General features: G+C 65.2%; 111 protein-coding genes, 3 tRNA genes and 1 riboswitch (1 of these 115 running past the window's edge). Of the genes, 57 read left to right on the forward strand and 57 right to left on the reverse strand.

Annotated elements, in window-relative coordinates:
- On the reverse strand, window positions 1–121 hold the 5' portion of the coding sequence (locus tag AC1Q7F_RS08785; protein ID WP_492505819.1) for an ABC transporter ATP-binding protein. Its footprint begins 644 nt before the window's first position; the window shows 121 of its 765 coding nt (coding positions 1–121); it begins with the start codon at window positions 119–121; the stop codon falls past the left edge of the window.
- Window positions 114–218, reverse strand: a riboswitch (TPP riboswitch). (Overlaps the previous gene by 8 nt.)
- Before the next feature lie 123 nt (window positions 219–341).
- On the opposite strand from AC1Q7F_RS08785, the gene AC1Q7F_RS08790 reads away from it, so the two are divergent.
- The 5 genes from AC1Q7F_RS08790 to AC1Q7F_RS08810 all read left to right on the forward strand — a co-directional run bounded on the left by AC1Q7F_RS08790 (window position 342) and on the right by AC1Q7F_RS08810 (window position 3322).
- Window positions 342–587, forward strand: a complete 246-nt coding sequence (locus tag AC1Q7F_RS08790; protein WP_492505821.1) for a hypothetical protein — start codon at window positions 342–344, stop codon at window positions 585–587.
- Window positions 535–840: a hypothetical protein gene (locus tag AC1Q7F_RS08795; protein WP_492505823.1), complete on the forward strand. Its 306-nt coding sequence runs from the start codon at window positions 535–537 to the stop codon at window positions 838–840. The genes AC1Q7F_RS08790 and AC1Q7F_RS08795 overlap by 53 nt, the downstream gene beginning before the upstream one ends.
- A 61-nt stretch (window positions 841–901) precedes the next feature.
- The gene (locus AC1Q7F_RS08800) at window positions 902–2062 is read left to right on the forward strand and encodes an acetoin utilization protein AcuC (RefSeq protein ID WP_492505824.1); all 1161 of its coding nucleotides are present in this window, start codon (window positions 902–904) and stop codon (window positions 2060–2062) included.
- A gap of 37 nt (window positions 2063–2099) precedes the next feature.
- Complete coding sequence (locus AC1Q7F_RS08805) at window positions 2100–2597, forward strand: DUF192 domain-containing protein (RefSeq protein ID WP_492505826.1); 498 nt, start codon at window positions 2100–2102, stop codon at window positions 2595–2597.
- Window positions 2598–2749: 152 nt separating this feature from the next.
- Window positions 2750–3322 (forward strand): hypothetical protein, encoded by a 573-nt coding sequence (locus AC1Q7F_RS08810; RefSeq protein ID WP_492505827.1) that lies wholly within the window; start codon window positions 2750–2752, stop codon window positions 3320–3322.
- A 3-nt stretch (window positions 3323–3325) separates the two neighbouring features.
- Here the strand turns inward: AC1Q7F_RS08810 and AC1Q7F_RS08815 are convergent, their stop codons facing one another.
- Entirely contained in the window at window positions 3326–4990 is a 1665-nt protein-coding gene (locus AC1Q7F_RS08815; RefSeq protein WP_492505829.1) for a pectate lyase, read from the reverse strand.
- A gap of 229 nt (window positions 4991–5219) precedes the next feature.
- Here AC1Q7F_RS08815 and AC1Q7F_RS08820 point away from each other — a divergent pair, with 229 nt between their 5' ends.
- Both AC1Q7F_RS08820 and AC1Q7F_RS08825 read left to right on the forward strand, forming a co-directional pair.
- Complete coding sequence (locus AC1Q7F_RS08820; protein WP_492505831.1) at window positions 5220–5720, forward strand: nuclear transport factor 2 family protein; 501 nt, start codon at window positions 5220–5222, stop codon at window positions 5718–5720.
- A 59-nt stretch (window positions 5721–5779) separates the two neighbouring features.
- Window positions 5780–6334 carry a nuclear transport factor 2 family protein gene (locus AC1Q7F_RS08825; protein WP_492505833.1) on the forward strand — a complete coding sequence of 185 codons (555 nt, stop codon included), beginning with the start codon at window positions 5780–5782 and terminating at the stop codon, window positions 6332–6334.
- Here the strand turns inward: AC1Q7F_RS08825 and AC1Q7F_RS08830 are convergent.
- Window positions 6283–8430: a TonB-dependent receptor gene (locus tag AC1Q7F_RS08830; protein WP_492505834.1), complete on the reverse strand. Its 2148-nt coding sequence runs from the start codon at window positions 8428–8430 to the stop codon at window positions 6283–6285. The two genes, AC1Q7F_RS08825 and AC1Q7F_RS08830, sit on opposite strands and share 52 nt — an antisense overlap.
- Before the next feature lie 111 nt (window positions 8431–8541).
- Entirely contained in the window at window positions 8542–8868 is a 327-nt protein-coding gene (locus tag AC1Q7F_RS08835; protein WP_492505836.1) for a DUF1491 family protein, read from the reverse strand.
- Window positions 8869–8953: 85 nt separating this feature from the next.
- On the opposite strand from AC1Q7F_RS08835, the gene surE reads away from it, so the two are divergent.
- The gene (surE, locus tag AC1Q7F_RS08840; protein ID WP_492505838.1) at window positions 8954–9718 is read left to right on the forward strand and encodes a 5'/3'-nucleotidase SurE; all 765 of its coding nucleotides are present in this window, start codon (window positions 8954–8956) and stop codon (window positions 9716–9718) included.
- A gap of 183 nt (window positions 9719–9901) precedes the next feature.
- Here surE and AC1Q7F_RS08845 read toward each other — a convergent pair whose 3' ends face one another.
- From AC1Q7F_RS08845 to AC1Q7F_RS08855, 3 genes are all read right to left on the reverse strand, one after another.
- Entirely contained in the window at window positions 9902–10942 is a 1041-nt protein-coding gene (locus tag AC1Q7F_RS08845; protein ID WP_492505840.1) for a patatin-like phospholipase family protein, read from the reverse strand.
- 25 nt (window positions 10943–10967) lie between these two features.
- The gene (locus AC1Q7F_RS08850; RefSeq protein WP_492505842.1) at window positions 10968–11750 is read right to left on the reverse strand and encodes a 3-hydroxybutyrate dehydrogenase; all 783 of its coding nucleotides are present in this window, start codon (window positions 11748–11750) and stop codon (window positions 10968–10970) included.
- Between the two features lie 68 nt (window positions 11751–11818).
- Window positions 11819–15043, reverse strand: a complete 3225-nt coding sequence (locus AC1Q7F_RS08855) for an AsmA family protein (RefSeq protein ID WP_492505844.1) — start codon at window positions 15041–15043, stop codon at window positions 11819–11821.
- Between the two features lie 77 nt (window positions 15044–15120).
- Between AC1Q7F_RS08855 and AC1Q7F_RS08860 the strand changes: the two genes are divergently transcribed.
- Window positions 15121–15294, forward strand: coding sequence for a DUF4169 family protein (locus tag AC1Q7F_RS08860; RefSeq protein WP_492505845.1), 174 nt, complete (start codon window positions 15121–15123; stop codon window positions 15292–15294).
- 29 nt (window positions 15295–15323) lie between these two features.
- Here AC1Q7F_RS08860 and AC1Q7F_RS08865 read toward each other — a convergent pair whose 3' ends face one another.
- On the reverse strand, window positions 15324–16010 hold the full coding sequence (locus tag AC1Q7F_RS08865; protein ID WP_492505847.1) for a hypothetical protein: 687 nt from the start codon (window positions 16008–16010) through the stop codon (window positions 15324–15326).
- 186 nt (window positions 16011–16196) lie between these two features.
- Here AC1Q7F_RS08865 and AC1Q7F_RS08870 point away from each other — a divergent pair, with 186 nt between their 5' ends.
- Window positions 16197–16460, forward strand: a complete 264-nt coding sequence (locus AC1Q7F_RS08870) for a hypothetical protein (RefSeq protein ID WP_492505849.1) — start codon at window positions 16197–16199, stop codon at window positions 16458–16460.
- 333 nt (window positions 16461–16793) lie between these two features.
- On the opposite strand, the gene uvrA is transcribed toward AC1Q7F_RS08870, so the two are convergent.
- Both uvrA and AC1Q7F_RS08880 read right to left on the reverse strand, forming a co-directional pair.
- Window positions 16794–19643: an excinuclease ABC subunit UvrA gene (gene uvrA, locus AC1Q7F_RS08875; protein ID WP_492505851.1), complete on the reverse strand. Its 2850-nt coding sequence runs from the start codon at window positions 19641–19643 to the stop codon at window positions 16794–16796.
- Window positions 19644–19748: 105 nt separating this feature from the next.
- The gene (locus AC1Q7F_RS08880; RefSeq protein ID WP_492505852.1) at window positions 19749–20108 is read right to left on the reverse strand and encodes an MmcQ/YjbR family DNA-binding protein; all 360 of its coding nucleotides are present in this window, start codon (window positions 20106–20108) and stop codon (window positions 19749–19751) included.
- Between the two features lie 183 nt (window positions 20109–20291).
- On the opposite strand from AC1Q7F_RS08880, the gene ssb reads away from it, so the two are divergent.
- On the forward strand, window positions 20292–20855 hold the full coding sequence (gene ssb, locus AC1Q7F_RS08885; protein ID WP_492505854.1) for a single-stranded DNA-binding protein: 564 nt from the start codon (window positions 20292–20294) through the stop codon (window positions 20853–20855).
- Window positions 20856–20917: 62 nt separating this feature from the next.
- Here ssb and AC1Q7F_RS08890 read toward each other — a convergent pair whose 3' ends face one another.
- The 6 genes from AC1Q7F_RS08890 to AC1Q7F_RS08915 form a co-directional block, all read right to left on the reverse strand.
- Window positions 20918–21274: a group III truncated hemoglobin gene (locus tag AC1Q7F_RS08890; RefSeq protein ID WP_492505856.1), complete on the reverse strand. Its 357-nt coding sequence runs from the start codon at window positions 21272–21274 to the stop codon at window positions 20918–20920.
- 89 nt (window positions 21275–21363) lie between these two features.
- Window positions 21364–22548, reverse strand: a complete 1185-nt coding sequence (locus tag AC1Q7F_RS08895) for a DUF4331 family protein (protein ID WP_492505858.1) — start codon at window positions 22546–22548, stop codon at window positions 21364–21366.
- Between the two features lie 11 nt (window positions 22549–22559).
- A complete protein-coding gene (locus AC1Q7F_RS08900) occupies window positions 22560–23393 on the reverse strand; it encodes a DUF4198 domain-containing protein (RefSeq protein WP_492505860.1) in 834 nt (277 codons plus the stop codon).
- Between the two features lie 69 nt (window positions 23394–23462).
- Window positions 23463–23609, reverse strand: a complete 147-nt coding sequence (locus AC1Q7F_RS08905; RefSeq protein WP_492505861.1) for a hypothetical protein — start codon at window positions 23607–23609, stop codon at window positions 23463–23465.
- A gap of 163 nt (window positions 23610–23772) precedes the next feature.
- Complete coding sequence (locus AC1Q7F_RS08910; protein WP_492505863.1) at window positions 23773–24603, reverse strand: helix-turn-helix transcriptional regulator; 831 nt, start codon at window positions 24601–24603, stop codon at window positions 23773–23775.
- Window positions 24604–24652: 49 nt separating this feature from the next.
- Window positions 24653–25417, reverse strand: coding sequence for a GGDEF domain-containing protein (locus AC1Q7F_RS08915; protein ID WP_492505865.1), 765 nt, complete (start codon window positions 25415–25417; stop codon window positions 24653–24655).
- Window positions 25418–25687: 270 nt separating this feature from the next.
- On the opposite strand from AC1Q7F_RS08915, the gene AC1Q7F_RS08920 reads away from it, so the two are divergent.
- Window positions 25688–26512: a cell envelope integrity EipB family protein gene (locus AC1Q7F_RS08920; RefSeq protein ID WP_492505867.1), complete on the forward strand. Its 825-nt coding sequence runs from the start codon at window positions 25688–25690 to the stop codon at window positions 26510–26512.
- Window positions 26513–26518: 6 nt separating this feature from the next.
- On the opposite strand, the gene AC1Q7F_RS08925 is transcribed toward AC1Q7F_RS08920, so the two are convergent.
- The 5 genes from AC1Q7F_RS08925 to erpA form a co-directional block, all read right to left on the reverse strand.
- Window positions 26519–27598, reverse strand: coding sequence for an isoaspartyl peptidase/L-asparaginase family protein (locus tag AC1Q7F_RS08925; RefSeq protein WP_492505869.1), 1080 nt, complete (start codon window positions 27596–27598; stop codon window positions 26519–26521).
- Between the two features lie 74 nt (window positions 27599–27672).
- Window positions 27673–27972, reverse strand: coding sequence for a hypothetical protein (locus AC1Q7F_RS08930; protein ID WP_492505871.1), 300 nt, complete (start codon window positions 27970–27972; stop codon window positions 27673–27675).
- 94 nt (window positions 27973–28066) lie between these two features.
- Entirely contained in the window at window positions 28067–30088 is a 2022-nt protein-coding gene (locus AC1Q7F_RS08935) for a multicopper oxidase family protein (RefSeq protein WP_492505873.1), read from the reverse strand.
- Between the two features lie 86 nt (window positions 30089–30174).
- Window positions 30175–30954, reverse strand: a complete 780-nt coding sequence (locus AC1Q7F_RS08940) for an exodeoxyribonuclease III (RefSeq protein ID WP_492505875.1) — start codon at window positions 30952–30954, stop codon at window positions 30175–30177.
- Window positions 30955–31081: 127 nt separating this feature from the next.
- Window positions 31082–31462 (reverse strand): iron-sulfur cluster insertion protein ErpA, encoded by a 381-nt coding sequence (erpA, locus tag AC1Q7F_RS08945; RefSeq protein WP_492505877.1) that lies wholly within the window; start codon window positions 31460–31462, stop codon window positions 31082–31084.
- A gap of 104 nt (window positions 31463–31566) precedes the next feature.
- Between erpA and dgt the strand changes: the two genes are divergently transcribed.
- On the forward strand, window positions 31567–32889 hold the full coding sequence (gene dgt / locus AC1Q7F_RS08950) for a dGTP triphosphohydrolase (protein WP_492505879.1): 1323 nt from the start codon (window positions 31567–31569) through the stop codon (window positions 32887–32889).
- A 273-nt stretch (window positions 32890–33162) separates the two neighbouring features.
- Here the strand turns inward: dgt and AC1Q7F_RS08955 are convergent, their stop codons facing one another.
- On the reverse strand, window positions 33163–33642 hold the full coding sequence (locus AC1Q7F_RS08955) for a glutathione peroxidase (RefSeq protein ID WP_492505881.1): 480 nt from the start codon (window positions 33640–33642) through the stop codon (window positions 33163–33165).
- A gap of 66 nt (window positions 33643–33708) precedes the next feature.
- Between AC1Q7F_RS08955 and AC1Q7F_RS08960 the strand changes: the two genes are divergently transcribed.
- Genes AC1Q7F_RS08960 through AC1Q7F_RS08970 form a run of 3 tightly spaced genes read left to right on the forward strand, consistent with a single transcriptional unit; the run spans window position 33709 to window position 35992 of the window.
- Window positions 33709–34590, forward strand: coding sequence for a hypothetical protein (locus AC1Q7F_RS08960; RefSeq protein ID WP_492505883.1), 882 nt, complete (start codon window positions 33709–33711; stop codon window positions 34588–34590).
- Window positions 34587–34967 (forward strand): fluoride efflux transporter CrcB, encoded by a 381-nt coding sequence (crcB, locus tag AC1Q7F_RS08965; protein WP_492505885.1) that lies wholly within the window; start codon window positions 34587–34589, stop codon window positions 34965–34967. The genes AC1Q7F_RS08960 and crcB overlap by 4 nt, the downstream gene beginning before the upstream one ends.
- Entirely contained in the window at window positions 34964–35992 is a 1029-nt protein-coding gene (locus AC1Q7F_RS08970; RefSeq protein ID WP_492505887.1) for an RluA family pseudouridine synthase, read from the forward strand. The genes crcB and AC1Q7F_RS08970 overlap by 4 nt, the downstream gene beginning before the upstream one ends.
- A gap of 12 nt (window positions 35993–36004) precedes the next feature.
- Here the strand turns inward: AC1Q7F_RS08970 and AC1Q7F_RS08975 are convergent, their stop codons facing one another.
- A complete protein-coding gene (locus tag AC1Q7F_RS08975; protein ID WP_492505889.1) occupies window positions 36005–36301 on the reverse strand; it encodes a helix-turn-helix domain-containing protein in 297 nt (98 codons plus the stop codon).
- A gap of 2 nt (window positions 36302–36303) precedes the next feature.
- Complete coding sequence (locus AC1Q7F_RS08980) at window positions 36304–36696, reverse strand: type II toxin-antitoxin system RelE/ParE family toxin (protein ID WP_492505891.1); 393 nt, start codon at window positions 36694–36696, stop codon at window positions 36304–36306.
- Window positions 36697–36781: 85 nt separating this feature from the next.
- On the opposite strand from AC1Q7F_RS08980, the gene AC1Q7F_RS08985 reads away from it, so the two are divergent.
- The 3 genes from AC1Q7F_RS08985 (at window position 36782) to AC1Q7F_RS08995 (ending at window position 39869) form a co-directional block, all read left to right on the forward strand.
- Window positions 36782–37453: an HAD-IA family hydrolase gene (locus tag AC1Q7F_RS08985; protein ID WP_492505893.1), complete on the forward strand. Its 672-nt coding sequence runs from the start codon at window positions 36782–36784 to the stop codon at window positions 37451–37453.
- A 6-nt stretch (window positions 37454–37459) separates the two neighbouring features.
- Window positions 37460–38152 (forward strand): ATP12 family chaperone protein, encoded by a 693-nt coding sequence (locus AC1Q7F_RS08990; protein ID WP_492505895.1) that lies wholly within the window; start codon window positions 37460–37462, stop codon window positions 38150–38152.
- A 196-nt stretch (window positions 38153–38348) separates the two neighbouring features.
- Complete coding sequence (locus AC1Q7F_RS08995) at window positions 38349–39869, forward strand: methyl-accepting chemotaxis protein (RefSeq protein ID WP_492505897.1); 1521 nt, start codon at window positions 38349–38351, stop codon at window positions 39867–39869.
- Here AC1Q7F_RS08995 and AC1Q7F_RS09000 read toward each other — a convergent pair.
- Together AC1Q7F_RS09000 and AC1Q7F_RS09005 are read right to left on the reverse strand one after the other, a co-directional pair.
- The gene (locus tag AC1Q7F_RS09000; RefSeq protein WP_492505899.1) at window positions 39866–41479 is read right to left on the reverse strand and encodes a glycosyltransferase family protein; all 1614 of its coding nucleotides are present in this window, start codon (window positions 41477–41479) and stop codon (window positions 39866–39868) included. The genes AC1Q7F_RS08995 and AC1Q7F_RS09000 overlap by 4 nt on opposite strands.
- An 8-nt stretch (window positions 41480–41487) precedes the next feature.
- Entirely contained in the window at window positions 41488–42579 is a 1092-nt protein-coding gene (locus AC1Q7F_RS09005; RefSeq protein ID WP_492505901.1) for a glycosyltransferase family 2 protein, read from the reverse strand.
- Window positions 42580–43021: 442 nt separating this feature from the next.
- Here AC1Q7F_RS09005 and AC1Q7F_RS09010 point away from each other — a divergent pair, with 442 nt between their 5' ends.
- On the forward strand, window positions 43022–43555 hold the full coding sequence (locus AC1Q7F_RS09010; RefSeq protein ID WP_492505903.1) for a sigma-70 family RNA polymerase sigma factor: 534 nt from the start codon (window positions 43022–43024) through the stop codon (window positions 43553–43555).
- A 75-nt stretch (window positions 43556–43630) separates the two neighbouring features.
- On the opposite strand, the gene AC1Q7F_RS09015 is transcribed toward AC1Q7F_RS09010, so the two are convergent.
- Both AC1Q7F_RS09015 and AC1Q7F_RS09020 read right to left on the reverse strand, forming a co-directional pair.
- The gene (locus tag AC1Q7F_RS09015; RefSeq protein WP_492505905.1) at window positions 43631–43840 is read right to left on the reverse strand and encodes a hypothetical protein; all 210 of its coding nucleotides are present in this window, start codon (window positions 43838–43840) and stop codon (window positions 43631–43633) included.
- A 155-nt stretch (window positions 43841–43995) separates the two neighbouring features.
- The gene (locus AC1Q7F_RS09020) at window positions 43996–45792 is read right to left on the reverse strand and encodes an acyl-CoA dehydrogenase (protein WP_492505907.1); all 1797 of its coding nucleotides are present in this window, start codon (window positions 45790–45792) and stop codon (window positions 43996–43998) included.
- Between the two features lie 244 nt (window positions 45793–46036).
- Between AC1Q7F_RS09020 and AC1Q7F_RS09025 the strand changes: the two genes are divergently transcribed.
- Window positions 46037–46984: a lysozyme family protein gene (locus AC1Q7F_RS09025; protein ID WP_492505909.1), complete on the forward strand. Its 948-nt coding sequence runs from the start codon at window positions 46037–46039 to the stop codon at window positions 46982–46984.
- 7 nt (window positions 46985–46991) lie between these two features.
- Here the strand turns inward: AC1Q7F_RS09025 and AC1Q7F_RS09030 are convergent, their stop codons facing one another.
- The 3 genes from AC1Q7F_RS09030 to AC1Q7F_RS09040 all read right to left on the reverse strand — a co-directional run bounded on the left by AC1Q7F_RS09030 (window position 46992) and on the right by AC1Q7F_RS09040 (window position 47785).
- Window positions 46992–47273, reverse strand: coding sequence for a hypothetical protein (locus AC1Q7F_RS09030; RefSeq protein ID WP_492505911.1), 282 nt, complete (start codon window positions 47271–47273; stop codon window positions 46992–46994).
- Between the two features lie 156 nt (window positions 47274–47429).
- Window positions 47430–47504 (reverse strand) — tRNA-Met (locus AC1Q7F_RS09035).
- Window positions 47505–47581: 77 nt separating this feature from the next.
- Entirely contained in the window at window positions 47582–47785 is a 204-nt protein-coding gene (locus AC1Q7F_RS09040; RefSeq protein WP_416572127.1) for a hypothetical protein, read from the reverse strand.
- A 169-nt stretch (window positions 47786–47954) separates the two neighbouring features.
- Here AC1Q7F_RS09040 and AC1Q7F_RS09045 point away from each other — a divergent pair, with 169 nt between their 5' ends.
- A complete protein-coding gene (locus AC1Q7F_RS09045; RefSeq protein WP_492505913.1) occupies window positions 47955–49571 on the forward strand; it encodes a hypothetical protein in 1617 nt (538 codons plus the stop codon).
- Between the two features lie 14 nt (window positions 49572–49585).
- Here the strand turns inward: AC1Q7F_RS09045 and AC1Q7F_RS09050 are convergent, their stop codons facing one another.
- A complete protein-coding gene (locus AC1Q7F_RS09050) occupies window positions 49586–50938 on the reverse strand; it encodes an AmpG family muropeptide MFS transporter (protein ID WP_492505915.1) in 1353 nt (450 codons plus the stop codon).
- A 247-nt stretch (window positions 50939–51185) separates the two neighbouring features.
- Between AC1Q7F_RS09050 and AC1Q7F_RS09055 the strand changes: the two genes are divergently transcribed.
- The 3 genes from AC1Q7F_RS09055 to AC1Q7F_RS09065 all read left to right on the forward strand — a co-directional run bounded on the left by AC1Q7F_RS09055 (window position 51186) and on the right by AC1Q7F_RS09065 (window position 55671).
- Complete coding sequence (locus tag AC1Q7F_RS09055) at window positions 51186–52595, forward strand: class II 3-deoxy-7-phosphoheptulonate synthase (protein WP_492505917.1); 1410 nt, start codon at window positions 51186–51188, stop codon at window positions 52593–52595.
- Between the two features lie 140 nt (window positions 52596–52735).
- Window positions 52736–53671, forward strand: a complete 936-nt coding sequence (locus AC1Q7F_RS09060; protein ID WP_492505919.1) for an FkbM family methyltransferase — start codon at window positions 52736–52738, stop codon at window positions 53669–53671.
- A 65-nt stretch (window positions 53672–53736) separates the two neighbouring features.
- Window positions 53737–55671: a radical SAM protein gene (locus tag AC1Q7F_RS09065; protein WP_492505921.1), complete on the forward strand. Its 1935-nt coding sequence runs from the start codon at window positions 53737–53739 to the stop codon at window positions 55669–55671.
- Here the strand turns inward: AC1Q7F_RS09065 and hpnE are convergent.
- From hpnE to AC1Q7F_RS09080, 3 genes are all read right to left on the reverse strand, one after another.
- Entirely contained in the window at window positions 55623–56912 is a 1290-nt protein-coding gene (gene hpnE / locus AC1Q7F_RS09070; RefSeq protein WP_492505923.1) for a hydroxysqualene dehydroxylase HpnE, read from the reverse strand. The two genes, AC1Q7F_RS09065 and hpnE, sit on opposite strands and share 49 nt — an antisense overlap.
- An 8-nt stretch (window positions 56913–56920) precedes the next feature.
- The gene (locus tag AC1Q7F_RS09075; protein WP_492505925.1) at window positions 56921–58675 is read right to left on the reverse strand and encodes a squalene/phytoene synthase family protein; all 1755 of its coding nucleotides are present in this window, start codon (window positions 58673–58675) and stop codon (window positions 56921–56923) included.
- Window positions 58676–58895: 220 nt separating this feature from the next.
- A complete protein-coding gene (locus AC1Q7F_RS09080; RefSeq protein WP_492505927.1) occupies window positions 58896–59522 on the reverse strand; it encodes a superoxide dismutase in 627 nt (208 codons plus the stop codon).
- 205 nt (window positions 59523–59727) lie between these two features.
- Here AC1Q7F_RS09080 and AC1Q7F_RS09085 point away from each other — a divergent pair, with 205 nt between their 5' ends.
- Window positions 59728–60573: a phytoene/squalene synthase family protein gene (locus AC1Q7F_RS09085; RefSeq protein WP_492505929.1), complete on the forward strand. Its 846-nt coding sequence runs from the start codon at window positions 59728–59730 to the stop codon at window positions 60571–60573.
- A 68-nt stretch (window positions 60574–60641) separates the two neighbouring features.
- Here the strand turns inward: AC1Q7F_RS09085 and recA are convergent, their stop codons facing one another.
- Window positions 60642–61718, reverse strand: coding sequence for a recombinase RecA (gene recA / locus AC1Q7F_RS09090; protein ID WP_492505931.1), 1077 nt, complete (start codon window positions 61716–61718; stop codon window positions 60642–60644).
- A 233-nt stretch (window positions 61719–61951) separates the two neighbouring features.
- On the opposite strand from recA, the gene AC1Q7F_RS09095 reads away from it, so the two are divergent.
- The 11 genes from AC1Q7F_RS09095 to AC1Q7F_RS09145 all read left to right on the forward strand — a co-directional run bounded on the left by AC1Q7F_RS09095 (window position 61952) and on the right by AC1Q7F_RS09145 (window position 73383).
- Complete coding sequence (locus AC1Q7F_RS09095; protein ID WP_492505933.1) at window positions 61952–62263, forward strand: hypothetical protein; 312 nt, start codon at window positions 61952–61954, stop codon at window positions 62261–62263.
- The gene (locus AC1Q7F_RS09100) at window positions 62257–63588 is read left to right on the forward strand and encodes a glycosyltransferase family 9 protein (RefSeq protein WP_492505935.1); all 1332 of its coding nucleotides are present in this window, start codon (window positions 62257–62259) and stop codon (window positions 63586–63588) included. Before AC1Q7F_RS09095 ends, AC1Q7F_RS09100 begins: the two co-directional genes overlap by 7 nt.
- 66 nt (window positions 63589–63654) lie before the next feature.
- Window positions 63655–66315 (forward strand): PAS-domain containing protein, encoded by a 2661-nt coding sequence (locus tag AC1Q7F_RS09105; protein ID WP_492505937.1) that lies wholly within the window; start codon window positions 63655–63657, stop codon window positions 66313–66315.
- Window positions 66312–66743, forward strand: coding sequence for a response regulator (locus AC1Q7F_RS09110; protein ID WP_492505939.1), 432 nt, complete (start codon window positions 66312–66314; stop codon window positions 66741–66743). Before AC1Q7F_RS09105 ends, AC1Q7F_RS09110 begins: the two co-directional genes overlap by 4 nt.
- A 2-nt stretch (window positions 66744–66745) precedes the next feature.
- Window positions 66746–67492, forward strand: a complete 747-nt coding sequence (locus AC1Q7F_RS09115; RefSeq protein WP_492505941.1) for a 5'-methylthioadenosine/adenosylhomocysteine nucleosidase — start codon at window positions 66746–66748, stop codon at window positions 67490–67492.
- Window positions 67493–67585: 93 nt separating this feature from the next.
- Complete coding sequence (locus AC1Q7F_RS09120; RefSeq protein WP_492505943.1) at window positions 67586–68158, forward strand: EF-hand domain-containing protein; 573 nt, start codon at window positions 67586–67588, stop codon at window positions 68156–68158.
- 337 nt (window positions 68159–68495) lie between these two features.
- Window positions 68496–68975, forward strand: a complete 480-nt coding sequence (locus tag AC1Q7F_RS09125) for a Dps family protein (protein ID WP_492505945.1) — start codon at window positions 68496–68498, stop codon at window positions 68973–68975.
- Between the two features lie 163 nt (window positions 68976–69138).
- The gene (locus AC1Q7F_RS09130) at window positions 69139–70005 is read left to right on the forward strand and encodes an alpha/beta hydrolase (RefSeq protein ID WP_492505947.1); all 867 of its coding nucleotides are present in this window, start codon (window positions 69139–69141) and stop codon (window positions 70003–70005) included.
- A gap of 117 nt (window positions 70006–70122) precedes the next feature.
- Window positions 70123–72798 (forward strand): alanine--tRNA ligase, encoded by a 2676-nt coding sequence (alaS, locus tag AC1Q7F_RS09135; protein WP_492505949.1) that lies wholly within the window; start codon window positions 70123–70125, stop codon window positions 72796–72798.
- A gap of 115 nt (window positions 72799–72913) precedes the next feature.
- Complete coding sequence (locus AC1Q7F_RS09140) at window positions 72914–73102, forward strand: DUF5397 family protein (RefSeq protein WP_492505951.1); 189 nt, start codon at window positions 72914–72916, stop codon at window positions 73100–73102.
- Window positions 73102–73383 carry a virulence factor gene (locus AC1Q7F_RS09145; RefSeq protein ID WP_492505953.1) on the forward strand — a complete coding sequence of 94 codons (282 nt, stop codon included), beginning with the start codon at window positions 73102–73104 and terminating at the stop codon, window positions 73381–73383. Before AC1Q7F_RS09140 ends, AC1Q7F_RS09145 begins: the two co-directional genes overlap by 1 nt.
- A 1-nt stretch (window position 73384) precedes the next feature.
- Here the strand turns inward: AC1Q7F_RS09145 and AC1Q7F_RS09150 are convergent, their stop codons facing one another.
- The gene (locus AC1Q7F_RS09150; RefSeq protein WP_492505954.1) at window positions 73385–73570 is read right to left on the reverse strand and encodes a hypothetical protein; all 186 of its coding nucleotides are present in this window, start codon (window positions 73568–73570) and stop codon (window positions 73385–73387) included.
- 98 nt (window positions 73571–73668) lie between these two features.
- Between AC1Q7F_RS09150 and AC1Q7F_RS09155 the strand changes: the two genes are divergently transcribed.
- On the forward strand, window positions 73669–74520 hold the full coding sequence (locus AC1Q7F_RS09155) for an AAA family ATPase (RefSeq protein WP_492505956.1): 852 nt from the start codon (window positions 73669–73671) through the stop codon (window positions 74518–74520).
- A gap of 24 nt (window positions 74521–74544) precedes the next feature.
- On the opposite strand, the gene fliP is transcribed toward AC1Q7F_RS09155, so the two are convergent.
- From fliP to AC1Q7F_RS09175, 4 genes are read right to left on the reverse strand one after another with little or no spacing between them, the layout of a single operon-like run.
- A complete protein-coding gene (fliP, locus tag AC1Q7F_RS09160; protein ID WP_492505957.1) occupies window positions 74545–75306 on the reverse strand; it encodes a flagellar type III secretion system pore protein FliP in 762 nt (253 codons plus the stop codon).
- Window positions 75303–75641, reverse strand: coding sequence for a flagellar biosynthetic protein FliO (locus AC1Q7F_RS09165; protein ID WP_492505959.1), 339 nt, complete (start codon window positions 75639–75641; stop codon window positions 75303–75305). Before AC1Q7F_RS09165 ends, fliP begins: the two co-directional genes overlap by 4 nt.
- Window positions 75642–75644: 3 nt before the next feature.
- The gene (locus AC1Q7F_RS09170) at window positions 75645–75989 is read right to left on the reverse strand and encodes a hypothetical protein (protein WP_492505961.1); all 345 of its coding nucleotides are present in this window, start codon (window positions 75987–75989) and stop codon (window positions 75645–75647) included.
- The gene (locus tag AC1Q7F_RS09175) at window positions 75986–76369 is read right to left on the reverse strand and encodes an EscU/YscU/HrcU family type III secretion system export apparatus switch protein (RefSeq protein WP_492505962.1); all 384 of its coding nucleotides are present in this window, start codon (window positions 76367–76369) and stop codon (window positions 75986–75988) included. Before AC1Q7F_RS09175 ends, AC1Q7F_RS09170 begins: the two co-directional genes overlap by 4 nt.
- A 274-nt stretch (window positions 76370–76643) precedes the next feature.
- Between AC1Q7F_RS09175 and flgB the strand changes: the two genes are divergently transcribed.
- From flgB to AC1Q7F_RS09210, 7 genes are all read left to right on the forward strand, one after another.
- Window positions 76644–77048 (forward strand): flagellar basal body rod protein FlgB, encoded by a 405-nt coding sequence (gene flgB / locus AC1Q7F_RS09180; RefSeq protein ID WP_492505964.1) that lies wholly within the window; start codon window positions 76644–76646, stop codon window positions 77046–77048.
- 34 nt (window positions 77049–77082) lie between these two features.
- Window positions 77083–77496, forward strand: coding sequence for a flagellar basal body rod protein FlgC (gene flgC / locus AC1Q7F_RS09185; protein ID WP_492505966.1), 414 nt, complete (start codon window positions 77083–77085; stop codon window positions 77494–77496).
- A 34-nt stretch (window positions 77497–77530) separates the two neighbouring features.
- Complete coding sequence (gene fliE / locus AC1Q7F_RS09190) at window positions 77531–77839, forward strand: flagellar hook-basal body complex protein FliE (RefSeq protein WP_492505968.1); 309 nt, start codon at window positions 77531–77533, stop codon at window positions 77837–77839.
- Between the two features lie 132 nt (window positions 77840–77971).
- Window positions 77972–78265, forward strand: coding sequence for a flagellar biosynthesis protein FliQ (gene fliQ, locus AC1Q7F_RS09195; protein ID WP_492505970.1), 294 nt, complete (start codon window positions 77972–77974; stop codon window positions 78263–78265).
- Window positions 78265–79029, forward strand: a complete 765-nt coding sequence (gene fliR / locus AC1Q7F_RS09200) for a flagellar biosynthetic protein FliR (RefSeq protein WP_492505972.1) — start codon at window positions 78265–78267, stop codon at window positions 79027–79029. The genes fliQ and fliR overlap by 1 nt, the downstream gene beginning before the upstream one ends.
- Window positions 79030–79039: 10 nt before the next feature.
- The gene (gene flhB, locus AC1Q7F_RS09205; RefSeq protein WP_492505974.1) at window positions 79040–80119 is read left to right on the forward strand and encodes a flagellar biosynthesis protein FlhB; all 1080 of its coding nucleotides are present in this window, start codon (window positions 79040–79042) and stop codon (window positions 80117–80119) included.
- 83 nt (window positions 80120–80202) lie between these two features.
- Window positions 80203–82401, forward strand: coding sequence for a hybrid sensor histidine kinase/response regulator (locus tag AC1Q7F_RS09210; protein WP_492505976.1), 2199 nt, complete (start codon window positions 80203–80205; stop codon window positions 82399–82401).
- Window positions 82402–82415: 14 nt separating this feature from the next.
- On the opposite strand, the gene AC1Q7F_RS09215 is transcribed toward AC1Q7F_RS09210, so the two are convergent.
- Both AC1Q7F_RS09215 and AC1Q7F_RS09220 read right to left on the reverse strand, forming a co-directional pair.
- Window positions 82416–83945 (reverse strand): Ppx/GppA phosphatase family protein, encoded by a 1530-nt coding sequence (locus AC1Q7F_RS09215; protein WP_492505978.1) that lies wholly within the window; start codon window positions 83943–83945, stop codon window positions 82416–82418.
- Window positions 83946–83960: 15 nt separating this feature from the next.
- Complete coding sequence (locus AC1Q7F_RS09220; RefSeq protein ID WP_492506489.1) at window positions 83961–86138, reverse strand: RNA degradosome polyphosphate kinase; 2178 nt, start codon at window positions 86136–86138, stop codon at window positions 83961–83963.
- A 157-nt stretch (window positions 86139–86295) separates the two neighbouring features.
- Between AC1Q7F_RS09220 and AC1Q7F_RS09225 the strand changes: the two genes are divergently transcribed.
- Together AC1Q7F_RS09225 and AC1Q7F_RS09230 are read left to right on the forward strand one after the other, a co-directional pair.
- Entirely contained in the window at window positions 86296–86832 is a 537-nt protein-coding gene (locus AC1Q7F_RS09225; RefSeq protein ID WP_492505980.1) for a SixA phosphatase family protein, read from the forward strand.
- A gap of 84 nt (window positions 86833–86916) precedes the next feature.
- Window positions 86917–88458, forward strand: coding sequence for a CYTH and CHAD domain-containing protein (locus tag AC1Q7F_RS09230; protein WP_492505982.1), 1542 nt, complete (start codon window positions 86917–86919; stop codon window positions 88456–88458).
- 6 nt (window positions 88459–88464) lie between these two features.
- Here the strand turns inward: AC1Q7F_RS09230 and AC1Q7F_RS09235 are convergent, their stop codons facing one another.
- The 4 genes from AC1Q7F_RS09235 to AC1Q7F_RS09250 form a co-directional block, all read right to left on the reverse strand.
- On the reverse strand, window positions 88465–88854 hold the full coding sequence (locus tag AC1Q7F_RS09235) for a helix-turn-helix domain-containing protein (protein ID WP_492505984.1): 390 nt from the start codon (window positions 88852–88854) through the stop codon (window positions 88465–88467).
- Window positions 88844–89119, reverse strand: coding sequence for a type II toxin-antitoxin system HigB family toxin (locus tag AC1Q7F_RS09240; RefSeq protein ID WP_492505986.1), 276 nt, complete (start codon window positions 89117–89119; stop codon window positions 88844–88846). The genes AC1Q7F_RS09235 and AC1Q7F_RS09240 overlap by 11 nt, the downstream gene beginning before the upstream one ends.
- Before the next feature lie 85 nt (window positions 89120–89204).
- The gene (locus AC1Q7F_RS09245; RefSeq protein WP_492505988.1) at window positions 89205–90332 is read right to left on the reverse strand and encodes an aldose epimerase family protein; all 1128 of its coding nucleotides are present in this window, start codon (window positions 90330–90332) and stop codon (window positions 89205–89207) included.
- 77 nt (window positions 90333–90409) lie between these two features.
- The gene (locus AC1Q7F_RS09250) at window positions 90410–93274 is read right to left on the reverse strand and encodes a TonB-dependent receptor (protein WP_492505990.1); all 2865 of its coding nucleotides are present in this window, start codon (window positions 93272–93274) and stop codon (window positions 90410–90412) included.
- A 229-nt stretch (window positions 93275–93503) separates the two neighbouring features.
- Between AC1Q7F_RS09250 and AC1Q7F_RS09255 the strand changes: the two genes are divergently transcribed.
- The 7 genes from AC1Q7F_RS09255 (at window position 93504) to AC1Q7F_RS09285 (ending at window position 101921) form a co-directional block, all read left to right on the forward strand.
- Window positions 93504–97301 (forward strand): LamG-like jellyroll fold domain-containing protein, encoded by a 3798-nt coding sequence (locus AC1Q7F_RS09255; protein WP_492505991.1) that lies wholly within the window; start codon window positions 93504–93506, stop codon window positions 97299–97301.
- A 95-nt stretch (window positions 97302–97396) separates the two neighbouring features.
- Entirely contained in the window at window positions 97397–98302 is a 906-nt protein-coding gene (locus AC1Q7F_RS09260) for a DMT family transporter (RefSeq protein WP_492505993.1), read from the forward strand.
- A gap of 98 nt (window positions 98303–98400) precedes the next feature.
- Window positions 98401–98477: transfer RNA gene (locus tag AC1Q7F_RS09265), tRNA-Pro, on the forward strand.
- A 40-nt stretch (window positions 98478–98517) separates the two neighbouring features.
- The gene (locus AC1Q7F_RS09270; protein WP_492505995.1) at window positions 98518–98823 is read left to right on the forward strand and encodes an ETC complex I subunit; all 306 of its coding nucleotides are present in this window, start codon (window positions 98518–98520) and stop codon (window positions 98821–98823) included.
- Window positions 98824–98953: 130 nt separating this feature from the next.
- A tRNA-Arg gene (locus AC1Q7F_RS09275) sits at window positions 98954–99030 on the forward strand.
- Between the two features lie 569 nt (window positions 99031–99599).
- The gene (locus AC1Q7F_RS09280) at window positions 99600–101498 is read left to right on the forward strand and encodes a flagellin N-terminal helical domain-containing protein (RefSeq protein WP_492505997.1); all 1899 of its coding nucleotides are present in this window, start codon (window positions 99600–99602) and stop codon (window positions 101496–101498) included.
- Window positions 101499–101666: 168 nt separating this feature from the next.
- The gene (locus tag AC1Q7F_RS09285; RefSeq protein ID WP_492505999.1) at window positions 101667–101921 is read left to right on the forward strand and encodes a hypothetical protein; all 255 of its coding nucleotides are present in this window, start codon (window positions 101667–101669) and stop codon (window positions 101919–101921) included.
- Window positions 101922–102009: 88 nt separating this feature from the next.
- Here AC1Q7F_RS09285 and AC1Q7F_RS09290 read toward each other — a convergent pair whose 3' ends face one another.
- The 9 genes from AC1Q7F_RS09290 to AC1Q7F_RS09330 all read right to left on the reverse strand — a co-directional run bounded on the left by AC1Q7F_RS09290 (window position 102010) and on the right by AC1Q7F_RS09330 (window position 108674).
- Window positions 102010–102381 (reverse strand): hypothetical protein, encoded by a 372-nt coding sequence (locus AC1Q7F_RS09290; protein WP_492506001.1) that lies wholly within the window; start codon window positions 102379–102381, stop codon window positions 102010–102012.
- Window positions 102382–102487: 106 nt separating this feature from the next.
- The gene (gene hisI / locus AC1Q7F_RS09295; protein WP_492506003.1) at window positions 102488–102922 is read right to left on the reverse strand and encodes a phosphoribosyl-AMP cyclohydrolase; all 435 of its coding nucleotides are present in this window, start codon (window positions 102920–102922) and stop codon (window positions 102488–102490) included.
- Window positions 102919–104124: a cystathionine beta-lyase gene (metC, locus tag AC1Q7F_RS09300; RefSeq protein ID WP_492506005.1), complete on the reverse strand. Its 1206-nt coding sequence runs from the start codon at window positions 104122–104124 to the stop codon at window positions 102919–102921. The genes hisI and metC overlap by 4 nt, the downstream gene beginning before the upstream one ends.
- Entirely contained in the window at window positions 104121–104735 is a 615-nt protein-coding gene (locus tag AC1Q7F_RS09305; protein WP_492506007.1) for a GNAT family N-acetyltransferase, read from the reverse strand. Before AC1Q7F_RS09305 ends, metC begins: the two co-directional genes overlap by 4 nt.
- A 128-nt stretch (window positions 104736–104863) precedes the next feature.
- Window positions 104864–105718, reverse strand: a complete 855-nt coding sequence (gene sseA, locus AC1Q7F_RS09310; RefSeq protein ID WP_492506009.1) for a 3-mercaptopyruvate sulfurtransferase — start codon at window positions 105716–105718, stop codon at window positions 104864–104866.
- A 14-nt stretch (window positions 105719–105732) separates the two neighbouring features.
- Window positions 105733–106128, reverse strand: a complete 396-nt coding sequence (locus AC1Q7F_RS09315) for a DUF1801 domain-containing protein (RefSeq protein ID WP_492506010.1) — start codon at window positions 106126–106128, stop codon at window positions 105733–105735.
- Between the two features lie 18 nt (window positions 106129–106146).
- Window positions 106147–106875, reverse strand: coding sequence for an alanyl-tRNA editing protein (locus tag AC1Q7F_RS09320; RefSeq protein ID WP_492506012.1), 729 nt, complete (start codon window positions 106873–106875; stop codon window positions 106147–106149).
- A gap of 25 nt (window positions 106876–106900) precedes the next feature.
- The gene (locus AC1Q7F_RS09325) at window positions 106901–107902 is read right to left on the reverse strand and encodes a cysteine synthase A (protein ID WP_492506014.1); all 1002 of its coding nucleotides are present in this window, start codon (window positions 107900–107902) and stop codon (window positions 106901–106903) included.
- 124 nt (window positions 107903–108026) lie between these two features.
- Window positions 108027–108674, reverse strand: a complete 648-nt coding sequence (locus AC1Q7F_RS09330) for an NUDIX domain-containing protein (protein WP_492506016.1) — start codon at window positions 108672–108674, stop codon at window positions 108027–108029.
- 92 nt (window positions 108675–108766) lie between these two features.
- On the opposite strand from AC1Q7F_RS09330, the gene AC1Q7F_RS09335 reads away from it, so the two are divergent.
- A complete protein-coding gene (locus AC1Q7F_RS09335) occupies window positions 108767–109996 on the forward strand; it encodes a bifunctional alpha/beta hydrolase/OsmC family protein (RefSeq protein WP_492506018.1) in 1230 nt (409 codons plus the stop codon).
- Window positions 109997–110058: 62 nt separating this feature from the next.
- A complete protein-coding gene (locus tag AC1Q7F_RS09340; RefSeq protein WP_492506020.1) occupies window positions 110059–110328 on the forward strand; it encodes a hypothetical protein in 270 nt (89 codons plus the stop codon).
- 15 nt (window positions 110329–110343) lie between these two features.
- Here AC1Q7F_RS09340 and AC1Q7F_RS09345 read toward each other — a convergent pair whose 3' ends face one another.
- On the reverse strand, window positions 110344–110799 hold the full coding sequence (locus tag AC1Q7F_RS09345) for a DUF1801 domain-containing protein (protein WP_492506022.1): 456 nt from the start codon (window positions 110797–110799) through the stop codon (window positions 110344–110346).
- A gap of 108 nt (window positions 110800–110907) precedes the next feature.
- Here AC1Q7F_RS09345 and AC1Q7F_RS09350 point away from each other — a divergent pair, with 108 nt between their 5' ends.
- Entirely contained in the window at window positions 110908–111147 is a 240-nt protein-coding gene (locus AC1Q7F_RS09350; RefSeq protein WP_492506024.1) for a hypothetical protein, read from the forward strand.
- Window positions 111148–111360 lie beyond the last annotated feature (213 nt).

Raw genomic sequence — 111360 nt, forward strand, 5'->3', positions numbered from 1 at the left:
CCGCCGGTGCCGTCAGGTCCAGGCCCGTGAACAGCGTTTGCCCGCAAAACGCGATGGCGGCGTCACGGACATGGATGGCAGGGGCGGGCGGGGCCGCGCGCGGTCCCGATGGTTCATTCATGGGTCACTGTCCCTACGCCGGTATCAGCCGGATCAGGTTCCAGGGGTCGTCCCGTACAGGACCTCTCAGCCGACAATCGGCTCCCCCCAGTGAGGTGGGTTGGTTATGGCAAACACAGGGCAGTCCCGCAAGGTTAATGGTACCCTGGGGAAGCCGGTGACGGTGCTTGCGGGTACGCGCTGTCTGATGTCAAATCCGGGTGTCTGGAATGGGAGATACCATGCGCAAGTCCCTGATTCTCGTGACCTTCCTGTCGGCCCTGGCCCTGCCGGCCCATGCCGCCACCTTGCCCGAGGGGCCGGCCCTGCGGGTGGCCATCGAGAAGTCGGATGCCGACTTCTTCGCGCTGTTCTTCGAAGGCTGCGACCCCGATCGCCTCGCCACCATGCTGATGCCTGATTTCGAGATGTATCATGACAAGGGCGGAGAGGTGGCGCGCCGCTGCCCCCTTCGTGGCGGAATATAAGAAAGGTTGTGAGGAGAAGAAGAAGCCGGATGCCTGGCGGTCGCGTCGCGAACTGGTGGCCGGCACCATGACCCTGCATCCTATCGCCGGCATCGGCGTGATCGAGCAGGGCGACCATGTGTTCTATGAACGCAAGGGCGACGGGCCGGAGAAGCGGGTGGGCAAGGCCCGCTTCACCCAGCGCTGGCGGCTGGAGCCCGATGGTTGGAAGCTCTCCCGCGTCTTCTCCTACGATCATGAGGCCGTGAAATAACGTCGCGGGTGGTGCGGTGCGGCTTGTTCCCTTTCGCGCTGCGGCATAGGATCGGGTCATCATGCCCGACAGCGCCACCCTGTCCGAACCCGCCCCTGCATTGCGACGCGACGCGATGGCCTGTCCGCTTTATCTTGGCGGTGAAATCTATCGCCATTCCAGCTATGGCAGGAAGCATCCGCTGTCCATCCCGCGCGTCACGGTCGCGACCGACCTGATCCGTGCCATGGGCTGGCTGGATGATGCCGCCTATGTGGACAGCCCGCAGGCCACCCCGGAGCAACTGGCCCGGTTCCATGACCGCGATTATATCGCCGCGGTTCAGCGGGCCGAGCGTGACCAGCGCGTGGACCTGGACACGGCCCTGCGTTACGCATTGGGCAAGCTGGAAAACCCGGTCTTTCCGGAAATGTACCGCCGCCCGGCCATCGCCGCTGGTGCCGCGATTATGGCCGCCGATCTGGTGCGTGATGGCGGGGTGGTGCACTCCCCGGCCAGCGGTACCCACCATGCCCGGCCCGGACGGGCCAGCGGCTTCTGCTTCTTCAACGCCCCGGTGCTTGGCATCATGGCCCTGCTGGACCAGGGGCTGGACCGCATCCTCTATGTGGATCTGGACGCCCATCATGGCGACGGGGTGCAGGATGCCTTTCATGATGATGAACGCGTCCTGACCATCTCCACCCATGAGGAGGGGCGGTGGCCCTATACGGGCAAGCTGGCGGACCGGGCCGGCGGCATGGCCCGTAATATCCCGCTGCCCGCCGGCCTGAATGATGACGAGTTCCGCCATGTGGTGGAGGAGGCGATCATTCCGCTGGCCGTGGCGTTCCGGCCGCAGGCCATGATGATCCAGACCGGTGCCGATGCCCTGGCCGACGATCCGCTCTCCCGCCTGTCCTTGTCCAACCGCGCCCTGTGGCGGGCGGTGGGCGATCTGGTGGGGTTGGCGCCGCGCACCATCGTGGTGGGTGGTGGTGGTTACAATCCCTGGTCGGTGGGCCGCGCCTGGGCCGGTATCTGGGCCGTGCTGAACGGTATCGACCCGACGCCGGCCGAACTGACGCCGGCGGGGGTCCAGGTGCTGAAATCCCTGACCTGGGACCGGCGCGAAGGGCGCAACCCGCCGGCCCGCTGGTTCCACACCCTGGCCGATGCCCCGCATGAAGGCCCGATCCGCGACATGGTGCGGCAGGCGACGGCGGCCGTGCGCGATCTGTGATAGGATGCGCGCCAGTCTCATCCTTTCGGGAACCATCATGCTGCTGCGTCGTCTGGCCTTCGCCCTGCTGCTGTCCCTGACCCCGGCCCTGCTGCCGGCCACGATCCCCGCCGCCCTGGCCCAGATGGGGCCGCAGACCGGCCTGAACCGCGATAGCCTGGTCGTGGAAAGCAAGGGCGGGCGGCGCCACACCTTCAATGTCGATCTGGCCCTGACCCCACAGCAGCAGGCCACCGGCCTGATGTTCGTGGAGAAGATGGAGGATGAGCGGGGGATGCTGTTCCTCAACGAGCGGGAGAGCCGGCTTTCCTTCTGGATGAAGAACACGCTGATCCCGCTGGATATCATCTTCGTCGATGCCAACGGCTATATCCTGAACATCCAGCATGGCAAGCCGCATGACCCGACGCCGCTGCCGTCGGCGGGGCTGGCCATCGCCGTTCTGGAAATCAATGGCGGGCTGGCCGGCAAGCTGGGCATCAAGCCGGGTGACCGGCTGCTGCATCCGGCTTTCGGCGTCAAGCGCCCGAATTGAAGCCGTTTCAGCTTCTTCAGACGCCGATGCCGCGCCCGTTACCGCCGGAAAGATGAAAATCGCCCCGGTCATGCGACATACGGGCAACTCACTATCGGAGATACCCCGAACCCGCACATTTCCTGGGGGATACGGCGTGGTAGAATGGGAGCATGGTACTCTATACGCCCCCTCTGCAGAATCTGCCGCAACCGGTAACCCCGCCCAACCGGGACCGTCCGGTGATCGGTGTGCAGCCGGTGGGGGATCGTCGCCGGCAGGATCAGCCGGACCGGCGGAAGGAGGGGCGTACCCTGCGCCACCGCCTGCTCGACCTGCTGATGGAGGAGGTGGACAACCTTCCCGACCTGTCGGTCCCGCAGAAGCAGCGCATCCGCCGCAACCTGGACCGTCTGGCGGAGAAGCCGCCCGTTGCACCGACACCGATGGAACGCGGCCCGCCCCTGGCGGTACCGCCGCTGGTCGAGGCCGGGCCGCCGCCGGTTGTCGATACTGTCTCTCTGCCGGGATCGGAGCAGACCATCTCCGTCCTGGCGGATGATGTGATATCGGCGGAGGAAGTGGGCCTCCCGCTTCTGGCGGATGGCATGGACGCCAACCAGCTTGCGCAGGAGATCGAGCGCCTGTTGGCCCTGCACAGCGAGCAGGCGGTGAAGATCGCCTCCTACATCCAGGCCCTGAGGACCGTCACACCGGACGATCATCAGGTGGACCTGGATATTTGAGGGTTATTTCCCCAACGCCCTGATCAATTCCCCCATATTCTTGACATAGGCCGCCGTGGAAATGCCCTCCACGGGATAGTCGGTGGTGTAGGGGGAGGTGTCGCTGGGATCGCCGACGCGGGTGGCGCGATATTCGCCCCCCACCGGCATGGAAGGGCCATCGCCGATATAGGGATTGGAGATCGTGGTCAGCATCACCGGCCAATATCCGCGATTGTTCAGCCCGCCCACCAGTGCGGCCAGCGTAGCGCCATCGGCCACCTTCTCCTGTCCGTCCTTCTTCATCATGTCGAAGACATCGACATCGCGCAGGGTGAAATAGCGGGGCAGGGCATAGGTGCCGGGCTTGGCCAGCAGGGGCGAGCCCTTGGCCACCACATCGCCGGCTGTCGCCGCCAGCTCTGTATATTCCTTGCGCAGCGCCTCGGTCTTGATGGAGCGGAAGGACCCATAATGGATGATGACGTCGTTGGGATCGTCGCTGGTGTAATATTCGCCATTGACGACGTTGGAGCCGCGGCGGTGCAGGTAGAGCGGCTTGCCCTCGCCCACGGTGATGAAGGTCGGGTGGGTGCGGCCCTGGCTGCGCAGGTTGGCCGGTGACTGCACCTTGTCCAGCCAGTCCAGCGCCTCGGGCACCCGCGCCAGATATTTCGCCTCGCCGGTCAGACGATAGAAATTCAGCAATTGCTTGATATTATTGGCCGTGGTGTGAGTGGCGAAACCTTCGGGTTCATAGGTGCGGGCCCCGGCCGGCTTCAAGTCGGTGGTGCGGTGCTGCAGGCCCCAGGCGGGCTGGGGCTGCGGCTGCTGGGTGGCCAGGAAGATGTCCATGCCGCGCCGGATGGGGTCCAGCAGCTTCCTGTCACCCAGGGTCTGATAGGCGAAGACCAGCACCTCCAGATTCTCGCCGGCCACATCATCATTGAAGGTGATATAGCCGGTATAGTCCGGGCGGCCATGGACGCCGCCATCCTTGACCAGGGGGAAACGCTGCGGCCAGCCGCCATTCGGGTACTGCGCCTTCAGGATGAAGCCCAGGGCCTTGTCGAGCGCCTTCCTGATGCCCTTGTCCTTCTTTTCCAGATAGAGGCGCAGCAGGAACTGCGTGGCCTCGGCCGTGCCGGCATCATCGAAGGTGCCGTTGCCGTAATAATGATGGAATTCCTCCATCCGCCAGGCGTTCTTGCCATAGGTGTCGTACCAGCGCTGCTCCGCCTCCGGCCCGGCGGTATCGATCACATAGTTCCAGCCGCCGCTTTCCAGCTGACCCTTGATCAAGGCTGCCGCCGTCTTCATGGCCGCATCCAGGTACCAGGCGTCACCCGTGGCGTGCCAGGCATCCAGGAACAGGTTGCCCATGGTCGGTGTGCCCGGCGGCTGCACCCAGATCATGGTCGGGCTGGCCTCAAGCTCCCCCCAGCGGCGGGAGAAATCGGGCAGATATTGCCAGACGAAGCCGCCATTCACTGCCGCCTCTTCCACCATGAAGCGGCTGGCCCGCTTCATGGTCGCCAGGATGGTCTCCCGGTTGGGGGCCTGCGCGGCCTCCTGCGTCGTCGACACCGCGCCGGTGGCCATCGGATCGGTCTGTGCGTGAGCGGGAAGGGCCATCAACAGCGGCAGGCAGACAAGGCACAGCACACGCTTGAACGCGGCAGGACGCATGATCGGATCTCCGGGGTTTCACTCCACGGGTGGCGCTTCTGGCCACCTTGGAAAGGAGTAAATCACAAATGACACCGGTTTCCTATGCCTAAGCTTCGTTAAGTCCTGCCGGATTGTCGCGGCCCGTCGCAGCGTAAGAAGCCGGTTATCAGACAAAAATCAGCTTTCCGTCATAGCTGCGCCGGTACAGGTCTGGCAAAGCTGGAAGCCAACGGTGGAGACAGCCGACATGTATCAGATGCGCCTCGCGTTACCCTTCCTGCCGCTGCTGCTGATTGGCCAGACGCTGCCTGCCGGTGCAGTACCCGGTAAGAACGGGAATGCAACGGTGATCGCGCAGGCCGAAGCCTATCTGACGGTCTATCAGGCCCTGGATCTACCGGCTGTGGCCGCTGCCATGGCGCCCGACGCCCGTTTCGAGGATCCGACCTCCACCAACGTTCCGGGCATCGGCGGGCCGTTCAAATGGGAAGGGCGGGATGCGGTGATCGCGGGATTGCGGGGGTGGACGCAGAGCGTCCGCCGCATCGACTACACAATCCGCGATGTCTACGAGGCGTCCGGCCATGTCGTCTTCATTGGCACGGCGTCGGCATTGATCGAGATGCCGAATGGTGCTGCCCGCACGACCTTTCCCATTGTCACCATCGTCACGATGCGCGACGGCAAGGTTATCGAGCACCGGGATTACACCAACTATGCCGGTGCTGAGACCGGCAAGGCCGACTGAACGCGGATTTGCCGCCATGACGGCCGGATGGAGAGAGACAGATGCGGATATTGCCGCGGTTGCTGCTGTGGATCGGGTTGCTGGCCTTTGCACCAACGACCGTTTTGGCCGACGCGGATCAGACAGAGGCGCTGGCCCATCGCTACATGCAGGCGTTCAACAGGCTGGATATTGACGGGCTGCGGGCACTGCAGGCGAGTGATGTCCATTATTCGGACCGGACGGCGCCCGCGAAATTTGACGGTCCCATCGAGAGACAGGGCAAGGACGCGGTGCTCGCAGGTTTTGGCAGGTTGCGCGGGGAAAGTGGTGTGCACGAACTGGGCCTGCAATGGCAGCAGGTGTTCCACTCGGGCGATCAGGTCGTCTTCATTGGACGCGTCAATGTTCTGTCACCGGGACAGGATGGCCGTTGGCTGCGCTGGCGCACCGGCATGGTCACCATCTTGACGTTTCAGAACGGGATGGTGGTGCGGCACCAGGATTACGCCGATTATCCGGGGGCGGTGACGGAACCGTCGCCACCGCCCCCCCTGACAGGCATGAAAGCCGGCCGGGATCGTCAGAACCGCACCGTCCCGGACAGCACCCATTGCAGCGGCGGCTGCGGATAATAGGCGTAGGGGCCGTCATTATTGGCCACGACGCTGTTGACCTTGCGGTCGAACAGGTTGCGGCCGGTCAAGGTCAGGTCCAGCCCGTCCAGGCCCGTCCAGGTGACGGCGGCGTTGGCCAGCATGTAGCCGCCGGCCGTGCGGCTGTTGGCCCCGTCATAGGCATAGTCGCCGGAAATGTCGGCCCAGGCGCGCAGGGTCAGGGCGGCGGCGTCAATCGCCTGCACCAGTTCCGCCCGACCGGCATGGCGGGGAACGCCCGCTACATCCTTGCCGGTGAAGTCGAAGGGCCTGTTGGTATCGGGCTCCAGGAAGGCATTCTCCGTCCAGATGGCCTTTGTGTAGCCATAGGCCAGGATCAGCGCCGTGCCATGCCCCAGATCGGCATTGGCCTCCACCTCCACCCCGCGTGAGCGCTGCCGGCCGCTGTTAATGGTGCGGGCAGAGGCACCGACGGGCAGCAACTGCAACAGGTCGGACCGTTTCAGCTGATAGGCGGTGACGCTGACTGTGAAGCGGCCATCCGCCGTCTGACCCTTCACGCCCGCTTCGATATTGCGGGCGATTTCCGGGTTCAGATCGGTATCACGGTTGCGGAAGGACCAGATGGGGCCGAAGCCGGGGCTGAACCCCTCGCCGAAGCTGGCATAGGCGGTGACCAGGTCGGTCATGCGCCAGCGCAGCGATGCCTTGGGGCTGAGATGGCTGTCGCTGTCCTTCACCGTCACTTCCGGGTCGGGGCCATAGCCGCTGCCCGAGGGGCCGTAATGCACCTTGCGCTGGAACCGGTCCAGCCGTGCACCGACGCTGGCAGCCAGTTCACCCCAGTCGGCATCGACCTGGGCGAAGGCCGCCTGGGTGCGGTTGCGGGCCTTGGCGTTCAGCAGACGGTCGGACTGCCACAGGGCGGCATCGACATGCGCACCGGTGAGGGCATCGCGCCGCTGGGTATAGAAGCGCGGGCCGAAATCGAACTCCCCGGTCCAGGTCTCGACATGGAAGGCGTTGACCTGTTCGGCCGAAACACCGGCCAGCAAACGCCAGATGTCGTCGATGCGGGCGTCGACCTGCTGTTCGGCGAAATAGGTGTCGGTGGAACCATCGACGCGGAAGCCGGTGAAATCCACCGTGCCGGCGGCCGGGTCCAGCGCATTGAAGAAGCCCTGTTTGCCGGCGGTGTTGGCGTGGCGGGCATGCAGGCGGGTGGTGCCGGTGATGCTGTCGGTCCAGTCACTGGTCAGCAGGGCCGTGCCCGTCCACATGCGCTTGTCGAAGCCGGCATCATCCTGGTTCCAGTTGCCGGCGCGACCGCCGATCAGGGGGATGGGGATGCCGTTGGCATCGGTCGGCAATTCGCCGGCCAGCCCCTGTTCGGTGTTCACATAGGTGCCCGTCAGGTTCAGTACCGTGGTCTCACCCAGGTCCAGACGCTGTTTCACGAACAAGGTCTGTTCCCGGCGGTCCGTGCGGTCGCGCCAGCCGTCGGCGCCCTGGGCCTGGGCGGAGATCAGGATGGCGCCGGCATCGCCCGTGGCACGCTGGACCATGGCGGCGGCATTCCACCAGCCATGCGATCCCACACCCGCCTGGGCCTGGGCCAGCGGCTCGTCGGTCACGTCACGGGTGATGTAATTGATGGTGCCGGCGATGGCACCGCGACCGTACAGCGCGCTGGTCGGGCCGCGGACGACATCCACCTGGCCCACAACGCCGAAGGGCAGCTGTTCCATGTCGACCTCGTCATCGCCGGTGACGAAGGGCACGCCGTCCATCAGCATGGTGATCGTGTCGTTATGGACGCGGTTGGGCACGCCGCGGATGGTGATGTCGGTATAGGTGCCCTGGTCGTTGGTCTTCACCACCAGGCCGGGCAGGCCGCGCAGCTCTTCCCCGATGAAACGGGTGGCCTTGGGCTCGAAATCATCGCGGTCGACGCGGGATACGCTGGCGGGGACATCACGGATTTGGGTGGCGCGGCGGGTGGCGGTGACGACGATTTCGTCAAGGGCCGTATCGGCCGTTGCGGTGTGCGACAGGGCCAGAAGGGCGGTCGTCGCGGACAGAATACGGGCGTAGACGCGGATGGAATTGTGCATGGGTTGCGGAACCAATGTCTGGGGTTCGGTCTGGGTTCCGCGCCTGAATTCCCGAAATCTTATTTCCACGCAAGCAAAAGCCGGCGGTGGGCAGGTATGTCCTTGCTGGTGTTACTCGGCGAACGGATTGGACCCGTCGCGCGTCTCCACCTCGATCACCCACAGGTCGGGATCGCGCTTCACATGGCGTTCGACGAAGGCTTGCGCTTCCATCTCGTCGATCATCCCGCCATTGGCGCCGGGGACCCAGCCCAGCTTGCCATTGATGTCGCGGCCCTGGCTGAACATGCGGCTGCCCTGGAAGGGGATGGTCACCTTCAGCAGGATCAGGCCGCTTTCCCGTTCCCCCTTGCGCAGCACATAGGCCGGCACGCCGGTCGCCGACAGGCGCCAGAGGTGGGACTGCACGAAAAGATGGGTGGGCAGGCGTTCTTCCATGGGACCTGATCCTATTCGCGCTCGACTTCAAACGCTTGTTCGATTTGAATGGGGCCAGTTCCTAACGACCATGTTGGATGCCACGATGCAAGCCCCGGACGCCCCCCTGTTCCAGCGCGCCCTGTTGACCAACGATGATGGCGTCGATGCGCCCGGCATGGCGGCCCTGCTGGAGGCGGTGACGCCGCTGGCCCGGGAAGTGTGGATTGTGGCGCCGGAGCATGATCAGTCGGGCGTGTCGCGGGCGATCAGCCTGCATGCCCCGCTGCGGCTGTTCGAACGCGGTTTCCGGCGCTATGCGGTGACGGGCACGCCCAGCGACTGTGTCGTCGTGGCCCTGCGCCATGTGCTGCGCGACAACCCGCCTGACGTGGTGTTCTCCGGCATCAACCGGGGCGCCAATCTGGCGGAGGAGGTGGGTTACTCCGGGACGGTCAGCGCCGCCCTGATGGCGCGGCTGTCGGGTGTACCGGCCTATGCCGTCAGCCAGGCCTGGCGCGACCGCAACAATGTCCGCTGGCATACGGCGATCGGCGGCCTGGGTGCCGTGGTCCGCCGCTTCGGCGCGCCGGCCAGCGTGCTGAACGTGAATTTCCCCGATGTGGAACCGGACGAGGTAAAGGGCCTGACCGTCACCCGCCAGGGCCCGCCGGGCAGCCTGACCCTGGACGTAGACACGCGTGAGGATACGCGCGGCTTTCCCTACCATTGGCTGTCCATGCACCGGTCGCCGTCCCGGCAGGATAGTGATGATACGGATATCGCCGCCTTGCGCCGTCGGGAGATCAGCGTCACGCCAATCGGGTTCGACATGACGGATATGGCAGCCCTGGCGGGGTTGGTGGGGTAAGTGAAGGTCTCACCTTAACCCATTGAAATTTCTTGAATCGCCTCCCCGCGAAGGCCGGGACCCAGGGGCCAGGTGCGCGACTTGTCGGCAGCTTTGATGGACGCTGCGGAGAGGTTTTCCTTGTGGCCCCTGGGTCCCCGGCCTTCGCCGGGAAGGCGGGAAAAACCTCCACGGAGTCAGGCTTCACCCCACGAACAGCGGCCCCGTCTCAAAGCTGCTGCGCTTGCCCAGGTCCTTCTCGTACTTGGCCAGCCATTCGTCGGCCGCCGCACGGCCGGTATCGCGCAGGTCGGACAGGAAGCCCCAGTCGGCGTTCAGCTTGCTGGACACGCCCAGATGGCCCATCCGTTCCTCCGCCTCGATCCGGTGCAGATGGATGGGGCGCATGCCGGATGCCTCCGGCGTCATCGCGCCCTTGGCCAGCAAGTGATTGACAAGCTCGATCGACCGCAACTCACGTACAAAGATGGAGTTGAAGCTGATCTCATTGATGCGGTCGACGATGGCGGTGGGGGATTTGGGCACTTCCGGCCGTTCGATCGGCGTCACCTGCACGATCAGGATATCGTTGGTACTGGTCTGCTTGATCAGCGGGTCCAGCACGGGATTGCCCATATAGCCGCCGTCCCAGTAATGCTCGCCCTCGATGCGCACCGCCTGGAACAGGAAGGGCAGGCAGGCAGTGGCCAGCAGGCAATCCACCGACAGATCCTTGCCCTGGAACAGACGCAGCCGGCCATGCGCCACATTGGTGGCGCTGACGAACAGCCGCATCTGTTCGGCGTCCTGCAGAACCTTGAAATCGATCAGCCCTTCCAGCACATCGGCCAGCGGGTTCAGCCCCAGCGGGTTGAACTGATAGGGCGACATCATGCGGATCATCAGGTCGAACCCTGCATAGACGGGGTGCGCCTCCACATTGGGATTGCCGGTCAGCTGGGTCAGGAAGGAGGGCGACATCGGGCCAAACGCATTGGCCTTGGCCACCCGCCGCCAGAACCGGTACAGCAGGTCGCGCGCCGCCTGCGGTCCGCCCGTCAGCCAGCCATAGGCCATCAGGGCGCCGTTCATGGCGCCGGCGGAGGTGCCGGAAATCGCCTCCACCTCCAGCCGGTCAAGCTCAAGCAGCCGGTCCAGCACCCCCCAGGTGAAGGCGCCATGCGACCCGCCCCCCTGCAAGGCAAGACCAAGGCGGGGACGGGCGACGGTTTTGGATCGGGTCATGATGCACTTTGACTGGAGGAAGTAATTACTGCGCCGTCCAGCCGCCATCGACGGGGAGCGAGGCTCCCTTGATGTTCGACGCGGCGTCGCTGCACAGGAAAACGGTGAGGTCGCCCAATTGTTCGGGCGTGGTAAACTGCTTGGAGGGCTGCTTTTCCGACAGGAGCTTCACCTGTGCCTCGGCCACACTGATGCCCTCGCGGGCGGCCAGCGCGTCGATCTGCTTCTGCACCAGCGGGGTCAGCACCCAGCCGGGGCAGATGGCGTTGACGGTGATGGCGCTTTCGGCATTCTCCAGCGCCGCCACCTTGGTCAGGCCCAGCACGCCATGCTTGGCCGCGACATAGGCGGCCTTGTTGACGCTGGCCACCAGCCCATGGGCCGACGCGATATTGACGATGCGGCCCCAGCCCTTGGCCTGCATATGCGGCAGCGCCGCCTGCATGCCGTGGAACACGGCGGACAGGTTGATGGCGATGACGCTGTCCCAGCGTTCGGCGGGGAATTCGGTGATGGGGGCCGTGTGCTGGATGCCGGCATTGTTGACCAGGATATCGGCCGATCCCAGATTGGTGACGGCCAGGTCGACCATGCCCTTGATCTGGTCCGGACTGGTCATGTCGGCAGGGGAATAGAGCGCCTGGACGCCGAATTCCGCCGCGATGCCGGCGCGTACCGCCTCAATCTCGCCCGCGTCGCCGAAGCCGTTCAGGACCACATGCGCACCCGACGCCGCCAGCCGGCGGGCGATGCCCAGGCCGATGCCGCTGGTGGAGCCGGTGATGATCGCGACCTTACCCTTCAACATGATGGCACTCGCTTGGCTGGGGTTCATGCATTGTCGGCTGGAACTTGAATACTTGTTCGACTCTGAAATCAAGGGGTCCGTTTCAGCCGGTCGAGGATTCCCTGCACGGCATTGTCCGGGGGCGACGGTGTCTGCGGGGCCGGTTTAGCCGGTGCGGGCTTCTGTGGTGCCGGCTTGGCCGCGGGCGCAGCGGGCTTTGCCTTGGCGGCCGGTGGCGGGGCAGCCTCCGCCGCCGCCTCGTCACGGGCCTGTTTGGCCAGCCTTTCCGCCTCCCGCTTGCCCAGCCAGGCATCGGCGGCGGCCACGTCCAGGGTGCGCACCGCCGACTGGTCGGGGCCGGCCAGACGCAGGCCCAGGGCGGGGGCGCCTGGCGGGCTGGCGGGGGCGAGCGTCAGGGTCAGGTCCAGCATGCGGTCGCGCCAGGCCCAGCGGCCGGCCCCGGTCAGCGTGCCCTGCGGTCCCGTCGCCGCGATCCCGCTGAGTGCTGCCGCCTGATCGGCCAGGGTGACGGACAGGGACATTGTGTCGAAGCCGGTATCGCCCTTGGCACGCAGGGCGGTGCGCAGTTGCGTCGGCCCCCTGGGGCCACCCTCCGCCAGGCGCCTGGACGTGCCGGCCAGGTCCAGCCCGGTCAGTGTGGCGTCGCGCAAGGTCGCCTTGCCCTCGCCGGTCAGGGTCGACAGCAGGGCGCGCGCCGTGGGGCCGCCGCCGGTGCCCGTCAGCGACAGGTCGAAACGCCCGCCCTTCAGCCCCAGCGACGGGCCGGATAGCCAGTCGGGCAGGGCGGCATCCTTCACGCCCAGGGTCAGGTTGCCCGACAGCGGCACCGGCCCGTCCGACCCGTCGCCATCGGTGGCCAGGGGGGAGGCTTCGGTCTGTTCTAGGGCCCCGGTCAGGGTGACATCGCCACCCTGCCAGCGGGCGGCGGCATTCTCCAGCCGGATCAGGCCGTTGGCGATGGTCAGCGGCAGGCTGGCCGATTGCAGCTTCTCACCGCCCAGGGTCAGTTGCGGCACCGTCAGGTCCAGCCTGCCGTTCAGCCGCCGGGTCCAGCCCAGGTCCCAGGCCGCGCCATCGCGGGTCAGGGCGGGGATAGCCAAGTCGGTGTCCAGCACGGCCAAGGACAGCTTGCCGTCCAGGCGCGCCGCCCCACCGTCGGCCGGGGCCGGCACCCAGGTCAGGGCGCCGTTGATACTGTGGCCCGCGAACTGGCCCTGGATCTCGTTCAGGGCCAGGGTGCCGCCCATCGGCCCGGTGATGGCGGCATAGAGGTCCAGCGGGCCCAGCGGCCCGGCAGGACGCCAGTCGCTGAGCGCCAGGCGCAGCAGGTTGGCCGTGTCGGGCAGATTGCTGCGCAGCTTCACGTCCAGCAAGGCCTCGCCCTTGGCGGTGGGATTGCCGATGGACCCACCCAGTTGGGTGGTCCCGCCCAGGGCATCGGCGCGGATATCCACGGCCAGCCGTGCGGCATCGCCCACCAGCCGGGCCTCCACCGCCACAGTGCCCAGCCGTTCGGCCAGCACCGGGTCCGGCCGGCCCAGGGCGCGCAGCAGCGGCGCCAGGGTGGGGCCGGATGCCGTCAGTGTCAGGTGGGAGCTTTCACCCTCCTTGTCCGACAGATGGCCGCTGGCCTTGACATTGATGCCGGTCACCGCACTGGCGGCGGCGTTGCGCAGGGTAAGCGCCCCGCCGGTCCAGCCGGCATCGACCTCCACCCCGTCCGCCGGCAGACCGCCCGCCACCAGCTGCCCGGCCTTGCCCTCCAAGGTCAGGTCGACCCCATCCAGCAGCGGTTTCAGCACCGGCCACAGGTCGGGCGCGTCCGGTGTGCGATAGGCGTCCAGGTCCAGCCGGTCCAGCTCGATCCGCAAACCCAGACCGATACGGTCACGGCGTGACAGGGTGAGGGCACCTTTGAACTGGGTGGTGTCCACGTTGCCGGTGGCATCGGTCAGGGCGAAATCCAGCGGCTTGCCGGTCAGGCGGCCGGTCAGCCGGGCCTGACGCAGCCGTTCCGGCGGCACGCTGTCCATGGGCAGGCCGGCCCAGGCCAGCGTATCGCGCAGACTGTCGGATTTCAGGTCCAGATCGGCGCCCAGCACCGGCTGTTCACCGCTGAAATCGGCGGCCCCCTTCAGGGTGAGGACGGTGCCGCCGGGCAGGGTGCCCGACAATTCGCCATCGCCCAGCACACCGCCGCCCAGCCGCCCCACCAGCCGCAGGTCGCGCAATATGTCGCCGCGCCAGCGGCCCTGATCGGCCAGCAGGTCCAGTACCAGGGTTTGTTGGGGCAGCCCGTCGCGCAGGCCGGGCAGGTCGGCCCCCAGCCGATCCAGGTCCAGCGCGGTGAAGGCCAGGGTGATGGCGCCCGTGCCGTCGGGCAGACGCGGCAGCTCGACACTGCCCGTGGCGCGGCTGTCGCCCCATTGCAGCTCGATCCCGTCCAGGCCGATGGACGCCTTGGACAGGGTCAGCCGGCCGCGCAGCGACAAGGCCGGCCCCTTGGTATCCGCCGCTTCCCCCGGCAACTCGGTGCCGGCCAGATGCTGGACCAGCCGCAGGACGGGGGCGGCATCGGGTCCTTGCAGGGCGATATCGCCCTCCAGCGTGGTCTGCCCGCCGGCGGGTGGAAGCATGCCGGTGAAGCGCAGGTCGGCCTTGGCGTCGGTCAGCGACAGGATGGCGCGGATGGGCGTGGTACCATTGGCGGCGCGGCGGGCGGCGTTCAGGGTCAGGCGGGTGGGCGTGCCGTCCAGGGCACCGGTGGCCGTCAGTTCGAACGGCCCGTCGGGCCCCCCCGCCGCCATCTCGCCCGACAATCCCGCCAGCCGGATGATGTCGCCGCCCGGCCGTTCCAGCACCAGGGACCCGTCGGTCAGCGACATTCCCTCCACCTGGACCGAGCCCCCCAGGGCCGTCAGGGTGACAGGCCAGCGGGCCGGGCCGTCGGCGGGCAGGATGGCGCGCATTTCCGCATCATCCAGCGCCAGCTTCTCGATCTGCACCTGTCCGGCCAGCAGCCGCCAGGGCCGCACCCGCATGGCGACACTGCCGATCTGTGCCAGCGGTTCCCCGGCATCCAGCAGGCGGACATTGCCGGCGGTCAGGGTGGGGACGGGCAGCAGGGTCAGGTTCAGGTCGCCATCGATGACCACCTGCCGGCCGGTCAGCCCCGCCAGCCCATCGGCCACGCGGGACCGGAACTCGTTCCAGGGCACCAGGGCAGGCCCCACCAGCACGACCAGGATCAGCAGGGCCAGCGTCAGCCCCAGGGTCACCGCAATCCGCTTCACGCTTTGCCCATCCCTCTTGCCATCCAGCCCTGAAATCTTAACCTATAGAACCGGCGGCCGGCAGGATAGGGAATGAAATGGGCGAAATCGTGAATCTCAACCGCGCCCGCAAGGCGAAAGCCAAGGCCGACCGCGCGGTGGAGGCGGCGGAGAACCGAGTGCGGTTCGGGCAGACCAAGGCGGAGAAGGAGAAGCGGCGGGCGGAGGAGGAGAAGGTGCTGCGGGCGCTGGAGGGGCATAAGGTGGAGTGAAAGTTGGAGATTTTGGGTAAAATGTCCCTTCACTTATCTGGTGTTTTTACATTTTCACCGTGTTTTATATTCATGTTAAGTTGCTGAAATTTCTCATACTTTGTACCCAATGTGAATGACCCTCCCAGCAAAACTGCTAGGGCTACTAATAGTGCCCAGATTTGTGCGATTCCAAGTGATCCTAAAATACTAGAAATACTTAATTTTGAAGGGTCAAGTACTTTCGGATTTTCTTTGGGGTTGGAAAGATTTTTATGCCAATCCTCAAAGAGGCCCAAAAACATTGTAGTGCTTAATGATATCGTATCTATTTTTAACTCACAAATAAATACGCCGTTCATTTTTTCGAGAAGGCCATCGCAATGCAAGTTTTCATCAACTAAAATTAATATAGGTAAATTTCTGCTTAATGACATTGCTGCCTCTATCTGATTCCATGGCGTTGGGAGGCTAATTTTATTCAGGACCTTTTCTTTAATTGTTCCCCTTCTTTCTTTTCCATTGTCAAAATAATATCGTTCTGTTGCAATAACTACAGTTCCATGGCAACGATCCATGAGTTGTGTTATCGCCTGTATTGGGGCGCCTATGCTGAATGTGTTGCGACCAATGGTGCGTGGAGAAAGGCCCACAGCCATCAGTCGGGCCTCCACTTCCCGCACGAATGTTTCCTGCTGAGAGGTGAGGCCTGTTCCCACACTAACAAATACGTCCATGGTTCTTCTCCTATATATGTGCATCGTGTATGCATAAAGAATGGTATGCATCATATATATTCTATAAATAAGATCATAATGTATATGATCAATTTGTTCGCAGGAAAATTTTTTAAGTATCATCCCAATATTCTCTACAATTAAGAAATTCCTGTAATATGCAGAACATCCATAACGGGGCGCGCCATGGGAACAGTCACTTCCGCCGAGTTCGTCCGCCAGTTCGGCACCATCCAGCGGCAGGTGCAGCGCGAGACGGTGACTGTCACCAGCTATGGCAAGGTGGTCGGCCATTATATCTCGCCGGAGGATGGGGAATTGCTGAGGCAGGCCAAGGCTGCCCGCAAAGCCTATCACCCTTCCGAACTGCCCGACGATCTGTGGGACGAGATCGACCGGGCGCAGCCATCGGCGGCCGCGCGGGCGCTGGACCATCTCATGGATGAATGACGATGGCGTTGCCGATACCCCGGCGGGGTATCAATGCGCACGCAGTTAGTGCCAGTCAGGTTCAGGTTGCTTCTCTTCCGCCTTCCCGGCGAAGGCCGGGACCCAGGGGTCAAGCGCCCGACCTGTCGGCAGCTTTGATCCAAGCCGCGTCGAGGTTTGATCCTGGGGCCCCTGGGTCCCGGCCTTCGCCGGGAAGGCGGGTAAAAGCTTGATTCTATTTAAACTTGGCAAGCTCCAATGACTGCGCAATGAGTTTGAGAGCTCGGTACCAAGTCGGGTATAGCGGTGAAGAACCGTAGGTTTGGTCAAGCCGAAGGCGAGCCCCGCCCCACCTCACCCCACCTTCCGCGCCTTCGCCGTCTTCATATAGGGCGCCAGATAGTGCCCCGTATGGCTGCGCGCCACCTTGGCCACGGTCTCCGGGGTGCCGGCGGCCACGATTTCGCCGCCGCCATTGCCGCCTTCGGGGCCCATGTCGATCAGCCAGTCGGCGGTCTTGATGACCTCCAGATTATGTTCGATCACCAGCACCGTGTTTCCCTGGTCGACCAGGGCATGCAGCACCTCCAGCAGCTTGCGCACATCCTCGAAATGCAGGCCGGTGGTCGGCTCGTCCAGGATGTAGATGGTGCGGCCGGTGGAGCGGCGGGACAGTTCCTTGGCCAGCTTCACGCGCTGCGCCTCGCCGCCCGACAGGGTGGTGGCCGGCTGGCCGATCTTGATATAGCCCAGGCCCACCCGGTCCAGTGTTTCCAGCTTGTCGCGGATCGACGGCACGGCGCGGAAGAATTCCGCCCCTTCCTCTACCGTCATGTCCAGCACCTCGGCGATGCTCTTACCCTTGTAATGGACCTCCAGCGTTTCGCGGTTATAGCGCTTGCCGTGGCAGACATCGCAGGTGACATAGACGTCGGGCAGGAAATGCATCTCGATCTTGATGACGCCGTCGCCCTGGCAGGCCTCGCACCGCCCGCCCTTGACGTTGAAGCTGAAGCGGCCGGGACCATAGCCGCGGGCCTTGGATTCCGGCAGGCCGGCGAACCAGTCGCGCATGGGGGTGAAGCAGCCGGTATAGGTTGCCGGGTTGGAGCGCGGGGTGCGGCCGATGGGCGACTGGTCGATATCGATGACCTTATCGATATTCTCCAGCCCATGGATGGCGTCATGCTCCCCCGGATGCTCGCGCGCCCCCATCAGGCGCTTGGCCAGCGCCTTGTACAGGGTCTCCACCACCAAAGTGGACTTGCCACCGCCCGACACGCCGGTGACGCAGGTGAAGGTGCCCAGCGGGATCTTCGCCGTGACGTTCTGGAGATTGTTGGTGCGGCAGCCCGTGATCTCCAGGAACTGGCCCGGATGGCCAGGACGGCGGGTGGCCGGGATTTCGATGCGGCGGCGGCCGGACAGATATTGTGCCGTCATGCTGTCGGGATGGGCCATCACCTCCGCCGGGGTGCCCTGGGCCACCACGGTGCCGCCATGCACGCCGGCCCCCGGTCCCATATCGACCAGATAATCGGCGATGCGGATGGCATCCTCGTCATGCTCCACGACGATGACCGTGTTGCCGATGTCGCGCAGGCGCTTCAGGGTAGCCAGTAGCCGGTCATTGTCGCGCTGATGCAGGCCGATCGACGGCTCGTCCAGCACATAGAGCACGCCGGTCAGGCCCGACCCGATCTGCGAGGCCAGGCGGATGCGCTGGCTCTCGCCACCCGACAGGGTGCCGGACGCCCGGTCCATGGCCAGATATTCCAGCCCGACATTGTTGAGGAAGCCCAGACGCTCGTTGATCTCCTTCAGGATGCGCGTGGCGATGTCGCGCTGCTTCTGGGTCAGATGCGGGTCCAGCGCCAGGAACCAGTCGCCGGCCTGGCGGATGGACATGCGGCTGATCTCCGCAATGTTCAGGCCGCGCACCTTGACGGCCAGCGCTTCGGGCTTCAGACGCGCGCCATTACAGGCCTCGCACGGCTGGGAGGATTGGTACTTGGACAGTTCCTCGCGCACCAGGGCGCTTTCCGTCTCCTTCCAGCGGCGCTGGAGATTGTTGACCACGCCCTCGAACGGCTTTTTGGTCTCATAGGAGCGCAAACCGTCATCATAGCGCATGGTGATCGGCGTCTTGCCCGACCCGAACAGCAGGCACTGGCGCACCTCCTCGGGCAGCTTCTCCCACGGCTTCTTGATGTCGGCCCCGTAATGGGCGCAGATGCTTTCCAGGGTCTGGAGATAATATTGCGAGGTGGAATTGGCCCAGGGCGCAATCGCACCCTCCTTCAGGCTCAGCCGTTCGTCGGGCACCACCAGCATCGGATCGAAATAATGCTTCGAGCCCAGCCCGTCGCAGGCCGGGCAGGCGCCGAACGGGTTGTTGAAGCTGAACAGTCTGGGCTCGATCTCCTCAATCGTGAAGCCGCTGACCGGGCAGGCGAACTTGGCGGAGAACACGGTGCGCTCGCCATTGTCGGCGTTTTCGGTGAAGATCAGCCCGTCGGACAGTTCCAGCCCCGTCTCGATCGAATCGGCCAGGCGGTTGCCCAGGTCGGGCTGGATCTTCAACCGGTCGACCACCACCTCGATATCATGCTTCAGCTTCTTGTCGAGGGTGGGTGCATCCTCGATCTCATACATCTCGCCATTGATCTTGACGCGCTGGAAGCCGCGCTTGCGCAGTTCCGCCAGCTCCTTCTTGAACTCCCCCTTCTTGCCGCGCGCGATGGGGGCCAGCAGGTAGAGGCGGGTATCGGCCGGCATGGACAGGATACGGTCCACCATCTGGCTGACCGTCTGGCTTTCGATGGGCAGGCCGGTAGCCGGGGAATAGGGCACACCGATGCGCGCAAACAGCAGGCGCATGTAATCATAAATCTCCGTCACCGTGCCGACGGTGGAGCGGGGATTGCGGCTGGTGGTCTTCTGCTCGATGGAAATGGCGGGCGACAGGCCCTCAATGCTGTCTACATCGGGCTTCTGCATCAGTTCCAGGAACTGGCGCGCATAGGCCGACAGGCTTTCCACATAGCGCCGCTGCCCCTCGGCATAGATCGTGTCGAAAGCCAGGGACGATTTGCCGGAGCCCGACAGGCCGGTGATCACCACCAGACTGTCGCGCGGCAGATCGACATCGACATTCTTCAGGTTATGTTCGCGGGCGCCACGGACGGAAATATGCTTGTTCATCGCGGTCTGTCTTCGGCTTTCTGGCCCGTGGGGCGGGTGCATGCTGCGGTGCAGTTAGGATAGGCGTTACTGCCGGTTTGAAAAGGGCGCGTTGGCGCGGGTCCCTTATGCCAGTTGGGCGGAAAGCCGTTTGGGCGCGATGGCGCGATAGCTTTCCAGGGTCCAGTGGCACAGACGCTCCACATCGATCCCGTCCCCCGATTCGAACCTGAACGTCACCCATCCGGCCTTGCCCAGGCCATAGCCGGTCGGGGTGGCGCCGGGCAGGTCCAGCGCGAAATCGCGGGAATGGGGCAGTTTCAGGCTGACCCGGAAGGTACCCTGGTAATGGTTCACGAAAATGAATATTTTGCCCCGCACCTTGATGACGCGTTCGCCCCAGGGGAATTCCTCCACCGCCTCGGGCAGGGAGAGGGCGTGGGTCTTCAATGCCTGTTCGGCATCGGCGAAGGGCTGGTCATTCATGGCCGCGTCCGGTTGGTCATGGGACGGAGCACACCATGCCCTGTCCGGAAGGGGAATGCAATGTTCTTGTATTGTTCCCATTAAACTTGTAGAAACGACAAGGGGGCAGCGTGTAGGCTGCGGGCCATTCCGGTGGGGCTTGAGGGCTTCCGCCGTCGAACCCTTTTGCGAAAGAGCGACAGCATGGCGGGCAGCGTCAACAAGGTCATCCTGATCGGCAACCTGGGCAAGGAGCCGGAGGTCCGGTCGCTTCAGAACGGCGGCAAGGTCTGCACCCTGCGCATCGCCACGTCGGAGACCTGGAAGGATCGCGGCACGGGCGAGCGCCAGGAGCGCACGCAGTGGCATAGCGTCGTCATCTTCAACGAGAATCTGGTGGGCATCGCCGAACGGTTCCTGAAGAAGGGCAGCAAGGTCTATATCGAGGGCCAGCTGGAGACCCGCAAATGGCAGGACCAGCAGGGGCAGGAGCGCTATACGACCGAGGTTGTGCTGCGCCAGTTCCGCGGTGAGCTGACGCTGCTGGACGGCCGTGAAGGCGGCGGCGGCGATTATGGCGGCGGTGGTGACTATGCCGGCGGCGGGGGCGGTTCCTACGGCGGTGGGGGCGGTGGTTCCTACAGCGGTGGCGGCGGCGATTATGGCGGCGGCAGCAGCAGCCGGGGCGGTGGATCGCGCGGCGGGTCCGGTGGTGGCAGCAGCCGCCCCAGCCCGGCGGCCGACCTGGACGACGAAATCCCGTTCTGACCGGCCGGGCAGGCATGGTTGTACAAGGGCGGTCCGGATCCTCTCCGGGCTGCCTTTTCATGTCAGGCCGCGATATACTGGATGCCCATCTGCAGGCTGCGGGCGATGCGGCCGGCTGTGGCGCGGATGGCGGCAGCGTCATCGGCCGACAGCACCTCATGGGCCGTTTCTTCCCACAGGGCCAGCCAGCGTTCGAACCGGGCGGGCGTCAACTGCGCGCGATGGCGCAGATGGGCGCCCATCGGGTTGCCCTTATAGCGCCCGCTGGTCAGCATCACCGACGACCAGAAATCGGCGAGCAGTTTCAGATGATGGTCCCAGTCGGTGATGGTGTCGTTGAAGACGGGGCCAAGGTCGGGGTCCTGCCGCACCTTGGTGTAAAAGGCTTCCACAAGCCGGGTCAGTTGCACGTCATCCATGGCGGGTCTCTTTGGTCGCGATGTCATCAGGATGGGGGAGCAACCAAAAAGAGGCAAATGAAATACATGTTTATCTGATGCGCCTTTTGTCACGGGCGAGCCAGGAAGGGGAAGGCGCTGTCGGAATGGGTCTTCTCGTCCCGGTCGATGCCGTCATCGATACCGGTTTCGGTGCCGGTGACCAGCAAAGAGCGATAGATATCAACGGCATCGACATTCGGCGTGCGGCCACCGCAATCGCCGGCCAGATCGTCTTGTCCACCCAATGCGGCCCGTTCGACGGCGGCGAAATGCCGGCACTCACCGCTTTTGGTGTTGATCCATAGCCGGTCGTCGGCCAGCAGACGGGCCAAGGCGTCGTACCGCTGCGCGGGTGGAGCGTCCCGGTCTGCCAGGAAGCCGTTGCCGCAGATACCGTCGAATCCGTCATAGAGCCCCAGATTGCGGGCGATCTCCGGTGCGAAGTCCGGCCAGTCGGCGGGGCGGGCGGCGTTATAGGCTTCTTTCAGGCGGTTGCTGGTCTCCGCCCCGGTCAGCGTGCCCAGCAGAGCGTTGCCGGTCAGGGGCCGACCCATGCGGTCGATCCAGCTTTCGGCCGTGCCGGTGGTGGCCCAGACGGCCAATTTGCCTCCACCTTGATTGACGGCAGCAACCTCAACGGAGATGACCAGGGTGGCGGGCGTCCAACCCTTCAGGAAGTTCGATGGCGGGCCAGCATCGACATGGCGCCAGCGGTCCCGGATCTCCAATGCCGTTTCGGCACTGAAGGCTGGGCAGTGGCCCTCATCGACCTCGGTGCCGGCCTTCAGGGCGGCCAGGGCCACCTTATAGGCGTTGCGGGTGCCCACGACATTGTTGAAGAACGGATCGTCACGCAGGCCGGCGAAGACGCGGAACCGCCCCTTGGCGGATATGAGCCCCTGTTCATCGCCGGCATTACCCGTGGCCCGGTCGCGGCCCAACTGGCAATCCACCTTGCCCAGTTGCGGGAAGCGGCAGGTGATGCGGGTGGACCGGGTGGTCGCGCCAAAGCGCTTGCCGCTGTCGATGTGGAATTCATAGGCGACAGTATCGGCGAAACCGTGGCCGACAATGGCCATGACCAGGTTAAGCCGCTTTGCATCGGGCGACATCCAGGCAAACAGGTCGCCGATATCGACGCGGGGATCGGCGATGACCGTTGGCGTGTCGAGATGGTCGGAGGCCTGGGCTGTTTGGGACAGGAGCAGCGACAGGGCAACCGGACCGGCAAGCCATGGCAGGATGCGGGGCATTGGAAGGCTCCTCAAGGGCTGGTGCCGGTGTCAAAGGACAGGCTGGAGAAGGTGGTCTCGAAATCGGCGATGGCGCGGTCGGCCAGCGGTCGGGTCCAGACCGTGCTCAGCAGCCAGATGCCGGCGTGGGGGAGGGCAAGGCTGACGCGGCCGGTATCGTCGGTCATCTGCCAGGCCACCGCGTCGCCGCCGGGGCGCAGGTCGGTCAGCACCAGTTGGGCACCGGGCAGGGGCAGGCCGTCGAACAGGACACGGACGGGCAGGGGCTGGCCCGGTGCCAACAGGGCCGGGTCCATTTCCGGCACGATCTCCAGGCTGAGGCCGACGGGCTGCGTGACACGGGTGGCGGGATCGGCGGTGCCTTGCCGGACGATGGATTTGGCGCGGCGGCCATAGAGTTCGCGGCCGGGCCGGTCGGTTTCACCATGTGCGGCGCGCCAGGCGATGGCCGGGGTCAGCCCCTCGTCGCGGATATAGGCGTTGAACCGGTCGGGCGGCAGGGTGATGGGCACATGGTTGGTTTCCAGCACGATGAGATGCGCACCCGTCCCGGCCAGGGAAAGGTGCATATCGGCATCGGTGGCACCTAGCGACAGCTGGGGGCGCTGGTCGGTGATGCCGGCCGGGCCGATGCTGCGCAGCGACAGGATGCGCTTTTCCCGGATGGGGGAGCGCTGGCGCGTCTCATGGTCGCCGACCATCAGATTGGCCGGCAGCGCCTGGCCCGGTTCAGCCTGGAACGATCGCGGCTGAATCCAGAAATCATGGGCATCGGCCGCCTGGGTGGCCAGCATGCCCATGAGGAGCAGGATGCCGAAAGACAAAGCGCCGCCTTGCCCCGCCATGGCGTGGTTCCTTCCAATTGAATTTTAAGAAAAAAGGCCGGCGGTATCGCCGGCCGGGTGCAGAAGCGATCAGTCGCCCTGGGCTGAGATGTCGGCTTCGTTCAGCTTGCGGGCGCAATCCTCGCAGCAGACTTCCACGGTGCGGCCGCCGATCTTCACCTTGATCGGCTGATCGTCCAGGTCACAGTCACAGGCGGCACAGGTCTTCTGGGTCATGGTCCGGGTTCCGTTCATCGGTTGCGATGGCCGGATGTAACCAGGGACAGAAAACCCGCGCTGTCGAAATCTTTAGGTTTTTTCTTGTTCCCTCAATCGCCGGGCGGACGCATCCGCGTCCTTGGCTTACGGCGCACGAGCGCCGGGCCGGCGGTCGCCGGCCTTACGGCCGCTTCAGCACCGATTGCCGGAATTCGGTGGGGGAGCGGCCATAGGCCTGGCGGAAGGCGGCGGTGAAATGGCTGTGGCTGGAAAAGCCCAGTTCCAGGCCCAGATCCGTCAAATCCTCGTAAGCCGCGATCAGGTCCAGGGCGCGGGCCAGCCGCAGCCTGGTCTGGTAGCGATAGAGCGGCACCCCCTCCACCTGCCGGAACAGCTGGGTCAGGTAGACGGGCGAGCCGCCTACCTCCGCCGCGATCTCCGCCAGGGTCCAGCGACGGGACAGGTCGGCGGACAGGGCCAGCTTGATCCGGTCCACCAGCCGCTGCTGCCCATAGCTTGCGTCGGTGACGTGCGATGTGCGTGGCCCCAGGGCACGCTGCGCCAGGGTCAGGGCCAGGCTTTCCGCCTCCAGCGGTTCGGCGATGTCGGTCAGCAGGCTGTAGCGCAGCATGGCGGTCAGGGCCGTGGCGCGCGGATCAATGCGCAGGCGCGACCTTGTGAACCGCACCGGATCACCGGGACACAGCATCTCCGGCCGCGGCAGTTCGCGCAACACCGCCGGGTCGATGAACAGCAACAGGCTGGCATCACCACCCGGAACGGGGTGGGTAATGCGGAACGGTTCGCCCGCATTGAAGATGATCACCTGGTTGGGTTCGGCCACCGTGACATCGTCGCCGGTATGGCGCTGGTACAGGCCACGATAGGGGAAGGCCAGATAGGTTGATGGGGCGCAATCGGTGCCCGGATCGTGGTCGCAGTCCCCAGAGCAGGCGGCGTCCAGGACGCGGACGGTGGCGGTCGTCAGAAGGGGGGTGACGCGATAGGGCATTGCGGACCCATGCTACGCCTCGCCCGATACCGTTTCAACCGATCGCACTCTAGCGAGCGGCCGCCCTGGCCTGGCGCTTGGCGCGGTACATGCCGGCGTCGGCGCGGCGGATCACGTCCTCTTCCTGGTCGCCCGGGCCATAGGCCTGGGTCCCGAAGCTGCCGCGCAGCGCCAAACTCAGCATCTGCCATTGGCAGGTGGCGGCATTGAAGATGGCGGACAGGGCGTCGGCGCGGGCCATGCCCTGGGCCTGGTCGGTGTGGGTCAGCAGCACCGCGAACTCATCCCCGCCAAAGCGGGCCACGATGTCGTGGGCGCGCACATTCTCCGTCAAGGTGCGGGCCACCTGGCGCAGGTACCAGTCGCCGCAGAGATGGCCATGCGTGTCGTTGACCGCCTTGAACCCGTCCAGATCGATGATGACCAGCACGCCGCCCACACCGTTGCGCCGGGAGGAGGCCAGTTCGCGCCGGAAGGCATCGACGAAGCCACGGCGGTTCAGCAGGCCGGTCAGCTCGTCCGTCATGGACAGGGTTTCCAGATGTTCGATCCGTTCCTTCTGCTCCGTGATCTTCGCTTCCGCCTCGCGCAGCCGCATGATCGTGTCCTGCAACAGATAGACATAGGTGTCGGCGGGCAGGGCGACGGGGCCCAGATCGGGCGACACAGCCCCGCCCAGACCGCCGGCGACGGCGCGGGCCAGAGATTGCAGGCTGTTGGCGGCGGGAGAAGGCTGGGACGGGAACGACATGGCGCGTTCCAGTCCCCGGGACTTCGTCATCGGACGGGTCTGGACGGTATCGAACGGGCTCATGGTCGGCTCCCTCAAACGGGCTGTTGCTCTGCCGGTCAATCAGCAATGGCCATGCCAGAAGAAATATCCTTTGAAAACATTGGCTTGTGTTCAGCGCTGGCAATGGGGGAGCTGCCGGGCGGCAGTTCTTGCCGGGTGAACGCCTGGGCACGCTGGCAGTTGCTGCCGAGCAGATTTGTCACACCAGCGTATGGCACGAATGGGCGTTGCGGCGGGGCGCCTGGGGGCGCAAGATAGGCACCCTCGCCATGATCCAGGCTTGTGCCCAACGTGACCGTCCAATCCCATTCGCGCCGTACCGCCGCGTTCGCCCTGGCCCTGACCTTGGTTGTGGCCGGTGCCGTGCCGACCTTTGGCCGATCCGCCATCGACATCGCCCCGCACAAGGCCACCTACCGGCTGAAGCTGGACCATGCGCGGCTGCAAAGCGGCATCACCGATGTCAGCGGACAGATGAGCTTCTCCTGGAACGATGCCTGCGATGGCTGGACCATCGACCAGCGTTTCCAGGTCGCCTTCTCCTATGCGGAGGGGGAGGACATGAACCTCATCACCAATTACGCGACGTGGGAGGCGAAGGACGGTTCCGCCTATCGGTTCAATGTACGAAAGCTGGTGAACGGGGAGGTGGACGAGGAATTGTCGGGCGGGGCCACGCTGGAGGGCGGGGGCGGCGGCAATGTCCGCTATGACAAGCCGGAGACGCGGTCCATGCCGCTGAAGCCCGGCACCATGTTCCCCACCGCCCATACGCTGCGAGTGCTGAAGCAGGCGGGGTCGCCGGAGAACCTGTTCTCGGTGCCGGTATTCGACGGGGCGGAGGCGGATGGTGCCAGCCCGGTGAACACCATCGTCGGCAAGCTGCGATCCCCCGCTTTGATGAAGGTGAAGGATGTGGACCTGCTGGCCGCCAAGGCCTGGCAGGTGTCGCTGGCCTTCTTCCCCATCAATCCGGGTGAGCCGCTGCCCGATTACGAGACCAACATGGTGTTGCAGGAGAACGGCATCGTCCGGTCCATGCTGGTCGATTACGGCGATTTCCGCGTCTCCATGGAACTGGAGACGCTGGAAAAGGCTATCAAGCCGCCCTGTTGAGGAGGCTCAGGGTTCGCCCTTGAAGATGCCGATTACTGCCTGACCTCCGGCCATCTGCCGGGCGCGGTACATGCCGGACGTGTTGAACGACCAGGCGATCTGGCCGTCGGGTGCGACGGCCACGATGCCGCCATCGCCGCCCAGCGCGCTCAGCCGTGTCTGGATCACCTGATCGGCGGCCTGCTGTAAGGACAGGCCCTTCAGTTCCACCAGATCGCAGATGGCGCGTGCGACGCCCAGGCGGATGAAATATTCGCCCGTTCCCGTGGCCGACACCGCGCAGGATGTGTCATTCGCATAGGTGCCGGCCCCGATGATCGGCACGTCGCCGACGCGGCCCCAGAGCTTGGCGGTGGTGCCGCCTGTGGACGTGCCGGCCGCGACATGGCCCTGACTATCCAGCGCCACGACGCCGACGGTGCCGTATTTGCGATCCTCGAACGCCATCTGGCTGGCTGCCAGGGGGACGGGTTCCGGCCCTGTGCCGGCCGGGCGCGGCGGGACGGGCAGGCCACGTTCCGCCAGGGATTTCTTCAGCGACTGCCAGCGGCGTTCGGTGAAAAACCAGACGGGATCGGCCTGTTCAACGCCGGCCTGCTGGCCGAATTTCTCCGCGCCGGCACCGATCAGCATGACATGGGGCGATTTCTCCATGACGGCGCGGGCCAGACTGATCGGGTTTTTCGTGCCGGTGATGCCGGCCACGGCGCCGGCCTTCAGGGTGCTGCCATCCATGATGGCGGCATCCAGCTCGTTGCGGCCATCGGCGGTGAAGACCGCCCCCTTGCCGGCATTGAACTGTGGATCATCCTCCAGCCCGCGCACCACCGTCTCCACGGCGTCCAGCGCGCTGCCGCCTTTTTCCAGCACGGTGCGACCCCGGTCCAGGGCAGCCCGAAGGGCGGCGCGGTAGCTGGCTTCCGTTTCCGGCCCCATGGTTTCCCGATCCATCACCCCGGCACCGCCATGGATGGCCAGCGCCCAGGCGGGGCGGGCGGCGGCTTTGGGCGGTACCGGGGTCGTGGCGCAGGCCGACAGGCCCAGCGCCAGCAGCATCAGGGCGGCGAGGCGGACCGGGTGCTTCATTCCTGGCTTCTCCCAAACATCGAATCCCGTCGGCATTGATACCAAGGCGTATCGATGGGAACCAGGGTGAAGGATCAATCCTCGGCAACGCCCTGTGATTGCGTCCGCATCAGCTTCGGCTCCGCCTCCACCTCGATGCTCCGGCCGCGCCGGTCGATGTCGGCGCGCTCTTCTTCCGGATCGGTGAACAGCTGACCGGGTTCAAGCTGGGCACTGGGCGGGGCGGTGGCGTCCCCGGCCAGGCTGTCGCGCACGGCTTGCTGGTTCAACTCGCGGCGCGCCTCCTCCAAGCAGTTGTTCAGCGATCCGGGCTGGCGTCCCTTGATTTCCCACAATTGAAAGGCGCGTGTCCGCACCAGGCTTTCGTCGGTCATGGCTGTCTCCTTTCGTCTTCGTGGACGAGGGGGAAACGACCGGTACGTCAGCTTGGTTCCACATGCGAAAGGAATTGGCGGCAGCGGTGAAGGCTTACCTCACCAGTTCCAGCAGCTCCATCATGCCATTATCCTCATGGTTGACGTTATGGCAGTGCATGACCATGGGGCCGGTGAAGTCCAGGGCGCGGGACAGGAACTGCAAGACCTCCCCGCTGCCGCCCGGCGGGTTGTCATTGGGCTGGGCGGTATTGCCGAACGGGAAGGTGCAGCCGCCGGGACCAGGCGCGCAGTTGATCAGGGCCGTGTCACGCCAGACGGGGAAGTCATAGGCGATGGCCCCGCGCTGCACGATCTGGAACGAATTGATATGGATATGGAACATGTGGGTGTCGGATGCGCTCTGCACGCCCCAACGGTCCATCTGCCCCAGCTTCAGCCGGCGCTGCACCCGTTCCAGGTTGAAGGGACGGCCATTCACCACCGACGCGCCGCCGATGGTGGGCGGGGCATATTCGGTGTTGGTGAAGCCGAACACCACGCCCTGGGTGGGGCCGGCGGGGACATCCTTGGCCGTCGCCAGATCGGTAGGGGTGTAGAGAGCGTTCAGGGCCGTCTGCGTGGGCACGGCCTTGTTCAGCTTCTTGCCCTTGCGCGCCTTGGTGACATTGACGGTCAGCAGCGTTTGCGTGCCGCTGGGCGGTGTGGCGCTGCACAGACTGGTGGTGGGATTGGGGTTGGGATCGGCAGTGGTCGGAGACGCGGTGCTGGCAGCCGGCGCCTGATAGATCAGATATTGCCCCTCTGCCGTCGGCGCCTGCACCATCAGGTCCATGCGCTGGCCGGGTGCCATCAGCACCAGTTCATTGGTGATGACATCGGTACCGGCGGTCTTTGTCGTCAGGTCGTAGACGGGGTTGCCCAGCGAGAAGGGCAGGTCCACCACGCCCTGCACCAGCGGGCGATGGATGGGAACGCCATCGGCGGCCAGGGCATAGACGCCGGGCACGGCGGCCGTCGTGCCGGCGGCCGGCACCAGGCAGAAGGGCTGGACATTGCCGACCGTGGTGTTGATCACCCGCCACAGCATGGCCTCCCCCGGTGCCATGGAGATGGTGGGGTTCACCTGACCGTTGACGGAGAACTGGGCATTGGCGGTGGGGTTATAGCCGGTCGGGTACTCATAGCCCAGGACCTGGCAGATGGTCTGGCCATAGGTGGCGAAACAGTTGACGGCGTTGGGCGCCTTCTGGGCCGGGCCGTTGGGGAAGGTCGGCGACGTAACATATTCGATCTCCTGGATGACCAGGATGCGTTCGCCGTCATGGGCCTTGGCATGCTTCACGGCGGGCAGGCTGTCGATACCACGCCTCTCATCCTCGATGATCAGGGCGCCGGCCATGCCGCTGGCCAGCTGCATCGCCACCGACCCATGCTTGTGCGGGTGGTACCAGTAGGTACCGGCCGGGTGCGCCTCGGGAATTTTGTATTCGTAATCGAAGGAACCCTCCACGCAGACATGGCGATGGGCCACGTCCTTGTCAGTTTCCAGATGGCAGGCCTTCTTCAGATCGCCGGCCGTAGCGCCCGCCGGCAGGATGTTCAGCAGCACATTGTCACTGCTGCCCAGGGGGGAGACATGCAGGCCGTGGGTGTGCAGGTTCAGGATGTCGAACCCGTGCGGCAGCGTATCGACATAGGTGCCGGACCCGGGACCGTGGCCCAGCTTCGGCGATTCGGGATAGAAATCGCCGGCCTCCTTCTCCTCCGCCTTGCGGTCGGAGCCGGGTATGGGCAGTTCCAGGGCGGTGGTGGGGGTCAGGTCGTTGCGCAGCTGCAGGCGCACGATCTCACCCGGATGGGCGCGCAGGGTGGGGGCGACCAGGCGCTTTGCCGGTGGGCCCTTGGTCTGCGTCACCAGCAGCTCTTCCGTCACGAAGCTGCGGGTCTGCACCTGCGTGCCGTTGAACGGATAGATCTCGGTCTTCGCGATCAGCACATACTGGCCGTCGGGAGTCTTGCGCATGTCGGGCGGGTTCAGCAGCTCATCCGCCAGGGCGGCTGAGGCGAACGACAGGCACAGGGCGGCCACGCCCATGTTCAGAACCAGACGCATATTCATCCCCCCCGCGCGGCAACCCCAATGCCCCGGAGGATAACAGAATTCAGGACATATGTCAGATGCAACCGTGATAATTTGCGTCAGGTCAGCGTCAACACGACGGGCGTGTGGTCCGACGCCTTTTCCTTGCCCCGCGGGCCCTTGTCGATCTCACACGCGACGACGCGGTCGGCAGCCCGGGGCGACAGCAGGAAATGGTCGATGCGCAGGCCATTATTCCGGGGCCAGGCACCGGCCTGATAATCCCAGAACGTATAGGCCGGGACCAGGCCCGGATGCAGGGTGCGAAACGCCTCCGTATAGCCCAGCGCCAGAATTTCCTGGAACTTCAGGCGCGTCTCCTGCCGGAACAACGCATCCTCGCGCCAGCCGACGGGATCGTACACATCCTCCGGCGCCGGGATGACATTATAGTCGCCGCCCAGCACGACGGGCTGACCGCTCTGCAGCAGCCCGGCCGCGTGCTGGCGCAGCCGTTCCATCCAGCGCAGCTTGTAGCGATACTTGTCGCTGGTGCCGTTCTCCACAGGATTGCCGTTGGGCAGATAGAGGCTGGCGATGCGCACGCCGGCCACCGTACCTTCGACATAGCGGGCCTGCTCGTCCTCCGGCTCGCCTGGCAAACGGGTCAGGAGGTCGGTGACGGGCAGCTTGGACAGCAGCGCCACGCCATTATAGGCCTTCTGGCCCACGGCATGCACCTCATACCCCAATTCCGTGAAGGCACCGGCCGGGAAGGCGGCCGTCTCGCACTTGATCTCCTGGAACAGCACCACATCGGGCGCTTCCGCCGCCAGCCACTCGGTGATGTTGGGCAGGCGGGCCTTGGCGGAATTCACGTTCCAGGTGGCGATCTTCACGATGGTGCTGCCTTATCCGTTGAGCGATCGGACATATTCATGCCCGGTCGAGGCCGCCGACTGGCGGCCCGCCGCACGTGCGGCACAAGCCCGAGCCGCCGGATGGCGGCGCCCGGCGCCTGAGGGATCAAACTGAAAACGAGGTGCCGCAGCCGCAGGACGACGCGGCATTGGGATTGACGACCTTGAAATAGCTGCCCATCAGGTCTTCGGCATAGTCAAGTTCCGCCCCGCCCAGCAGGTCCAGCGACACGTCGTCCACCACCAGCGTCGCCCCGTCGCGGGTGAAGACATGGTCGTCATCATTGGTGACGGTGTCAAACGCGAAGCCGTACTGGAAGCCGGAACAGCCGCCACCCGATACGGTCAGGCGCAGCATCTGGTCCGGATTGCCCTCCAGTACCGCCAGCTTGGCGATGCGGCGGGCGGCGCTGGCGGACAAGGTCATGGCACGGCCGGCGGGCGGCACGGTGGCGGGGCCTTCGGCGGCGGAATTGAGTATGGTCATCGAATGGTTCCTGTCTGTTAACGACTGGACAAACGCTTACTCCCTATGTAAGCGGCGAAGGCGCGTCCGTCAAAGCGGGCGTGCCCTGCATTGGAGATATCGCGATGATGCGTTGGCAGACCCTGTTGTCCCGCAAGCGCCTGGCGAAGGACGGTTTGGCGCCGGAACTGCCGTATCGCAGTGCCTATGAGATCGATATCGACCGTATCACCTTCTCCACCAGCTTCCGGCGCCTGTCGGACAAGCAGCAGGTGCATGGCATCGGCGGGTCGGATTATGTCCGTTCGCGCCTGACCCATTCGATGGAGGCCGCCCGCGTCGGCCGCTCGCTGGGCAGCTGGGCTGGTGCTGAGATCATCCGGCGCTATGGTCAGGATGGGGTGCCGGCCAGTGCCGCCGATATCGGCGATGTCGTGGCGGCCGGCGCCCTGGCCCATGATCTGGGCACGCCGTGCTTTGCGCATACAGGCGAGGATATCATTTCCGACTGGTTCGCCGGCACCCCGCTGGGGCGGGAAATCCTGTCCGGTGTGGACGGGCAGCAGGCCAACGAGCTGTCGAATTTCGAAGGCAATGCCCAGGGTTTCCGCGTCCTGACCCGGTTGCAGGGCTGGCGGGCGCAGGGCGGGCTGCAGCTGACGGCGGCCACGCTCGGCACCTATGGCAAGTACCCCTGGTCGGCCCCGGCCTTTGCAGGCGAGGAGCGGCCGCACAAGCGCAAATACGGCTTCCTGGGCAGCGAGACGGAGTTGATGGCGGAGGTGGCGGCGGAGCTAGGCCTGATCCCCACCGGCCGCGACAGCTGGTGCCGCCATCCGCTGGCCTATCTGGTGGAGGCGGCGGACGATGCCTGCTACTCCGTCGTCGATATCGAGGATGCGGTGAAGATGCGCATGCTGTCCTTCGCCGATGCGGAGGAATTGCTGGAGCCGCTGATCGATTGGGACCGTGCGGAATATGAGGGGATCGAGGATGAGGATCGCCGCCTGATCTATCTGCGCGCCCGTGCCATCGACCGGCTGGTCACCGATGCGGCGGCCGCCTTCCTGGACAAGCTGCCCGACATCATGGAGGGCAAGCCGGTGGGGCCGCTGTTGAAGATGATCGAGCGCACGGACGCGCTGAAGGATATTTCCGACGTGTCCTATACCCAGATCTATCGCGGCCATCAGCGGTGTGAGACCGACATTGTGGCGGCCCGCACCGTCACCACCCTGCTGAACGCCTATGGCGAGGCGTTGCTGGCGCGCGAAAAGCTGGGACCGGGCGCCGACCTGCCGCGCCGCTTCGCCTCCTTGCTGGAAACGGTGCCGGGTATCCGGCAGGTGCCCTATGACCGGGCCGGCTGGACCCGGTCGCTGATGGATTATATCGCCGGCATGACAGACCGGTTCGCGATAAGGCAGGCGCAGTTGATCGCGGGGTAAATCACAAGGCTTGGAAGATACAAGATCATATCATTCTAAAATGACGGAGTGCCTTCTCAATTGCAGCCCATTTGTCGGGTGGACAAGGTTGCACCTTGCTTATAGTACTAATGCGATTGGGGGCTTGACCTCGAGTAAGGCCAAAATGAGCTTTTACGTCTGCGATCCAACAGGTTTTTGGCACAAAGTTGTAGTTCAACCGAACCCAAGCGTCAATTTCGCGATAAGTTGCCATTAGCCACCCTCTTATTGAATGTCGCTTGGTACCCAGCTTTACAGCAGCTTCTCGATCGCCCCGGTCAGCGCTTCCGGCTTCGTCGTCGGGCTGAAGCGGCCCACCACCTTGCCGGAGCGGTCGATCAGGAACTTGGTGAAGTTCCATTTGATGCCGCTGGTGCCCAGGAAGCCGCGCTTCTGGGTCTTCAGCCATGTGTAGAGCGGGTGGGCATTGTCGCCGTTCACGTCGATCTTGGCGAACATGGGGAAGCTGACATCATAGGTTAGCGAGCAGAAATTGGCGATTTCGGCGGCGTCGCCTGGCTCCTGCTGGCGGAACTGGTTGCAGGGGAAGCCCAGCACCACCAGCCCGCGCGCCGCATAGTCGCGGTGCAGCGCCTCCAGCCCGGTATATTGATAGGTGAAGCCGCACTTGCTGGCGGTATTCACGATCAGCAGCACCTTGCCCCGCCAGTCGCCCAGTGAGACATCCTTGCCATCGAGCGTCCTGGCGGTGAAATCATAGATGCTGGTCATGAAAGCCCTCCCGATTGTTGGCGCGATCATGCGATGGGGCGGGGTGTTTGGCAATGCGGGGTGGGGATGGGGTACGACCTTTTCGTCGGCATCGACTGGACCGGGGCGCAGCAGGCCCGCGCCGTGGCCGTGGCCGCCTGTGATCCCGGCGGTCTGGTGCGGCCCGTCCGGCCCGCCGACCGCTTCTGGGGTCGGCGGGAGGCGGCGGACTGGATCGCGGCACAGGTGCGCGGTGGGGCCTGTGTGCTGGCCGGGTTCGATTTCGGATTCGCCATGCCCTGGGTGGACGGCGTGGGCTATCTGGACGGCCGCGTGCCGGATGTGACGGACATGTTCGGGCTTTGGGACCTGGTGGAGCAGGCGGGCGGGGGTGGCGAGGATCATTTCGCCGGGGCCGCCATTGCCGACCCGCGTCTGGCGCCCAGCTTCTGGATCGACGGGCCGACGCCCGCCCATTGGGGTGACGGATCGACCAAGCGGCGGCGGGTGGAGATCGTGGCGGCCCAGACCGGGGCGGGGACGCCGGTATCGCTGTTCAAGCTGGCGGCGGCATCCAAGCAGGTGGGCAAGGCATCGCTGGCCGGCATGCGCACGCTGCGGTATCTGCGCGGGCTGCTGGGCGACCGTCTGGCCATCTGGCCGGTGCAGGCGCCGGTACCGGGTCAGAGCGTAGTGATGGAGATCTATCCCACCCTGTTCCGCAAGCAGGCCCTGGGCGGGGTGCGGAAGATCACCGGACGGGCGGCGATGGTGGCGGCGGTGGCGCATTTCGGCTGCACCCTGTCGCCGGAGTTGCCGGAACAGTTTGACGATCATATCGGGGATGCCATCATCACCGCGGCTGGGCTGTCGCGGCTGGCGGGGAATGCATCGGCCTGGGCGCCGGCGGCCATGACACCGGACATCGCCCGGCTCGAGGGCTGGATATTCGGGGTCGGCACATCATGAAGATGGTCATCTATGTCGCAATCGGTGGTGCGTTCGGCTCCGTGGCGCGGTATCTGACAGCACAGTGGTTCGGTCGGCTGTTCGGCACGGGCTTTCCCTGGGCGACGCTGACGGTCAATATCGTCGGTTCCTTCGTCATGGGATTGCTGGTCGGGCTGATGGCCCATGCCTGGTCGCCCCCGCCAGAGGTTCGCGCCTTCCTGACGGTCGGCATCCTGGGCGGGTTCACGACCTTCTCCACCTTCTCTCTCGATGTGGCGGCGATGCTGGAACGGGGGGATGTCGGATTGGCGGCGGCCTATGTGCTGTCGTCCCTGATTGTCGGCATCGGCGGCCTGTTCGCCGGGCTTTATCTGGTACGGATGGTGACGGCATGAGCGATGCCGGTGATGCGCGCGGTCCCGCAAAGATCGTAGAGACGAGGCTGGTGGCCGAGGACGAGGTTGATGTGCGCCTGGACCGGTGGTTCAAGCGGCATTTCCCGACAGTGGGCCATGGCGCGCTGCAAAAGCTGCTGCGCACGGGACAGGTGCGGGTGGATGGCAAGCGCGCCGACGCCAACACCCGCCTGGCGCCCGGACAGAGCGTGCGCATCCCGCCGCTGCCCGACGCGGCGCCGGTGGCGCCCGATGCGGTGGAGGAGGCGCCCCGCAAGCCGCTGTTCAGCGACAAGGAAGTGGCGGCGCTGCGCGCCTGCGTGCTGTACCGCGATGCCGACGTCATCGTGCTGGACAAGCCGGCCGGCATGGCGGTACAGGGCGGCACCGGCCAGGCCAAGCATCTGGACGCCATGCTGGACCTGCTGAAATTCGATGCCGAGGGGCGGCCCAAGCTGGTCCATCGGCTGGACAAGGATACCAGTGGCTGTCTGGTCCTGGCCCGCAACAGCTTCGCCGCCTCGCGCCTGACCGAAAGTTTCCGCGGCCGCGATGCACGCAAGATCTATTGGGCCATCACGGTTGGCGTGCCGGAACCCCATCAGGGCCGCATCGACCTTTCCATCGCCAAGGAGATGTCGGCGGGTGGCGAGCGCATGATGGTGGATCAGCGCAACGGCCAGCGCGCCCAATCCTATTACAATGTGCTGGAGCACGCCCACCGCAAGGCCGCCTTCGTGGCGCTGTGGCCGCGCACGGGCCGCACGCACCAGTTGCGCGTGCATATGGATGCCATCGGCACGCCGATCCTGGGCGATGGCAAATATGCGGGTCAGAAGGCGTTTATCGACGGGGCGGACATGAAGCGGCAGATGCACCTGCATGCACGCCGCATCATCATCCCGCACCCGCGCGGCGGCACCATCGACGTCACCGCTCCGCTTCCCGAACATATGAGGGCGGCCTGGGATTATTTCGGGTTCAGCATGAACCTGAAGGACGATCCGTTCGCAGCGCTGGATTGAGGAGAGGGGCTGTCAGGCCCCATCCACCAGTTCGATATGCAGCCGCTTGCCCAGCGCCTGCGCCGCCCGCTGCAACGTTTCCAGGGAGACGGCCAGATGTTCGGGATCCAGGATGCGGTTTACCTGTGAGCGGCTGGTCTGCATGCTGTTGGCCAGAGCTTCCTTCGTCATGCCCTGGGCCAGACGAGCCTTTTCGAACTGCCAGGCCAGCACCTGCTTCACGGCGTGATCATAGACGGCTTCCTTATCCCCGGTTTCTTCCAGGAACTCTTCCAAGGTGCCGGCGATGGGGGATAGATCGCTGCTCATGCTCATGATCCTTTGGGGTCCTTTCGGGACAGATAGTCGGCCAGCCGGTCACGTCCAATGCTGATGTCATGATCTTGACGGCTGGGTGATTTCAGAAAGCCGTGAAGCAGGACCATGGCGCTGCCATCGATGTGGAAAAGTACGCGCACCTCAACCCGGCCCTGGCGGATAGTGGAACGGACTTCCCACAATCCCTTGCCCAGGGCGCGGCATGTCGGCATGCCGATGGGCCAGCCCAGTTCCACCCTGGCCAAGTCGGCGCCGACGACACGCCGATCCTCCCGTGGCATGTCAGCAAGCCATTCCCGGACCGGCACGCTACCCGCGCGGGTCTGGAAGAATCTGGCGATCAGGCGTTTTGGCTCGGCCGGGCTCATTTTCATGGACTGTACCATATAAGGTCCGGCGGTCGCCAGCCCCTCGACTCCCCGGTGAACTGGTAGTAGCTAATCGCGGCGTTCCCGTCGGTCCAAGGTCTCCATGTCCCTTAAGCTCGCCCTGTTCGATTGTGACGGCACGCTGGTCGACAGCCAGCATGCCATCATCGCCGCCATGGCGGCGGGATTCGCGGCGCATGGCCTGGTGCCGCCGCCGGCGCGCGAGGTGCGCCGGGTGGTGGGGTTGCCGCTGGTCGAGGCGGTGGCGCGGCTGGCGCCGGCGCTGGGCATCGATGCGCATGAGGAAATATCGGAGGCCTATAGGCAGGCCTTCCAGCGCAACCGGCTGGCCGGCACGCATCCGGAGCCGCTGTTCGAGGGGACGGTTGCGGCCCTGGACGCGCTGGAGGCGGCGGGGTTCGTGCTGGGCGTGGCCACGGGCAAGAGCCGTCGGGGGCTGGATGCCACCTTGATGCATCACGGCCTGACGGCGCGGTTCGTCACCTTGCAGACCAGCGACCGGGTGGCTGGCAAGCCCAGCCCCGACATGGTCTATGCCGCCCTGGCCGAAAGCGGGGCGGATGCGGCCAGCACCGTGGTCATCGGCGATACCAGCTTTGACATCATGATGGCCCGCAACGCCCGCGTGCGCTCCGTCGGCGTGTCCTGGGGATATCATGAGGGGGCGGAGTTGCTGGCGGCCGGGGCCGACCGTCTGGTGCATGATTACGCGGCCCTGCCGGATGCGGTGGCGGGTCTGCTGGACAAGGGTTGATCGGTGATGAAGCGTTTCTACAAGCAGGTGGCGGTGATCGAGGCCGCGGACGGTTTCTCCGTGGCGCTGGACGCCAAGCCGGTGCGCACGCCGGCCAAGCTGCCGCTGGTGGTGCCCACCCGCGCGCTGGCCCAGGCCATCGCCGCGGAATGGGCGGCGCAGGGGGAGGAGGTGAAACCCGCCACCATGCCCCTGACGCAGCTGGCCAGCACCAGCATCGACGGGGTGCGCGGCCGCATGGACGCAGTCGCGGCGGCATCGGCCGTCTATGGCGAGAGCGAGCTGGTCTGTTACCGCGCGGACGAGCCGGCGGAGCTGGTGGAGCGCCAGGCCAGACTGTGGAACCCGCTGCTGGACTGGGCGGCGCGGCGCTATGACGCGCAACTGCTGGTCACCAGCGGCATCATCCATCGCGCCCAGCCGGTAGATGCCTTGAAGGCATTGCGGGCGGGGGTGGATGAGCTGGATGAATGGCGGCTGACGGCGCTGCAGAATATCATCGGCATCACCGGTTCGCTGCTGGTGTCGCTGGCCCTGGTCGACGGGCATCTGACGGCGGAGCAGGCGTTCGACCTGGCGCAGCTGGACGAGAATTTCCAGATCGAGAAATGGGGCGAGGATTATGAGGCGGCCGACCGGCGCGCCATCCAGCGCGCCGACCTGGCCCATACCGTGCGCTTCCTGGAATTGCTGCGCTGAAGCATCAATTATTGCGCTGCGCAAAAGGTCAGGCGGGATTTTCAGTCCATGTCGAACCTGATACAAGCGATTGCTTGCAAAGTAATGCTTAATCGGGGGAATGGTGGGGATGTTGACTGGTGATGATCGCGCCGTGTTGGCGCGTGTGGGCGATGTTTTGGATCAGGCCCTCCCTCTTCTCCATCGTCATCTTGGTGTGGCGACATTGGATATCGCCGCGCTACGCTCGCTTGTCGATGGGCGTGCAACGGCGGAGCAGCGCGCGGAGATTGCGGCGCTGTTCCGGGCATCGGGGCAGTCGCCAGCCCTGGCCGCGTCCGCGTTCGCCACGGCCCAGGCCGAGCTTTCCGTCGCCCTGATCGCGACGTCCCGCTGGCGTCCCGCGGCGGCGGCGGATGGTGTCCGGGCGCTGGGCCGGGTGCTGTCGCAGGCGTTGGCGACCTTGCTGGCGCCCGCTGGAACGACGCAGGCCAATGGGGCCGGCGCGACCGATCAATCAAGCTTTTTCTCCGGCCTGATGGATCGTACGGTCGATGTGGCGACTGCGATCAACGACGCGTCCATCGCCAATGCCGAAATGGTGGGGCAGCTGCAGGCCGTCGATACCCAGGCCCAGGCCATCGCGGCGGCGACGGAGGAGACGGTGGCAGGGGTCAACGAGATTTCTGCCCGCAGCCAGGATGTCGCCCGGCTCGCTGCGGAAGCGCATGACGTGGCCGAGGGGGGGCGCGGGGCGGTTGCCAACGCGGTGCGCGGCATGGATGCCATCGCCAGGGCCGTGACCGACAGCGCCGCCCGCGTGTCAGAACTGTCCGAAGCGTCGGATCGCATCCAGGACATCCTGGCCAGCATCGAAGCCATCGCGGCGCAGACAAACCTGCTGGCCCTGAACGCCACGATCGAGGCGGCGCGGGCGGGCGAGGCGGGCAAGGGCTTCGCGGTCGTCGCCTCGGAAGTGAAGAGCCTGGCCAACCAGACGGCGCGCGCCACGGAGGATATCCGCGCCCGCCTGGCGCATCTGCGCGCCGAGATGGGGGCCATCGTCGGTTCGATGCAGGAGGGGACGCGCGCGGTGGCCACAGGGCAGGAGCAGATGCGCGAGGTCACGGCCCGCATCAATGATGTCACCGACAGGGTCGATACCACGACGGAGCGCATGGCGGAGATTGCGGCCATCCTGCAGCAGCAGACGGCCGCAGCGCAGGAGGTGGCGCAGGGCGTGACCGACATTGCCGACCGGGCGGCGAAGAACAGCCGATCGATTATGCGCAATGTGGAGGCCACCAAGGGGGTGGAATCACTGCTGGGCAAGCAATTGTCCGACCTGATGAAGCAGGATATCCCCAACAAGATTGTGAAGATCGCCAAGGTCGACCACATCATGTGGAAGAAGCGTCTGGCCGACATGGTCGTGGGGCTGCAGACGCTGAAGGCCGACGAACTGGCCCGTCATGAATCATGCCGCCTGGGCAAATGGTATTACGGTGCCGGGTCGCTGCCGCTGCGCAACCATCCCGCCTTCGCCGGGCTGGAGGCGCCCCACCGGTCGGTGCATGAACATGGCATCCGGGCCGTGGAACTGTTTACCGCCGGCGATCTGGACGGGGCGATGAAAGAGATCGCGCGGGTGGAAGAGGCATCCGAGCGGGTCGTGGCCCAGCTTGATCGCTTGCAACACGAGCCGATGCCGGCCGAGAGGGGGAGTGCGGGTTTCTAATCCGCGTTCCGCAGATCCAGTACATAGGCCAGCGTCACGCCCATCCGTTCCACCCGCAGCACTTCGCGTCCCGCCGGTACCGGGCCGCAACTGCCGCGGGTGAAGGACAGGTAGAAATCGGCCTTGCCCTGGCCGTCAGCCGGGGCCTTCCAGGTGGGTGGCAGAAAGTGCAGGGCGCTGTCATGCGGCCCGCAGATGCGCACACGATAGGGATGGGCGATGGCACCGCCGCCTTCCTCCGACACGATGAGGTTGCGCAGGCGTTCGGCGGCTTCCGACAGGGGGCTGCCCCAGTAATCCAGCTCGAACCGGCCCTCCGCCCCGCTGACGCCGCCGGCCAGGACGTTGTACCAGATGGCCTGATAAGGATGCAGACGGGCCATGGTCAACCCCTGCCAGCCCACCCACACCACCAGCAGGGCACCGGCCACCCGCGTGGCCTGGGGCAGGTGCCTGGTCACGGCGGGGCTGCGCAGCCGGTCGGCCAGTCGATCCAGCCCGATGCCGGCCGCCACCGACAAAGGCGGCAGCAGGAACAGCAGATGGCGGATGCCGTCATAGAGTACCGCACCGGTCACGACGACGATCAGCGGCGGCAGCAGGATCGCCGCCGCCAGCCCCACCCGTTCCGGCAGCAGCGACAACGGTTGCCGCAGGGCGCGGACGCCCATGAAGGCGGCGATGCCCAGGCCCAGCAGCGTCATTTCCGGCAGCTTCACCCCAAACGCCACGGGCACATACCACCAGGGCAGATCGGTGGTCACCAGGGTCCGGCCGGCGAACGGGAAGCTGAAGGATAGCGGGAAATGGGAGAATCCGGCCAGTGCTTCCAGCGGGCGGGACAGCGGCTCCACCTGTGCCCAGGGCCAGCAGGCCAGCATGATCAGCCAGGCCAGGGCGAAGGCCGGGATCAGGCGGGCGGCGGCCGTCAGCCCTTCCCACAGGGCGGTTGCCGGCGGGCGCTGGCGGAACCGCAAGGCCAGCCAATACAGGCAGGCGATGCCCAGCGGTCCGATCAGCACCACCCCACCGACCCGGATGCCCAGTGCCGCCCCGAACGCCAGTCCATAGGCCATCAACGTCCCGGCCTTCTGCCGCGGCAGGTCGCGGATCAGGCGGATCTGGAACAAGGCCATCCAGGCGGCGGCTGTGGCGAACGGCACATCCTTGGGATTGGCGAAGGCCTGGCCCACCCATTCCGGGGTCAGCAGCAGCAGGATGACGGCAAGCGCCCCGGCGCGCGGGCCGGCCAGCATCCGGGCCTGGGCCCGCACGGCGGCCAATCCGGCCACGCCCACCAGCCCGCCGATCAGCCGCCGCGTCTCATAGGCGTCGAACGGCAGCAGGGCGCCCGCCGCGGCGGTCACCGTGTCGTACAGCGCGCCATAGAGATAGAGGTTCTGGAAGCCGAGTACCCGCTGGTCCTCGCCCAGCGACAGGTACCAGTCCAGCGCCCGCCATCCGTTCTCCAGATGCAGCGGTTCGTCCCAAGTGATGCCGTAATGCTTGAAGGTGGCGGCCACAAACAGCAGCGAAGCGGCCAGCGCCGCCTGCGCCACCCCATCCCAGAACGGTGCGGTCCCTGCCTGCTTTGCGGAAGAAAGGGCCATGGCGCCGGTCAGTTCGTCCCGCTGCTGCGCCGGTCGGGCAAGGCGGCGGGAAGGGGGGCGGGCGCATGGTGGTGGCGATGGTCTGTCCGCGTTTCCTCAACGCCGGACGCAGCGAATCCGACGCTGTCGGCGACGAGGTAGAGCGGGCGTCCCTTCACCTCCGTGAAGACGCGGCCCAGATAATCGCCCAGCACGCCCAGGCAGATCAGTTGCACGCCGCCGATGAACAGGGTGGCAACCATCAGCGAGGCATAGCCCGGCACGTCGATGCCGAAGATCATGGTCTTCAACAGGATCAGCGCACCATAGATCACGGCGATGGCTGCCACGCCCAAACCCAGCCAGGACCAGATGCGCAATGGCAGGGTGGAAAAGGAGACGATGCCGTCCATGGCGAAGCGAAACAGCTTCCAGGTGCTGAAAGTGGAGGTGCCGGCATGGCGTTCCGCCGTGTCGAACGGCACGGCAACCTGGCGGAACCCGACCCAGCTATACAGCCCCTTCATGAAGCGCGTGCGTTCGCCCATCAGGTTGAGCGAGTCGACCACCGCACGGTCCATCAGGCGGAAGTCGCCGGCGTCGCGCGGCAGCGGCACCTCCGACATCGCGTCCAGAATCTTGTAGAAACGGCGGGTCAGGAAACGGCGCAAGGGCGGGTCGGTGTCGCGGGAGCGGCGCACACCGAACACCACCTGGGCCCCGGCCTGCCAATGGGCATAGAACGCCTCGATGACTTCCGGGGGATGCTGCAGGTCGCTGTCCATCAGCACGACAGCCCGGCCCGACGCGTGGCGCAGGCCGGCGGTCATGGCCATTTCCTTGCCGAAATTGCGGCTGAACCGCACCAGACGGATACGCGGGTTGGCAGCATGCGCCGACGCCAGCCGGACCCAGGTATCGTCGCGCGAGCCATCATCCACGCACACGATCTCGTACGGTACGCCAAGCCGCTCCAGCACGGGCTGCAGCCGCGCGAACAGGGCGTCGATATTGTCGGCCTCGTTATGCATGGGCAGGACGACGGACAACACCGTGGCCTCGTTCAGGGGGCGCAGGGTGGTGGGCGTTTTCGACGGGTCCTGGTAGGTGGGCGACGACATGACGTGTCCTTGGGATAAGGCGCGCGACGGGGTCGTTGACGCTGGTCGCCGGCTTCGTCGCTTCAAGTTGCGGACACTAAGCCTTTGCCGTTCGGACCGCCAGCCAACCGGAGGGTTATAGGCCCCACCGGCGGCACCGGTACGCGCCATACTCCACCTGTCCGGTCGATATAGCGCATCCTCACCGGTTTTCCAATGGGGCGCGGTGGTTGGAACAGACGGTCTATATCCATCTGGCTCCGACTAAAGAGAACGAGACTTGGGCACCTCCCGCCACAATCATGACACCGTCGGGGTAAAGATTCCCTAAATCACGAACGTGGAAATGATCGACGACAAGTCGGCCCGAATTCGGGTCAGGCCATTAATAGATCGGATATCGCTCTATATTCGACAGATGGTCTCTCAGAACTTGCATCTTATCTGGACGAAGGAGATGATTATGGCTATCAGCATCCCCAGCATCAGCACCGCTTCTGCCCGCCCCGATCTGGCCCACCTGGTGGCGTCCGAGCGCGAATATCTTCGCCGCTATGCGTTGGGGCTGTGTCGCGACGGTGCCGTGGCCGACGATCTGGCCCAGGAATGCATGGAGCGCGCCCTGACCCGCCTGCATCTGTGGGAAGAGGGCACCAACCTGCGGGCCTGGCTGTCCACCATGTTGCGCAACCTGCATATCAACGGTCTGCGCCGGAACCGCAATCATGTCGCCATCGATGATTGCGATGGTGCCGAACTGGGGGGCACACCCGCCCGGCAGATGGGCCGCATGCAGATCCGTGACCTGCGTCGCGCCATGGCCCGGCTGCCGTCCGACCAGCGTGACATGGTGGTGATGGTCGCCATCCATGGCATCAGCTACGAACAGGCCGCCCGCGACGCCAATGTGTCGGTCGGCACCGTGAAGTCCCGCCTGTCGCGGGCCCGCGGCACGCTGCGCCGCCTGATGGATGGCGAAGTCGAAGGCCGGGCATAAAATAAGCCCACGGCCATGGGAAGGGGCCGTGGGCTTATGGTGTTCGCTGATGTGCCGGTTGGCACAAATGATTGACTACGATGCCGACGGCCGGCCGCGACGACGCTTCTTGCGCTCAACGACGGGTGCCGTCACCGCAACCGGGGTGATGCAGCGTTGCAGGCCCTGATAGGCCAGGCGGATCACCCCTGTGAGTTGATCAGGCCCAACCGGGTTTGCCTGGGCATAGGACGTCGCAATCTTTGCGGCCAGCAGGCGCAATTCGTTGGTCGGCGCTTCGGTCATGGGGTTTCCTCCCGCCCTCTGTCTAGGGGTGATATTCTGGAACCCAACCGATCGAAAAGTCTATTTCACGCAAAGCCTAGACACGCAAACGTTGGGCCTATGCCCTTCGTCGGATCGGGCGGGTCCATTACTACCCGCCCGTTGCAACGGTCAGATCAGAACTGGTCATCCGCCAGGGCGTTGACGGCGCGATGGCCGTCGGTCACCACCTTCAGCAGGCCACGCGCCTGCGGCAGGATCTGGTCGGCATAGAAGCGGCCCGTAATGATCTTGGCATCCAGGAACTTGGCATCGGCCCCCGGCTCGCGCAGCAGGTCATTGGCGGCGATCATGGCCTTGGCGGTCAGGTAACCACCGATAGTCACGCCGAACATGCGCAGATAATTCACCGCACCCGAGGCGACGGCATTCTGGTCGCCCTTGCCGGTCGCCACCACCCATTTCGTCGCCGTTTCCACGGCATCGATGGCGTCGGCCAGCCCGGAACCCATGCTGGCCATGTCGTCGCCCGGCTGGGCGGCGATGGCCGCAGCGGTTTCCCGCATTTCCGCGATCAGGGCGAAGGCGGCAGTGCCGCCATCGCGCAGCACCTTGCGGAAGGCCAGGTCGTTGGCCTGGATGCCGTTGGTACCCTCATAGATGGGGGCGATACGGGCATCGCGATAATGCTGGGCGGCACCCGTCTCCTCGATGAAGCCCATGCCGCCATGGATCTGCACGCCCAGGCTGGTCAGTTCCACGCCCAGGTCGGTGCACCAGGCCTTGGTGATGGGGGTCAGCAGATCGTTGAGCGCGTTGGCAGCCTTGGCGGCTTCGGCGTCCGGGTTGCTATGGGCATTGTCCAGGGCCGAGGCCGTCAGATAGACCAGCGCGCGGGCCGCCTCGATCTGCGACTTCATCGCCATCAGCATGCGGCGCACATCCGGATGCTTGATGATGGCGACGGGGGCAGGGTCCTTGCCGGTCAGGGCACGGGACTGCACCCGGCCCTTGGCATATTCCACCGCCTGCTGATAGGCGCGTTCGGCAATGGCCATGCCCTGAAGACCAACACCCAGGCGGGCATTGTTCATCATCGTGAACATATATTCGATGCCGCGATTCTCCTCCCCCACCAGGAAACCCACGGCGCCGCCATTGTCGCCATAGGCCATGACGGCGGTGGGGCTGGCATGGATGCCCATCTTGTGCTCCAGCCCGGCGCAGCGCAGGTCATTGCGCGCGCCCAGGCTGCCATCCTCGTTCACCATGAATTTCGGCACGACGAAAAGGCTGATGCCCTTCACGCCGGCCGGGGCCGTGGGCGTGCGGGCCAGGACCAGATGGATGATATTGTCGGTGAAATCATGTTCGCCATAGGTGATGAAGATCTTCTGGCCGGTGATCAGCCAGGTGCCGTCTTCATTCGGCACGGCCTTGGTGCGAACAGCACCCACGTCGGAACCGGCACCCGGCTCCGTCAGGTTCATGGTGCCGGTCCATTCACCGCTGATCAGCTTTTCCAGGTAGGTGCGCTTCTGCTGTTCCGACCCGTGGGCCTGCAGCAGTTCCACCGCACCCTGGTTCAACATGGGGCAGAGGGAGAAGGACATGTTAGCCGAGGTCCACATCTCCTGGATCGGCAGGGCCAGGGTCCAGGGCAGGCCCTGGCCGCCATATTCCGGATCGAACGGCACGGCGTTCCAGCCGCCTTCGGCATATTTCCAATACGCATCCTTGAAGCCGGGGGCGGTGGTGACGGTGCCGTTCTCCAGCTTGGCGCCATTCTGGTCGCCCACCCGGTTCAGCGGCGCCAACACGTCGCGCGCCAGCTTGCTGGCCTCGTCCAGGACCTGGTCCACCAGATCAGGCGTCACCACGTCGTAGCCGGGCAATCCGGCCACCTGGGCGAGGCCGACCACATGGTTCAGTGTGAAGCGCATATCCTGGAGCGGTGCGTTGTAAGCGGTCATTTGGCCTTGTCCTCCCAGCAGCATTGGGGGCGGTTCCAGCGCCCGCCCGTCCGGTTCATATCATGAAAGATCGCCCGGCGCTCCGACAAGGCTTGCCGAAAATACTGAGCGATTTGGTCATTACGTTAACGTAAAAGGAAGCATCCGTCACCAGACTTTGCATGTCACAGAGGTGTTGATCTCGCTTGGCACGGCGATTGCTTCACCCCTGGCGGAACCAGTGCCCAGTGTGGAGTAAAGTGCCGTGACGACCAGCAGCCTCAACCTTCTGAACCAGCAGGGCAGCAGCACGACCGCCAGCCAGGGCGCTTCGCGCAATGCCCCGGCCCATGTCGTCCGCGCCGTCCAGCAGGCCAGCGACGCCACGGGGGTCGATTTTGCCTATCTGATGGATAAGGCGGGGGTTGAAAGCGGCTATCGCACGGATATCAAGGCATCGACCAGCAGCGCCACCGGCCTGTTCCAGTTCACCGAGGGCACCTGGCTGAACATGGTGGAACAGCATGGGGCCAAGTACGGGCTGGGTGTCTATGCCGACAAGATCAACAATGGTTCCGTCTCCGACCCCGCCACGCGCAAGGAAATCCTGAACCTGCGCAAGGATCCGCGCCTGTCGGCCATCTTCGCCGCCGAACTGGCCAATGACAACAAGACCTATCTGGAGGGTGAACTGGGCCGGCCGGTGGGCAATACCGAACTGTACATGGCGCATTTCCTGGGCGCCGGTGGGGCCGCCAAATTCCTGAAGGCCATGGACAAGAACCCCAACCAGCCGGCGGCCAGCCTGCTGCCCGACGCCGCCAAGGCCAATCTGAACGTCTTCTATGACGGCACGCGGCCCAAATCGGTGGGCCAGATCTTCGACCGGTTCGCGGCCAAGTTCGACGATGCCCCGGCACAATTTGCCGGTTCCACCACCCTGGGTACGGTGCAGGCGGCAGATACGTCTTCCCAGCCCTGGCTGACGGGTGCGCGTTCGGCCGCCACGGGCAAGGAACCGATCTCCACCTTCACCATCATGATGTTGGACAGCTTGGCCCTGCCATCGTCCGATGAGAAGGAGAAGGAGCGCAGCACCGGTTCCGGTGCGCGCGACAGCGATGGCGAGGAACAGGCCAAGGGCCGCGCCAACAACGGCTACGGTCTGAAGGTCGGTCCCAACCTGTCCTCGGCGAGCCTTGTGGCGGCTTGATGCAGGTTCAAACCGCCCGGCTGCCGCCCCCGAACAGGATGCCGGAACCCAGTACGAAGCCGAAATCGTACCAGAGCCCGTCATTGGGATAGGCGTACATCCGCATGTCCAGGATCAGGCTGGCCAGGAAGGTGAAGGGCGCCAGGAAACCATGGATCAGGCCCCACAGGATGCCCGGCAGCGGCTGTACCGCCGTGGGCGCGGGCTGGTTGGCGCATGCCGTGACACACAGGGCCAGCAGCAACAGCATGCCGGCGCGCGCGATATTCTTCCTGGTCTGCTCGTTCATGGGGCCTCCGGGCCGGTTTGGCGTGCCTTGATGGGCTACCAAGGTATAATGCCTGGAACCGGCCAATGGTTCACCGTCGTATGATCGATTCTGTCGACGGGGCAGGGGGCCTGAAAAGCAAAACCCCGCCGGAGGCATCTCCGACGGGGCTGGATATGGTGGCACCGGGGTGATTTGAACACCCGACCAAGGGCTTATGAGTCCCCTGCTCTACCGCTGAGCTACGGTGCCGAAACTGGCCTGTCCGGGGTGGTCCCGAACGGGAGCCGCTATTTATGAAACTGCGTCGGCTCTGTCAACACCTGTTTTCAAAAATCCTCGTCGCGCAGAAGGTGGCGTTTCAGCTGGGCGCGGTAGCGGCCCATGCGGGTGCCGTCATGGCCTGGCCAGCCGGCGCGCAGCGCCGATTGTTCGGCGTCACGCTCGGTCGCGGCCCAGCAGGACAATTCCGTCTCCTTGCCGGCATCATTGCGCCAGCGGAAGATGAAGAGTTTGGGTTCGGGCGGCGACATGGGGCGGGGCACCTGTGGCGGCTTGGGTCCGGAGGCAGAAGATGCGGGCAGGCGGTGTCTATGTCCACCCTGTCCATTTATGGTGGCGATACGCTGCATCGACCACAAGACTTTGGGGGTGGTGGCGCTGTAGGATGCGGTCCTCTCTCCCCTTGCCGGTCCGCCTGCCATGTTGCGATTGCTGCTGACGCCGCTCCGCTGGTTCTTCCGCTTCATCCTTTATACCAGCGTCATCACCACCCTGCTGGTGCTGCTGGCGCCATTCGCCTTCGACATTCCGGGCCGGGCGGAACGGGTGCTGGCCAGCATGAATGACGGGGCCCTGCGCGGCATCAGGGTGCGGGCGGAACCGGAGACGGTCAGTGGCTTTCCGCCGGAACTGGAAATCCGCGACCTGCGGGTGACGGTGGGCGGTGGCGGCGCTGCGTCCACGGCCACGGCCACGGCCACGGCGATGACGGCGGCCAAGGTGCGTGTCGGCATCAATCTCATGGAAAGCGTGCTGCGCGGACGCGTGGTGCTGGTGGCGATGGTGGAGAATCCGGTCATCTATGCCAATCAGCCGCTGAACCTGGGCGCCATCGCCACGGCCATGGGCGTCGCCACCGGCCTTTATACCCAGATCCAGCTGATCGGCGGAGAAGTGATCAATCCCGGCAGCCGCACTGTCGTGGCGCTTGGCGATGACACGCTGACCAACATCAATACCCGCGCCAGCGACGACCAGCAGGTGGCAGAGGTTGTGGCACAGGATGACCCGGGTGCCGCCTCCAACCTCGGTGGTGGCGGGGGCGGCGGGGCCGGCGCCACCGGGGCCACGGCGGCCGGTGTCGGGGCCGGCGTCGTGCCGGGTGTCGTGGCCGGCGTGGCGGCCGGTGTCGGTGGCGTGGTGGCCGGAACCGGCGGTCGCGGCGGTGGTGGCCGGGGGCCCGGCGGCAACCCAGGCGGTGGCACCGACCCGGGTGGTGGTGGCAATCCCGGTGGGGGTGATCCTGGTGGTGGCACGAATCCGGGTGGCGGAACGAACCCGGGTGGCGGAACGAACCCCGGCGGGGGCACGCCCGGTGGTGGCGGGGAAATACCCGGCGGCGGCACCAATCCGGGTGGTGGCGGGATTCCGGGTGGCGGTGGCATCCCTGGAGGGGGAGGGATTCCAGGCGGCGGTGGCATCCCCGGTGGCGGCACGAATCCGGGCGGCGGCACCAATCCGGGTGGTGGAACGAACCCCGGCGGCGGCACCAATCCGGGTGGTGGAACGAACCCGGGTGGCGGCACCAATCCGGGTGGTGGAACGAACCCGGGTGGCGGCACCAATCCGGGCGGTGGAACGAACCCTGGCGGTGGTACCAATCCGGGTGGTGGAACGAACCCCGGTGGCGGCACCGATCCAGGTGGTGGAACGAACCCCGGTGGCGGCACCGATCCAGGTGGTGGAACGAACCCCGGTGGCGGCACCAATCCCGGCGGCGGGACGAACCCCGGTGGCGGCACCAATCCGGGCGGCGGGACGAACCCCGGTGGCGGCACCAATCCGGGCGGCGGGACGAATCCAGGTGGCGGCACCAATCCGGGCGGCGGGACGAACCCCGGTGGCGGCACCAATCCGGGCGGCGGAACGAATCCAGGTGGCGGCACCAATCCAGGTGGTGGAACGAACCCTGGGGGCGGTACCAATCCGGGCGGTGGCACCAACCCCGGCGGTGGTGGCACCGATCCGGGTGGCGGCACGGGTCCTGGCGGTGGCGGCACTAATCCGCCGATGTGTACCTGTCCCTGCGGCTTCTGACAGGGGGGCGGTCGTCAGGCCGCCCGCTGCCGGCTGGCGGCGCGGTCCAGGAACAGGCAGAGCGCCAGGACGGGAATGCCGATGGCGGCGGTCCCGGCGAAGAACCAGGCATAGGCCCCCATTTGCCCGGCCACCGGCTCCAGCGCCTGTACCATCTGTCCGGAGAAACCCTTCAGTATCTTGCCCAGAACGGCATAGAAGGATGACAGCAGGGCATATTGCGTGGCGGTATAGCCCAGGCTGGTCAGGCTGGACATATAGGCAGTCAGCGCTACGCCCGCAAAGCCGGTGGACAGGTTGTCAACCACAATGGCCGCTGTGAACACGCCGATATCCGGACCGCTGAGCGCCATGACGGAGAAGGCCAGGTTGGAGAAGGGGCCGAGCACGGCACCCAGGATCAGGGTCCGCCGGAAACCCAGCTTCACCGAGGCCAGCCCCCCCAGGGCAATGCCGGCCAGCGAGGCCCAGAGGCCGACCGAGGCGCGTACCGTGCCCACCACCTCCTTCGTCAGCCCCAGATCCACATAGAAGGGGTTGATCATGGGGCCGATCATGAAATCGCCCAGCCGGAAGGTGGAAACCACCAACAGGATTAGCACTGACAGCGTTCCATAGGTGCGCAGGAAGCTGAGGAAAGGCCCGGCGATGGCGTCGATCAGGCCATCGATCCGCCACAGCGGTACCGACGAGTAGCCTTCCGCCGGCGCATGGCGCATCGGCTCCGTGCCCAGCAGGGTGGCGGCGATGCCGACCCCCATGATGGCGCCGGCCACACCATAGGAAGCCTGCCAGCCGACACCGGCCGCCAGCAGCAGGATCAGGCTGTCGGTGGCCAGCATGGCGGCGCGATAGCCTGTCTGGTAGGCGGCGGACAGCAATCCCTGTTCGGCGCCATCCTCGGCACTTTCGATGCGCCAGGCATCGACCACGATGTCCTGGGTGGCCGAGGCAAAGGCGGCCAGCAGGGCGAAGGCGCCCAGCTTCCACAGGTTGCCACCTTCCGGCCCCACGGCCGCCATGCCGAACAGACCGGCACCGATCAAGAGCTGTGATAGAAGCATCCAGCCGCGCCGGCGGCCCAGCCAACCGAACAAGGGTGCGTCCAGCCGATCCACCAGCGGCGACCATATCCATTTCATGGAATAGGCGATGCCTACCCAGGACAGGAACCCGATGGTGGCCAGGTCGGCCCCGCCCTCACGCAGCCAGAAACCCAGCGTATTGCCGGTCAACAGGAACGGCAGGCCCGACGAGAAGCCCAGCAGCAGCATGACCAGCACTTTGCGCTGGCGGAGCGAGTGCAGCACCTGTCGCCAGCCGATGGGGGCCTTTTCGGGGGCCGGGTTCGCTGCGGTGGCCGTCATGGGCAGTCCTGTCATATGAGCGGGGAAACGAAAGACCTTGAGTATAGGCAAGGGCTTGACCGTCCGCGCGGCCTATTTGCGCACGAACATTGCGCAAAACGCAGGTGGTTAAGACTGGAAAATACCCACACCTGCGCTTACAAAGTTCGACCCACCGGTGAAAGCCGACGCTGGGCAACCCATATGCACATGCCATCGCCGGGGAAAGAGGCTCCGCGCGGACATGTTGAGAAGGATGAGGCAGGACATGTCGACGGATACGCAGAAGGTGGGGACCGCGGGGCGCTGGACGCCTGACAGCTGGCGCGCCAAGCCGATCCGGCAGGTCCCGGCCTATCCCGACGAAACCCGGTTGAAGGCCGCGGAAGCCAAGTTGGCGGCCTATCCGCCGCTGGTTTTTGCGGGCGAGGCGCGGCGGCTGAAGGATCATCTGGGCAAGGTGGCGCGGGGCGAGGCCTTCCTGCTGCAAGGCGGCGATTGCGCCGAGAGCTTTGCCGAGTTCCATCCCAACAATATCCGCGACACGTTCCGCGTGATGCTGCAGATGGCCGTGGTCCTGACCTTCGGTGCCGCCACGCCGGTGGTGAAGGTGGGCCGTCTGGCCGGCCAGTTCGCCAAGCCGCGGTCGGCCGATACCGAGGTGATTGACGGTGTTGAACTGCCGTCTTATCGCGGCGATATCATCAACGGCTTCGACTTCACGCCCGAGGCGCGCATCCCCGACCCGGATCGGATGGTTCAGGCCTTCAACCAGTCGGCGGCGACGCTGAACCTGTTGCGTGCCTTCGCCCAGGGCGGCTATGCCGACCTGCACAAGGTGCACCAGTGGAACCTGGGCTTTGTGGAGAAGAGCCCGCAGGGCGAGCGCTACCGGGATCTGGCCAACCGCCTGGACGAGACCCTGTCCTTTATGGCCGCCTGTGGCATCACCGGCGACACCACGCCGCAGATCCGCGAGACGGAGCTGTTCACCAGCCACGAGGCGCTGCTGCTGCCCTACGAGCAGGCGCTGACCCGCATCGACAGCACCAGTGGCGATTGGTACGACGTGTCGGCCCATATGCTGTGGATCGGCGACCGCACCCGCCAGCATGATGGCGCGCATGTGGAATTCCTGCGCGGGGTGAAGAACCCGATCGGCCTGAAATGCGGGCCGACCATGGACCCCGACGATTTGATCCGCCTGATCGATATCCTGAACCCGGCGGACGAGGCGGGTCGCCTGACCCTGATCGTGCGCATGGGATCGGACAAGGTGGCCGACAAGCTGGCCCCGCTGGTGCGGAAGGTGCTGCGCGAAGGCCGACAGGTCGTATGGTCCTGCGACCCGATGCATGGCAACACCATCAAATCCTCCACCGGCTACAAGACCCGGCCGTTCGACCGGGTGCTGGGTGAGGTGCGGGGCTTCATGGAGGTCATCCGGGCCGAGGGCGCCTATCCCGGCGGCGTGCATTTCGAGATGACGGGCCAGGACGTGACCGAGTGCACGGGCGGGGCCCAGGCCATCACCGACCATGCCTTGGCCCTGCGCTACCACACCGCCTGCGACCCGCGCCTGAATGCCAGCCAGTCGCTGGAACTGGCCTTCCTGATCGCGGAAAGCCTGAAGGCCGTGCGCGACGGCCAGCCGCGCACGCGGGTGGCGGCGGAGTAAGCCGCGCATCGGGATTATCGTCGCAAGGAAGCGGCCGGGGTGGCATGTCCGCCCCGGCCGTTTTCCATCAATAAGCTTCCAGATTTGCCTGTCCACCGCGTATAGTTCACCAAAAGGAATTGAACGCGGGTTGGGGTAATATGGCCGTTCCAAGTGGCAAGTTCACGACCCGTATGGTCGAGGCGGGCACGTTCAGGTCCAACCCGTTCCGGTTGATCGATGTCGGTGCGCTGGGCGGTTTCAATTCCCGCTGGGCGGTTCTGTCGCCCGACCGTCAGATGATCGGCTTTGAACCGCAATATGCGACCCAGATGGAGTCGGACGGGCAGGTGGTCTATCCCTATGCCGTCGGACGCACGCGGGGGGAGGGCACGATCAATGTCTATCAGGGGCGCGCCCTGTCTTCCTTCCTGCCGATCAAGCCGGAATGGATCGAGCGCTCCTGCGTATTCAATGAACAGGCAACGCTGCTTGAACAGGCCAAGGTACCGGTGATCGGCCTGGATGAGTTCAACAGCGAGCACCGGCTGGGCAAGGTCGATTTCATCAAGATCGACACCGAAGGCACCGAACTGGACATCCTGAAAGGTGCCGAACGCCTGCTGACAGACGGGGTGCTGGGCGTGGAACTGGAGGTCTATTTCCATGAAACCCACCAGGGCCGCTGCCTGTTCAGCGATGTCGATATTTACATGCGTGGCCTGGGGTTCACGCTGTTCGATCTGAAGCCGTGGCGATTTTCCAAGATGGCCATGCCGAACATGGAGCCGACCCGCTTCGGCATCAGCCCGTTCGGCCAGGTCATGGGCGGTGACGTGGTGTATCTACGCGATCTGGCGGCATTGCCAGCGGGTGCGGCGGCGCCGGCGGCGGTGGATGTTCTGAAGCTCGCCTGTTTCATGGATCTGTGGGAAATGCCGGATTGCGCCGTGGAACTGCTGGACAAGGCAGCTGCCGCCGGCTGGCTGGCGCCGGGGCTTCTGCCGGAGGGGGCTGTCGATCTGCTGGTGCCAACCGTCATGGGCCGCACCGTGACCCTCGACATTTACCGCAATCTCGCCAATCTATTTCGCTGAAGCCTTTTCCATGAGCCAGCCCTTTGGGGGCCGGCCCCGCGCACGGGTACAACGGAACCTCCATCATGAAACTTGTTGGCCTGTGCGTCACACACAATGAGGACGACATCGTCGAAGCCTTCGTCCGGCACAACCTGACCCTGCTGGATCAGTTGTATGTGGTCGATGACGGTTCCACCGACGGGACGCCCGCCATCCTGGACAAGCTCGCGCAGGAATTGCCGGGCCTGCGGCTTCTGCCGCTTGACCAGGTGCGGGCAATATCCGCGTCGCCTTTGCAAACCGGCATGCTGGCCCTGGCCCGGGCGCAAAATGGCGCGGCAACCTATTTCGCCCTTGATGCGGATGAATTCCTTCAGTTCGACGGCGATCGTGACTTCGTGCGTGGTGTCTTCGCAAGCGCGGGCAATCTGTTCTGCCATTTCCACCGCGTCTGTGTTCTGGCCGACAGCGACGATACCATCGATGTCAACAAGCTGGGCCCCCGTCGTTTCCGGTCCATGGAGATTGCGGAACAGGTCCAGCGCGTTGGGGGACCGCAGTCGCGCAAGATCATCATCTGCCTGACACATCCCGACAGCGCCACCGAGGTCAGCTATCTTCCCGGCGCGCATGCCGCCGCACCCGGCCATAGCCTGGCCGTTTCCGACTGCACCTTCGTGTCGGCGCTCCATGTTCCCATCCGCTCGCTGTCGCAGGTGGAAAAGCGGCTGGCCACGGTGGTCGCTGACCATGCGCGGAGGCTGGGGACGACAGCCACCTTGCCGCCCCCCCTGCTGGCCATCCAGACAATCCTGGATCAGCGTCCCCTGACCGGTGGCGACCTGCTGCCGCTCAGTGCGGCTTGGGTGTCCAGCGCGCAGGAAACCGGATTGAGCATCGCACAGGGCGACCTGTCCGGCCTTTTCCGCTACACGCTTCGGTACCGGGACCTGCAGCAAGGGCCCGGAGGGGCCGTTCTGCGCACCAACGGTCGGGCCATCGCCGAGCTTTCAGCCCGCAATCGCGACCTGGAAGCGGAACTGCTCCGCCTGAAGGTGGGCCCCCTGATGCAGGCGGGTGATCTGGCCGGCGCGCGGGCCCTGCTGGAGCCGTGGTTAAGGGTGAATGCGGCCTTCGACCTCATGGAGATGTATTTCGATATCATCGAGCGGCAGAAGGCGGCCGACGTTCCGGTCGACCTGTTGAAGAATGCCGACCGCTTGTCCAATCCGCAGCGCTTCCCCGTCGGGCGGATGCCGGATGGCCGCCTGTTCCTGAGCTATATGGAAATGGATATTTCCTACGCGTGCAATCTGCGGTGCGAGGGCTGTTCGCATTATTCGAACTATGCCATGCCGGGTGTGGTGCGGCTGGGTGAAGCGCGGGCCTGGATGGCCAATTGGGCCGAACGGATCGTGCCGGCGCAGTTCCGCCTGCTGGGTGGGGAGCCGGCGATCAACCCCGACGCCGCCCATATCATCCGCGCCGCAGCGGAGATTTTCCCCCATGCCCGCCGATCGCTGGTCAGCAACGGCCTGCTGCTGCGACGGCGTACCGACATGATGCAGGCGCTGGCCGAAACCGGCACCAGCCTGCACATCTCGCTGCATGACCGCGACCCGGCGGTACAGACGAAGTTGCGGGATGTGATGACCTGGTCGCTCTCCATGGGCATCACCACCACCTATTCAGAGGATTTTCCCGACGACTTCACCCGCCTTTACCAGGGGACCGGTAAGGATATCCGCCCGTTCGAGGACAAGCAGCCGTTTGCGGCCTGGGGCTGCTGTTCGGAGAAGAACTGCACCTGCATCCATGAGGGGCTGATCTGGAAGTGCCCGCCGCTGGCCTTCCTCAATATCCTGGACAAGAAGATCAAGCTGACGGGCCGGCCGGAATGGGAACAGTATCTGAAACATCGTGGCCTGCCGCCGACCGCATCCACCGATGAACTTTATGCCTACCTCGCCTATCCGGAGCGGGACTGTGACATGTGCCCCGCCATCCGGCCGGACTGACAGATCTTCGCCGCCCGATGGCCGGACTGTATCGCCCCCTCGATGGTGGCGGGCAGCCCGGTATCCGTCCAGTCGCCGGCCAGGAACAGGTTGCGGGCCAGGCGCGGGCCGGGGCGAAGGCGGTTCTGGTCCGGTGTTGCGGCGAAGGTTGCCCGCCTTTCCTTCACGATGCGGTGGGGCGGAATCTGGGTGGGGTCCAAGCCCAGCACCCTTGCCACGTCGCGCCACAGCAGGGCCGGCAGATCGTCGTGATCCAGCAGCGCGTCGGCCGCGCTGACGGTGATGGATACGGTGTCGCCGCGCGCGAACAGCCATTCCGCCGTCCCGCCGATCAGCCCCAGCACAGGGTGCCCGCCGGGCAATTGCACCGGTCCATCCAGCCGGAAATGCGCGTTCAGGATGGCATGAAAGCGGGTGGGAGCGGGAAGATTCGGCAGCAGGGCGCCGACCGCCTCCGCCGGCAGCGCCAGGACGACCTGGTCATCCGGCGCCAGCACCCGATGATTGCCGGGAAAGACCAGGGCCACAGCGGCACCGTCGGGGCCTTGCTCCACCGCCTTCAGCCGCTGGCCGAAATGCAGGGAGGCCCCTTGTTCGGCCAGGAAAGACAGGGCGGGATCGACCAGGGCGGCGGACAGGCCGCCAGCACCGGCAATAGAGGGCTGGCAGGCCGCGGCTCCGCGCAGCAGGGTGCGGAACAGCACCCTGCGCAGCAGGCGGGCCGACCCCGCCTCATAGGGTGTATTCAGGATCGAGACGGCCAGTGGCTTCCACAGCCGTTCGGTCAAGGGATGATCTACCGGCAGCAGGTCGGCCACCGTCTGGTGCCGACCGGCCAATGCGAGTTTCAGGAGGGAGAAATAATCGCCGACCCAGCTGTCCGGCACGCGCCGCGACGGATCGGTCAGCCAGAGCGGCAGGGGGCCGGCACCTGGGCGCAGGGTCCAGGTGCGGCCACCGGGCAGCTCCAGGAACGGGATGGCCACCGGGTCCCAGGTCAGCAGCCCGTCAACGCCGCCGATCCGGTCCAGATAGGTGAAGCAATCACGGTTGGCGCCCAGGATCAGATGGTTGCCATTGTCGATGGTGCGGTCCAGATGCGCGTCGTGCCAGGAGCGGCAGCGACCGCCAGCATGGTCCGTGGCCTCGTAAACCGAGACCCTACGGCCAGCCTGGTTCAGGGCGGTGGCGCAGGCCAGACCCGACAGGCCAGCGCCCACGACATGGACGATGCCCCCCATCGGGTCTCTCACAGACGGGGCGGTCGGCCCAGGGCGCAGGACAACGCCACGCTGATCTTCTCCCACTTGCCCAGGCGGGGACGGCGGGACAGGGCTTCCGGGGACCAGCCGCGCTGGCGCAGACGCACCAGGATGCGGTGATACAGCACCATCATGGCCGCGGCGGGCCACAACTTGCGGTGCGGCTGCTTCAAAAGGCCCGCGGCTTGAACGAAGGCGGCCTGGGCTCGGCAGGCCATGGCCTCACATACCTCTGGCAGGGCGGGGTCGGACAGCAGGGACACGGGGTCGGACTGTACCGCATAGACGTCGATGCCGGCATCCTCCAGCATCTCTTCCGGCAGGTAGCAGCGGCCGTCGCGGGCATCCTCCTCCACATCACGCAGGATGTTGGTGAGCTGCAGCGCTTCGCCCAGGGCCAGGGCGAAGGCATCGGCGCTGGCATCGCCACGACCGAAGACGCGTACGGCCAGCAGGCCCACGGCACCGGCCACCCGGCGGCAATATTGCGCCAGCATGCCCAGCGAGGGCGCGCGGATGGGGCCTTCCACATCCATCATCATGCCGTCGATGACGGCCTGGAATTCCGCCTGCGGCAAGTTGTAGCGGCGTACGGCGGCGGCCAGATCGCGCAGGCGGCCATGATGGCGACCAGGGCCGGGCATGCCGTACATGGCGTCGATGCGGCGCTGCCAGTCGGTCAGGGCGCCGCGCTTGACCTCGATATTCTCGGTACCGTCGGCAATGTCATCCACCGCGCGGCAGAAGCCGTAGATGGCGAACATGGCCCGGCGCTTGCGCTTGCCCAGCAGTCGCATGGGCCAATAGAAGGTGGAGGTGCCATAGCTGCCGGCCTTGGCCAGTCCGCTTGCCGGCGACAGGCGCGGCGGTCGGCGCGACATGCCGCGCAACACGCCCAGCAGCACCGCCCCCAGCCGGCTGAAGGCGCCGACCTGCACCTTGCCGGCCAGCGGGTCGCGGCGGCGCAGCTGCTTGGACAGGGCAATAGCCATTTCCACGATCACCGCCGATTCCATGCGCAGGCCGGGATTGGCGATCAGCCGGGGCAGGGCGCTGGCGCGGCGCAGCAGCGAATCGACATTGTCCAGGGTCCGGTCGATGACGGCGCGGACCGGCGGCGTCGCCTCGGTCTCCACCAGATGTTCCACCGACCCGCCGGCCTCCTTGAACCAGGCGGTGGGCAGGTAGCAGCGGCCCAGTTCCACCCAGTCGTGCCGGCAATCCTGGATATGGTTCAGAATCTGCAGCGCGGTGCACAGGGCGTCCGATGCGGGGGCGGCATTGATGCCCTCCCCATGCAGTTCCAGCAGGAACCGGCCGACGGGATTGGCGGAATAGCGGCAATAGAGGACCAGATCCTGCCAGGTCTTGCAGTGACTGCCCATCGCGTCGCGGCGGAAAGCCTGCAAAAGCTGGCGGGCATGGATACCCGACACGCCCGTCGCGGTCTGCGTGGCCTTCAGGGTCAGAGCCGCGGCCAGCCAGGGCTGGTTGCCGATACCGCTGACCAGGGCACGTTCCAGCGCGTCCAGCTGCGCGATCTTCATATCGGGATCGACATGCGGGTCGTCGGCAATATCGTCGGCCAGCCGTGCAAAGGCATAGAAAGCCATCACATGCGGACGATAGGTGGCCGGGATCAGCCGGGAGGCGACCGGAAAATTCTCCCCCTCCGCGCCCTTGCGGGCGGCGGGATCGCCCGGCTGGGCGGGGTTCTGCGCGGACAGGCGAAATTCTGCCATGGGTCGGGCGGGCTCTGTCGTCGGTCGGGCCTGTACTCTGCCACGACAGAGAGACATGTAGAAGTGGCGATAATGCGGCGTAAGCGTCGGGATATGACAAACCCCGCCGGATGGCTCCGGCGGGGTTGGCATTATGCTTCAGGTCCGGGGCTCCAGCCGCCGGTCACATTGTAATGACCGGCGGAGGCCAGCGACTGCCGGCCCAGCACCTTGAGGGAACTTAAATGACAGCGCCGCCCTGGATCTTGGCCAGGCGGGCGTTCACGGCATCCCAGTTGACCGTGTTCCACCAGGCGGCCAGATAGTCCGGGCGGCGGTTCTGGTACTTCAGGTAATAGGCGTGTTCCCACACGTCATTGCCGAACAGGACGGGCGTGCCGTTGAACAGCGGCGTGTCCTGGTTGGGCTGCGCGACGATGGCCAGCTTTCCGGCGGTATCGGATGTCACGAACACCCAGCCGGAGCCAAACTGCTTGGTCCCGGCCTCGTTGAACTTCTTCTTGAAGTCCTCGAAGCTGCCGAAATCGCGGGTGATGGCGCTGCCCACCGCGCCGGTCGGATCGCCACCGCCATTGGGGCCCATGATCGACCAGAACATGGAATGGTTGGCATGACCGCCGCCATTGTTGCGCACGGCGGTGCGGATGCCTTCCGGCAGCTCGCCCAGACGCTTCAGCAGGTCTTCCAGCGACAGGTCCTGCAGCTGGCTGTGGTCGGCCAGGGCGTTGTTCAGGTTGTTGATATAGGCCTGATGGTGCTTGCCATGGTGGGTGGCCATGGTCAGCGCGTCGATATGCGGCTCCAGCGCCGCGGTGTCATAGGTCAGTGCCGGCAGGGTGAAGGCCATGGTGATGGCTCCTGTTCTCTGGGGGTTATGCCGCCCCTGACGCGGGGGCGGCCGGACACGGAGATGACAGATACGACCGCGTCGCCTACGGGTCAACCCGATCCACCCCTGAATAATTGCCGTATCAACCATATGGGTGGCTTGGGCTTTGCGCCGCGTCGCGGAACGCCTATAAGGCGGCATCATTCTGGATTGGATAAAATTCATGGCGCCGCCCGCCCTGTCCGCCTGCGCCGAGGCGGTCCGCAAGCATGACAATGACCGGTTTCTGACCGCGCTGTTCGCCCCCGCCGGCCGTCGCGAGGACCTGTTCGCGCTGTATGCCTTCAACCATGAGGTGGCGAAAACCCGCGAGGTGGTGAGCGAGCCCACCCTGGGCCAAATCCGTCTGCAATGGTGGCGGGAGAGCATCGACGGTGCATTTGCAGGCAATCCCCGCCGGCATGAGGTGGTGGAACCTCTGGCGGCAGCCATCGCCCGCCACGGGCTGGACCGTGGGCAGTTCGACCTGCTGATCGATGGGCGCGAAGCCGACCTGGATGATGAGGCGCCGGCCGACATGGATTGCCTGGTCAGTTATGCCCAGGTGACGGGCGCACCGCTGGCCCGGCTGGCCTGTCAGGTGGTGGGTGTCCGCGACCAGGCCGCCATGGAGGCGGCACGGCTGGTCGGCACGGCCTGGGCCCTGACCGGCACCCTGCGCGCCACACCGTTTCTGGCCCGCGGCCACCGGTCCCGCCTGCCCCTGACGTTGATGACCGAACATGGGGTCACGGAACCGGCCTTGTTCGATCTGAAACCGGAACCGGGTCTGGCCAAGGTGGTGAAGGGGGTGGCCGAGAAGGCCCATGCCCTGCTGGCCGAAGCGCGGCGCCTGCGGGGACAGGTGCCCAAGACGGCCCTGCCGGCCCTGCTGCCGGCCACCCTGGCCGACCATTATCTGGGCCGACTGCGCCGGGCCGCATACAATCCGATGGCGCCCGCACTGCTGCGCCCCACGGTGCGGCGGCCGCTGGCCGTAGGCTGGGCGGCCACGATCGGGCGATGGTAAAAGGGCACTGGTAAGCGTTTAAAACCAAACCGCCCCGGAAAGGGGACCTTCCGGGGCGGTTGTCGGGGTCATTCCGGGCTGGAGGCCTCGCCATCGGTTTCCGGCGTGCCCATCATGGCACCCGCCACGATGCCGGCATTGGCGCGGATCTTCTGTTCGATGCTGTCGGCCACGGCCGGGTTGGTGCGCAGGAAGGTCTTGGCGTTCTCGCGCCCCTGGCCGATGCGCTGCCCGTCATAGGAGAACCAGGAGCCCGACTTGTCGACCACACCGGCCTGGATGCCGAGGTCGAGCAACTCGCCCACCTTCGACACGCCCTCGCCATACATGATGTCGAATTCGACGACGCGGAACGGCGGCGCCATCTTGTTCTTCACCACCTTCACGCGGGTCTGGTTGCCCGTCACCGTCTCCCGGTCCTTGATGGCGCCGATGCGGCGGATGTCCAGGCGGACGGAGGCGTAGAATTTCAGCGCGTTGCCGCCCGTCGTCGTTTCCGGGTTGCCGAACATCACACCGATCTTCAGGCGAATCTGGTTGATGAAGATCACCAGGCAGCGCGACTTGGAGATGGAGCTGGTCAGCTTGCGCAGCGCCTGGCTCATCAGCCGGGCCTGCAGGCCGACATGGCTGTCGCCCATCTCCCCTTCCAATTCGGCACGCGGCACCAAGGCTGCCACCGAGTCCACCACCAGCACGTCAATAGCGCCGGAGCGCACCAGCGTATCGACGATTTCCAGCGCCTGTTCACCGGCATCGGGCTGGGAGATTAGCAATTCGTCCACATCCACGCCCAGCTTGCGGGCATAGCTGGGGTCCAGCGCATGTTCGGCATCCACGAAAGCGCACACACCGCCAGTCTTCTGTGCCTGGGCGATGGCATGCAGGGCCAGCGTGGTCTTGCCCGAGCTTTCCGGCCCGTAGATTTCGATGATGCGGCCGCGCGGCAGGCCGCCGATGCCCAACGCGATGTCGAGGCCCAGGGAGCCGGTGGAGACCACCTCCGTCTCCGTCAATGCCTCCTTGGCGCCGAGCTTCATGATCGAGCCCTTGCCAAAGGCCCGTTCGATCTGGCTCAGAGCGGCGTCCAGAGCTTTTTGTTTGTCCATGGGTGTTTCAACCAGACGGAGTGGAGCTGCCGACATTATTGTCCCCTTCCTTCTCGCACGGATGAGCATGCGCGTTCAACTGCACCTGTTGTACATTTTTTGTTCTCCTTCGCCAAGCGCAAATGTTCTCATTCTGTTCACTTTGTTCTGCCGCTTCCGTGAGAACGTGAACAAAGTTCAGATGCGACGGGGTGCGAAATCACCTATGCTGGTACCTCCATGGAGGCTGGCAGGTTCGCAGCATGTCGATTTCAGGCGGGAATCACCCTTTGACCGGGCGCCGGCTGCTGCTGGCCCTCACGGCTGTCGCCTGCGCCCTGCCGGCCGGTGCGCAGACCAAGCCGGAGCCGCGCACGCCGCCGCCCGCCATGGAGCAGGAAGTAATCGTCACCGGCCGCCGCGACGGCGAGCCCGATTTCCAGGAGCAGCAGGAATATCATGCTGAAGAATATCGCAAGCTGAAGCAGATTTACGATCCCGACCCGCTGCCCATCATCCGCAGCGACCGGCTGACCCGCATGCCGGAGGCGATCAGCAGCACGGTGCAGGGCAAGCCGACCCTGACGGAGAAACAATGGTGAGCATGGTTGCCGATCTGGTGCGCGCCGCCGAGGCGGAAAGCGACGAGGGCCACGCGCTGGCCCTGTGGCAACAGGTGCTGGCGGCCAATCCAGACCATGCCATTGCTTTGCTGACGCTTGGCGACGCGGCCCGGCGGGCAGGGCGAGCGGAGGAAGCTGCCGCATTGCTGTCGCGTGCCGTGGAGGTCGCACCGGGGCTGGTGCCGGCGCGGTGCGCGCTGGCCAACCTGCTGCTGCACCGTGGCCGCGCGGGGGAGGCGGCCGCCCATCTGGCCGTGGCGGCGGAGCGAGCCCCGGCCACCGCCTATGTCTGGCGCGATATCGGCCTGCTGCGCCGGGTGACGGGCGATCCGGCCGGGGCGCTGGCGGCGTTCGAGCGTTGCCTGGAACTGGCGCCAGGCGATGCTGCGGCCGGGCTGGGGCGGTCGCTTGCTCTGTTGCGGCTGGGGCGTTGGGGAGAGGGTTTCGCCGGGTACCGCCACCGCTGGTCGGTCGCCGCCCGCCCACCCCGGCATCAGCAGGTCCCCGTTTGGCGAGGGGAAAGCCCGGCCGGCAAGCGCATCCTGGTCTGGGACGAGCAGGGGGCCGGTGACACCATCATGTGTGCGCGGCTGGTGCGCGTGCTGATGGCGGCGGGTGCCGCGGTGGTGCTGGAGGTGCCGGCAGCCCTGATGCCCTTGTTCGCCGACGGACGGCACGGGACGGTCGTGTCACGGGGCGGGGAATTGCCGCCCGTGGATATGCAGGTGCCGCTGATGGACCTGCCCGGCCTGATGGGGCTGGAGCCCGCTGCCATTCCCTGGGATGGGGCCTATGTGACGGGAGACACAAAGTTGACCGCCCTGTGGGGCGCGCGGCTGGCACGGCGGGGCAACCGCCCGCGCATCGGCATCAGTTGGGCTGGCAACCCCGCCCATCCGGGGGATTTCTGGCGGTCGCCGGGGCTGGCATCCCTGCTGCCGCTGCTGGCGCGGACGGGGGCGGACTGGTACGCGCTGCAGGTGGCCAGCGGGCGGGAGGAAATGGGCCGCACGCCGCTGCCGGGCCACGTCATCGACCTGGGCGCGCAGATCGGCGGCTGGGCCGACACGGCCGCCATCCTGCCGCACCTGGACCTGCTGATCACGCCCGACAGCGCCCTGGCGCATCTGGCGGGCGCCATGGGGCGGCCCGTCTGGACCCTGATCGCCACCGACACCGACTGGCGCTGGCTGGAGGCATCGCCCAGGACGGGCTGGTACCCGTCCATGCGCCTGTTCCGGCAGCAGAAGTCCGGTGACTGGGCCGGGGTGGTGGCGCGCGTGGGCGTGGCCCTGCCGGCTTGATCCCGCGGGGCGGGCAGGGCACCATCGCTTGATGCTGCAGCCCCGCCTTGATCGCCGGAGACGGACGTGAACCTGGACAGCCTGACCACGGCCTTCGACATGCTGACCGACGGGGTGGCGATGTTCGACGCCGGGGAGCGGCTGGTCCTGGCCAACCCGGCCTTCAAGGCCCTGTTCCCCGTCACGGCGGCGCAGATGGTGCCCGGCGTGTCGTTCGAGGCGCTGCTGCGTTATGGGATCGAGGCGGGCGACAATCTACACGCCAAGGGCCAGGACATGGAGGCCTATGTCGCCGACCGCATGCGCACCTTCCGCCAGCCCACGGGTATGGCTGGCGAGTTCCTGCTGTCCGACGGGCGCTGGATCCGGGTGCATGACCAGCGGCTGCCACAGGGCGGGACCCTTTGCGTGCGCACAGATATTACCGAACTGAAGCGCCGCGAGTCGGACCTGCGCGACAGCGAGCAGCGCTATCGCCAACTGGTCGACCTGTCGCCCGATGGCATCGCCGTGCATGATGCCCAGGGACGGGGCCGCTTCATCAACCGCGCCGGCCGCGCCATCCTGGGCATCGGGCCCGATGAGGCGGCGTCCGGCTTCAACGTCATGGATGTCGCGGCCGACGAGATGCGGCCGCTGGCCGAGATGCTGCTGCGCCGGGTGATCGGGGGCGAGCCGCTGCACCAGATGCCCATCGATCTGCGCAGCCTGGACGGGCGCGACCTGACCGTGGCCGTGTCGGCGGTGCCGTTCCAGGGCGGGGGCGAGCGGCTGGTCTTGTGCCTGTTCCGCGACGTCACCCATGAGGTGGCGTCCAGCCTGCGCCTGCGCGAGAGTGAAGCGCGGGCCCGGTCGATCCTGGACACCGCCCTGGACTGCATCGTTTCCATCGACGAGGACGGTTACATCCTGGAATTCAACCCGGCGGCCGAACGCACCTTCGGCTGGCAACGGGCCGAGGCCGTGGGACGGCGGATGAGCGACCTGATCGTGCCGCCGCACCATCGCGAGGGCCATGAAGGTGGTCTGGCGCGGATGCGGAATGGCGGCGGCGGCACCATGCTGGGCCGGCGGGTGGAGATCGAGGCGCTGCGCCGGGATGGGGCGGTGATCCCCGTGGAACTGGCCATTACGGCGGTGCCGCTGGGGCCGGGCCAGCGCTACACCGCCTATCTGCGCGACATCACCGAACGCCGTCAGGCCGAGCGGGAGATCTGGGAGAAGACGCGCATCCTGGACAGCATGATGGATAATGTCGGCATCGGCATTGAGGTGTATGACGCCGACGGCCATCTGCTGGTGGCCAACCGCATGGTGGCAGAATTGCTGGACATCCCGCCTGGCGTCATGGTGCCCGGCCTGAAGGATCGCGATCTGGTGATCCTGCTGGCCCAGCAGGGCGAATATCCTGGCGAGACGGTGGAGGAGAGCGTCGCCGATTACGACCGCATCCGCCATGACGGCACCTATTTCAACGAGCGGCAACGGCCCAACGGCACCTGGCTGCAGGTCCGTCATTTCCCCATGCCGGGCGGCGGCTTCGTGGTGCTGTTCGCCGACGTGACGGAGCAGAAGAAGCTGGAGGGCCAGTTGCTGCAGGCCCAGAAGATGGAGGCGCTGGGTCAACTGGCCGGCGGCATCGCGCATGATTTCAACAATATCCTGTCGGTGATCGGCGGCTATGCCGGCATGGCCAGACAGGGCGTGCCCAAGGACAGCACGATCGCCGGATATCTCTCCAAGATCGGGCAGGGGGTGGAACGCGCTGCCGCGCTGACGCGGGAATTGCTGACCTTCTCCCGCCAGAAGGTGGCGCGCACGGAGGTGATCGACCTGGGAAGCGTGCTGCGCGGGCAGGAATTCCTGCTGAAGCCGCTTTTGGGCGCGACGATCGAGCTGTCGGTGCAGGTGCCCGACACGCCCGCCTGGGTTGCCATCGATCCCGATATGGCGGCCCAGGCGCTGCTGAACCTGGCCATCAATGCCCGTGATGCCATGCCCGGCGGCGGGCCGCTGTCGGTGCGGCTGGAAGGGGCGGGGGATCGGCCGCCGCCGCCGGGGCTGGCAGCGGGCGACTATGCCATCCTGTCGGTCACTGACCGGGGGACGGGGATGCCGCCGGAACTGCTGGACCGCATCTTTGACCCTTTCTTCACCACCAAGCCGCCGGGCCAGGGCACGGGCCTGGGCCTGGCCATGGTCTATGGTACGGTGAAGCAGGCGGGTGGCACCATCCTGGTGGAAAGCCAGCCAGGGCGGGGTACCTGCTTCACCCTGTGGCTGCCCTTGTCGCCAGCCCCGGCGGAAATGGTACCGCTGGTGCCAAGCGCCCGGATCGCCGCCACCGAGGCCAAGCCGGCCACCATCCTGGTGGCGGAGGATGAGCCGGAGCTGCTGACCCTGGTATCCGGCTTCCTGGAACGCGATGGCCATGTCGTGCGCTGCGCCGCCGACGGGGTGGAGGCGCTGGAACGGTTCGAGGAGGGGGGCATCGACCTGTTGCTGACCGATCTGGTGATGCCGGCCCTGGGGGGCGTGCGGCTGGCGCATCTGGTGACGGAACTGGACCCGGAGGTGGTGGTGCTGTTCATGACCGGATATCCCGGACGCGGCCACGTGGAGGTTGAGGATTTGCCACCCGATATCCCCGTGCTTTACAAACCCATCGACCCGGAGACCCTGTGCCGGGCCGTCGCGGATGCCTTGGCCAAGCGGAGACGTGCATGAGCCGAATGTATATGCCGGAGGACCCGATCCGGTCCCTGCGCATCCTGGTGGTGGAAGACCAGCAGCAGACCCGCGTCTGGATCGCCGATGTGCTGAAGCAGATGGGCGTGCGCGAGGTGCAGACGGCCAATGACGGGTCGGAGGCGCTGGACATCGTGCATCGCGATCCCGACGGCGTGGACCTGATCATCTGCGACTGGGCCATGCCGCGCATGAACGGCATGGATCTGCTGGCATCGGTCCGCAACATGCGGCCCAACCTGCCCTTCATCATGGAGACGGGCCACGGCACCAAGGACCATGTGCTGGCCGCCCGCGCCCAGGGGGTGGATTCCTTCATTGTCAAGCCCTACAGCGCCGCCCAGCTGGAGGTGCGCATCCGCACGCTTGCCAAGAACATCCGGCCGCGCGCGGGAGGGGGGCTGTGAACATGGATGCACCTTTGGGCCTGATCTGCGCCGTACCGGAGGAGATCGGGCATTTCCGCGATGAGATCGATGATCGCGATACCGACGAACTGGCCGGGTTCCGCTTCCTGCGCGGACAGGTGGCGGGCCGCGATGTGGTGCTGGTGGAGGCCGGGATCGGCAAGGTCAATGCCGCCGTGGTGGCAACCTTGCTGTTGCACCGGTTCGGCGTGCGCGGCTTGCTGTTCTCCGGCGTGGCCGGTGGGCTGGACCCGGCGCTGGCGGTGGGCGACGTGGTCATCGCCGACCGGCTGGTGCAGCATGATTACGGGGCGCTGGCCGCCGGCCGGTTGAAGCCGTATCAGCCGGGCGTGCCGCCCTTGCCGGGATTTGATGACAGCCACGGCTATCCGTTGGCCGACGGCATGGCGGCACGCATCGCCGACGCCTTGCAGGGGGTGGTACTGGCGGGCATGCCGGGATCGGCGCGGGTACCCGTCTGGCGCTTCGGCACGGTGCTGACCGGCGACCATTTCCTGAACTGCGCCGACACGCGCCTGGACCTGCATGCAAGGTTCCAGGCCCAGGCTGTGGAGATGGAGGGGGCCGCACTGGCCCAGGTGGCGGCACGGTTCGCCGCACCGCTGGTGGTGGTCCGCGCCTTGTCCGATCTGGCCGGCAGCGACAGCCACCTGGATTTCCCCACCTTCGCCCGGACCGCCGCCGTCAACGCCGCCGGCATCGTGCGGCGCATCGTGCCGGTTATGTGAGGGGGCGAAAAAACCTGCAAGGTTGCCGACAGGGGATGCGAAGCCAGCCCGTTGAAGGGATGGGTCCGGCAAAACCCGAAGGGAGCAACCTTTATGAGTATCAGCAGCATCAGCAGCAATGCCTATGCATCGGCCGGCGTCAGCCGCCAGCAGAAGGCCCAGGAACGGTTCGAGGCGGCCGACGCCGACAAGTCGGGCGCGCTGTCGCTGGAGGAATTCCAGGCGGCCGGACCGAAGGACGCGGACAAGGCCGGCAAGACGGGCAACCGTCCCAGTGCCGAGGACATGTTCGCCAAGATGGACAGCGATGGCGACGGCTCCCTCACCCAGACGGAGATGGAGACGGCGTTCCAGAGCATACGGTCGGAAACCAAGGGCGCACTGCTGTCCGCACAGGAGCAAGCCTCCGGCGGCTTCGGTGGTCCGCAGGGGGCTGGCGGTCCCCCGCCCGGTGGTCCGCCGCCGGGTGGCGCAGGCGGCCAGCAGGCTGAAGAAGACAGCAGTTCCAGCAGCGTCGCCAGCCTTCTGTCCAGCAGCACCGAGGAGGATGAGGACGAGGAGGATCCGCTCGGCACGCTGATCAGCCAGTTGCAGGCCGCCATCAACAGCTATTCCCAGAAGACCAGCGCCAACAGCTCCAGCACGTCCAGCCAGGCCGTTGCCTGATCCTGAGAGCGATTTTCCAGTCATTGGAAAACCGCTCCGGCGGCGACTGCGGCCGCGCGGCACATGCCGCGTGAAGCCAAGCCCACGGATGTGGGCGCCGGCGATTGAGGAACAGCTTAGATTTGGTCCGGCTGGGAATTCGCATGCCTTCAGCCGGGCCATACGGAGGTGGTAACGCCTCCGCCACTCGGGGGATGGCCAGACCGCCTATGTGCGGCCTTTCGGCCTCCCCCATATTTTTCAGTGGGTTATCGGCCGATCTTCCTCTTGCACTGCCTTGTCTTTGCGATCAAAGTAACTATCTGTTGATCGTGACGAGACAACGCTAGAGGCAAAAATGGCCAAGGCACCCGCCATCAATATCGGCATCACCGACGAGAACCGCGCCCAGATCGCTGACGGTCTGTCGCGTCTGCTGGCGGACAGCTATACGCTGTTCCTGAAGACTCACAATTTCCACTGGAACGTCACCGGCCCGATGTTCAATACGCTGCATGCCATGTTCATGGCGCAGTACACCGAATTGTTCACGGCCGTGGACGAGGTGGCGGAGCGTATCCGCGCCCTGGGTTTCCATGCACCGGGCAGCTATGGTCAGTTCGCCAAGCTGACCAAGGTGGAAGAAGAACATGACGTGCCGAAGGCGCAGGACATGATCCGCCAGCTGGTCGAAGGCCATGAGACCGTGGCCCGCACGGCCCGCACCCTGTTCCCCGTCGCGGAAGAGGCGAATGACGAGCCGACGGCCGACCTCTTGACTCAGCGCATGCAGGTGCATGAGAAGACGGCATGGATGCTGCGTTCCCTGCTGGAATAATCGGAGACCGAACCGACAATGTTGAAAACAGCGCCGCGAACTGTGGCGCTGTTTTTTTGTGCGCCGGTGGGAAGCCGAACAGAATGGCAGCGATCGGCAGCTTGAGCTGGGCTGTACTGGTCTATAGTTTCGGGGACTGCTTCGTATCCAAGGCGAACGCTTGATGTTGGGCCTGATCCTGTTTCCCCTGCTGGCCTGGATCGCCTATGCCGTGTGGTTCCGGCGGGGGCAGGACCGCATCCTGTTCCCGCCCGACCGGCGGCCCATGGTGCTGGCCGATGCCGGTATCCCGGATTTCCAGAATGTCTGGACCCCGACGGGCGGCGGGGCGTCGCTGGAAGGCTGGCACCGTCCGGCCGAAGGCTTCACCAAGCCCACCATTCTGATCCTGCCGGGCCGGTTGCAGCATCCGGGCGCCTGTGGCCCGCTGGCCAGGCTGCTGGCCGATGCCGGCTTCGGCGTGCTGCTGGCCGGTCTGCGCGGGCAGGGCGGCAATCCGGGGAATGCCGGGCAGGCGGAATGGGTGGAAGACGCCCGCGCCTGGGCCGACTTCCTGGTGCGCCGGGGCGTGTCGGGTGGACGCCTGGTGCTGTATGGCCGCGACACGGGCGCCTTCCTGGCGGCGGGGCTGGCGGCGGAACGGTCGGTGGCGCGGCTGGTGCTGGAGGCGCCATTCACATCGATGGCCGATTTGCTGGAGCGGCGGCTGCCCTTGCTGCCGCTGCGGTCGCTGCTGCGCCATCGGTTTGAGATCGCACCCACGCTGGCGCAGGTACAGGCGCCAACACTGATCCTGCATGCGGGCGGGGACGGTCAGGTGCCGGCGGTGCTGGGCCGGCGGCTGGACAGGCTGGTGACCGCGCCGCTGCGGGTTTTCCGGCCGGATGGCGTTGGGGCCCAGGACCTGCTGGACCGGGGGGGCGCAGAGGTGCTGCTTTCCTTCCTGGATAGCGCCGGTGGAGTGCCCAATGGCCCGACCCTGGAGCAGGAAAGGCCCACCGGGGGCCGTTCGCTGGTGGTGCGGGAATAGAAACACACGCGTTCATGGCCGCTTCGCTGTACCGGGCATGGACAGGCCGTCCCTCCCCACGGTAAAACCCACACCCCACATTGTCGCGATCCCAAGCAGCAGTCAGGCCGTCATCCCATGTCCAAGAAGACCGTCAACGAAATCCGTTCCACGTTCCTCGACTATTTCGGGAAGAACGGCCACGCCATTGTCGACAGCTCGCCGCTGGTGCCGCGCAACGATCCGACGTTGATGTTCACCAACGCCGGCATGGTGCAGTTCAAGAATGTCTTCACGGGACAGGAACATCGCCCCTATACCCGCGCCACCACCTCGCAGAAATGCGTGCGCGCCGGGGGCAAGCATAACGACCTGGACAATGTCGGCTTTACCGCCCGCCACCACACCTTCTTCGAAATGCTGGGCAATTTCTCCTTCGGTGACTATTTCAAGGCCGACGCCATTGAGCTGGCCTGGAACCTGATCACCAAGGAATTCGGCATTGCGGCCGACAAGCTGACCACCACCGTCTTTCATAATGATGACGAGGCCTTCGACCTGTGGAAGAAGATCGCCGGCCTGCCGGATGAGCGTATCATCCGTATCCCGACCTCGGACAATTTCTGGATGATGGGCGACACAGGGCCCTGCGGCCCGTGCTCGGAGATTTTCTACGACCATGGCGCGCATATCCCCGGCGGCCCGCCGGGCAGCCCGGATCAGGATGGCGACCGCTTCATCGAGATCTGGAATCTCGTGTTCATGCAGTATGAACAGCTGCCGTCCAAGGATGGCGGGTTCGAGCGCGTGGCGCTACCCAAGCCGTCCATCGATACCGGCATGGGCATGGAACGTCTGGCCGCCGTGATGCAGGGCGTGCACGACAATTACGATATCGACCTGTTTCAGGGCCTGCTGGAGGCCTCGGCCGAGGCCACGGGCGCGTCCTTGAAGGGGCCGCAGGCCACTTCCCACCGGGTCATCGCCGACCATCTGCGCTCCTGCTCCTTCCTGATCGCCGATGGCGTCATGCCCTCGAATGAGGGGCGTGGCTACGTTCTGCGTCGCATTATGCGTCGCGCCATGCGTCACGCCCATATGCTGGGCGCCAAGGATCCGGTGATGCACCGTCTGGTGCCGGCGCTGGTGCGCGAAATGGGCGGCCATTATGCCGAACTGGTGCGCGCCCAGGCCCTGATCACCGAAACGCTGCGCCTGGAAGAGACCCGCTTCAAGCAAACGCTGGACCGCGGTTTGAAGCTGCTGGACGAGGCGGAGGCGCCGCTGGCCCAGGGGCAGGCATTGCCCGGCAATGTCGCCTTCACGCTCTATGACACCTATGGCTTCCCGCTGGACCTGACCCAGGACGTGCTGCGCACCCGCAACCGTCCGGTGGATGTGGACGGCTTCAACGCCGCCATGGAGGAACAGCGCAAGAAGGCCCGCGCCGCCTGGTCCGGCTCCGGTGAGGCGGCGACGGAACGCGTCTGGTTCGAACTGAAGGACGAGCTGGGCGCCACCGAGTTCCTGGGTTACGACACCGAGGCGGCCGAGGGTGCGGTGACCGCCATCCTGGACAAGGAAGGCAACCGCGTCACCAGCGCCGCCGAAGGCACGGAAGTGCTGGTCGTCGTCAACCAGACCCCGTTCTATGGCGAAAGCGGCGGCCAGGTCGGCGATGCCGGCCGCATGATCTCCGCCAAGGGCGCGGAAGTCACCGTCCGCGACGTGCAGAAGAAGCTGGGCGCGGTGTTCGTGCATATCGGCACGGTGACCAAGGGCAGCCTTGCCGTGGGCGATGCCGTGGAATTGAAGGTGGATGGCGGCCGTCGCGGTGCCATCCGCGCCAACCACAGCGCCACCCACCTGCTGCATGAGGCGCTGCGCCGCCGCCTGGGCGACCATGTCACCCAGAAGGGTTCGCTGGTCAGCGCCGACCGTCTGCGTTTCGACATTTCCCAGCCGACGCCGCTGGTGGCCGCCGATGTCGCCGATGTCGAGGCGGCGGTGAATGCCCGCATCCGGTCCAACAGCGAGGTCACCACCCGCCTGATGACCCCCGATGCCGCCATCGCCGTCGGCGCCATGGCCCTGTTCGGGGAGAAGTATGGCGAGGAGGTGCGCGTCGTTTCCATGGGTGGCACCGATGACGGCGCCAACAAGGAATTCTCCGTCGAGCTGTGCGGCGGCGTGCATGTCCGCCGCACCGGCGATATCGGCCTGTTCAAGATCGTGTCGGAAGGGGCCGTTGCCGCCGGCATCCGCCGGATCGAGGCGCTGACAGGTGCCGGCGCGCTGGCCTATCTGGAACAGCAGGAAAGTCGCCTGCTGGACACTGCCCAGGCGCTGAAGGTGCCGGCGGGCGAGGTGGTGGCCAAGGTCACCAGCCTGCTGGACGAACGCCGCAAGATGGAAAAAGAACTGGCCGACCTGCGCCGCCAGGTGGCGCTGGGCGGCGGCGGTTCCGGCGGGGCGTCGGAAGTGAAGCAGATCAACGGCCTGGGCTTCATCGGCCGCGTCGTCGCCGACCTGCCGGCCAAGGATTTGAAGCCGTTTGCCGATGAGCTGAAGAAGCAGGTGGGTACGGGTGTCGTCGTCGCCATCGCCGTGGCCGACGGCAAGGCGTCGGTCGTAGTCGGCGTCACCGAGGATGCGGTGGGCAAGGCCAGTGCGGTCGATCTGGTCCGTGTCGCCGCGGCGGCCCTGGGCGGCAAGGGTGGCGGCGGCCGTCCCGACATGGCCCAGGCCGGCGGCCCGGATGGGGACAAGGCGGCGGACGCCATCGCGGCGGTGGAAGCGGCGCTGGCGGGTTGAATGTGAGTTGAGGGCCGGGCGAAAACCCGGCCCTTTCTAATCTATCAGTTATCCTTGCTTTCGCGTATGATTGTGGGCATCAGCATTGGTTCGGGAGGCTGCTATGGACAGCCAAATGCCTACGCCCCAGGCGCTTATCGGCACATGGCGCCGGTTCGGTCCGCTTGGCCCTGTCTATGAAATCCTCTCAGCAGGTGACGGGCTGACCGGTGGCGACCGCGCCATGCGTATCCGCGTCGTCGAAAGCGGCGAGGAGTTGGATTACCGCCTGTCTGAGATTCTGGAAGACCCGCGGGATCGCTGATGTTTGCAATTGCCTTTGATCTGGTGGTGGCAGAAACAGCGCAACGTCACCCGAAGGGTGTTTCCCAGGCATATTCCGATATTGGTGCCTGTCTGGCGCGCTATGGTTTCGACCGCGTCCAAGGCAGCCTGTACATCACATCGCGTGATGATCTCGCCAATCTCTTCGCCGCGATACAAGGGCTCAAAGCGCTGCCTTGGTTTCCCACCTGCGTTCGCGATATCAGAGCGTTCAAAGTGGACCATTGGTCTGATTTCACTGGCATCGTGAAATCACCCTAACTCACGCTCGCTCCACCTCTTCCAGCGCCCAATCGAAGGCAGCCGCCTCTTCCTCATCCCCCGGCAGGGTCACATCCTCGTCCAGCGTCTCCAGCGTGATACGCAGGCGCTGGCCCGGCGTGATGCCAAGCCGTTGGAAAATCTCGGGTAATTGTTCGGGCGTGACGTCGTTCAGAACCTGCCGCATGTCCGGGGCCTCCGCGTGACGATGTTTTCAGGGTAGCCATTCCGGGGCGTTCCGGCAATGATGCTGCGCAAATCCATGTCCCCAGCCCAGCAGAGACCATGACCCGTTTCCAAGGCACCCAGGATTACGTCGCCACCGATGACCTTCGCGTCGCCGTGAATGCAGCCATTACTTTGCAGCGGCCGTTGCTGGTGAAGGGGGAGCCGGGGACGGGCAAGACCGTGCTGGCGCAGGAGGTGGCGAAGGCGCTGGGCCGGCCGCTGCTGTCCTGGCATGTCAAATCCACGACCAAGGCGCAGCAGGGTCTGTACGAGTATGACGCGGTCAGCCGCCTGCGCGACAGCCAACTGGGCGACCCGCGCGTCAAGGACATCAAGAACTATATCCGCAAGGGCCCGCTATGGACGGCGTTCGCGGCCGACGAGCCGCCGGTCCTGCTGATTGACGAGATCGACAAGGCGGATATCGAGTTCCCCAATGACCTGTTGCAGGAACTCGATCGTATGGAATTCTTCGTCTATGAGACGGGGGAGACCATCAAGGCGGTCAAGAGGCCGGTGGTCATCATCACGTCGAACAATGAGAAGGAACTGCCCGACGCCTTCCTGCGCCGCTGCTTCTTCCATTATATCCGTTTCCCCGATGCCGACACGATGGCCCGCATCGTGGAGGTGCATTTCCCCGACCTGAAGGCGGAACTGCTGCGCGACGCGCTGACCCTGTTCTATGAGGTGCGGGATGTGCCCGGCCTGAAGAAGAAGCCCAGCACGTCGGAACTGCTGGACTGGATCCGCCTGCTGCTGGTGGAGGATGTGTCGCCGGAGACGCTGCGCCAGCGCGACCCGAAGAAGCTGATCCCGCCGTTGCACGGCGCCCTGCTGAAGAACGAGCAGGATGTGCATCTGTTCGAGCGGCTGGCCTTCCTGGCCCGGCGCAACAATCAGGGATAGGCCTCACGAGGAGCGGGGAGAACGCTATATCTCCCCGAAACTCTGCACCAGCGACCCGACGATCAGGTACCAGCCGTCGATCAGCACGAAGAAGATCAGCTTGAACGGCAGTGATATCATCGCTGGTGGCAGCATCATCATGCCCATGGCCATCAGCACCGACGACACCACCATGTCGATCACCAGGAACGGTACGAAGACCAGGAACCCGATCTCGAACGACCGCTTCAGCTCCGACAGCATGAAGGCCGGGATCAGGACATGGATGGGGATGTCCTTAGGCTCCGCCACGGGCTGGGTCTTCGACATGTCCATGAACAGCTGCAGGTCGCGTTCGCGCACATGGCGCATCATGAAGGCGTGGAACGGCTCCACCGACCGTTTGAAGGCGGTGATCTCGTCCACCTCCTCGTTGATCAGCGGGCGGATGCCGCGCTCGTAAGAGGCTTGCAGGGTGGGCGCCATGATGAAGAAGGTCAGGAACATGGCCAGGCTCATCAGCACCTGGTTGGGCGGCACCTGCATCGTGCCCATGGCGGAACGCAGGAAGCTCAGCACAATGGTGATACGCACGAAACAGGTCATCATGATCAGGATGCTGGGCGCCAGCGACAGCACGGTCAGCAGCATCACGAACTGGATGATGCGACCGGTGCCGCTGGCCCCTTGATCGCCCAGGTCCAGCGACAGGCTCTGCGCTGCCGCCGGTCCGGCCAGCAGCAGCATGGCAGCGGCAAGCGGCAGGGCGCGCCGGCACAGCAGGTTCAGCGAACGGCCCATCGTCATGATGCGGAACCCACCTTGTCCTGGCGGTCCAGCACCGCCCTGAAATCACCCGCAGCCGACGATGCCGGCGGCGGCACGATGCCCGTCTCCACCACCCTGTCCTCACCCGTGCCCAGCAGCAGCAGATGCTCCACCCCGTCGCGCCGCACCAGCACCAGCCGGCGGCGCGCGTCCAGTGCCATTACTTCCACCACGCTGAGCCGCTTGTCACCCTTGCGGCGCACGGCAAGACCAGCGGCAGGGCCATAGCGGCGCAGCAGCACGGCGAAACCCGCGATCAGCACCAGGACCAGTCCCAGCGCCAGGACAAGGCGCACATAATTGGACGCGTCCATACCTCAATCCTTGCCGGTGCGATAGGCCTGGGCGGCGCGCATACGGGTGGCATGCGTCTCCCGCCCGCCCAGCTTGTCGCCATGCACGCGTTCCAGGGTGCCCGCCACCTGATCCAGAGCGGTCAGTACCTGTTCCAGCTTGGGCAGCAGCGAACGGGCCTGGGCCGGCGGCAGGGCCAGGATGGTGTCCAGGATCGGCTTAACCTCCCGTTCCAGCCCATAGAGATCGACCATCTCCCCTCCGGCCAGCGTCTGTTCCCCGCCGGTCAGCAGGGACAGCAGACTGTCCAGCGTCTGGTCGATATCGGCCGGGGCGGGCAGGGTGGGGATGGTCGGGTTCTCTGTCATGATGTCGTCGGCTGATCCAAGGGCGTCTGGTCAAGTTCTCCGGCGCGTCCCTGCCAGGTCCCGTTCGCACGATAAACATGGGCAAGGATTTCCGCCACGGCGGCGATGGCTTCAATGGGAATTTCGCTTTCCACGTCGACGGCGGCAAGAATTTCCGCCAGATCGGCGTCGGTGCGCACCTTCACCCCATGGGCGAAGGCCAGTTCCAGGATCTGTTCGGCCACGGCACCCCGCCCGCTGGCCACCACGCGCGGCAGGTTGGGGTCGCCCTTTTCATGCCGCAACGCCACCGCCACCTGTCGGCGGGCGGGCGGGGGCGGGGGGCTGTCGGGAGGTGGGGGCAAAGAAATGGCCTCGTCCGCAAACGCCGTTCCGGGCACGAAACCACCCTTGCGGCTGAAAGCATCCTAGCAGATGGCTTCGCCCGGCGCAGCCGGCTTGATGGATGCGATTTCACGTTCCTCCTGGCCGCAACTGCGCTATGATGGGAATGAAAACCGATGTGTTTTTCCGATCCTGTGATCGGCTTCCCGCAAAAGGCAGGCCGGGCCCCCTGAAATACAGCCCCGGAATGGCGCGGAAATTGCATGAATTTTGGTCTGGAAATGGTGTCCCGTTGGGCGCCGGTGCGGTAAAGGATGGAAGGGTTTCGCCATGGATCTGAAGGATAGCGGCATATTCCGCCTGATGTCGGACAAGATGGCCTGGCATAATCAGCGGCAGGAGGTTCTGTCCAAGAACATCTCCAACGCCGATACGCCGGAATTCCGCCCCCATGATCTGGTGGAGTTCGACTTCAAGAAGCAGCTGCGCAACAGTGCGCGCATGCAGTTGGCGGGGTCGGAATCCGGTCATCTGAAAGGTACCGTGCCGGAGAAGGGCGTTTTCAAGGATGGGGAGGAACGCAGCCCCTATGAAACGGCGCCCGCCGGCAATGCCGTGGTCCTGGAAGAGCAGATGATGAAGGTCGGCCAGAACGCCATGGAGTACCAGACCGTGACCAACCTGTACCGCAAGCAGGTGGGCATGCTGAAGACCGCGATGTCGCCGCCACGCTGAGCGGCCTGATGGGCAGTGATAAGGGGACCCACCAATGGATCTGATGAACTCGATGGCGGCATCGGCCGCCGGCATGAAGGTGCAGGGCACGCGCCTGCGCGTCATCGCCGAAAATCTGGCCAACGCCAATTCCACCGCCCCCTCACCGGGCGATTTGCCGTACCGCCGCAAGGTGGTGCTGTTCCAGAACGCCCTGGATAAGCAGATGGAAACCGATCTGGTGAAGGTGAAGAAGATCGACGTGGACCGCAGCGATTTCCAGCGCCGCTTCGATCCCGGTCACCCTTCCGCCGATGCCGATGGCTATGTGTTGCTGCCCAACGTGAATTCCCTGGTCGAAAGCATGGACATGCGCGAGGCGCAGCGTTCGTATGAGGCCAACCTGAACACGCTGGATGCCACGCGTTCCATGATCATGCGCACGGTCGATCTCCTGCGTTCCAACTGATTAAGCCCCATCCCCGGACGGAAGAGACAAAGCCATGGCCATTCCCTTCAGCGGTGCCGCCGCCGCCTATGCCAGTGCCGCCACGCGCGGCCTGACTGCGCCGACCAAGTCGGGTCCCGCCGATGGCCCGTCCTTCGGTGACATGCTGGAAAGTGCGGCGACCCAGTCGATCCAGACCATGCACAAGGGCGAAGAGATGACGGCCAAAGGCGTCGTGGGCAAGGCCGACCTGGCCGACGTGGTGAACGCCGTCACCAATGCCGAGGTAACGTTGCAGGCCGTGGTCAATGTCCGTGACAAGGTGATTTCCGCCTATCAGGAAATCCTGCGCATGCCGATGTGATACCAACGGTCAAATGTTTGACCGTTGGTTCGGTGGCGACTGCCGCCGCGCGCCACGTGGCGCGGGGCCCGAGCCCACGGATGTGGGCGCCGGCGATTGAGGGGCATGAAAGGCTAGGGACCGGGGCGTACCATGAACGAGGCCGAGGCCATTGAGATCGTGCGCGATGCGCTGTTCACCACGATCATCGTCAGCCTGCCGCTGATGTTGATCGCCCTGGTGGTTGGTCTCGCCATTTCGCTGTTCCAGGCCCTGACGCAATTGCAGGAGCAGACCCTGACCTTTGTGCCCAAGATCCTGATCCTGTTCACGGCCATGGTGTTTCTGCTGCCCTTCATGAACGGGCATTTGAAGACCTTCACCGAACGGATCATGGACCGCATCGTCGCCGTGGGTACCAGCGTCGACAGCCAGGATGGCGGGTGATGTCGCTGGATGCGATCCTGGGCGGGTCGGTCTATGCGTTCCTGATGATCTTCGTGCGCCTGGGCTCTGCCTTCCTGGTCATGCCGGGCTTTGGTGAGCAATATGTGTCGCCGCGCATCCGGCTGCTGTTTGCGCTGGCCGTGTCCTTCCTGCTGCTGCCCATTCTGCTGCCCCAGATGCCCAAGTCGCCGCCCAATCCGGCCGACCTGACGCTGCTGATCATTGCCGAGGCGATGATCGGCATCTTCCTGGGCACCATTACCCGCATGCTGATGTCGGCGCTGGAAACGGCGGGCATGCTGATCGCTAACCAGGTGGGCCTGTCGGCGGCGCAGGCCTTCAATCCGGCCATGTCGTCGCCCGGCAATCCGGTGTCGGCCATCCTGGGTGTGCTGGCCCTGATGCTGATCTTCGCCACCGACCTGCACCATATGCTGCTGCTGGCCGTGGTGGACAGCTACACCCTGTTCCAGCCGGGCCAATGGCTGCCCATCGGTGATGTGGCTCAGCATCTGACACGGGTACTGGCCGACAGTTTCCTGATCGGCATGCAGCTTGCCGCACCCTTTACGGTGATCGGCCTGCTGTTCTATCTTGGGCTTGGCCTGATCTCACGGCTGGTGCCGCAGATCCAGGTGTTCTTCGTGGGTGTGCCGATCCAGATCATCCTGGGTCTGCTGCTGCTGGGCCTCAGCCTGATGGCGCTCATGACCTTCTGGCTAACCCGGTTCGAGGGCCAGCTCGTCAATATCCTGCAGCTGTGAGGGAACCCGCATGGCCGAGGATACCGATGACGACAGCAAAACAGAACAACCAACCGGAAAGCGCCTGGCCGATGCGCGCAACAAGGGCCAGGTGCCGAAATCCCAGGAAATCAGCCATCTTTTCGTGTTGGGCACCTCTCTGGTCCTGATCCTCATGGTCCTGCCCTGGTCGTTCGGGCGGATATCGGTCAGCCTTCTGCCCTTCATCGAACAGCCGCATGCCATGATCCTGGAGGGCGGGGCGCTGGAGAGCGTTTTCATGGATCTGGTGACCAGCGTCTCCATCTCCATGGCCGTGCCATTGATCATGCTGGTGGTGGCGGTGGTGCTGGCCTCCGTCGTTCAGGTGGGGTTCCTATTCACGACGGAGAAGGTGTTCGAGTTCGATCTGAACCGTCTGAACCCGCTGCCGGCCCTGGCGCAGAAATTCTCCATGAAGAACTTGGTGGAGTTTCTGAAGTCGTTGGCCAAGCTGATCATCGTCGGCATCGTCGTCTATGTGATGCTGCGGCCGCTTTGGGGGGCGGTCGATCATTTCATCGCCATGTCGATGATCGACATCGTCAGGGAAACCCAGGTCCTGTCGGCGAAGATCATCTTCGCGGTGCTGCTGGTCCTGCTGGTCCTGGGTGGCGCCGATTATGTGTATCAGCGCTATACCTTCATGAAGCAGATGCGCATGACCAAGCAGGAGGTGAAGGAAGAATTCAAGCAGGCGGAAGGCGATCCCCTGATCAAGGGCAAGATCCGCCAGCTGCGCATGGAGCGCGCCCGCAACCGCATGATGGGCAATATCCCCACCGCCGACGTGGTGGTGACCAACCCCACCCACTATGCCGTGGCCTTGAAATACGACCCGGCCCTGATGGGTGCCCCCACCGTGGTGGCCAAGGGCGTGGACCATCTGGCCTTGCGCATCCGCGAGATCGCGGAAGAGAACGACGTACCGCTGATCGCTAACCCGGCCCTGGCCCGTGCGCTCTACGCATCGGCCGAGGTGAACGAGGAAATCCCCGCCGACCATTACAAGGCGGTGGCGGAGATCATCTCCTACGTCTTCAAGATGAAGCGTAAACCGATCCCCCGATAGGAGAGCCCCTCACTGCCTGTCGCGCCTGATAATATCCGTGTTGTAGAGTGATTGTTCCGCCGAAACCTGCACCGGTGCCCCCCATGCGCAAAAGCCGCCCCGTCGCCCGCCCCGGCCTGAACCCGACCGCGCGTGCCGCCGGCTTGTGGGCATTGGCGCTGGTGCTGGTGGCCATCGCCGCCATGGTCTATCTGTCCCGGCTGGATGGGCCGCCGCCGGCCGAATGGCCGGCCGGTCTGCGTGGCGGCATCGTGGTCTGGCTGGCCAGCGGCATGCTGGCCCTGGCCGCCATCGCCCTAGTGCGCGGCGTGGCCGCACGGGCCGGCGCCACGGAAGAGCGGCGGCATCTGCTGGCCCGCGGGCTGGAGGCGGCGTCGGTGCCCATGGTCATCGTGGCGCCGGACGGAAAGGCCGTGCATTACAATCCCGCCTTCCGCGACCTGGCCCAGCCGGGCACGCGACTGCCGCTGGACGCGCTGGGCAGTGCCGCCGGCACCGGTATGGCACCGCTGGAGATCAAGCGTCTGACGGCGGCGGTGGAACGTGGCATGGCGGCGGACACGATACTGACCTTCGCCGACGGTCGCAATTTCCGCCTGACGGCCCGGCCGCTGGACGGCAATGCCGGCTATTCGGCCTGGCAGGCGGAAATGCTGGCAGCGGCTCCGCCACCGCGGGTTGTGGCCGAACCCGACCCACCACCGCCGATCCCGCCCGCCGACACCGCGGAGATGGAGCGGCTGTGCGGGGAACTGGCCCGGATCGAGGAGCGGTTCCGCCGCTTCTTCGATTATGCGCCCATCGGCATCGCCCTGGTGGATGCCGATTTCCGGCTGGCCGAATGCAACGATACCGTCCTGGCGCTGTCCGGCCTGTCGCGTGACGATGCGCAGGGCCGCCCCGTCAGCAACCTGTTCAAGCGCGATCAGCGCAATGCCATCCAGCAGCGGCTGGCCGCCATCCGCAACGGGGCGGACGGCCACCCGGCGCATGAGGCGCAGTTGCGCGGCAGCCATGGCCCGATTGTGCATATCTATGCGCGGCGTGCCGACGGGGCGCCGGCGGACGGGGCGGGGCTGGTCCTGCATCTGGTCGACATGACCAACCAGAAGAACCTGGAGGCGCAGTTCGTCCAGTCGCAGAAGATGCAGGCCATCGGCCAGCTGGCCGGCGGCGTGGCGCATGATTTCAATAACCTGCTGACGGCGATGATCGGCTTCTGCGACCTGCTGCTGCTGCGGCACAAGCCTGGCGATCATTCCTTCACCGACATCATGCAGATCAAGCAGAATGCCAACCGCGCCGCCAATCTGGTGCGCCAGCTGCTGGCCTTTTCGCGACAGCAGACCTTGCAGCCGCGTGTCCTTTCGGTGACCGACGTACTGGCCGAACTGTCGAACCTGCTGCGCCGGCTGATCGGCGAGAATATCGAACTGCGCATGATGCATGGCCGCGATCTGGGCCTGGTCAAGGTGGACCAGGGGCAGCTGGAGCAGGTGATCATCAATCTCTGCGTCAATGCCCGCGACGCCATGATCGATACGGGCGGGCGGCTGACCGTCGTCACGTCCAACCTGCACGTTGCCGACCCGGTACAGCGGGCCACGGAGACCATGCCGCCCGGTGACTATGTGGTGATCGAGGTCATCGATACCGGGGTGGGCATTCCGCAGGAAAATCTGCAGCGCATCTTCGAACCGTTCTTTTCCACCAAGGAACTGGGGTCCGGCACCGGTCTGGGCCTGTCCACCGTCTATGGCATCGTGCGCCAGACGGGCGGTTTCGTCTTCGTGGATAGCGCGCCCGGCGATGGGGCCAAATTCTCCATCTATCTGCCCCGCTATCAGGAGGATGGCGCCCAGGCTGCGGCCGTGGAGAAGGCGGAGAAGGGGGCCGCCGACCTGACCGGCACGGGGCGCATCCTGCTGGTGGAGGATGAGGATGCCGTGCGCGTCTTCTCCGCCCGCGCGCTGCGCAACAAGGGGTACGAGGTGGTGGAGGCCAAGAGCGGGGAGGCGGCCCTGGAACTGCTGCGGGCACCCGACCGGCCTGATGTGGATCTGATTATCACCGACGTGGTGATGCCCCAGCTGGACGGCCCTGCCATGATCCGCGCCGTGCGCGAGTTCATGCCCGACGTGAAGGTGATCTTCATCTCCGGCTATGCCGAGGAACGCTTCCGCAGTTCCGTCGGCGGCGGCGAGGTTGTGGAATTCCTGCCCAAGCCCTTCAGCTTGAAGCAGCTGGCGGGCAAGGTGAAGGAAGTCATGGAGCGGGAGTAAGGGGGGGCGACCCCTCACCGCGCCAGCTTCGGCGCTGCCTGCACGCTGATCTCGCCTGTACGGTTCAGCGCTTTCGACAAGGATTCCACCCGGCGCTGCACGCTGTCGCCGGTCAGCATGGCGGCATCTTCGGGCAGGATCAGGGTCAGCTTCTGGTCGCCCAGGCGCAGCAGGGTCCGTTGCAGTAAGGTGGCGGCACCGCCGGTCAGCGTATGGGCCAAGCGCAGGGCCAGGCCCAATATATAGGCCCGGGCCAGCGCCCCTTCCTTCAGCAGCAAACGGGCCGGTGCCAGGATGGGGCTGTCCATGGTGCCGGCATAGCGGACATGGACGGCCGTGGCCAGGAAGGCGCGTTCGGCATGATCGACGCCGGCGAACGGCATGCGCAGGATACGCAGGAAGGCATGTTCGGCGCGGTAATCGGGATGTTCGGCCCAGCCCAGATCGGACAACAGGCAGGCGGCCTGCCGCAGACGCCGCGCCGCCGAATCTTCCCCCACGAACAGCGGAGCGGTCCAGTCGGACAGAATCTCGGCATGGCCGAAGCGGCCGATACGCTCGGCCACATCCTCGCACGCGGTGATCAGCGGGTCCTGCCGGCGCTCCGACTTGTCCAGCAGATCATAGAGATGGCCTTCGCGCAGGCCATAGGCGGAGAAGGTGACGCGCGCCGGCTGCACCGCCTTCAACACCCGTTCCATGACCAGAGCGGCCAGGGGCAGGGTGTCGAGGCGGCGCTTGGACACGCCCTGCATCTTTTCCAGATTGCTGCGCCCGGCCCGTGCCACGGTGCCGGCGAATTCAGCCATGGCCGCGCCATCCACGCTGTACTGGTGGATGATGTGCAGGGGATGGTTCACCTGCTCCAGATGCATCTTGGCCAGGGCGCGCCAGGCACCACCGACCGGGTAATAGGTGCGGCTCCTGCCGCGTGACAGCCAGTCCAGCTTGGACAGATGCTGGTCGATCAGCTTGGCGGCCGGACCGGGCTTGCCATCCGTGGCCTCCAGCAGGCGCAGCGGGCCCAGCGGTGTGGTCACCTGCGCCCCGATCTCACCCTTTTCCAGCAGCACCAGTTCCAGGCTGCCGCCGCCCAGATCGCCGGCCAGACCGTCGGCATTGGGAGCACCCGACAGCACGCCCAGAGCCGCCAGCCGCGCCTCCTCCTCCCCCGACAGGACATCGACATGGAAGCCGGTGCGCCTTGTGATTTCCGCCACGAAGTCGGCGCCATCGGCGGCGTCGCGCACGGCGGCCGTGGCCAGCACATCGACGCGGCCGACCTGCATGCCTTCCAGCAGGCGGCGGAACCGGACGAGGTTATCCAGCGCCAGCACCACCCCCTCGGGGTTCAGCCTGCCGGTCCGCTCCACCGTTTTGCCCAGGCCAGGCAGGACCTTTTCATTGAAAAGGGCGACGGGCGACCTTGTCAGTTTCTCATAGACGACGCAACGCATCGAATTGGAACCGACATCGATGACCGCCAGGCGGTCCTCGGCATGGGCGTGATCCACGTTCAGTCGGTCCGCTTTCAGTGACAACATCAGGAGAATGCCGGGTTACGGGAAATTGCTCAACACCAGTTTCGGCGGCAGCCGCGCCTCGCTGGTGGCGCTACCACGACCAGACAGGCTGGGGTTCGTCATGAAATAGGTATGGGCGTTGAAGCTTTCCAGGCAAGGCTCCACGCGGCGGTATGTCGCGTCGGGTTGCAGGACCCAGCTCTGCGTATTGTCCTTCAGGTTGGCAACCATGATCTGATCCAGCACCTGCTGGTGTACCGTCAGATTCTCGATCGGCACCAGCGTTTCGATGCGGCGGTCCAGGTTGCGGGGCATCCAGTCGGCCGACGAGATGTAGACCCTGGCCTTGGGCGAGGGCAGGCCATGGCCATTGCCGAAGCAGATGACGCGGCCATGTTCCAGGAACCGGCCGACGATCGACTTCACATGGATATTGTCCGACAGGCCGGGCACGCCCGGCCGCAGGCAGCAGATGCCGCGGATCACCAGCTCGATCTTCACGCCGTTCTGCGATGCCTCGTACAGCTTGTCGATCAGCTTGGCATCGACCAGGCTATTCAGCTTCACCCAGATCTGGGCCGGACGGCCGGCATGGGCATGCGCGATCTCCGCATCGATCAGATCGACCAGACGTTGACGCAGGGTGGTGGGGGCGATGGCGATCTTTTCCAGCGACCTGGGCGTGGCATAGCCCGTCATGTAGTTGAACATGTGGGCCGCGTCATGGCCCAGCGCCACGTCGCAGGTGAAGAAGGACAGGTCGGTATAAACCTTGGCGGTGATCGGGTGATAATTGCCGGTGCCGAAATGCACATAGGTCCGCAGGCCCTGGCTTTCGCGCCGGACGACCAGCGACACCTTGGCATGGGTCTTCAGGTCCACGAAGCCATAGACCACCTGCACGCCGGCGCGCTCCATGTCGCGGGCCCAGCGGATATTGGCCTCCTCGTCGAATCGCGCCTTCAGTTCCACCAGGGCCGTCACCGACTTGCCCTGTTCGGCGGCATCGATCAGGGCCGCGACGATGGGGCTGTTCTTCGACGTGCGGTACAGCGTCTGCTTGATGGCCAGGACGTTGGGGTCGGCGGCGGCCTGCCGCAGGAACTGCACCACCACGTCGAAGCTTTCGAACGGATGGTGGACGACGATGTCCTTCTGCCGGATGGCGGCGAAGCAATCGCCACCGAAATCGCGGATACGCTCCGGGAAGCGGGCATTGTAGGGGGAGAAGAGCAGGTCCGGACGGTCATCGCCGATGATCTGCTTGGTATCGGCCAGCCCGATCAAGCCATCCAGCACGAACACGTCATCGGCGCTGACATGCAGCTCATCGATCAGGAAGTCGCGCAGATCGTTCGACATGCCGGTATTGACGGCCAGCCGGATGACGCTGCCGCGCTTGCGGCGCTTCAGGGCGCTTTCAAACGTGCGGACCAGATCCTCGGCTTCTTCCTCAATCTCCATCTCGCTGTCGCGCAGCACGCGGAACACGCCATGGCCCTTTAGCACGAAGGGCGGAAACAGGCGGGAGATGAAGGTCAGCACCACCTGTTCCAGCAGCACATAGCGCGTGTCGGTGCCGGGCAGGCGGATGAACCGGTCCAGTTGCTGCGGCAGCAGCACCAGGGCGTCCAGCTCCGACCCTTTCTGCGGGTCGAACAATTGCAGGGCCAGGGCGAATCCGCCATTGGGGATGAAGGGGAACGGGTGGGCCGGATCGACGGCAATCGGGGTCAGGACCGGGAAAATCTCGTCAATGAAGCGGGCTTCCAGCCAGTCATGCTCGGCCGGCGACAGTTCTTCCGGGTCGATCACGGCGATGCCGTTGGCGCGCAGGGTCTTGCGCAGCATCAGCCAGCAGGCCTGCTGGTCGCGCATGACGTCGGTGACGCGGTAATTGATGGCCGCCAATTGTTGCTGGGGCGTCAGGTTGTCGTCCGACGGGGTCGTGACCTTGGCGGCCACCTGCGCCTTCAGGCCGGCGACGCGCACCGTGTAGAATTCATCCAGGTTGCTGGCCGAGATGGACAGGAAGCGCAGCCGTTCCAGCAGCGGATGCTGGGCATTGTACGCCTCTTCCAGAACACGCTGGTTGAAGGCCAGCCAGGACAGTTCGCGGTTGATGAAACGTTCCGGGCTGTCATGCGCGATGCCGGGCGGGGTTGCCTGCACGGCTGCCTTGGCCTGGATGGCATCGGCCGGGGCGGTCAGCATGTCGGGTGCGGCGGTCACGATGGTCTCGTCCTTCTGGTCCTCTGGGGCCGCCGCAGTATATGTTGCTTCTGTGACGGTTTCGGGTACGCGGGTCCCGCGCGGGCGGCGACGCTGCCCTGTGCCGGAGCCACTTCCCGTTCCCTTGCCTATGGTCGTCATGAAGACACTCTATCTGCTGCGGCACGCCAAATCGGACTGGGATGACCCGCGACTGGCCGACCATGATCGCCCATTGAGCCCGCGTGGGCACAGGGCCGCCGCGACGATGGCGAATTATTGGGCGTCGCGCAAGGGCGGGCCGCCCCGCCCGGACCTTGTCGTCTGCTCCACCGCCGTGCGGGCGCGGTCCACGTTGGAGATCGTGGCGGCAAGCTGGGGCACCGAGCTGCCGCCCACGAGTTTCGACCGTTCCATCTATCTGTGCGGGGAGGAACAGCTGCTGGACAGGGTGAGGGCGCTGCCGGACGAGATCGGCACGGCGCTGTTCGTGGGCCACAACCCGGATTTCCAGCTGCTGGCCCGTGACCTGTGCGGGCGGGGTGATGCCGGCCTGCGCCAGGCGTTGGCGGCGAAGCTGCCGACCTGTTCGTTCGTGGAGATTGTGTTGCCCGGCGGTCTGGACTGGGGCGCCTTGAATTGGGGAAGCTGCACGCTGGCGGGCTTCACCCGGCCGCGCGACCTGGAGGAACGCTGAACGCTCTTTGCCGCTTCCGTCCCATGTCGCACTGCGGTATGTGAAGCATAGTCATTTCCCGACGGAACGGAAGCGCAAGCCCCCTTGAACGCCAAGCCCAAGGCCCCCCGTACGCCGCGTTCGGAACGGGAGGTGGAGATCAAGCTGCTGGCCGATGCGGCGGATTTGCCGCGCATCGCAGCATTGGCCCTGGTGCGCGACCGGCTGGTCGCCCAGGCCGATCCCGTGCGTCTGCACACCTCCTATTACGACACGCCGGGACTGGCGCTGGCCAAGCGCGGCCTGGCGCTACGCCTGCGCCGCCGGGGTATGCGGCGCGAGCAGTCGGTGAAGACGCTGTCCACGCATGAGGCGGGCGACGGCGCCGGCATCGCCGTGCGGCGCGAATGGCGGTGGGAGGTGGCGGGCGATGGCCTGGATACCGACCTCCTGCGCCAGGGGGACCTGTCGGAACTGATCCCAGGCGAGGCGCTGGACAATCTCTCGGCCCTGTTCACCACGGATGTGCAGCGGACGGCGTTGATGCTGCGGGCCGGCGCCGACGGGCGGGTGGAACTGGCCCTGGACCTGGGGCAGGCGCTGGTGATGGCGCCCGACGGCCAGACGTCCGCCCGCCATACGATCAGCGAGGTGGAACTGGAGCTGAAACAGGGGGAGGTCGCGGACCTGTTCCGGCTGGCCGCCGATATCCATGCCCGTGTTCCGCTGCGCCTGACCACGCGCAGCAAGGCCGATCTGGGTCTGGCCCTGCTGACCGGCGCCCAGCCGCGCGCCCATGCCGTCCGTCCATTGGGCATAACGCCGATCACGACCGTGATGGAAGCCTTCCGTCATATCGCACGCAACGGCCTTACCCACTTGTTGGACAACCAGCCGGCCTTTACGGAGGCCATGGGCGATCCGGCGGCATTGCGGGAGATGGCGTCGGCTGTGCGAAGGCTGATCACGGCCTATGGCCTGTTCGCCGACCTGATCCATACCGACCAGGGGGACGCGCTGCGCGACCAGTTGAAACAGCTGGGCCGTAAGCTGGAAAAGGCGCGTGACTGGCAGAAGCTGGCCATGGCCCTGACCGAATTGCCGGCCGAGGCGCGCAAGGGCGCGGTCGGCCCCGTCTCCGCCGCCCGCGCGGTGGCGCTGGACAAGGCCATGCGCATGTTGATGTCGCCAGCCTGGACGGGCTGGCAGCTGGAATTCGCCGCCTGGCTGGAGACGGGGGAATGGGCGCGCCAGCCCCATGGTTGCCCCTTCGGTACGACGCTGGCGGAAATCGCTGGCGACATGCTGCGCATCCGGCTGGACAAGCTGCGGGCGCTGGGCCTGCCGGGTGACGTGGGCACGGCGGTAAAGGCGCACAAGCGCCTGCGCAAGCTGCGCTACGACCTGGATTTCTGCCGCGCTGTCTGGCCGGCGGAGCGGGCGGCGGCATTGCAGCGCACGGTGGATGCCCTGCGCACGCCACTGAAGCAGGTCGATGACGACATGAACGCGGCGAGACTGCTGGACAAGATCGAGCAGCCGACGGCGGCAGAGGCCCTGCGCAAGCGGGCGGCGGCGGCGTTGAAGCCGCTGCCGGCCCTGTGGACGGCGTTCGTCACGGCGGAGGTCGGGGCCGTCGCGGGGTAGGGCAGGTCAGAGGCCCGGCGATTGGGCTGGCGGTTCCGATGGCCGGATCAGGATTTCCGCAGCGATTCCCAGCCGGTCATGCAGGCGACGGATCATGGAGATTGACAGGCTGCGGCGGCGGTTAAGCACTTCTGCGACCCGTGTCCGGGTGCCGATTAAAGGCTCTAAATCCTTGCGGGTCAGGCCCATCTGCTCCATGCGGAATTTGATGGCTTCGATCGGGTCCGGCGGGTCCATGGGATGATGTTCGGCCTCATAGGCATCGATCAGGGTGGCCAGAATCTCCAGCCGGTCGCCTTCTGGTGTACCGTTTGCGGCCCCCCATAGGCGTTCCACCTCCTCCATCGCTGCCTCGTGATCGGCATCTGTACGGATGGGTTTCAGTTCAGTCATCATGTCCAACCTCCAACACATCGATCTGATCATAGGCGCGGTGGCTGCCCAGCCATTTGATCCAAACGATGGATTTATCGAAATCGACTGAAACGACAAGCCCGTAGGCGTTGCCTTTGACATTGAAGACGATGCGGTCCCCTGAAACGATACTGGCCGTGGCGTAGGATTGTTTGACGTCCATGCTGTTACGCCATTGCGCTCGCTGGACTTCGGCGAACCATGCATCCAATGCCGTCTTCACAGCCGGCTGGTCCTTGTTCCCCACCAGAGTCTCCACGAACTCACGCAGGGTTCGGCGAGCAATTATCCTCATCGAATGAAACTATCATGCACCCAAATTGGGCGCAACCTCAAGCCGCCCCGAACCTGTACTCGCTCACCGACCGGAACCTCTCCCCCGGCCGCAGCACGGTGCCGGGAAACCCCGGCTGGTTGGGGCTGTTCTGGAAATGCTGGGGTTCCAGGCAGACGCCGCAATGCGGCTTGTACGCGGCACCGGCCCGGCCGACCATGTCGACGCCATTGGCGGTGAACAGCTGCACGCCGGGCTCCGTCGTCCAGAGTTCCATCACCCGGCCGCTGCCGGGATGTTCCAGGCGCGCGGCCTTGCGGAGCCTTTCGCCATGGGGGCCGCGGATCACGAAACAATGATCATAGCCGCCGCCGATGCGCATTTGTTCCTCTGTTGAGGCGATGTCGCGGCCGATGGGCTTGGGCAAGCGGAAATCCAGGGCGGTGCCGGCCACGGGGCGGATGTCACCGGTCACCATCTTGTCAGGACCGAAGGCGGTGAAGCCATCGGCCTCCATCGTCAGCAGATGATCATGAACCAGCGATCCCGGCACGCCCGACAGGTTGAAATAGCCGTGATGGGTGGGGTTCAGCACTGTCGGCCTGGTGGTCACCGCCTCGATTTCCATCCGGAAGCGATTGTCCGGCGTCAGGCGATAGGTGACGGTGATGGCCAACTCCCCCGGGAACCCCTGGTCCCCGTCGGCGGACAGCAAGGTCATGCGCACCGCCGCCCCGTCCAGTATTTGGGCATGCCAGTTGCGTTTGGCAAAGCCGATGGGTCCGCCATGGACGCTGTGCTTCGACCCACCCGTTTCCAGTTGCACCTCCCGCCCATCCAGGGGAAAGCGGCCATTGCCGATACGTCCGGCATAGCGGCCGACCAGGGTGCCGAAATTGCGGGATCGGGTGCGGTAGCTCTCGACATCATCCAGCCCCAGGACGACATCCGCCAGGGCTCCCGTCTTGTCGGGCATCACCAGATTGGTGACGGCCGCCCCATAGGTCATCACCCGCAGGCTGGTGCCATTGCCATTGGTCAGGGTGTAGAGCGTGACGGGCTGGCCGTCCGGCATCGTGCCGAAGCTCTGCGCCGTCACCCCGGCCCGGCCGGACAGGCGCCCCGCACAGCCGGCCAGGGGCAGGGCGGCAAGCGAGGCCAGGAGCGCGCGGCGGGAGAACTGCATCATCCACATCCCATGGACCGCAAACGGAAAAGGGCCGGGATGCGGTCCACACCCCGGCCCCCTTTCAGCGTGAAAGCCTACAGCTTGTACCGCGCGCCCAGATAGAACTGGCGGCCCGTGTGGTGATAGACATAGGTGGAGTTGCGCACGCCGTCCAATTCGCCATGGTACTGGCGGTTGGCCTCATCCGTCAGGTTGAGGGCCTCCAGCGAGATGGTGAAGTTCTCCGTTACATTATAGGAGGCGGACGCGTCGAACGTGGTGGTGGCGGACTTGCCGATGGCCACAATGCCGCGTGTGCCGGCATTGGGGGCCGGCACCTGCTGGTAATAGCCAGAACGATAGGCGACGGAGATGCGGGCGTTGAACGTCTCCCCGTCATCATAATAAAGCGTGCCGTTCCAGGCATCGGGCGACAGGTTCACCAGATCCGCCGTGACATAGGTCGTGCAGGCCGAACTCTGGCAATAGTCGATCTTGGACGAAACATGCGTATAGTTCGCCTGCACGCCGAAATTCGACAGCATATCGGGCAGGAAGCTGAACGGCGCCTGGAAGCTGATCTCGAAGCCCTTCAGCGGACCGCCCGGCGTGTTGGTGGGTGTGGAGAACACATATTGCAGATTGGGGTCACGCCCGCCGCCGGCCGGGAAGGCACCGGGATTCAGCGCCGTCAGGTCGGCATAGGTCAGCGTCTGCTGCGTGGTCTGCACGAAGGTCGAGATGTCCTTGTAGAACCACGCAAACGAAATCAGCGATTCCTTGGCGAAATACCATTCCAGCGACAGATCCACCGTGTCGGCGCGATAGGGCTCCAGTTCCGTATTGCCCAAGGACGCGCTGGGATTGGGGGCGTTCAGCGCAGAGAGCGTAAAGACCGGCGTCAGGTTGGTGACGGGCGGGCGCGACAGCACCTTGGCAGCGGCGGCGCGCAGGATCACATCATCCACCGGCTCCAGCGACAGGTTGATGGAGGGTAGTGTGTCCTTGTAGCTGTTCTTGCCGGTCACCGCCGTGGTGGCGCCGTTGAAGAACGAATAGCCGGTGGCCGTGACCTCCGTCTTCACCTGACGCAGGCCGACATTACCGCGGAACGGCATCTCGCCCAGTTCCATGTTCCAGTCGACCTGGGCCCAGAAGCCCAGCGATTCTTCCGTCACATTGCGCCAGTTGGCCAGGGTGGCGCTATTTGTCAGCCCCTGGCTGCGGAAATCGCCGCCCGGAACGCCGGTGTCGCAGTTGCAGTTGATGTTGAACACCCGCTCGAACGCCTCAAGATCGGGGACCAGCCAGCTGGTCGGCGTGCCGGTGGGCAGGTTCAGCCCCTTGCCGAAACCGGTCAGCAGCTTGGTCATGCTGGCCAGCGTGGTGCCGGCGGGCAGGGCGGGGGCGGCATTGGCTGTGGCCGACGGACGGGCAAAGGCCTGGGCTTCGGACTTGAATTCCTTCCAGTTGACGCCGCCCTTGGCCGTGAAGGTGTCGTTGATGTCCCAGGTCAGGTTGCCCTGGGCCGTATCATAGACATTGGTCTGAAAGGTCGGGTTCATGCGGATTTCCGACCGGGGCTGGGCGGCGGTCGGGCCGGTGATGACCCAACTGCCGGGGTTGGTCACGTCGAACCCGTAATTGATCAGCGGCAGGTTGCTATTGTCGCGGAAGTCCCAGCTATAGCCGTCGGTATCCTGACGGTCCATCAACACCGTGGTCTGCACGGGATTGTCGAATTTCGACTTGGACCGCCCGCCCGTCAGGTTGGCGCGCAGGCTCTCGCTGAATTCATGGTCGATATCCAGCGTGTATTGGGTGAACTCCGTTTTCAGCACGTCGAAGCGCTGTTCGGACCGGATATCCATGTCGTTCAACAGGGCATAGACCATTTCACCGGTCGCCGGATCGATTTCCGTCTGGACGATATCGACCTGCGGCTTGCCGCCTTGCGAGGCATTGCGGCTCAGCGACCAGGCTTCCAGGAAATTCTCCTGACGCGTGCTGTCCAGCTTGGAATAGAGCGCGTCGAAGCTGACAGTGGTTTTGCCCTCGCCGGGTTTGGCCTGCAGCGACAGCGTGGCGCCGGTACGTTCCTGGTTATGGACCAGCCGGCCATAGCGCGGGATGCGGGGATGGAAGACACCGCCGGCCGACGAGGCGCCGCCCGGCAGGGCGGCCGGGTTCTGGAAGCCGTTATCGCCATTGGCCGGCCCCCAGCGCACGGAACTGAACCCTTCCTCCAGCAGGTCACGTTCGGAATAGGCGACCGACAGCAGGGCGCCGATCTGATCATCCAGCCAGGTGTTGGAGAGCAGCAGCGCGCCGCGCGGGTTCACCTTTTCCGACAGGTCGTTATAGCCGCCCTGGGCCGAGGCGGCGGCGGTGAAGCCGCTATAATCGAAGGGACGCGAGGTGCGCAGGTCCACCGTGGCGCCCAGCGATCCTTCCTCCACATCCGCCGACGCCGTCTTGCGCACGGTGATGTTGTTGAACAGTTCCGACGCGAAGACATTGAAATCGAAGCCGCGGCCGCGATTGGTGCCGCCGGAACTGTCGGTGGCGCCGGTCGTGGCCTGCGCTTCGATGCCGTTGATGCGGGTGCGGGTGAATTCCGACGACAGGCCGCGCACGGTCAGTGACCGGCCCTCACCCGCGTCGCGGTCGATGGAGACGCCGGGGATGCGCTGGATGCTTTCTGCCAGGTTGGTGTCGGGGAAATCGGCAATGTCCTCGGCGCTGATCGCGTCGACGACCCCGGCCTCATTGCGCTTGATGTTCAGCGAATTGGCCAGGCTGGCGCGGAAGCCGGTAACGACGATCTCCTCCAGCACTGCGTCGCCGGATGGGGCCTGCTGGGCCATTGCCTGGTTGCCGGCCAATACCGCCAGCGACAAGGCCAGGGTCGAGACGCCATAGGGGATCGCGCGGCGCAGGCCGCGTTTCGTGTAGGACATTGGTTTCCTCCTCCTGTTCGGTGCTTCGACGCTTGGGATGGATGCGCCGTTTGCCCGCCCGTTGTTTGATGAACCTCCGGGGTCTGGCGATTTTGCTTGCCAATTGTCACCGGTGTCATAACAAACTATGCGACGGTTTGATCGGGAACGCAAGCAGCGAACGGACCCGTAGGCAAGGAAGACGGCAGGCGGGCAAACCGCCGCCGGCAGCAGGGAAGGAAATCGATCCATGACGCATGCAAAGCGGTTGCGGACGGGGGCAGCGGCCCTGGCCTTGCTGGTGGGTACCTTGCCGGCGGCGGCCGATGGGCTGCTGTTCCAGGTGACGGGCGACAAGGGTCTGGTGGCCGATAAGGCGGTGGGGGATGCCACGCCGACCTTTGCCGACAAGGTCGCGGTGGTGGCGCAGGGCGGGGCGTCCGGTGCATACCTGCAGGCGGCCGATGATCAGGTGCTGGCCTGGGCGGCCCCCGGCAATATCAGGGCCCAGCGCGGCACGCTCAGCTTCTTCTGGCGTTCGCGCTATCCCGTTGGATCCAATCCGTTTCCGCTGTTCCGCGTGTCGTTTGCCAACCATTCCAGCTGGGACATGGTGTTCCTGCGGCTGGACTGGAACGGCAAGGGGTTTGACGGATTCGTGACCGACACCAACCTGTCGCGCGTCCGCGTCTCCTGGACCATGCCAAACCCGCCGGCGCCCGACGCCTGGACCCATATCGCCTTTGCCTGGGACGAGGCGACGGGCGTGCAGCTTTACGTGAATGGCGCGCTGGTCGCCCGCAAGGACCAGCCTTCATCCCTGGATGCCAGCCTGGACCAGTTTGGGCCCCACAGCCGCATCATCAGCCCCATTCAGGTGCAGAGCCGGTATAATTTCCTGCGCGGCGGCGATATCGACGATATCCGCGTCCATGACCGCGCCCTGGATGCCACATCCGTGAAGGAACTGGCCCAGGGTGTGGAACCGGTATCATTGCCGGCAGCCCCCGATGGCTGGTCGGCCTGGGCCCATCGCAACGGTTTCGACCGGCCTGACGATCCGCCCCCCTATCTGGCCGATGCCAGCACCCGCATAGCCAAGGTGGAATTCACCGAACAGCGCGACATTGCCCAGCGCATGTGGAAGGGCAATGACGGGGTGCGGGAGACGACCTGGCCCGGCGTCTATAACCGCTCCCGGCTGGAGGGACGGCACGATTACTTCACCCTGCCGGACTGGAACGTCTATTCGGGCGGTGGCAAGTCCGGCACATGGTTTCTGCCCGACGCGCCGTTCAACCAGGTGGAAATCCAGGGGGCGGCGTTCGGCAAGCTGGGTTGGCTGAAGGGTGCCAAGCTGCCCGACGGTAACGGTCTGGTCACCGATGATGGCGAATTGCTGGCCAGGCGCCGCCAGGGCATCGAACGCAGCACGACGCGCCTGAAGGCCGATGCCATCGGCGGCGCCCTGCGCTTCGTCAATGACCAGCAGGAGACCCCGATCCAGGAGATCGGCGCCTATCATGTCGGTCCCGGCACGGCGCCGGCCGGCCTGGGTGATTTCCATTTCAACCTGCGCCTGGCCGCGGAACCGGACTTCACCGCCATCCGGCCGCTGCGCCGCTTCATCGATGGCCGTTATCCGGAAGGGGAGCGCGACCTGATCGTGGCCATTCCCGATGGCGGCGTGCCCACGCGCAAGCGGGTCCAGCCACCGGCCGGCGGCCGCCCCGTGGCCCATATCGCCATCCCCATGGATTTCCGCCGCCAGGAACCGGGCCTGCCGCTCTATCGCGCCAGCACCGAAGGGTTCGAGAATATCGGCGGGCTGGACGGGATCGAGCTGGTTATCCCGGCGCTGGACGTGAAGCCCACGCACAAGGGCGGGCTGGTGGCGCTGAATATCCGCGTCAAGGACCCGCTGACGCCGGAGCGTGACCTGCTGGACGTCAATGTCGCCGTCAAGCCGGGGGAGGCACGGACCCTGTGGCTGGATACCCGCGACCGCGTCCTGCCGTCCGACCAGCCGCTTTATCTGACCATCGCCGCGTCGTCCCCGGAATTCTCATTGGCCAAGCTGGACGGGGCATCGCTGCGGCTGGTATTCAAGCCCAAGGCCGAGGCCCGGCCCGAGCATGCCTTCGACCGGGAACGCCAGATCCAGGACAATTACGGGTTCCTGGTGGAGGAACGGCAGAGCAGCCGCAACCTGGGCCTGTTCCAGCGCTTCTATGAGGATGTGACCGACCTGCTGCGCATTGATCCCGACAACAAGGTGGCCAACGCCTATTGGTCGGAATGGAACCCGCAGCAGCCGCTGCCGCCTGTGGACCTGGATCAGGCCCCGGCCGGCGTGCCGGCATGGGCCTGGGGCCAGACCCGGTATCTGGCGCAGGTGCGGTCCTTCGTGAACTGGTGGATCGATCATCGCCAGGTGGCGGGCGAGTTCGGCGGCGGCCTGTCGGACGATACCGACCTGACCAACCAATGGCCGGGGCTGGCCCTGATGGGCGTGGACCGGGAGAAGCTGACCAAGTCGCTCTCCGACATGATCGAAGCGGTGCATGCCAATGGCATGATGACAAACGGTCTGGGCACCATCGTCACCGACGAACTGCATGTCTATGAAGAGGGGATCAACGCCCAGGCGCAGATGTCCCTGCTGTCACCGGGCGACCCGCTGGCCGTGGAACGGCTGATGGAGACGGCGGCCAACTTCCCCGATCTGGTGCAGGTGAACCCCAAGGGCCACCGCCTGCTGGTCAGCAACTATTTCGGCGCCGGGCACATCGTCAAGGAAGCGCCCTGGCAATGGTCGAAGCCTTATTCCTATCTGATCTTCCATCCAGGATTCCGGCTGGTGGAGATCAATGGCGATCCGGCGACGAAAAAGCTGTTGCTGGAACTGGCCGACGGCTATCTGGCCCATGGCAAGCAGGGCACGGATGGCGCCTGGACCTTCCCCACGGAGATCAACTGGCCCGACGGGGCCACGCGCGGTACTGCCGGGCCGGAGCAGACCAACCTGCTGATGTGGGCGGCTTGGCGCTGGACGGGGGATGCGAAATATCTGCGCCCCATCGAGCAGGTGCTGCGCAAGGGCGGGCTGGGTTCCCTTTCCGGCATCGTGGGCAGCGACCTGGCGCTGGACCTGAACCGCCCCGACCTGCGCAATGCGGTTCTGGAGGAGGCAAAGAAGGACCGCTATGCCGGCCCCTTCACCTATCACACAGCCTGGGTCGCCACGGACAACAAGCAATATCTCGTCAAGCAGTATGACAGCCAGCGTCAGGCGGCCGCCCTGCGCATGGACATGATGACGGGCGACCATTGGTGGACCGACCGGGTCGAACTGCCGACCCAGGAATTGCAGCGCCAGCGCCTGGGCGGTGTGGCGCTCTATCGCAATTCCATCGTGCGCGGCAACCGCATCGCCTGGCGCTTCGCCGATCCCGACGGGGCGGAAAAGGTGGGTGTCCTGGTCAAGGAGCCGACCCGCACCGGCTTCCGCGTCCTGGCCCATAACCTGTCCGACAAGCCCGTCACCGCCACCATCATCGGGGCAGACGTGGCGACGGGTGACTGGAGCGTGACGGAGGGCGTGGATGGGAATGGCGATGACCGTGCGGACGCCGCCACCACCCGCAAGACCGCATTCGGGGAGGGGCAAGGCGTGCCCGTCACCCTGGCGCCCGGCCAGACCACGGTGCTGGAGTTCGCCCTGGCCGGACAGGAACAGGACCTGACCAAACGCCCGGACGCCGCCATCGCCGCCCGCGATGTCACGGTCGCCAAGGGCAGGGTGGCGGTGAAGGTGCATAATCTCGGGTCGGTGGCGACGCCGACGGGCCGGGTCCGCCTGCTGGCGGCCGATGGTGGCGTCCTGGCGGAAGCGCCGTTGCCGTCCATCCCGGCACCGCTGGACCTGAAGCCCAAGACCGTTGAGGTGGCCCTGAAGGCCCCTCTCAGCCTGACATCGGTCGATGTCGTGCTGGATGGCGGCGCGGCGGAGATCTGGTCGGACAATAACAAGGTGATGCTGAGGTAGCGTTCCGCACTTGTCACCCCCACAACAATCGGATTGGTGGGGGCGGCCCGGCGGGTCTATAGGCTTGATCCTTAGAAGCCGCCCCCGGTGCCCCCATGTCCGCCAATATCGCGTTGTTCTGCTGTACCGTCCTGATCTGGGGTTCCACCTGGTACGCCATCACGTTCCAGCTGGGGGCCGTGGATCCGGCCGTCTCGGTGGCCTATCGCTTCCTGCTGGCCGGCCTGGCGCTGTTGGGCTGGCTGGCCCTTCGCCGTCAGCCGATTCTGCCCCGGCGGGAGGGCTGGTGGCTGATCGCGGCGGCGGGGCTGCTGAACTTCTCCGTCAATTATTTTCTGGTCTATAAGGCCACGGCCTTGCTGCCGTCCGGACTGGTGGCCGTGGCCGGGTCGGTGCTGTCCTTGATGAATGTCGTCAATGCCCGCCTGTTCCTGGGCCAGCCGATACGGCCTGCCGTCCTGGGCGGCGGGGTGATGGGGGTGGTGGGCGTGCTGCTGCTGTTCACGCCGGAACTGGATGGCGGTGTGCTGACCAGCGGGGCCATGCTCGGATTCGCCCTGATGATGGTGTCGAACTACAGCGCATCACTGGGCAACATGGTCGTGTCGACGACCCGCAAGGCGGAAATGCCGCTGATCACCACTACCGCCTGGGCCATGCTGGTGGGCGCGCTGACCATGGTCGGCGTGGCGGCTTTCCAGGGCGCCAGCTTCAAGGTGGTGCCCTCGGCCCCCTATTTCCTGTCGCTGATCTATCTGGCCCTGTTCGGCTCCATCGCGGCATTCCTGTGCTATTTCACCCTGCTGGGCCGCATCGGGCCGGGCCGGGCCGGCTATGTGGCCATCATGACGCCCGTCGTGGCTCTGGTCGTGTCCACCCTGTTCGAGGATTACCGCTGGACGCCCGCCGGCGTGGCGGGGCTGGTGCTGGCCGTGCTGGGCAACCTGCTGGTCATGGCGCCGGGGGTGCTGGGCAGCCTGCTGCGGCGCCAGCCCGCCTGAACCCCGTGGTGTGGGCGAGAATGTCGACTGGTGGCATGAAGACGTGTTGGCGTACTTGCCCCCACGCTTTTGGTGGTGTATTCCCAGCCCTCACGTGTCGGAGCGTGGCGCAGCCTGGTAGCGCGGCTGGTTTGGGTCCAGCAGGCCGGAGGTTCGAATCCTCTCGCTCCGACCATCTCTTTTCGGGTTCAACCATCTGCGTCACAGGGTTTGCCATGAAGGTCCGGATTTACCAGCCGTCGAAGACCACCATGCAGTCCGGCCGCGGCAAGGTCGGTGACTGGGTTCTGGAATATGAACTGGCCACCCCGCGCCGGCCGGAACCGATGATGGGCTGGACCAGCTCCGGTGATACCCTGAACCAGGTGCGTGTGAAGTTCCCGACCAAGGAGGCCGCTCTGGCCTTCGCCGCCAAGAAGGGCTGGGACTGCGACATTGCCGAATGGCATGAGCGCCGGGTGATCCCCAAGAATTACGCGGACAATTTCCGCACCGACCGGCCGCGCATCGGCCGGTTCTGATCCGAGCTTTCATGTTCCTCAGGCGCCGGGCGCCCACCTCCGTGGGCTCGGCCTTCTGCGCCACGAGGCGCACGGCGGTAGTCACCGCCGTACCTACGCTCAAATACATTGACCGCAGGTATTTTTATCCGGCCCCTTAGCTCAGCTGGATAGAGCAGCCGCCTTCTAAGCGGCAGGTCGCTGGTTCGAGCCCAGCAGGGGTCGCCATCCATGATGGCCTTCAAGGGCCGCCCGTCGAAAGACGGGCGGCCCTTTTGCCGTTTCCGGTCAGGACTCCATCATCCGGCCCGACACGGCAAAACCCGCCGTATCAAGGGTTTGGCCGGTCATTTCCGCCGCCCGGCAGGAAATGCCGGGCTAGGCAAAAAACGCCGCCTTCCCAACATCCTCACCGCCCCAACCGGCCCAATGCGGCCGGTCTCCAGGCAATGGCCCGTCGAAAATTACCTCTTTAGTATAGGTTTTGGCGGTTTTTGGCACTTGGCACGCTTCCTGCTTATGTCCTGTCGAACCCATCCGTGTTCACCCTCAGGAGGAAGAGACCGAAGCTCTGGACAAGGCGTTGCGCGAAGAGCGGTGCAGATCGGCCTTAAAGGCGACAGCCAAGCAAGACTGATACCGCGATCAGCAAAACGGATTGCCCGATCCGACAAGAAACTGCCGGTCATGCATCGCACCCGGCGTCTTCCACGGGTTACGGCGACGTCCTTCCTGATCAGTCCACGAGATCGATTGGGCCGAAACGGCCCCTTTCCCGGCTCAAAAGGAGATTTACCATGTCGACCAGTGACGTTCAGCTTACCGCGGGAATGCGAAACAACCTGCTGCTGCTCCAGAAGACCAACAAGCAGGTTGAAGGCATCCAGAACCGTTTGGCCACGGGCAACAAGATCAACTCGGCGCTCGATGGCCCCACCAACTTCTTCGCGGCCAAGGGCCTCAGCGTCCGTGCCAACGACCTGTCCAAGCTGAAGGAAAGCATGGGCCAGTCGATCAGCACGATCCAGGCTGGCGACAAGGGTATCACCGCGATCGAGGACTTGATCGAACAGGCCAAGGGCCTGACGACCACGGCCTATGGCAACCTGGGCACCGACGCGGCGTCGGTGGCGACCCGCAAGTCGTTGGCCGAACAGTTCAACCGCATCAAGGACCAGATCGACAAGATCGCCCGTGACAGCGGCTATCAGGGCAAGAACCTGCTGGTCGGCAACGGTCTGACGATGGACAGCACGGCCGACAGTCGCGCCGACGTCAACTCCATCAGCGGCCTGTCCAACAGCCGCGTGACCAACGTGGTCAGCCCCGATACCTACTCGATCAAGGTCAGCGGCACCGGCGCCATCAGCGCCGACCTGGAAGACATCGCCAAGGCCGAGGACAGCCGCGGTCTGGCCTCGCTGAAGGTGTCGGGTTCCATCTCGGCCACCGCCGGCAACTTCTCCGACATCAAGATCGAAATGCGCGGCAATGCCGGCCGCGAGCGTACCCTGGTGGTGACGGAGAACGGCGAAAGCCGCACGGTGAAGTTCTTCGACAACACTCAGAGTGCGACCGCCAGCAACCTGACCGCCGGCAAGCCCGGTTCCGCCGGTATCTCCGGGGTGGCGCAGGTCTCCCAGGTCACCATCAGCGGTGCCATCGAGGAAGGCGACATCTTCACCGCCACGGTGAACGGCCAGTCCTTCACCTACAAGGCGTCGGCCGATGATGTGTCCAGCGCCGATCCGTCGGAACGCCGCCAGGCCATCGCCAACGGCCTGATGGCCGAGGTCGAGGCGGGTGTCGGTGTCACCGGCAGCAACCGCTTCACCATTGCCGCCAATGACAGCGACAGCACCGATGCGTTCACGGATGGCTTCACCATCACGTCGAACGAGACGACCGGTACGGGTACCAGCTTCTCGATCGGTGCGACCTCCACCAACACGTTGGAAAAGGCGGTTTCCATCAGCTTCTCGTCGGGCACCACCGTGAGCTTCACGGTTGACCGCACGGCGCTGGAGAACCTGGGCACGGCCGCCAACGGCACTTCCACCATCGAGAAGAATGTCGATCTGACGGTCTCTGCGACCAACCTGAACGGCGTGACCATCGAGCGGTCGGGCAACAATGCCCGCGGCGCCGGCAAGCTGGCCGACGGCGAGAACTCGCTGGCCTTCGACAGCGGTACCGTCCGCTTCGAGGTGGACAGCGCGGTGTTGAAGCAGGCGGCCTCGGCCAACCTGTCCAGCAACCTGATCACGGTGCAGCGTACGGATGCCAACACCGAGAACGACCTGACGGTGCAGTTCAACGAGGCCAACACCTCCACCATCTCGGTCTCCTCGCAGAACATCCAGACCGACGGTCAAGGCCTGCGCCTGGACTATGCCCAGAACGACTTCCTGGACCGCGCCGACATCGACAAGGCGGTGGCCAGCCTGGATTTCTCCACCTCCAAGCTGCGCTCCACCTCCCAGACGCTGTCGACCAACCTGAACATCATCCAGACCCGCGAAAGCTTCACGAACGAGTTCTCGAACGTGCTGACCGAGGGTTCCAACAAGCTGGTCCAGGCCGACCAGAACGAGGAAGGTGCGAACCTGCTGCTGTTGCAGACCCGCCAGCAGCTGGGCACCATCTCCCTCTCCCTGGCCAACCAGGCCCAGCAGGCGATCCTGCGTCTCTTCTAAGAGGCGACGGCGAGGCCATGAAGGGCGGCGATCGAAAGGTCGCCGCCCTTTCTTTATGAATTGCATTTCAATATGCAATACACAAACGGATTATAGGTAAATTTTACCTATATGGTCACCCGGTGGATGCCATTGCGTTGCGGCGTGCAATGGGGTAGAGCCGGTCACATGCGCTTCGTGATCCGCATCCTGTTCTGGTCTTTGATTGTCGGACTGGTGCTGGCCTGGCTGGGCTGGACGCCGGGTGACCTTCTGGGCCGTGTGCTGGCCCTTCTGGCCCGGCTGCCCGAATGGTTTGCGGGGATTTTCGGTTGGGCCTGGCCCTATATGCGCGAGGGTGCGGTCATCGTCGTGCCCGTGGCCGTGATCGTGCTGCTGATGGCAGCGATACGACGCCGGCGCGGGGACGGGCAGGGGCGCTGAAAACAGGCGTGTTTTATACCGTCGGCATCAATCATTGATGCCAATAAGTCGCCGCCCTACCGATGGTCAAACATTTCGACCGTCGGTATCAGTTTGGCAGCGCGCGCTTCTCGGCGGCAGCGACATGCACCAGACGGGCGGCCTTGTTGAAATTCATCGTGATGATCAGGGTGGCGCGGCCACGGATCAGATGGATATTCTTCTCCGCATCCACGGGAAGCGGCACCTTCTTGGCCATGCAATGGGCCAGCAAGGCCGCCTGCAGGTCCGTCTCCGACACGGACAGCGTCTGCTGCCCACCATCATAGATGATGGTGCAGGTGACGCTGTCTTCGGCGCTGTCCAGACGCAGACCGGTGATCTGCCCGGATGGCAGTTCCTCCTTGAGGCGGCGCTTGCGGTCCAGCACGGCGGACAGCACCTCGCGGTCCTTGAACAGAATGCAGCGCAGTTCCTTCATTTGACAACGTCCGGTGGCAGCTTCATTGGGTCACTTTACACGCATCCCATCGTATGGCCCAGGATCGAAACTATGTCCTTACGGATGGATTACCCGTCTACGCCATTCAAAAACCGGATGACTGGCCCTTGCTGCCATAAAGCGCGTCGGGCGACAGCAGCACCGGATCGGTGACCGTCAGTCCATCCGCATCGGCCCGGCGATAGAAGCAGGAGCGGCGGCCGGTATGGCAGGCGGGACCCTGCTGGTCCACGCGCAACAGGATCGTATCGCCATCGCAATCAAGCCGCCATTCGACTAGGCCCTGCACCTGGCCCGAACTCTCCCCCTTGCGCCAGAAGGCCTGGCGGGAGCGGGACCAGTAGCAGACGCGGCCGGTGCGCAGGGTTTCGGCGATGCTGTCCCGGTTCATCCAGGCCATCATCAGCACCTCGCCGCTGTCATGCTGCTGGGCGATGGCGGGGATCAGGCCGTCGGCATCGTACTTCACGGCGGCCAAGGCGGCGTCGATGGCGGCGTCGGGCAGGGGATAGGTGGTCATGGCAGCTCCAGGGCCGCCTGCAGCCGGGCGAATCCGGCCTCCAGGTCGGCGATCAGATCCTCAACATCCTCCAGCCCGATATGCAGGCGCACCAGTTCGCCCCCCGTCCAGGCGGTGGCCGTGCGGATGGAGGCGGGGTTGGAGGGCAGGATCAGGCTTTCGAACCCGCCCCAGCTGTACCCCATGCCGAAATGCGACATGCCATCCACCATGGCGGCCATGGCCCTGCGTGGCGTGGGCGCCATCTCGAACGCGAACAGGCCGCAGGCACCCGTGAAATCACGCTTCCACACGTCATGGCCGGGGCAGGAGGGCAGGGCGGGGTGGCGCACCCGCCTTACCTCCGGCCGCGCGGCCAGCCAATGGGCGATGCGCAGGCCCGATTCATGGTGGCGGCGCATGCGCACGGGCAGGGTGCGCAACCCGCGCAGGCCCAGGAACAATTCGTCGGCGGACGCGCAGGCGCCCAGCTCGATCGACGCCTTCTTCAGGCGCAGCCAATGATCCTGCCGGGCACAGACGGCGATGCCCAGGCTGGCATCGGAATGGCCGCCGACATATTTGGTGGCCGACTGGATGGAGATATGCGCCCCGTGTTGCAGCGGCTTGAACAACAGGCCGGCGGCCCAGGTATTGTCCATCATCACCACGATGTCGGGGTTTGCCGATGCCACCGCGGCGGTGATCGCCGGCACGTCCTGCACTTCGAAGGTCAGCGACCCCGGCGATTCCAGGAACACCACCCGCGTCGCAGGGCGCAGCAAGGCGGTGATGCCGGCACCGATGCCGGGATCGAAATATTCCACCGTCACGCCGGCCCGGCTCAGAATGCCATTGGCGAAGTTGCGGGTGGGGGCATAGGCGGTGTCGGCGACCAGCGCATGGTCGCCCTGGCGGGTGAAGGCCAGCAGCGAACTGGTGATGGCCTGCAGGCCGGATGCGTAGGAAACGGCGTCGTGCCCTTCCTCCAACTCGGTCATCGCCGCTTCGAATGCATGGCTGGACGGGTTGCCCGTGCGGCCGTAGCGCACCGTACGCAAGGCCGGATCATGGGCATCCAGTTCCGCCAAGGTTGGGAACAGCACGGTGGAGGCGCGGAAGGGGGGGATATTCACGGCCCCGCCGAATTTTTCCGGTGCGCGGCCCGCATGGATCAGGCGCGTATTCTCGGCAAAGGGCTTGTCGTGCTCGGGCTTATTCATGTCTGATCGATTCCGGCGGCGGACGGCAGGGGGATATGCGACCCGGCGGTAAGCGGGATCAGGCCGGCCAGACGCGGATCGGGATCAAACCGCACCGACTGGCGCACGGGCTGGAATCCGGCTTTCTGATAGGTCATCAGGGCGCGGGGATGGTCATGGTCGCAGGTATTGACGGTGACCTTCTCCACCCCGGCGCCGTTCCAGGCCGCCTCGATGGCCCAGTCCAGCAGCCAGGGACCGATGCGCCGGCCGATATATTCCGGGATCAGGCCCAGATACTGGATCTCGCACTTGCCCGGTGTGCGCCGGTCCAGCTCGACATAGCCGGCCGGGACGCCCGTGACATGGGCGATATAGATCTCCACCTTCTCATCCGCCAGGATGGCGCGCAGTTCGTCCGCCGGCATGGCACGGCGAAACCACCACAGCCATTCCTCCCCGATCGTGTCATAGAGATAGCGGTAGAAGGACCAGGTGCAATTCTCCGCCCGCAGCAGCGACAGGCCCGGCGGATGCGGCCGCTGCCGGCGCGGGGGCTTGGATACCATCTCCAGATAGGTGACGGTAACCTTGTTGTGGCCGGGCGGGGGAAGCGCGCTGGTATCGGTCATGGCCGTCTCTCCTGCGGTGGGACCGTCGCCCCGCCGTCTCTCATTCACCCCAGCATAGCGCCTATGGCGGACGGATCGAGCCTGCGTCGTTCAAACCCACCCATACGGTTCAAGGGGTTGACAGGCGATCAGCCGGCCGCCCCCGTCGCGACCGGCAGGTCGTCGCGTCCCCCCCATTCGGTCCAGGACCCGTCATAAAGCGCCACATTCTCCACACCCAGCCGTGCTAGGCCCAGGGTCAGCACCGCAGCCGTGACGCCGCTGCCGCAGGAGGTGGTGATGGGTCGGGCAAGGTCGATCCCGGCCTGGAGATATCGCTCGCCCAGCGCATCGCCGGTCAGCATCAGCTTGGTTTCCGGGTCCAGGATGTCGCCGAAGGGCAGGTTGCGGGCGCCGGGGATGTGACCGCCGCGCAGGCCGGTGCGCGGTTCCGGTATGGTGCCCTCGAACCGGCCGGCGGCGCGAGCATCCAGCACCTGTTCGGCCCCGCTTTCCAGGTTGGCCCGCATTTCTTCCACCGACCGCACCAGATGCGGGCGGTACTGCGGCGTGAAGCTGCCGGCCGGCGGCGCCTTAACCGGCCCTTCTTCCACGGGCCCGCCGATGCGCTGCCAGCCAGGCAGGCCGCCATCCAGCACGAAGACATGATCGTGCCCGAACACACGGAACATCCACCAGGCCCGCGCGGCACTGGACAGGCCCGTCACATCATAGACCACGATGATATCGTCCGACCCGACGCCCAGCGCCGAGACTGATGCCGCGAAGGAAGCGGCGGTGGGCAGCATATGGGGCAGGAGGCTGGCGGGATCGGAAATCCCATCAATGTCGAAAAACTGCGCGCCGGGAATGCGTTTGGACACGAACTCCGCCCTGGGGTCGCGCTGGGCCGCGGGCATGTGCCAGGAGGCGTCCAGAATGCGCAGGCGGGGATTGTGCAGTTCCGTTTCCAGCCACAGCGGGGAAACCAACGGGTCCGACATCACATGCTCTCCGATCATCCGCCCTTGCGGGCGCGCGGCTTGGGTTGGTTCAAGGCGGCGGCGGCCAGGATCAGGGCCTTGAACGCGCCTTCATCCACCATCTGTTTCTCGAAAAGGTCGATGGCGCGCCTGGCATTGCCGTCCAGGCTGGCATTGAACAGGCCCGCCGGGTCTTCCAGCGACGCGCCCTTGGCGAATGTCAACTTGACCTTGTCCTTATAGGTCTCGCCGGTACACAGGATGCCATGCTTTTCCCACACCGGCACGCCCCGCCATTTCCAGGTCTCCTCGACATCCGGCAGGACCTCATGGATCAGGGCGCGCAGCCGGGCCAGCATGGCGCCGCGCCAATCACCCAGTTCGGCGATGCGCCCGTCGATCAGCTGGGAGGGGGATTTCTCATCGCTCATGGCTTCCTGCCGTCCCGGTCAGTCGCGCAGCGCCAGCTGCACGCGCCGGTTCTGCTTGCCCTTGTTCTCGATCTTCACGATGGTGATGCCACCGATTTCCCCGGTGCGGGCCACGTGCGTGCCGCCGCAGGGCTGCAGGTCGATGATGGCGTCATCGGTGCCGATCTGGAGCAGGCGCACGCTGCCCGACCCCGTGGGCGGCTTCACCGACATGGTGCGGACCAGATCAGGCGTTGCCTCCAGCTCCGCATCGGTGATGGTGCGTTCGCGTACCGGATGGTCGGCCGCGATCAGTTCATTGACCGCCGCCTCGATCTGGTCCTTGTCCAGGCTGGCCGAGGGCACGTCGAAATCCAGGCGCGAACGGTCGGCCCCGACCTGTCCGCCCGTCACCGCCCCCGGCACCACGGCGCAGAGCAGATGCAGGGTCGTATGCATGCGCATGTGGCGGTGGCGGCGGTTCCAGTCGATGCGCTGGGTCACTGTACTGCCGACCTTGGGCAGAAGCATGTCGGGCTTGGGCACCAGAACGACATCTTCACCCTTTTCGACCAGGGGCGCCGCCTTGCGGGCGTCGATGATCTCCACGCTGCCGCCCGGCCAATAGAGCAGGCCGCTATCGCCCGGCTGTCCGCCGCCATTGGGATAGAACAGGGTACGGTCCAGCAATATGCCCTCCGGCCCTGACGCCAGCACCACCGCTTCGGCTTCCACCATGTACGGATCGTCACGAAACAGCAGGGTCATCGCTCACCTTCTTGTCGCTGAAGACTTATTCCAGCCAGCTGGGCACCGGCAGACCTTTTTCGCGCAGGAAGTCGGGATTGAACAGCTTCGATTGATAGCGCGAGCCGCCGTCACAGAGAATGGTCACCACAGTGTGGCCCGGCCCCAGGTCGCGGGCGACCCTGATGGCGGCGCCGACATTGATGCCCGATGACCCGCCCAGCACCAGCCCCTCGTTCTTCAGCAGATCGAAGACGATGGGCAGCGCCTCCTCGTCCGACACCTGCACGGCGTCATCGATGGGCGCGTCGATCAGGTTGGCGGTGACCCGGCCCTGGCCAATGCCTTCGGTGATGGACGTGCCCTCGGCCTTCAGTTCGCCGGTCTTCTTCCAGCTGTAAAGGGCGGAGCCCAGCGGATCGGCCAGCACGATCCTGACATCGGGCTTACGTTCCTTCAGGGCGAGCGCGATGCCGGCCAGCGTGCCGCCGGTGCCGGTGGCGCAGGTGAAGGCATCAATCTTTCCGTCCAACTGGTCGAAAATCTCCGGGCCCGTGGTGTGGCGATGGCCCTCGCGGTTGGCCAGATTGTCGAACTGGTTGGCCCAGATGGCACCGTTCGGCTCCGTCTTGGCCAGTTCCTCGGCGATGCGGCGGGAGACATGGACATAATTGCCGGGATCCTTGAAGGGCACGGCCGGCACCAGCCGCAAATCCGCCCCGCACAGGCGCAGCATGTCCTTCTTTTCCTGGCTCTGCGTCTCCGGCATCACGATGACGGTGCGGAAACCCAGAGCATTGCCCACCAGGGCCAGGCCGATGCCGGTATTGCCGGCCGTGCCTTCGACAATGGTGCCGCCGGGACGCAGCTGTCCGCGCGCGATGGCGTCCTGGACGATGGCCAGGGCGGCGCGGTCCTTGACCGACCCGCCGGGGTTCAGGAATTCCGCCTTGCCATAGATGTCGCAACCGGTCAGTTCCGACGGGCCCTTCAGGCGGATCAGGGGGGTGCGGCCGATGCTGTCCAGGAAACCGTTGCGTACTTCCACGGTAATTGCCCTTGGTTGATGTGTGAAACTGTGGTGCCAAATATGAATGCGGCAATGTGTAATTACCAGGGCTTGCTTCCGCACCGCAGGTTATCGCGTGATGCAATGCGGGATGTACAATTCCTTAAACCACACCCGTTCCGCGCCGCAGCCCCTCACGATGGCGCGCGAACCAGGACAGGCCCAGCAGGGTCAGGCCACTGGCCACCCGGTTGCTGTCCATCAGGGCGATGGCGGTGTCGGCAGGGACCAGATGGACGCGGATATCCTCCACCTCCTCCGTCACACCGTGGATGCCGCCAAGGCCTGTGCTGTCCACCAGACCGGCGCAGACATCCAGAAGTTCGGTCGATCCACCGGGGCTGGGCATCATCGACCAGACCAGGCGTACATCGCGCGGGGTGCATCCGGCTTCCTCCATCGCCTCGCGCACCGCGACCTCCACCGGGTTCTCGCCCGGCTTCACCATGCCGGCCACGAATTCCAGCATCCAGGGATTGGTCCCGGCAGCGAAGGCCCCGATGCGGAACTGTTCGATCATCACCAGGACATCGGCATCCGGATCATACAGCACGATGGTGACGGCCCGGCCGCGATGGCAGATATCGCGCTCGATCTCCGGCGTCATGCCGCCCGCGAACCGTTCATGGCGCAGGCGCATGACGGAGAAATCCATGAAGCCCCTGTGCTTGAACTGCTCGTCCAGAACCTCCACTACGCTGGGGCTCTCCAGTTCGGGCAGGATATGGGCATCATTCAGCGGGCTGGGCATGGTGCATCCGGGGTCGTTGGCAAAGGGCTTGCGTCCGCACCCGGCACCGGTCCAGCTTAGGGAACGGTTGCAGGGGCAGACTGGGGGCCACGATGGCGCGCGTGACGCAGGATTTCAACTTCGCCGGATCGACGGGGGCCATGCTGGCCGGCCGCATCGACCTGCCGGATGGGCGGCCCGTGGCCACGGCGATCTTCGCCCACTGCTTCACCTGCTCCAAGGATTACCATGCCTCGGCCCGAATCAGCCGGGGATTGGCGGAGCGCGGCTGGGCCGTGCTGCGCTTCGATTTCACCGGGCTGGGCGGTAGCGGCGGGCAGTTCGACGAGACGAATTTCTCCACCAATGTCGCCGATCTGCTGTCGGCCGCCGCCGCCCTGACGCAGGAGATCGCGGCACCGCGCCTGCTGGTCGGGCACAGTCTGGGTGGGACGGCGGTGATGCGCGCCGCCCAGGATTTGCCCGGCGTCGGGGCCGTCGCCACCATCAACTCCCCCTCCGGCCCGCATACCATCCTGGGCAAGATCGCTGGGCGGGAGGCGGAGATGCAGCGCGATGGCCGCGTGGCGTTGAATGTCGGCGACCGCGAGATGCCCATCACCGCCGATTTCGCCGCCGACGTGGCGCTGCACGACATGGCGTCGGTGATCGGCAATCTGGGGCGGCCGCTGCTGGTGCTGCATGACCCGAAAGACGGTGTCGTGCCCGTGGCGGAGGCCGATCGCATCCTGTCGCTGGCCAAACATCCCAAGAGCTTCGTGGCCCTGGACGGAGCCGGACATCTGGTGGCCGACCAGCGCAATACCGGATTCGTGGCGGGGCTGGTCGATGGCTGGGCCCGGCGCGCCCTGCGCCTGGACGCCGCCAACGCGCCAAAGCCGGCCGGTGCCGCGCATGAGGGTCCGGTCAGCGTGGCGGAGACGGGGGAGGGCCCGTTTCACAATGTCGTCACCGCCGCCGGTATCCGCTTCACGGCGGACGAGCCCACGGATGTGGGCGGCACGGGGCAGGGGCCCAATCCCTATGAGCTGCTGCAGGCGGCGCTGGGCGCCTGCACCTCCATGACCATCCGCATGTACGCCAACCGCAAGAACCTGCCCCTGGCCCGGGTCAGCGTCGTCGTCACGCATGAGAAGCGGGACCCGTTGGAGGGAGAGGTGACGGAAAATGCCGGTGGCAAGGTGGATCATTTCACCCGCGCCATCACGCTGGAGGGCGATCTTGACGCCGCACAGCGGCAAAGGCTGCTGGAGATCGCGGGCAATTGCCCCGTCCACCGCACCCTGCGCAGCCGGGCCAGCATCGACAGCCATCTGGCCTGACGGGAACCAACACCGTTCCTTCGCGTTTTCCCTGAGACGGAAACGAAGGGAAGCAACCGATCATGGCCATCCGCAACGACCAGGAACTGGAAGCCGCGGTTCATGAATATCAGAAGCTGCGCAACGCGCCCGAGGGATCGGACAGCGCGGCGCGGCGGGACAATCTGAACGCCGACATCCAGACCTATTACCATCAGAACCACCAGGATCTGAGCCCCGCCAAGCCCTGCGAGCAACCCTTGCCCAATGAGGGGTGCGTACCGGATCCCCCCTATACGCCGGCCGACCCGACGGGGTCCGGTCGGCGGCCAAAGGTGGGCAAGCCGCACTGAGGCTTGTGGGGAGGCTTATGGGACCCAGCCGGGCAGGGATGCTGCCTGCCTGATCCAGGCCGCCATCTGCACTTCATCGAACACACCCTCGCGGATGTCGATCCAGCGCACTTCCTTGCTGCGTTCCGTTCCACCGGGCGGGATGGGTTCCAGCGACATTCCCTGAAAGAATGTCACCTTCACATAGTGGGTGAAGACATGGAACGACAGGAACCAGCCCTGGCCCGTTACCCCATAGAAAGGCGAGTTCCAGCGCACGGCCTTCTGCACCCCCGGCACATGCTCCACCACCAACGCGTCCAGCCGGCGGCCCAGATCGCTTTTCCAGCCGGGCATGGCGGCGATATAGGCCTGGACCGGGGCGTCGCCATCGCCTTTGGCGATCTGCGGATTGCCGCCGGATAGCAGGACGGTTCCCTCCGTTGCCTTCGCAGGCTTTTTTCCAACGACCTTCGGTTTAATGTCGGTCATCCTATGCACGGCTCCCTGCCTTTGACGTCGTGTCATGGTTACCCATGCTATGCAACCTGGCAAACAGGAACTAGGATGAAGGGCCTGACAGTGTAGGGAGAAGCGGTCTTGCGTCGTGGTGATAGTTGCTACAGCTGCCGTTTCTGGCTCGGCCATGGCGTGCGTGAGCGGGGCCCGAAGGGCAATTGCCGCCGCTTCCCGCCCATGGTCACCGATCGCTTCCCATCGGGCGCTATGCCCATCACCAATTTCACTGACTGGTGCGGGGAATGGCAGCGCCATGTCGGCGTGCGCGAGGCGCCGGAGCCGGATATGCCCGGCACATCAACCCTGTATGACGATATGTAAATAATCCGTCCGGGTAAACCATTTGGCGAATGGCTTTACCGATTGTTCACATTTGGTATCATACAATCGTGTTGTTGGCACTCCGCATTGGGGGGATGATGCCCATTGCCATTCTCCAAGCGGATGCTTGGGTGCTGAAATACAATTATCTGCTGTCCGCGAAGGCCTGGGGCCTTGGTGTTCTTTACGAATTCGCCGTTGCGTAAGCGTTGG

It is taken from the genome of Niveispirillum sp. GW835-FHT14G11 (genome assembly GCF_058793615.1).

Coding starts and splice junctions, on each gene's coding strand:
- fliR (WP_492505972.1), top strand. CDS start 78,265: ATGTCGCTGGATGCGATCCTGGGCGGGTCGGTCTATGCGTTCCTGATG.
- AC1Q7F_RS09005 (WP_492505901.1), bottom strand. CDS start 42,579: ATGTCGTCGCCCACCTACCAGGACCCGTCGAAAACGCCCACCACCCTG.
- sseA (WP_492506009.1), bottom strand. CDS start 105,718: ATGTCGGACCCGTTGGTTTCCCCGCTGTGGCTGGAAACGGAACTGCAC.
- AC1Q7F_RS09050 (WP_492505915.1), bottom strand. CDS start 50,938: ATGACGGCCACCGCAGCGAACCCGGCCCCCGAAAAGGCCCCCATCGGC.
- AC1Q7F_RS08810 (WP_492505827.1), top strand. CDS start 2,750: ATGGTACTCTATACGCCCCCTCTGCAGAATCTGCCGCAACCGGTAACC.
- AC1Q7F_RS08900 (WP_492505860.1), bottom strand. CDS start 23,393: ATGGCGGGGCAAGGCGGCGCTTTGTCTTTCGGCATCCTGCTCCTCATG.
- AC1Q7F_RS08960 (WP_492505883.1), top strand. CDS start 33,709: ATGGGGTACGACCTTTTCGTCGGCATCGACTGGACCGGGGCGCAGCAG.
- AC1Q7F_RS09220 (WP_492506489.1), bottom strand. CDS start 86,138: ATGCTGACCGCCCCGGCCGATGCCATCCAGGCCAAGGCAGCCGTGCAG.
- AC1Q7F_RS08975 (WP_492505889.1), bottom strand. CDS start 36,301: ATGAGCAGCGATCTATCCCCCATCGCCGGCACCTTGGAAGAGTTCCTG.
- AC1Q7F_RS09130 (WP_492505947.1), top strand. CDS start 69,139: ATGTTGGGCCTGATCCTGTTTCCCCTGCTGGCCTGGATCGCCTATGCC.
- AC1Q7F_RS08835 (WP_492505836.1), bottom strand. CDS start 8,868: ATGGAAGAACGCCTGCCCACCCATCTTTTCGTGCAGTCCCACCTCTGG.
- AC1Q7F_RS09045 (WP_492505913.1), top strand. CDS start 47,955: ATGTTGCGATTGCTGCTGACGCCGCTCCGCTGGTTCTTCCGCTTCATC.
- AC1Q7F_RS09305 (WP_492506007.1), bottom strand. CDS start 104,735: ATGACCGATACCAGCGCGCTTCCCCCGCCCGGCCACAACAAGGTTACC.
- AC1Q7F_RS08870 (WP_492505849.1), top strand. CDS start 16,197: ATGGGAACAGTCACTTCCGCCGAGTTCGTCCGCCAGTTCGGCACCATC.
- AC1Q7F_RS08985 (WP_492505893.1), top strand. CDS start 36,782: ATGTCCCTTAAGCTCGCCCTGTTCGATTGTGACGGCACGCTGGTCGAC.
- erpA (WP_492505877.1), bottom strand. CDS start 31,462: ATGACCATACTCAATTCCGCCGCCGAAGGCCCCGCCACCGTGCCGCCC.
- AC1Q7F_RS09060 (WP_492505919.1), top strand. CDS start 52,736: ATGGCCGTTCCAAGTGGCAAGTTCACGACCCGTATGGTCGAGGCGGGC.
- AC1Q7F_RS09085 (WP_492505929.1), top strand. CDS start 59,728: ATGGCGCCGCCCGCCCTGTCCGCCTGCGCCGAGGCGGTCCGCAAGCAT.
- dgt (WP_492505879.1), top strand. CDS start 31,567: ATGATGCGTTGGCAGACCCTGTTGTCCCGCAAGCGCCTGGCGAAGGAC.
- AC1Q7F_RS08830 (WP_492505834.1), bottom strand. CDS start 8,430: ATGCACAATTCCATCCGCGTCTACGCCCGTATTCTGTCCGCGACGACC.
- AC1Q7F_RS09020 (WP_492505907.1), bottom strand. CDS start 45,792: ATGACCGCTTACAACGCACCGCTCCAGGATATGCGCTTCACACTGAAC.
- AC1Q7F_RS08800 (WP_492505824.1), top strand. CDS start 902: ATGCCCGACAGCGCCACCCTGTCCGAACCCGCCCCTGCATTGCGACGC.
- AC1Q7F_RS09010 (WP_492505903.1), top strand. CDS start 43,022: ATGGCTATCAGCATCCCCAGCATCAGCACCGCTTCTGCCCGCCCCGAT.
- AC1Q7F_RS09260 (WP_492505993.1), top strand. CDS start 97,397: ATGTCCGCCAATATCGCGTTGTTCTGCTGTACCGTCCTGATCTGGGGT.
- AC1Q7F_RS09245 (WP_492505988.1), bottom strand. CDS start 90,332: ATGCAGTTCTCCCGCCGCGCGCTCCTGGCCTCGCTTGCCGCCCTGCCC.
- crcB (WP_492505885.1), top strand. CDS start 34,587: ATGAAGATGGTCATCTATGTCGCAATCGGTGGTGCGTTCGGCTCCGTG.
- AC1Q7F_RS08935 (WP_492505873.1), bottom strand. CDS start 30,088: ATGCGTCTGGTTCTGAACATGGGCGTGGCCGCCCTGTGCCTGTCGTTC.
- AC1Q7F_RS08860 (WP_492505845.1), top strand. CDS start 15,121: ATGGGCGAAATCGTGAATCTCAACCGCGCCCGCAAGGCGAAAGCCAAG.
- AC1Q7F_RS08895 (WP_492505858.1), bottom strand. CDS start 22,548: ATGCCCCGCATCCTGCCATGGCTTGCCGGTCCGGTTGCCCTGTCGCTG.
- hisI (WP_492506003.1), bottom strand. CDS start 102,922: ATGACCACCTATCCCCTGCCCGACGCCGCCATCGACGCCGCCTTGGCC.
- uvrA (WP_492505851.1), bottom strand. CDS start 19,643: ATGAACAAGCATATTTCCGTCCGTGGCGCCCGCGAACATAACCTGAAG.
- AC1Q7F_RS08845 (WP_492505840.1), bottom strand. CDS start 10,942: ATGACCCGATCCAAAACCGTCGCCCGTCCCCGCCTTGGTCTTGCCTTG.
- AC1Q7F_RS08905 (WP_492505861.1), bottom strand. CDS start 23,609: ATGACCCAGAAGACCTGTGCCGCCTGTGACTGTGACCTGGACGATCAG.
- AC1Q7F_RS09075 (WP_492505925.1), bottom strand. CDS start 58,675: ATGGCAGAATTTCGCCTGTCCGCGCAGAACCCCGCCCAGCCGGGCGAT.
- AC1Q7F_RS09280 (WP_492505997.1), top strand. CDS start 99,600: ATGTCGACCAGTGACGTTCAGCTTACCGCGGGAATGCGAAACAACCTG.
- fliP (WP_492505957.1), bottom strand. CDS start 75,306: ATGACGATGGGCCGTTCGCTGAACCTGCTGTGCCGGCGCGCCCTGCCG.
- AC1Q7F_RS09100 (WP_492505935.1), top strand. CDS start 62,257: ATGGTGAGCATGGTTGCCGATCTGGTGCGCGCCGCCGAGGCGGAAAGC.
- AC1Q7F_RS09080 (WP_492505927.1), bottom strand. CDS start 59,522: ATGGCCTTCACCCTGCCGGCACTGACCTATGACACCGCGGCGCTGGAG.
- AC1Q7F_RS09210 (WP_492505976.1), top strand. CDS start 80,203: ATGCGCAAAAGCCGCCCCGTCGCCCGCCCCGGCCTGAACCCGACCGCG.
- AC1Q7F_RS08865 (WP_492505847.1), bottom strand. CDS start 16,010: ATGGACGTATTTGTTAGTGTGGGAACAGGCCTCACCTCTCAGCAGGAA.
- surE (WP_492505838.1), top strand. CDS start 8,954: ATGCAAGCCCCGGACGCCCCCCTGTTCCAGCGCGCCCTGTTGACCAAC.
- AC1Q7F_RS08990 (WP_492505895.1), top strand. CDS start 37,460: ATGAAGCGTTTCTACAAGCAGGTGGCGGTGATCGAGGCCGCGGACGGT.
- AC1Q7F_RS08980 (WP_492505891.1), bottom strand. CDS start 36,696: ATGGTACAGTCCATGAAAATGAGCCCGGCCGAGCCAAAACGCCTGATC.
- flgC (WP_492505966.1), top strand. CDS start 77,083: ATGGATCTGATGAACTCGATGGCGGCATCGGCCGCCGGCATGAAGGTG.
- AC1Q7F_RS09225 (WP_492505980.1), top strand. CDS start 86,296: ATGAAGACACTCTATCTGCTGCGGCACGCCAAATCGGACTGGGATGAC.
- AC1Q7F_RS09215 (WP_492505978.1), bottom strand. CDS start 83,945: ATGTTGTCACTGAAAGCGGACCGACTGAACGTGGATCACGCCCATGCC.
- AC1Q7F_RS08815 (WP_492505829.1), bottom strand. CDS start 4,990: ATGCGTCCTGCCGCGTTCAAGCGTGTGCTGTGCCTTGTCTGCCTGCCG.
- metC (WP_492506005.1), bottom strand. CDS start 104,124: ATGAATAAGCCCGAGCACGACAAGCCCTTTGCCGAGAATACGCGCCTG.
- AC1Q7F_RS09015 (WP_492505905.1), bottom strand. CDS start 43,840: ATGACCGAAGCGCCGACCAACGAATTGCGCCTGCTGGCCGCAAAGATT.
- AC1Q7F_RS08805 (WP_492505826.1), top strand. CDS start 2,100: ATGCTGCTGCGTCGTCTGGCCTTCGCCCTGCTGCTGTCCCTGACCCCG.
- AC1Q7F_RS09055 (WP_492505917.1), top strand. CDS start 51,186: ATGTCGACGGATACGCAGAAGGTGGGGACCGCGGGGCGCTGGACGCCT.
- AC1Q7F_RS09165 (WP_492505959.1), bottom strand. CDS start 75,641: ATGGACGCGTCCAATTATGTGCGCCTTGTCCTGGCGCTGGGACTGGTC.
- AC1Q7F_RS08970 (WP_492505887.1), top strand. CDS start 34,964: ATGAGCGATGCCGGTGATGCGCGCGGTCCCGCAAAGATCGTAGAGACG.
- AC1Q7F_RS09235 (WP_492505984.1), bottom strand. CDS start 88,854: ATGATGACTGAACTGAAACCCATCCGTACAGATGCCGATCACGAGGCA.
- AC1Q7F_RS09145 (WP_492505953.1), top strand. CDS start 73,102: ATGTTTGCAATTGCCTTTGATCTGGTGGTGGCAGAAACAGCGCAACGT.
- AC1Q7F_RS08915 (WP_492505865.1), bottom strand. CDS start 25,417: ATGAGCCCGTTCGATACCGTCCAGACCCGTCCGATGACGAAGTCCCGG.
- AC1Q7F_RS08910 (WP_492505863.1), bottom strand. CDS start 24,603: ATGCCCTATCGCGTCACCCCCCTTCTGACGACCGCCACCGTCCGCGTC.
- AC1Q7F_RS09125 (WP_492505945.1), top strand. CDS start 68,496: ATGGCCAAGGCACCCGCCATCAATATCGGCATCACCGACGAGAACCGC.
- AC1Q7F_RS09030 (WP_492505911.1), bottom strand. CDS start 47,273: ATGAACGAGCAGACCAGGAAGAATATCGCGCGCGCCGGCATGCTGTTG.
- AC1Q7F_RS09290 (WP_492506001.1), bottom strand. CDS start 102,381: ATGAAGGAACTGCGCTGCATTCTGTTCAAGGACCGCGAGGTGCTGTCC.
- AC1Q7F_RS09270 (WP_492505995.1), top strand. CDS start 98,518: ATGAAGGTCCGGATTTACCAGCCGTCGAAGACCACCATGCAGTCCGGC.
- AC1Q7F_RS09065 (WP_492505921.1), top strand. CDS start 53,737: ATGAAACTTGTTGGCCTGTGCGTCACACACAATGAGGACGACATCGTC.
- AC1Q7F_RS09315 (WP_492506010.1), bottom strand. CDS start 106,128: ATGAGCGATGAGAAATCCCCCTCCCAGCTGATCGACGGGCGCATCGCC.
- AC1Q7F_RS09330 (WP_492506016.1), bottom strand. CDS start 108,674: ATGCCCAGCCCGCTGAATGATGCCCATATCCTGCCCGAACTGGAGAGC.
- AC1Q7F_RS09040 (WP_416572127.1), bottom strand. CDS start 47,785: ATGTCGCCGCCCGAACCCAAACTCTTCATCTTCCGCTGGCGCAATGAT.
- AC1Q7F_RS08925 (WP_492505869.1), bottom strand. CDS start 27,598: ATGAAGCACCCGGTCCGCCTCGCCGCCCTGATGCTGCTGGCGCTGGGC.
- hpnE (WP_492505923.1), bottom strand. CDS start 56,912: ATGGGGGGCATCGTCCATGTCGTGGGCGCTGGCCTGTCGGGTCTGGCC.
- fliE (WP_492505968.1), top strand. CDS start 77,531: ATGGCCATTCCCTTCAGCGGTGCCGCCGCCGCCTATGCCAGTGCCGCC.
- flgB (WP_492505964.1), top strand. CDS start 76,644: ATGGATCTGAAGGATAGCGGCATATTCCGCCTGATGTCGGACAAGATG.
- fliQ (WP_492505970.1), top strand. CDS start 77,972: ATGAACGAGGCCGAGGCCATTGAGATCGTGCGCGATGCGCTGTTCACC.
- AC1Q7F_RS08930 (WP_492505871.1), bottom strand. CDS start 27,972: ATGACCGACGAAAGCCTGGTGCGGACACGCGCCTTTCAATTGTGGGAA.
- AC1Q7F_RS09345 (WP_492506022.1), bottom strand. CDS start 110,799: ATGACCGACATTAAACCGAAGGTCGTTGGAAAAAAGCCTGCGAAGGCA.
- AC1Q7F_RS09340 (WP_492506020.1), top strand. CDS start 110,059: ATGGCCATCCGCAACGACCAGGAACTGGAAGCCGCGGTTCATGAATAT.
- AC1Q7F_RS09110 (WP_492505939.1), top strand. CDS start 66,312: ATGAGCCGAATGTATATGCCGGAGGACCCGATCCGGTCCCTGCGCATC.
- AC1Q7F_RS09170 (WP_492505961.1), bottom strand. CDS start 75,989: ATGACAGAGAACCCGACCATCCCCACCCTGCCCGCCCCGGCCGATATC.
- AC1Q7F_RS09250 (WP_492505990.1), bottom strand. CDS start 93,274: ATGTCCTACACGAAACGCGGCCTGCGCCGCGCGATCCCCTATGGCGTC.
- AC1Q7F_RS09320 (WP_492506012.1), bottom strand. CDS start 106,875: ATGACCCTGCTGTTTCGTGACGATCCGTACATGGTGGAAGCCGAAGCG.
- AC1Q7F_RS08795 (WP_492505823.1), top strand. CDS start 535: ATGACAAGGGCGGAGAGGTGGCGCGCCGCTGCCCCCTTCGTGGCGGAA.
- AC1Q7F_RS09150 (WP_492505954.1), bottom strand. CDS start 73,570: ATGCGGCAGGTTCTGAACGACGTCACGCCCGAACAATTACCCGAGATT.
- AC1Q7F_RS08955 (WP_492505881.1), bottom strand. CDS start 33,642: ATGACCAGCATCTATGATTTCACCGCCAGGACGCTCGATGGCAAGGAT.
- AC1Q7F_RS08820 (WP_492505831.1), top strand. CDS start 5,220: ATGTATCAGATGCGCCTCGCGTTACCCTTCCTGCCGCTGCTGCTGATT.
- AC1Q7F_RS09335 (WP_492506018.1), top strand. CDS start 108,767: ATGGCGCGCGTGACGCAGGATTTCAACTTCGCCGGATCGACGGGGGCC.
- AC1Q7F_RS09000 (WP_492505899.1), bottom strand. CDS start 41,479: ATGGCCCTTTCTTCCGCAAAGCAGGCAGGGACCGCACCGTTCTGGGAT.
- AC1Q7F_RS09120 (WP_492505943.1), top strand. CDS start 67,586: ATGAGTATCAGCAGCATCAGCAGCAATGCCTATGCATCGGCCGGCGTC.
- AC1Q7F_RS08880 (WP_492505852.1), bottom strand. CDS start 20,108: ATGAATGACCAGCCCTTCGCCGATGCCGAACAGGCATTGAAGACCCAC.
- AC1Q7F_RS09285 (WP_492505999.1), top strand. CDS start 101,667: ATGCGCTTCGTGATCCGCATCCTGTTCTGGTCTTTGATTGTCGGACTG.
- flhB (WP_492505974.1), top strand. CDS start 79,040: ATGGCCGAGGATACCGATGACGACAGCAAAACAGAACAACCAACCGGA.
- alaS (WP_492505949.1), top strand. CDS start 70,123: ATGTCCAAGAAGACCGTCAACGAAATCCGTTCCACGTTCCTCGACTAT.
- AC1Q7F_RS09255 (WP_492505991.1), top strand. CDS start 93,504: ATGACGCATGCAAAGCGGTTGCGGACGGGGGCAGCGGCCCTGGCCTTG.
- AC1Q7F_RS09115 (WP_492505941.1), top strand. CDS start 66,746: ATGGATGCACCTTTGGGCCTGATCTGCGCCGTACCGGAGGAGATCGGG.
- AC1Q7F_RS08850 (WP_492505842.1), bottom strand. CDS start 11,750: ATGTTGAAGGGTAAGGTCGCGATCATCACCGGCTCCACCAGCGGCATC.
- AC1Q7F_RS08790 (WP_492505821.1), top strand. CDS start 342: ATGCGCAAGTCCCTGATTCTCGTGACCTTCCTGTCGGCCCTGGCCCTG.
- AC1Q7F_RS09155 (WP_492505956.1), top strand. CDS start 73,669: ATGACCCGTTTCCAAGGCACCCAGGATTACGTCGCCACCGATGACCTT.
- ssb (WP_492505854.1), top strand. CDS start 20,292: ATGGCGGGCAGCGTCAACAAGGTCATCCTGATCGGCAACCTGGGCAAG.
- recA (WP_492505931.1), bottom strand. CDS start 61,718: ATGTCGGCAGCTCCACTCCGTCTGGTTGAAACACCCATGGACAAACAA.
- AC1Q7F_RS08890 (WP_492505856.1), bottom strand. CDS start 21,274: ATGGATGACGTGCAACTGACCCGGCTTGTGGAAGCCTTTTACACCAAG.
- AC1Q7F_RS09140 (WP_492505951.1), top strand. CDS start 72,914: ATGCCTACGCCCCAGGCGCTTATCGGCACATGGCGCCGGTTCGGTCCG.